This window comes from Streptomyces sp. NPDC050528, assembly GCF_044457795.1.
Lineage (GTDB): Bacteria > Actinomycetota > Actinomycetes > Streptomycetales > Streptomycetaceae > Streptomyces.
On sequence record NZ_JBITHH010000009.1, the window covers coordinates 114,330 to 229,672 of the forward strand.

Below are 115,343 nucleotides of genomic sequence, written 5' to 3' on the forward strand. Positions count from 1 at the left end.
CCAGTCAAGATGCTCCACAAAATTGCGATCGACGTCTTGACAGCACCTCCGGCCGGAGCCAGGCTGACTCGCCAATCAGTCATTGCGTTTGTTTGTCGGTACCCGTAGCCCAACAGATCGGGAGTGGCAATGACCTCGGATTCGCAACTCCAAGTGCGCGAGGCCCAGGCGGACAAGGGCCTGCGCTCCGGCGCGCTCTCCATGGCCACCAGCCTGATCCTCGCCGTGGCGTCCGCGGCGCCCGCCTACAGCCTCACCGCGACGCTGGCCTTCGTCGTCGGCTACGTCGGCTTCCAGGCCCCGGCCGTGGTGGTACTCGCCTTCATCCCGATCCTGTTCGTCTCGTTCGGCTACGCGGCGCTCAACAAGCGCGACCCGGACTGCGGCACGATCTTCACCTGGGCCACGCGCTCCCTGAACCCGAGCCTCGGCTTCCTCGGCGGCTGGGCGATCATCGCCTCGTTCGTCCTCGTGATCGGCAGCCTCGCCCAGGTCGCGGGACAGTACGTGTTCCTCCTGGTGGGCGCGGAGGACATCGGTTCCGCACCGGCCGACTGGCGGGTCCTGCTGGCCGGACTCGGCTGGCTCGCGCTGATGACCCTGGTCTGCTACCGCGGCATCGAGATCGCGGCCGCGGTCCAACGCGCCCTGCTGTTCCTGGAGTTCGGCATGCTCGTGGCCCTCTCCGTCGTCGCACTCGTCAAGGCCTACGGCGGCTCCGCGCCGACCGGGACCCGGCGGCCGAGCCTGTCCTGGCTCAACCCGTTCGAGGGCGCGTCCCTGAGCGCGTTCGTCAGCGCGCTGGTGCTGATGCTGTTCATCTACTGGGGTTGGGAGACGGCGCTCACCGTCAACGAGGAGACCGCCGACCGGCACCGTGTCCCCGGCCGGGCCGCGACCTGGTCCACGGTGCTCCTGGTGGCGCTGTACCTCCTCGCCACCTTCGCCGCGCTCTCCTTCGCCGGTATCGGCGCCACCGGGATCGGCCTCAACAATCCGGACAACTCCGGGGACGTCCTGTACGGCTTCGGTACCGCGGTGTTCGGGTCGAGCGGTTTCGGCTCGGTGCTGTGGCACCTGCTGATCCTCATGGTCCTCACCTCGGCCGCCGCCTCGACGGAGACGACCGTGCTGACCCTCAGCCGCACGATGCTGTCGATGGGCGACCAAGGCGCACTCCCCCGCGCACTGGCCCGGGTGCACCCGCGCTTCCGCATCCCGCACGTGGGCACGATCGCGGTCGGCGTCGTCGGCGCGGTGGTGTACGTCGCGCTGAACTTCCTCGGCCACGGTCTCGTCCTCGGCGACGCGGTATCCGCCTGCGGGGTGCTGATCGCCTTCTACTACGGGCTCACCGGGCTCACCTCCGCCTGGGTGCACCGCGCCGGGCCGCGCGCCAAGGCGTCGGATCTCTGGCTGGCCGTGGTGCTCCCCGCGACCGGCGGGGTCGTCCTGCTCGGCGCGGGCGCCTGGAGCCTGGTCCAGGCATGGGATCCGATCAACAGCGGTACGAGTTGGACCCTGCCGTTCTCCTCGGGATCCCGCGTCGGCGGCGCGTTCGTGATCGGTATCGGGACGGTCCTGATCGGGCTGCTCGCCCTCCTGGTCTGTCGGCGTCTGTATCCCACGTTCTTCGCACGTCGGCCGAGCGTCTCGGCCAGCATCTGAGTCCGGGCCCGCTGCCCGAACTTCCGCCGTCCGCCGGGGAGTTCCTCACCCGCACCCCGTATCCGGGAGATCGTCCGTGTCCTTTCCCCAGGCCTTCGTCGACCCCTCGTCCGTCGCCGTCGTCGGTGCCACCGAGGACCGCGCCAAATGGGGCTACTGGCTCGCCACCGGCGCCCTCGCGGGTGCCGGCCGGCGGCAGGTGTGGCTGGTCAACCGCCGTGCCGCACAGGTCCTCGGCCAGGCCTGCCGTCCGGCCGTGGACGACCTGCCACGGGCCCCCGACCTCGTCGCCCTGTGCGTGCCGCCCCAACATGTCCTTCCCGTCGTCCGGGACGCGCTCGCCAAGGGGTGCCGCGCGTTCCTCTCGATCACGGCGGGACTCGGCGCCGAGGAGGCCGAACTCGCCGCGCTGCTGCGCGAGTCGGGCGCGCGGATGATCGGACCGAACAGCCTCGGGTTGTTCAACGCCGCCGCGGAACTCCGGCTCGCCTGGGGGCACTTCACACCCGGCAGGCTGGCGATCGTCTCGCAGAGCGGTCAACTCGGTTCCGAGATCGCCGGCCTCGGCGCACGGGCCGGGCTCGGTGTGTCGCGCTTCTACTCGGTCGGCAACCAGCTCGACGTGGGAGCCGTCGACGTACTCGAATCGCTCGTCTCCGACGAACACACCACCACCGTGGCGCTCTACCTGGAGAGCTTCGCCGATGGAGCACGGATCGTCACCGCCCTAGAAGCCCTCCGCCGCGCCGGCAAGCACGCGCTGCTGCTCACCACCGGCGCCAGCGAGGGCAGCCGCCGCCTCGCCCGGTCCCATACGGGTTCGATGACCTCGGCCCTCGACGTCGTCGACGCCGCGTGCCGCGCGGCCGGAGCCCTCCGGGTGGCCACGCCCCGCGAACTCGTCGACGCCGCCCGGGTGTTGGACGCGACCGCGCCACCGGGCGGACGCTGGGTCGCCATCGTCAGCGACAGCGGCGGACAGGGCGGGATCGCCGCCGACCTCGCCGCCGACCGGGGTCTGCGGGCGCCGGTCTTCACCGAACCGCTCCAGGCGCGCCTGCGTGATCTGCTCCCCGCCGCAGCGGCGGTGTCCAATCCGGTGGACCTCGCGGGCGCGGGAGAGGCGGACCTCCAGGTCTACGCGCGGGTCACCGAACTGGTGGCCGCCTCCGGCGAGGTCGACTCGATCGTCCTGTCGGGATATCTCGGCTGCTACGGCGAGGACTCGCCGAGCCTCCAGGACGCCGAGTCCGCCGTGATCGACCGTCTCGGCCGACGCCCGCGGACGGACGCGGCCCACGTACCCCTGATCGTGCACAGCATGAGCGCCGCCTCGCCCGCGATCGCCCGCCTGCGGGAGCACCGCGTCCCGGTCTTCGACACCATCGACGGGGCCCTGGGCGCGCTGGGCCACCTGACCCGACTGGGCGGACGGCCCCGCCCGGCGCCGATGACCGTACGGACCGAAGCGGCCGTCCCGGCGCCGGGCTACTGGGCAGCTCGTACGTTCCTCACCGCACTCGGCATCGCGATGCCCGAGGCGAGACGGGTCACCGACGCGGCCGGGTTCGTGGAGGCCTGCGCGTCCCTGCGACCGCCGCTGGTGCTCAAGGCCGGCTGGATCGAGCACAAGAGCGAACACCGGGCGGTCAGCACCGGCCTGGGCCCGGCCACCGCCGACGCGGTGTTCCGCGAGATGTACGAACGGCTCGGACCGGGCGAGTACGTCGTCGAGGAGCAGGACACCCGGCCGGGCGTCGTCGAGCTGCTGATCGGCGCCCGCCGGGACCGCGACTTCGGTCCGACCGTGACCGTGGGGCACGGCGGAGTCCTCGCCGAACTCTGGCACGACGTATCCGTGGAACTGGCACCGGTCGACCGGCGGACGGCGGCCGGGATGCTCGACCGCCTGCGCTCGCGCCGACTGCTGGACGGCTGGCGGGGACAGCCCGCGGTCGACCTCGACGCCCTGATCGACGCCATCGTCGCCGTGTCCGAGGCGATCGCGGCCACCCCCGGTCTGGCGGACATCGAGGTCAACCCGATCCGGGTCGGGCCCGAGGGCGCCCTGGCCGTGGACGCGCTCGTCGTCCCGCGAGCCGAGGACGTCGTAGCGAAAGCCGTATGTGAAGCAACCGGGGTGCACCGCCACCGGGAAACCACCGACGAGCAGGAGGCATCACGTGAGCACGTCCACTGAACCCTGGCCGCTGACCGATGAGCAGCGGGCGATCGTCGGCCTGTGCCGGGAGTTCGCCGCGAACGAGATCCGGCCGCGCGGACGCGAGGTCGACGAGCGGGACATCGAGTCGCCGCTGGACATCTTCCGGGCCGCGGCCAAGGTCGGCATCACCGACTTCATGCTGCCCGAGGAGTACGGCGGGGGCGGCTTCACCGATGTCGTGACCCAGTGTCTGGTCCAGGAGCAGATGTGCTGGGGCGACCCGGGCATCGGCAACTTCGTCTGCTCCAACGGGTTCTTCGCCGATCCGCTGCTCGCGCTCGGCACCGAGGAGCAGAAGGCGGAGTGGCTGCGTCCGCTGGCCGGTCCGAACCCCCTCTACACCGCGCTGGCGACGACCGAGCCGGAGGCGGGTTCCGACGCCGCGTCCATCGTCACGACCGCCGTCCGGGTCGAGGGCGGCTACGCGATCAGCGGACAGAAGGCGTGGATCTCCAACGCTGGCCTGGCCGACCAGTACGTGGTCTTCGCCAAGACCGACCCCACCCGGGGTTCCTCCGGGGTGACCGCCTTCCTGCTGCGCAAGGGCGCGGAGGGGATGAGGTTCGGCGAGCCGATGCGGAAGATGGGCCAGCGCGCCATCGTCTGCCGCGAGATCTTCTTGGACGAGGTCTTCGTACCCGAGTCCGATCGTCTCGGGGACGAGGGGCAGGGCTTCCGCGGTCTGATGAGGACGTTCGACATATCGCGGATCGTGCTGGCCGCCGCGGCGACCGGAGCGGCCCGCGCGGCCTACGAGTACGCGCTCGCGTACGCCCGTGAGCGCAAGCAGTTCGGCAAGCCGATCATCGAGCACCAGGCCGTCGGGTTCCGGCTGGCCGACATGGCGACCCGGATCGAGTCCGCGTGGCTGCTCACCCTGCACGCGGCACGCACGATGGACGCCGGAGCGGAGGCCACCAAGCTCGCCGCCATGGCCAAGCTCCAGGCCTCGGAGACCGCGATGGCGGTCACCTGGGGCGCCGTCCAGACCCTCGGCGGATGGGGTTACTCGCGCGAGTTCCCGGTCGAGCAGTGGATGCGCGACGCCAAACTGGAGGAGATCGAGGAAGGCACCTCGGACATCATGCGGCTGATCATCTCGCGGCGCCTGTGACACCCGTGACGTCCCTGACCCTGCCTCAACAAGTGGAGTGACATGCCCTTTCGCAACGAGTTCACGGAGCTGTTCGGGGTCGACCATCCCATCGTGTGCGGCGGAATGCTCGCGGTGGGCACCGCCGAGCTGATCTCGGCCGTCGCGAACGCCGGCGCGTTGGGGTTCCTCAGCGCGCTGACCCAGCCCACCCCGGAGGCGCTCGCGAAGGAGATCGCGCGCTGCCGCGATCTGACCGACAAGCCCTTCGGCGTCAACCTCACCATCCTGCCCACCATCGAGCCGGTGCCCTACGACGACTACCGGGCCGTCATCATCGACTCGGGCGTAGGGGTCGTCGAGACGGCGGGCAGCAACCCCGCAGCGCACCTGCCCGCGTTCCGGCGGGCCGGGGTGAAGGTCGTACACAAGGCGGTCGCCGTCCGGCACGCGCTCAAGGCGGAGGCGCTGGGCGTCGACGCCGTGAGCATCGACGGGTTCGAGTGTGCCGGGCATCCCGGTCAGGACGACGTCCCCGGCCTCGTGCTGATTCCGGCCGCCGCCCGCAGGCTGCGTATCCCGGTCATCGCGTCCGGAGGTTTCGCCACCGGCTCCGGCCTTGTCGCGGCCTTGGCCCTCGGGGCATGCGCGATCAACATGGGGACCCGGTTCGAGGCGACCGAGGAGGCGCCGGTCCACCCGAACGTGAAAGCGCGGATCGTCGCGAACGACGAGCGCGGCACCCAGATCGTCTTCCGGGAGTTCGGCAACACCGCCCGGGTGGCGCGCAACGTGGTCTCGCAGGACATCGCCCGCATCGGCGCGCGCCCCGGGGCCACCTTCTTTGACGTCGCCGAACTCGCCTCCGGGAAACGCGGCAGGCAACGGGTGCTGGGTGAGGGCGACGTCGAGGGCGGCATGTGGTGGGCCGGTCAGGCGCAGGGCCTCATCGACAGTGTGGAGAGCTGCGAGACGGTGGTCCGGACGATCGTGGCGGACGCCGAGAACATCGTCCGCGACCGTCTACGGCGGCAACTCGCGCCCACGGGGGCGAAATTGGTCTAGACGAATCTTCCCCGGATCTCTTGACGCGGGCCGACGCGGCCAGCCACGCTTCGCTACGCAGGCAGAAGTAAGGAAAGTTACCGATTAACTTCACGACTCGCCGTTCGACGGTTTCCCCCTGCCTCACCCCGCCCTGATCACGTCGCACGGCTCCTCCGCACCCGCACCTCCTCACCGTGCGACGCGCATGCAGGGCACCGCACTCCGCGTACCGGCGCGACGCCGTGCGCGGCCTCGCCCCACGGAGGAGCTCCGCATGAGACGTGCGTCGCTGCGCGCCGCGTTGGCCGCCGCCCTGATGGTCGGCGGCATGGCCACGACCGCCATCCCGGCCGCCCACGCGGCCGACAACACCGGATTGATCGCCTCCTTCGGCATCACCTCCACCTGGGGTGCCGGCTTCGAGGGCGGCTACACGGTCACCAACAGGTCCACCCACACGGTCACTTCATGGGCCATCACCTTCACCCTGCCCGCCACCGAGGCCGTCACCAGTTCGTGGAACGGCACGCTCACCCACAGCGGGACGCAGTACACGATCACCTCCCCCACCTGGGAGGCCCCGCTCGCCCCCGGTGACTCCGCGCCCGTCGTCGGCATGGACTTCAGCTACAGCGGCTCGGTCGTCCCGCCGAGCGCCTGTCTCATCAACAACGGCCCCTGCGCCGGCGTCCCCGCCGACACCGTCGCACCCTCCACGCCCTCCGGCCTCGCCGTCCGGGCCACCGGCCCCGGCAGCGTCACGCTGAGCTGGAACGCCTCGACCGACAACGTGGGCGTGGTCGGCTACCGGGTCTACGAGGGCAGCACCGTCATCGCCACCACCTCCGGCACCGGCACCACCTTCACGGTGAGCGGCCTGCTCGCCGGCAGCAGCCACAGCTTCTCGGTGACCGCACTCGACGACTCCAACAACGAGTCGGCGCACTCCGCGACCCTCACCGCGACGGCGGGCAGCGGCACAACTCCCGGCGTGGCGGCCCCCTTTGTCGACCTCGGCGCCTACCCGACGCCGAACCTCACGCAGATCGCCACGACCACCGGGCTGCGGCAGTTCTCGCTCGGCTTCATCACCGCCGGGTCCACCGGCTGCAACGCGAGCTGGTTCAACTCCTTCGACCCGGGCACGGCCTGGGACCGGGCGGACTTCGACTCACTGCGCGCGATGGGCGGTGACGTCCGACCGTCCTTCGGCGGCGCGTCGGGCACCGAACTCGCCCTCGCCTGCACCAGCACGACCGCGCTCCAGGCGCAGTACCAGAAGGTCGTGGACGCCTACGCCCTGGACCGCGTCGACTTCGACATCGAGGGCGCCGCCACGCTCGACCACGCCTCGATCGACCGGCGCTCGACGGCCGTCGCCGCCGTCCAGGCCGCGCAGCGCGCCAAGGGCCGCGACCTCAAGGTCACGCTCACGCTCCCGGTCCTGCCCAGCGGCCTGACCGCGGACGGCCTCTACATCCTCGACTCCGCCAAGTCGCACAACCTGAACGTCGACACCGTCAACCTGATGGCCATGGACTACGGCGACGGCGCCGCGCCCAACCCGTCCGGGAAGATGGGCAGTTACGCCATCCAGGCCGCGACCTCGACCCGCGCCCAGATCGCCTCGGTGTGGCCGAGCCTCACCACCGCCCAGACCTGGGCCATGGTCGGCCTCACCCCGATGCTCGGCCAGAACGACACCGCCAGCGAGGTGTTCACCGCCGCCGACGCCCAGCAGGTGCTCACCTTCGCTCAGCAGAACCACCTGGGCGAGCTGGGCTTCTGGGACGTCACCCGCGACGGGAACGCCTGCACCGGCGCCCTGAGCAAGTGCACGAACATCCCGCAGACCCCGTACCAGTTCTCCAAACTGTTCGCGACCTACGCGGGCTGAGCCCGCGGGGTCACCTGCGCCCCGCCAATCAACTTGTTCGGGCCGAAACCCAGCTCGGCCCGCACAAGTTGAGGCACGTTTCTTCCTGCCGGCGGTGCGGGGGTGCACATGAATGCCACGTCATGAGTCTCCGAGCACCGGCAAAGCCCCTCATTCCCAAAGGAGTTGGGCGCGTGCCGTGGGATCTCGATACGGGCGACCGCATCGCACGACGCGATATCTCCGCGAACCGGGGTAGCCGCCAGACACACGGCGGTAGGACGCCCACGCTTCAAGGAGAACAATGCTCACACTCACGTCCCGTCGTCTGCGCGGCACCGCCCGTCGGGTCTTCGGCTGGCAGCACCTCCGCCCGGCCCAACTCAGTGCGATGAAGGCCGTGATGAAGGGGCGTGACGTGCTCGCCGTCATGCCGACCGGCGCGGGCAAGTCCGCCGTGTACCAGGTGCCCGCGGTCCTGCTCGGCGGTCCGGTCGTGGTCGTCTCGCCGCTGATCGCGCTTCAGCGGGACCAGATGCAGAGCCTGCTCGGATCCGGCGCGCTGCGCACCGCCGCCGTCAACTCCGCGCAGCGGAAGAGCGACAACGAGACGTCATGGGCGCGCATCAGCGCCTCCTCGGTCGACGTGGTCTTCCTCGCTCCCGAGCAGCTCGCCAAGCCGGACGTCACGGACCGGCTCGCCGCCGTCCGGCCCCGGCTGCTGGTGGTGGACGAGGCACACTGCGTGTCGTCCTGGGGGCACGACTTCCGGCCGGACTACCTGCGGCTGCGCCACGCTCGCGAACGGCTCGGCAACCCGCCGGTGCTCGCCCTGACCGCGAACGCGGCGGCCCCGGTACGGCGGGACATCGCCGAACGTCTCGGCATGACCGACCCGGTGGAGATAGTGGCCGGCTTCGACCGTCCCAACATCCGCCTGGAGGTATCGGCCTTCCAGGACGCGGCCGCCAAGGAGCGGTTCGTCGTGGAGCGGGCGGCCGTCGAGGAGAAGCCGGGAATCCTGTACGCGGGGACGCGGAAGGCGGCGGACAGCTACGCCGAGCAGTTGAGCGACCTCGGTCTTGCCGCCGCGAGTTACCACGCGGGGCTCTCCGCCGCCGAACGCCGCCAGGCCCAGGACCGGTTCAGCTCCGGTGAACTCGACGTGGTCGTGGCGACCTCGGCGTTCGGGATGGGCATCGACAAGGCGAACGTACGGTTCGTGCTGCACGCGTCCGTCCCCGGCTCGCTCGACGCCTACTACCAGGAGATCGGCCGGGCCGGCCGCGACGGCGCACCGGCCAGGGCGATCCTCGCCTACCGCACTCAGGACCTGGGCCTGCAACGCTTCTTCGCCGCCGGCGCTCCCGACGCCGACGCACTGCGCCGCGTCACGGAGCGCCTGCGCGGCGACGAGGGCGCCGTGAGCGCGACCCGGCTCCGGGCCGACTGCGAACTCGGCGCGACGGCCCTGTCCGCCGTACTGAACCTGCTGGAGGAGGCGGGAGCCGTCCGCACCGGACGGGACGGCAGCCGCTTCACCGGCGCCGACGGCGCCGACGCGGATGACGATGTCGACGCCATTGTGCAGAGCGCCCTCGCCGTCCACGCCACGCACCGCAAGCTCGAACAGTCCCGGATCGACATGATGCGCGGATACTCCGAGACGACCGACTGCCGGCGCCAGTTCCTCCTCGGCTACTTCGGCGACTCCGCCCCCGTCCCGTGCGGGGCGTGCGACAACTGCACGGACCCGGCGACCAAGCCTGCGCGCGGGCCGAAGCGCGAGCGGTCCGGAGACGCCGGACAGCCGCCCAAGGCCGCCGCACGCCGACGCCGGTGGACCCGGACCGGTGCACGCGCGGACGCCTCAGCGGGTGCCGTCCGCACGACGGAGAGCGTGGCAGGTCCCACGACGGACAACCACACCTACCTGCCGGGCGTCCGCGTGAGCCATGACCAGTGGGGCGAGGGCGAGGTCATGAGCGAGGGCGACGGCAAGCTCACCATCCTGTTCGAGTCGGTCGGCTATCGCACCCTGTCGCTGGCCGTGGTGACCGACAGGCAGTTGCTCGTCGCGTTGCCTGATACACCGCGCTGACACTGGACCAACTTCCGCCGCGTTCAGGCGTGTTGTGGTGCCGGCTTTCGTTCTTTGTACTCCCGATGCCGGTGCGTGGCCATGAGCTGATGCGTGGTCATGATCAGACTGTTGGACGCGTGCACACATCTTGACCTTATTGGTCTAGACTTTTACTTTCGAGTGGTCAATTCCCTTCGGATCGCGCCCAGTTGAGGCCTGTGCCCTCTTCCGCGTGCGCCGAACCGCTCGAAAGGGCCCGACACCCCATGACCGCTCGTTCCCCCCTCCCCCGCGTCGCGTTACGCGGCACCCCCGTCCTCGCCCTGCTGGCCCTGCTGATGGGCCTCCTCACCGCGGCGCCGGCAGCGGCGGCGACCGGGTCCGTCACCGGCCTCGCGGGCAAGTGCCTCGACGTCGCCGGAGCCGACTCCACCGACGGCACACCGGTTCAGCTCTACGACTGCAACGGCACCGGCGCCCAGCAGTGGACGGTCGGCACGGACAACACCGTCCGCGCCCTGGGCAAATGCCTCGACGTCACCGGCAACTCGACCGCCGACGGCGCCAAGGTCCAGTTGTGGACCTGCACCGGCGGCGCGAACCAGCGCTGGACCGTCACCGCCGCGAACGACATCGTCAACCCGGCCGCGAACAAGTGCCTCGACGTCTCCGACAACTCCTCCGCCAACGGCGCGCGCATCCAGATCTGGACCTGCACCGGAGGCGCCAACCAGAAGTGGAGCGCTCCCGCGCAACAGTCCGGGGAGCAGTGCTGGGCCACGCACTACGGTCCCCAGCCCGCCGGTGCCCTGACGGCCAGCGGCGAGGTCTTCGACAACAACGCGGACACGGCGGCCACTTCGCTCTCGCGCCAGCCCCAACTGCCTTTCGGTACGCGTGTCCAGGTCACCAATGTCGCCAACGGCAACTCCCTGACCGTACGGATCAATGACCGCGGGACATTCGTCCAGACCCCGCAGGAACCGAAGTGCCTTGATCTGACCGACGGCGCCTTCAGCCGCCTCGGAGGCGTCCTCGACCCGGACGCCGGACACATCGTCGTCACCCAGACGGTTCTGGGCTGACGGCTGCGGCACGTCGGGCTCGCCTGCCGGCCGACGCCGGCCGATCGCCCTCGACCACCTGCACCTCCGCCCGTCAATCACAGGAGCAAAGACCCATGACCACCCCCCACTTCATACCGAGTCTCCGCAGACTCACGGCTCTGAGCAGACCGGCCCTCGTCATGCTGCTCGCCGCGGTTCTGTCCGCTCTCTTCACCGTCTCCCCCGCCCGTGCGGCGGACGGCCGGATCACCGGTCTGGCCGGCAAGTGCGTCGATGTCGCCGGTGCGAACTCCGCGAACGGGACCGCCGTTCAGCTCTACGACTGCAACGGCACCAGCGCCCAGACCTGGTCCAACCCCGGTGACGGCACCCTGCGCGCGCTCGGCAAGTGTCTTGACGTGGCCTCCGGCGGCACGGCGGACGGCACGACGGTCCAGCTCTACGACTGCAACGGCAGCGCCGCCCAGAAGTGGGCGGTCAGCTCCGCCAACGACATCGTCAACCCGCAGGCCAACAAGTGCCTGGACGTCACCGGCAACAACTCGGCCAACGGCACCCGGCTCCAGATCTGGACCTGCTCGGGCGGCGCCAACCAGAAGTGGAGCGCTCCCGCGAGCGGCGGCGGCACCACGCCGTCCGGCTTCGTCGTCAGTGAAGCCCAGTTCAACCAGATGTTCCCGAGCCGGAACGGCTTCTACACCTACCAGGGCCTGACCGCCGCCCTGTCCGCCTACCCCGGCTTCGCCACCACCGGCTCCGACACGGTCAAGAAGCAGGAGGCCGCCGCCTTCCTCGCCAACGTCAGCCACGAGACCGGCGGACTGGTCTACGTCGTCGAGCAGAACACCGCCAACTACCCCCACTACTGCGACACGAGCCAGTCCTACGGCTGCCCGGCCGGACAGGCCGCCTACTACGGCCGCGGCCCCATCCAGCTGTCCTGGAACTTCAACTACAAGGCCGCGGGCGACGCGTTGGGCATCGACCTCCTCAACAACCCCTGGCTGGTGCAGAACGACTCGGCCGTCGCCTGGAAGACCGGCCTGTGGTACTGGAACACCCAGTCCGGCCCGGGCACGATGACCCCGCACAACGCCATGGTCAACGGCGCCGGCTTCGGCCAGACCATCCGCTCCATCAACGGCTCCCTGGAGTGCGACGGACGCAACCCCGCGCAGGTCCAGAGCCGCGTCGACGCCTACAACCGCTTCACCTCCATCCTCGGGGTCAGCCCCGGCAGCAACCTCTACTGCTGACGCTCGTGACAGGACACGCCTGATGCGAGGCCGGTTCCTCCGTGAACCGGCCTTCGCACCACACCTGTTCCGTCGCGCGGGCACGAAGGCGGGATCAGCCGAGAGCAGATTCCCCGAAGCGCCTGTCTTCAACTCCTGAAGCCGCAGCGCCACGTCTGCGAGCCGCCACAAGGGCCGTCGACTCGGGGACGGGAACTCCTTCACAACGCCGCCATCGCACAACCGCAGCTCAGCAAGGGCAAGCCCGCGTGGGACCGATCACTGGAAGGCGGTGCACAGCTCGACGGAAATTGGTTCGGACTTTCACCGGAACTCCAGAGAGCGTCGCCAGGACACCTGCTTCTCAACCGATCACGTTGAAGCCATTGACGCGTGGAGGGTCGCGCCGGACACTCCTGCATTGGAACGGCGGTCCCTGCCCGGCGGGCGTCCAACTCAGGCCTGCCTCACGCGACATGACGGATCGTCCGGAATCGGCCGCGCGCACCAGGATCCGTAGTGCGGCGGCGCCGAGGACAGAGGAGGACAACGAAACACCGCGGATTCACGATCACTCTGAGAGCGCTCTCAGATTCATCGGCGGATCGTGTCGGCTCCACACGTGCCGGAGCAGTTGATCCGACGACGGAAACGACCTGCTCCCGAGCCCCACCAGGAGCCAGGCCCCTGCAGCACTCCCACCCCGCATGCTTGACAGGGAGAACCACGACGATGAGAACCTCCCCACCGCCCGCCGGTACGCCGGCCGGCAGTCAGAGAACCGTCCCTCTCGTTCTGGGCAGCGCTCTGCTGCTGCTCATCGGCGCGCTCGTAGGCGTGCTCGGCACCGGTGGCAGCGCCTCGGCGGCTGTACCAGGCGCGCCGGCAGGCTGGACCACCGTCTTCTCGGACGACTTCAACGGCGCCTCCGGCAGCGCGCTCAACCGGACCAACTGGCTGTACGACCTCGGCACCGGATACGCGGGAGGAGCCGCCAACTGGGGCACGGGCGAAGTCGAATCGGCCACCGACTCCACGAGCAACGTCTACCAGGACGGTCAGGGCCACCTGGTCATCAAGGCGCTCCGCGACGGTTCCGGACACTGGACCTCGGGCCGTATCGAGACCCAGCGCACCGACTTCGCCGCCCCGGCCGGCGGACAGTTGGAGATGAGCGCGTCCATCCTGCAGCCCAACCCGCAGAGCGGACTGGGTTATTGGCCCGCGTTCTGGGCGATGGGCGGCGCGGCCCGCCCGGTCGGCGCGACGAACTGGCCGAGCATCGGCGAGTTCGACATCATGGAGGACGTCAACGCGCTGAGCCAGCACTCCACCACCTTCCACTGCGGTGTGTGGGCGGGCGAGTGCCACGACCCCGACGGCATCACCAGCAACCTCCAGCCGTGCGCGGGCTGCCAGACCGGCTACCACACGTACTCCGCGATCATCGACCGCACGAACACCGCCGCGGAGCAGCTCCGCTTCTACCTCGACGGCAATCTCACCTTCACCGTCAACGAGAACCAGGTGTCGGTCGCCACCTGGCAGGCCGCCGTCGACCACGGATTCATGGCCATCTTCGACCTGGCGATCGCCGGCTCCTACCCCGACAAGGTCTGCGGCTGCAGCTCGGCCGCCCAGGCGGGCAGCATCACCTCCGGCGCCGCCATGAGCGTCGACTGGTTCGCCGTCTACCAGCAGAACCCGAGCGGGAGCACCACCGGCGGCACGACGACCGGCGGCACCACAGGCAGTACGACGGGCGGAAGCACCGGCGGGACCACGACGACACCGGACTACACCGCCGGGGTCACGCGCGTGAGCGCCACTCAGGCGCAGATCACGTTCCTTCCGACCACACCGGCGGCGTACGTCGACGTGCACTACCTCGTCAACGGCTCCGGCCAGCAGAACTTCCGGATGACCAACAACGGCGGCACCTGGACACAGAACGTCACACTCGCCACCGGCACGACCCTGACCTACTGGTTCACCTACGAGAAGAACGGGCCGCAGTACGACAGCCCGCACTACACCTACGTCCAGTGAGCCTCCCGGGCCGGTCCTTCCGGGCCGGCCCGGTACGGACACCGCTCCGGCGACCTTCACCCAGAGAACGCCCGCACATCACGCGCGGGGCGACACCGCCGACGACACCTCGGCCAGGAGCCGCTCCACCTCGGAACCCCAGCGCGAGACGATCACCAGGTCGCGTGCCGGGTCCACCCACAGCAGGTGGTTGCCGCCGTTGCCGCGGGCGCAGCGGCCTGTGCGCGGGCCCCGGGGCCATACCGTGCCGTGGTCGTTGAGCCACCAGGACAGGCCGTACTCGGGCTTGACCGGGCAGGGCCGCCACAACTCCTCGATCCAACTCCGCGACAAAACCCGGCGCCCTCCCCAACGCCCGCCGCGCAGGCAGAGCAGGCCGATGCGGGCCAGGTCCAGGGCGCTGATCCACAGACCGCCGCCCCAGTGCGCGCCGCCCGAGACCACCGGCACCTCGGCGCCGTCCAGGGCGATCACCGCACGGTCGTAGCCGTGCCAGGACCAGCCGTCGGAAGCGCCGGTCGGTGTCATGACGCGCTCGCGCAGCACCTCCGGCAGGCTGCGGCGCACCAGGGCCGTCAGCGCCAGCGCCGTCAGGTTCACGCGCACGTCGTTGTAGGCCCAGCCGGCGCCGGGCGGCCCGCCGGCCGACTCCGTGCCCTCGCGGGTGCTCTGTACGTCGACCCAGGTCGGCTTGGACCACAGTTCGCCCTCCCACTGGCTGGTCTGATCCAGCAGGTGGCGCCAGGTGATCGCGCGCCCGTGGGGGGTGTCGAACTCGGGGAGGTCCACGGCCGTCGACACCGGCTCGTCCAGACGCAGCACGCCGTCGTCGTAGGCGACGCCCGCCACCAGCGACAGCACACTCTTCGTGGCGCTGTAGGCCATCTCCGCGCGCGCCGGGTCACCCCAGGAGGCCAGGACCGTGCCCGCCCGCACCACGACACCGCCGGCCCCCTGTCCGTCGAGCAGCGGGCCGACGACCTCGCGGTGCGCCGTGTCCGACACCTGGGCGGCGAGATACGACGCCATGTCGTCGATGCCCGCCACCGGCCTCGACGCCTGCGCGCGCACGGCACGCGCCAGTGCCGCGGCGTCCACTCCCTGCCAGGGGTCCAGGGCCGGTTCGCCGGGCTCCAGGACCTCTCCGTCGTATCGCGTCGTCACTGCGTCCACGCCGTCCACGCCATTCCTCCGCCGTCTGCCGGCATCCGTGTCATCCGCCCCGCCGCCCGCTCCCGCCGTATCAGCCGAGCGCGTCCTGCAGGCTGCTTCGGCGCGGGAGCTGGGCGAGTTGGCCGCTGCCGAGGCGGATGCGGTCCTCGCTGATCATGACGCGGGCGGACAGCACGTCGCGTATCTGACGGCTCAGACTCCATTTGCTCGCCGACGGCTCCCGATAGGCGTCCACGCCGATGACCTGGAAGGAGTCCATCACACTCTCGCCCGCCCGGGCGGCGGCGGTCAGGCGCAGCGCGTTCGAGCGGCGCACCATGGCGTCGCCGGCCAGGTCCCGCACCTCCTCGTACTGGGCGGCCAACGAGTGGATCTGCTCCGTGAGTTCGTCGATGGTGTCCGAGGCCCGTCCCAGCCGCATCGTTCTGGCCGTGAGGACATCGGGTGCGGTCTGGCTCTGCCGGCGCCGGAAGGCGTCCTGTGCGGTGGTGAACGCGGACTCGGCGATGCCCAGCCAGCACGCGGCCCAGCCGAGGTTCGACAGCGGCATGATGACGCGGGCCGAGACCTCGCTGAACGACTCCTCCAGGATCCGGTCACGATGTGTCCGGGCCCGGACCCTGCCGCCGCCGCTGCCGGTGCCCCGCATGCCGAGGGCCTGCCATTCGCGCCAGTGGGACACGACCAGTTCGTCGCGGTGCACGAGCACCACCGCGCCTTCGGTGACCGCGTCGTCGGCCGAACGCCGGGCCACCAGCAGTCCGGCGTCGGCCTGTTGGAGGTAGGAGGAGACCGAGACGTTCTTGTCGATGACCACGGCGCCGCTGCCGTCCGGCTCCTCACGGCAGTGGGCCCGGCTCTCCCGGGGGCTCGCGGCTCCGGTCTCCGACATCAGGCTTGCCACCAGCGGCTGGGTCTCCCACGCGGAGTCGAGGAACTCCCGCACTGCCGTGCCGGTCTTCGATTGGCGTGCGACCGCCTGGAGTTGCCCCTGGTGCATGGCCCAGATCATGGCGGTGGAGGCACACGCCTGGCCGAGCGCGTGGGCCACCGCGACGATCTGCGGCGCGGTCCACAGGCCCTGACCCGGGACGGGTTCGGGGGCGAGCAGCCGGTGCCGCTTCAGCGCGGCGAGGGCCTCGGCCGGGAAGCGGCCCGCGGCGTCCACGTCCACGGCGTGGGCGCGGGCGGCGTCCACGGCTGCGGCAACCCGTTCGCGCAGGGTCAACCCGTCCACGCTGTCGATGTCCTTGATGCCGTGCAGGTCTTCGGTCATGGCCTCTTCCGTACGTGGGTGCTGTCAGCGCGGCTCGGCGGTGGGCCCGCGGCCCGGTCGGCTCAGCCGCCGAACTCCATGAGCGTCCTGCGCAGCTGCGGCCCGGACTGGGCCAGCTTGTCCGGGTCGAGCATGCGCAGGTGCGGTGCGGTGGTCACGATCGTGTCCGTCCCGCCCTCGAAGTGGCCCTCCCAGTACGGCCCGTCGAGGTCCGAGGTGCGATCGGCGGCCAGGAAGTGCGTGAGACCGCAGGACACCCGGTACGGCGGTCCGGCGAGGTCCACGTCGGCGGCGTCGAACATCACCACGTGCTCGACCTGGTAACCACGCTCCTGGAGTTCGGCCGCGACGGCGGGTGCCAGCGCCGCGCCCATGGACCAGCCGACCAGCACGACCGGTCCCAGCAGGCCGATGTCCTCCACGGCCAAGACGAACTCCTCCAGCACGGCGGCCGGATCGGCCGAGCGCCCGTCCGCCGCGAGGACCGAGGACAGAACTCCGTGGACCGGCATGTGCCTGGGGAGATACGGCAGCAACTGGACGAAGCTCCACGCCGTACCGCTCAGCGGCGGGAGGCAGATCACCGTGGGCTCGCCGCCCGCGGCCCGCAGCGGGACCGAGGACTGCGCGACGAACTCCGGGCGCCCGAGCCGCTCGGCGAAGGTCCGCGGGGTCGGGAAACGGAAGACCTCGGCGGTCTCCAGGGTGACACCGAACATGTCCTGGAAACGCAGCACCATCTGCACCGCCAGCAGCGAATGGCCGCCCAGCTCGAAGAAGTTGGCGTCGCGTCCGATGTCGTCGCGTCCCAGAAGGTCGCGGAAGACCCCGCGGATCAGCTGCTCGTGGGGCGAACCGCCGTCCTGGTCGGCCACCGGCACCGGTGCGGTGGTGTCGGCGAGGCCGCGGCGGTCGAGCTTTCCGGCGGCCGACATCGGCAGCGCGTCCAGCCGGACGTAGAGGGACGGGATCATGTAGGCGGGCAGTGTCCGGGAGAGGTGCTCGCGCAGTCCTGCCGCCTCCGGCAGGGTGTCGCCCTCGGGGATGATGCCGGCGATCAGCCGGTCGGCGCTCTTGGGATCGACGCCGACGACGGCGTCGGCGACGCCGGGGCACTGCGCCAGGCGCTTCTCGATCTCCTCCAGCTCGACCCGGAAGCCGCGCACCTTGACCTGGGTGTCGAGCCGCCCCAGGAAGCGCAGCCGTCCCCGGGCGTCCCAGCGCCCCGCGTCCCCGGTGCGGTAGCGGCGGTAGCCGTCCGCCGCGATCCGGTCGAGCGGAAAGCGGCTGGCCGTGAGCTCCGGCAGCCCGACGTAGCCCTGGGCCACCTGGGGGCCGGCGAGGAAGATCTCGCCGGGTACGTTGACCGGGCAGGGACGGTAGGACGCGTCCAGGACATAGGCGCGGTTGAGGCCGAACGGGGTGCCGACGCAGGAGGTCGTCTCGACGGCAGTGGCGTGGGTCTCGTCCCGCCCGCCGGAGTGCTGGACGGTGCAGTAGACCGTCGCCTCCGTCGGGCCGTAGAAATTCCAGTACGTGAGGGCGCGCCCGTCCAGGTAGGCGGCGAATTCGCCGGGCAGCGGTTCGCCGCCGAGCATCAGCCTGGTGCCGGACGCGACCTCGACTCCGGCCTCGCGCAGGGACTTCCACACGGTGGGCGTGCCGCCGACGTACGTCACCGGCGGGGTCGCCGCCAGCGCCCGCGCGACCGCTGCCGGGCTGGTCGCTCCCTCCGCGAGCAGCTCGACCGAGGCACCGGCCAGCAGCGGAACCAGGTACTCCAGCAGGGAGATGTCGAACGAGGTGGTGGTCAGGCTGAGCGCGACGTCGTCGGGGGTGATCCCCAGGAGGTCGAGCGCTGCCTCGCAGAAGGCGGAGAGCGCGGTGCGGGCGACGGCGACGCCCTTCGGGTCACCGGTGGAACCCGAGGTGTACATGATGTACGCGGTCGTCCCGGCCTCGGCCTCGGCCTCGGCCTCGGCGTCCGGACGGGCCGCCCGCTCGGCGGCAGGACCCCGCAGTCCGGAGGGGCTCACCGTGCGCAGGCCCGCCGTCTCCCCCGTGTCCTCGTCGGTCACCACGAGTCGGGCGTTCGCGTCGTCGAGGATGAACGCGGTGCGCTGAGCGGGGTGTGCGGCGTCGAGCGGGAGGAAGACCGCGCCGAGCTTCCATATGCCGAGCACGGTGGCGAGGAAGTCGAGGCCGCGCGGCAGACGGACCGCGACCACGTCGCCGTGGCCGATGCCCTGGGCGGCCAGTGCGTCGGCGAACGCGTCCGATTCCCGGTCCAGTCGGGCGAAGGTCAGGGTGTCGCCCCCGGATCGTGCGGCGATCCGGTCGGGCCAGGTCCGCACTGCCCGGCCGAACCGCGCCAGGACGTCCGTGACGGGCCGTGCGGCGGCTTCGACGGTGCCCAGCCCGGAGAACTCGCCCACCCGGTTCTTCTCCTCCTCGGAGGCGAGGTCCAGGTCCGCGACCCGCACCGACGGTGTCCCGGCCGCCTGGAGCAGGACCTGGCCGAGGTGGGAGACCAGGGTGCGCATGGTGCTCTCGTCGAAGCGAGCCGTGTCGTACTGGAGCCTCAGCCGCAGCCGGCCGGCCTCCGGCACGAAGGTGGTCGTCAGGTCGTAGCGCGCTCCGTTCAACTCGACCCAGAGGTGCTCGGTCGGCTCCAGACCGGCCAGGTCGAACGGCAGGTCGGGCAGGTTGGCGACGGACAGCGAGACCTGGAAGACCGGCGAGACGTTGTCCTGCCGCTGCACCGACAGGCTCTGCAGGACCTGGTCGAACGGGAGGTCCTGGTGCTGCATCGCCTTCAGGCTGGAGCTGCGGGTGGACTTGAGCAGCTCCAGGAAGGAGGCGTCGTCGTCGACCGCGACGCGGACCGAGATCAGGTTCAGGAAGAGCCCGACGGTGGACTCGAACTCCGTCCTGGTCCGTCCGGCGACCGGCGTGCCCAGCACGACGTCCCGCTGGTCGGAGTACCGGGTGAGCACCACGGACAGCGCGGCGGCGAGCACCATGTACAGGGTGCAGCGGGCCGTGGACGCGAGCTGCCGCGCCGCGTCGTGCACCTCGTCCGGCAGCACGAGGTTGATCATGGAGCCGGTCATGTCGCGGCGCTCGGGACGCGGCCGGTCCCAGGGCAGCTCGGTCTCCGCCGGGGCTCCCTCCAGGTAGTCCCGCCAGAACGCGGCCTCTTCCCGGATCCGGTCCTCGTCGAGGTGCTCCCGCTGCCAGGCGGCGAACTCGGGGTACTGGACCGTCACTTCGCGGGGCTTGTGGTCCGTGGCGCCGACTTCGCGGTTGTAGAAGAGGGCGATCTCCTCGATGACGTTGGTCAGGGACCAGCCGTCCAGCGCGATGTGGTGCCCGATGACGACCAGTGCGTGCAGCGTGGCGCTCCAGCGCAGCAGGTGGACCCGCATCGGTGACTCGCCGGCCAGGTCGAACGGCCGCCCGGCCGCTTCCCGCACGAAGGCCTCGATGGCCGGCCGCAGCGCGTCGGTGGACGTCTCCCGCGCGGACATCTCCACCACGTGCAGCGGGTGTCCGGCCTGCGGCTCGACCCACTGCATGGGCTCTCGACCGCCGGTCGCGGGGGTGATCCTGGTGCGCAGGGCGTCATGCCGTTCGACGACCGTGCGGACGGCGGCATCCAGCGCGTCGACCACGAGCGCACCGCGCAGAATCCTGACGTCGGGGTTGATGTAGGCGACATTGCCGGGCGCGACCTGTTCGACGAACCAGATGCGCTGCTGGCCGAAGGACAACGGCGTCTCGATGCGGGACATACAGGAGCTCCAGACGTCAGGGCCGGTGGGCGGGGCGGGGACGACCGACGGCCCCGGGTCCCTCGCCGTCGGGGAGATCGAGCCGGATCGCGTCGAGCACCTCCGCCGTGCGCTCGTGCGGGAAGAAGTGACCGCTGTCGAAGGCGCGGGGCGTCACCGACTCGGCGGCGTCCGTCCAGCGGGCGAGCGACTCGGGCGGCGCGAGAGGGTCGGTGCGGCCCGCGTACACGGCGGTGGGGGTGGTGAGGCGAGGACCGTCCCAGACGAAGCCGCGCAGCGACGCGAGGTCGTCGAGGAGCATCGCGACGGCCAGCTCGCGCATGCCGCGGTCCGCCAGCACCTCCGCCGGTGTGCCGCCCGCCCTGCGCAGGAAGTCCACTGCCTCGGCCTCGGTGCCGCTCGGCACGGGCGCCGGTCGCCGCAGGTGGGGCGGGTGGGTGGCGCAGACGACCAGCAGCGCCGGTACCGCGTGGGGCCGGTCCCGCTCCAGCTGCAGGACCGCCTCCGCGGCGACGAGCCCGCCGAGGCTGTGGCCCACGAGGACGTAGGGCTCGCCGAGTTCGGCCAGGGACCGGGCAAGTCCTTGTGCCCGTTCCCGGACGGTCGGGGCCGGGCACCCCGCGGCGGGCGTCGCCATCCGGGTGCCGAACATGGTGAAGCCCCGGCTCCGGGCCGGCGTCGTCCAGCTGCGGAAGGCGTGCGACGTGCCGCCCGCGTGAGGCACCGCCACGAGCGGCGGTCCGGTCGGCGACTCCTGCGGCCGGCGACCGGGATCGAGCGGGAAGATATCGGCGCTCATGCCGGCGATCCCTCCTGCCGTGGCTCGCGACCGTCCTGCCAGCCGGATTCACGCAGCCTCGACCGGTCGACCTTGCCGCTGGCGGTCATCGGGAACCGGTCGAGGACGGTGAACCGGGTCGGGATCATCGCCGGCGGCAGATGGGCCAGGGCGTGACGGCGCAGCTCCGCCCGGCCGGGAGGGTCGTCGGGGTCGACGAGGAGATGGGCGACCAGCTGGTCGCGGCCGGGCGTCCCGGTCTTCACGACCGCGCTCGCCCGCACTTTCGGGTGCAGGTCGAGAACGTGCTCGACCTCCCCCGCCTCGATCCGCACTCCGTGGATCTTGATCTGCTGGTCCGTCCGTCCCCGGTAGTCGAGGACCGCGCGGCCGTCGGCACACGACACCGACGTGGTCCATCGGACGAGGTCGCCCGTGCGGTACATCCGCCCGTCCGGCACGGTCCCGAACGGATCGGGAACGAACCGTTCACGGGTGAGATCCGGCGCACCGGCGTATCCCGAGGCCAGGCACACCCCGGCCAGATACAGCTCACCGACCGCTCCGAAGGGCACGGGTTCTCCGTTCGGGGTCAGCACATGGGCGACGACGTTGTCGATCGGCCCCCCGATCGGTACGGCGGGGCCCGGCTCGGGTGTGCGGCAGTCCCAGGCGGTCACGTCGACGGCCGCCTCGGTGGGTCCGTAGAGGTTGTGCACGGTGGCGCCCAGCACCGATGCCGCCCGGTTCGCCAGCGCGGGCGGGAGCACCTCGCCGCTGCACACCACGCGACGCAGCCGGGTGCACTCCGCGGCCCGGGGCTCGCGCAGGAACTGCTCCAGCACGCAGGGCACGAAGTGGGCGACGGTGGCCTCCTCCCGGATGAGGGTCTCCGCCATCTCCTCGGGATCGAGGTGCGCGAGCGCCGGGGCCATCGCGAGCCGGGCCCCGGCGAGCAGCGGCCAGAAGAACTCCCACACGGACACGTCGAAGTCGAACGGGGTCTTCTGCAGGACGGTGTCCGAGCCGTCGAGACGGAAGTGGTCCTGCATCCACAGCAGGCGGTTGACGATGGCGCCGTGCGGAACGACGACGCCCTTCGGGCGCCCGGTCGAGCCGGAGGTGAACAGGACGTACGCCGGGTCGTCCGGCCCGGCCCGGTGTCCGCCCTCCGCGCCGGGGGCCGGCCTCCCAGCGGAAGGCGGCGCTGACAGCCGTATGCCGGAAAGCCCCAGCAGGGTCACGTCCGGTGCGGACTGCCGGACCTTGTCCGCGGCTTCCTCGTCGGATACGACGATCCGCGCTCCGGCCGTCTCGATCATGGTCCGGAGCCGAGCGGGCGGGGCCTCGGGGCCGAGCGGCAGATACGCCGCGCCGGCCAGCAGAATGCCCAGCAGCACCCCGGGGAGTTCCAGCGAGCGCCAGGCGCTCACCCCGATCACGTCGCCCCGGCCGACGCCCTCGGCGCGGATCCGGTCCGCGAACGCGCGCGCACGGACGAGGAGTTCGGTATAGGTCAGCGACGCACCCCCGGCCGTGACCGCCACCCGCGAGGGGTGGAGCTCGGCCGTCCGCACGATCAGCTCGTGCAGCGGGGAGCTCGGGCGGGCCACCCGCGTTCCGGCGAGGGACAGGAGCATCCGGCGCTCCTCGGTTCCGGCGACCACCAGGTCGTCGAGACCCGGCTCCGCCGTGGTGACGAGCCGCTCCAGCACGGTGCCGGTCCGCTCCGACGCCCATCGCGTGAAGGTCGTACCGCAGCCGTGCACGACCGTCGGCGGCTCGTCCGCCCCGGTGTGCGGCAGTTCGAGTCGGCACGGCACGTGGTCGCGCGCGCCCTCCCGGCAGCTGTCGCAGTACACGTCGAGACGGATGGTGCCACGCCGGGACCACTCCTCGATCGCCGCGCCGAGCCGGCTCACCGCCTCGTGTCCGCCGTCCGCCAGCGTCACGCTCACGCCTTCGGAGGAGGTGTCCGATCCGACCCGGACGCCGGTGTGCCCGGTATGGCAGACCTTGGCCGCCACGAGGGCGGCGGCGAGGGCGGCCGAGGCTCGGTCGGGGGCCCCGACCGTGACGCGCTGGGCTTCGATCACTTCGTGCTGCTGCACGGTCAACTCGCTTCCCCCTGCGTCCCGTCGATCAGGTCGGCCATGGCGCGTGGTGTCAGGTCGACGCCGAGCAGGTTCCTCGCCGTGATTTCTCGGCCGCAGCTCCGGGAGAGCCGTACGGCCAGCCGGACCAGCGTGAAGGAGTCCCCGCCGAGCATGTACAGGTCGGCATCGGGCTCGATGTCGGTGAGACCGAGCGTCTCCTGCCACGCACGGAGCACGACGGACAGCGTCCCGGCGTCGTCCGCGGGCGACGCGAGCCTGTCGTTCCCGCTCTCCCGGTCGCTCGCGCCGGCCGTGCCGGGGCGGGGCGCGTCCATCCAGTGCCGCCGCCGGTCGAACGGGTAGGTGGGCAGGGGCACCCGGCGGAAGTCGTCGGCCCCGTTGGCCCGTCCCAGGTCGACTCCGACCCCCGCCGACCACAGCCGGCCGAGCTGGGTGAGGAAGGGCGCCAAGCCTGTGGCGGGCACCATCGGCAGCACGTCGTACAGGCCGGTGTCCCGGATGTGCGGGCGCAGCAGGTCGCTCAGCGCCCGCCCGGGCCCGATCTCGACGACCAGTGCGCCCGCGACCAGGTCCGTGAGTGTGTGTACGGCGTCCGGCAAGCGCCCGGCCTCCGGCGGCCGCGCGGCCCAGAAGCGGGGGTCGCGGCCGTTGTGCGGATCGACGGCCCGGCCGGTGCACGCGGAGACGACGGGAAGGGCCGGCGGCTTGAGGACGACGCCGTCCGCGCCCTCCGGGAAAGGCTTCGCGAGCAGGTCGGTGCCCTGAACCGCCGAGAACTCGCCGGCGAGGCAGGCCGCGGCGAACTCCCCCAGGCCGTGGCCCAGGACGGCCACGGGAGCGACACCCAGAAACGTCAGGATCTCGGCGACGGCCAACTGGGCGACGTACAGGCAGACTTGGCCCAGTTCCGGCGGGGGCGCCGGACGGTCCGTCTCGTCGAGCAGGACGGCGCGGATCCTCCTGGCGTCGTCCTCCCCCAGGTGGGCGAGGGCTTCCTCCACGCGGTCGCGCACCACGGCGTAGCGGGGGTACGGGCCTGCCAGCATGCCGCGCGCGTCGGCCTCCTGGCCGCCGAACGCCCACACGAGCGGGGGCGCCTTCCTCGGTGCCTGTCGAGGGCCGTCCTGGAGGGACGCGGGGACCAGGCCGTCCGCCGTGAGCACAGCACCGAGGCGTACGGGGAAGCCGCGCCTGCCCGAGGTGAAGGTGCGGGCGACCTCGCCCACTCGGTGGCCGGGACGGGCCGCCAGGTGGTCCACCAAGGCGTCCCGGTACCGCAGCACCCCTTCCGGCTCTCGCGCCGACAGGGGGATCACCGCCGCCGCCAGATCCTGCTCCGGCGCGGGCCGGGAGGGCCGGTACTCCTCGACGACGACATGGCTGTTGGTTCCGCCCATGCCGTACGAGCTGACCCCGGCCCGTCGCGGCACGCCCGGTGCGGTGGCCCACGGCCGGGCGACGGGATCCAGCACGAAGCCGTCCGGCAGATCGTCCGCGGCGCAGGGGTCCCCGGCACCCACCAGAGGCGGGAGGACGCCGTGGTGCAGGGCCAGCACCGTCTTGACCAGACCGATCACCCCGGCGGCCGCGCCCGGATTCCCGATGTTGGCCTTGACGGAGCCGAGCGGCAGCGGTTCGTCCTCCGTGCCGCGGGTGAACACCTCGGCGAGCGCGGCGAGTTCGATGTCGTCGCCGACCTCGGTGCCGCTCCCGTGTCCCTCCAGGTATCCGACCGTGGCGGGGTCGACTCCGGCGTCCCGGTAGGCCGTGCGCAACACGTCGACCTGGCCCACGTACCCCGGGGCGGTGTACCCGGCCTTGTCACCGCCGTCGTTGTTCACCGCCGAGCCTCGGATCACGGCCAGCACGGTGTCGTTGTCGGCGATCGCGTCCCCGAGCCGCCGCAGGGCGACCAGGCCGAGACCGTTGCCCGGTACGGAGCCGTCCCGGCCCCTCTGGAACGGGCGGCAGCGGCCGGCGCGGGAGAGCACGCTGCCCGCGGTGACCGAGTAGCCCTCGTCCTGCGGCAGTTCGACGCTCACCCCACCGGCCAGCACCAGGTCGGCGTCCCGGCCGCGCAGCGCCCGAACACCCTGGTGCACGGCAACCAGCGAGGTCGAGCAGGCGGTCTGCACGGTCATCGCCGGGCCGGTCAGACCGAGCCGATAGGCGATCTTGGCGGCGAGGTGGTCCCGGTCGTTCGCCAGGACGAGGGGCAGGAGCCCCTCCGTCCGCTCGATCGAGGGATCGGTGAGGAGATGGCGCAGCAGGTAGTAGTTCAGGCCCGTGCCGGCGAAGACGCCGATCCGCCCGCCCCCGGTGCCGCGCCCGTCCCGCTCATCCTTGTTGCCGTGCCCGGCCCGCTCAAGCAGCACCCACGCGGCCTCCAGCAGGAGCCGGTGCTGAGGGTCGGTCAGTTCGGCCTCCCGCGGCAGGATGCCGAAGGAGTCGGCGTCGAACTGCTCGATGCCCGCGAGCACTCCACGCCGGGCGACACGCTCGGACCGGCTGCCTGCGACGGTGTCCGCCGTCGCGTCCGCCGGCTCGGCGTCGGGCAGGGCGCTCACCGCGTCCCGGCCCTCGGCCACCATGTGCCAGAAGGCGTCGAGATCGTCTCCCGCGCCCGGTGTCCGGGCGTACACGCCGATGACGGCGATCGGTTCCGGCTCCGTTTCACGCACCGCGCATGCCCTCCCTGATGTGCGCCGCCAGCTTGTTGACCGTCGGGGCCCGGTAGATGTCGACCGAGGTGATCCGCACGCCCGGGAACCGCTTGCGCAGCGCGTCGCGCATCTCGGTCAGCTGCAGCGAGTCGCCGCCCGCGTCGAAGAACGCCTCGTCGTAGTGGAAGTCGTCCCCGCCGAGAAGGTCCCGCCAGACGTCGGCGACCTGCTCGACGGGGTCGTCCTCGGGCGGTGCCGAGGAGGACGGGCGGAGTGCCGCCAAGGTCTCGGCGGGCACCAGTGCGATCGGTGGCGTCGGGGCGGCCGGTGCGGAGCTCTCGGCCAGGAACTGCTCGGTCGTCAACGCCCGGGCCGCCAGGGCTTCGGTGTCCACCTTGCCGTTGCGGCTCAGGGGCAGGGACGGCACGAGGCACCACAGGCCGGGCAGCGAGTACGAGGGAAATGTGTCCGTCAGCGAGGAGACGAGCTGTCGCAGGGCGGGCCGCGCCGGTCCGACGACCGCGGCGAGGACGGCCCGGTCGGTGGGGTCCTCGCCGACGGCGCTCACCTCCGCGTCGACGACACCCGGCCAGGATCTGATGCGGGACTCGATCGCGGCGAGCTCGACCCGATGGCCGCGGACCTTGATCTGACGGTCCCGGCGGCCGCGGAACAGCAGCTCTCCGGCCTCGTTCCAGCAGACGATGTCCCCGGTCGCGTAGGCGCGTTCGCCCGAGAGCCAGGGCACGCTGACGAAGGCGGCGTCGGTCCGCCCGGTGTCCCCGGCATAGCCGTGGGCCAGGCCCAGGCCGGTGGCGTACAGCTCACCGTCGCCCCCGGGTGCGACCGGTCGGCCCGCACGGTCGAGCACGAGAACCCCGGTGCCGGCGATCGGCCGGCCGATCGGCACGGTGTCACCGACCTCGTCCGCCGAGGTCACATGGTGGACCGTGGTGAAGGTCGTGTTCTCCGTCGGCCCGTACCCGTTGGTGACCCACAACCCGGGGCAGGCCTCCAGGACGGTACGGACATGGTCGGGCGAGACCACGTCCCCGCCGGTCAGCAGCTGACGCAGCGAGCCGAGCGAGGCGGCGTCGTACTGGGCGATCAGGCGGAAGATCCCGGAGGTCAGCCAGGCATGGGTGACCTCTTCGTCCCGCAGGAAGCCGCGGATCGCCTGGGGCGAGGCGGGGCCCGGTGGGAGGATCGCGATCCGGTCCCCGCCCAGGAGCGGGTGGAAGAGCTCCAGCGTCGAGGCGTCGAAGGCGAGAGGTGCCATGCGGAGCATCGAGCGTCGGCGACCGGGATCCTCGTCGTCCGCAGGACGCAGCAGGCCGGTGTCCCCGGCGAGGCGGATCACCGCGCGGTCGGGTATCTCAACTCCCTTGGGCGCACCCGTGGTTCCGGAGGTGAACGAGATGTAGGCCGTGCTGTCGCCGACGCGCGGGTGCGGTTCCGTGCTCGCCCCGGTCTCCTCGGGCGAGGCCGCGGCGGGGGACCACGGTGCCACCAGCCGCAGCTGATCGGGCCAGTCGGGCCGGCGGTCGGCCGGGGCGACCGCCACGGTGGCGCCGGTGACGCGGAGCACCTCGGCGCGCCAGGCGCCGGCCGTCTGCTGCGGCACGGGGACGTAACAGGCCCCCGCCCGCAGGACCGCCAGCACCGCGACGACCTCGGCGGCCGAGCGGTCGACCTGGATGATCACCCGGTCCCCGGCGCGGACACCCGCGCCGTGCAGGACGGACGCGTAGTGGGTGGCGGCCTGTTCGAGCCGGCGGTAGGTCAGCGTGCGGCCGCCGCCGGGATCGGTGACGGCGATGGCGTCGGGAGATTTCCCGGCCGTCGAACTGAAGCGCTCCCACAGGCCTTCGGGCCCGTCGGTCGTGTCCGGCGCGGGGTGCGCCGCCGAAGCGATCCGGGCGCGTTCGGCGGCCGAGAGCCCGGTCAGCCCGCCGATCGGTGCGTCCGGGGTCCGCTGGAAATCGAGCAGCGTCGCGAGCAGCGCGCCGACCAGTGCGGTGGCGGTCCGCGGTCCGGCCTGGGACAGCGCGTACTCCAGGGCGAGGGTCGGCTCGCTCCCCCAGCGCTGAAGGTAGAGGATCGCGTCGAACACCGCGCCGCGGCAGTGCCCTTCGACCACCTCGGCCGGTGTTCCGGCGAGGTCGAGGGTGGCCGGGACGAGTTCGTCGTGCGCGGCGAACGCGAACTGGGTCAGCGCGTTGGAGCCGCGGACCGGGCGCGCACCGAGGTGGCGCACGATGTCCTCGTAGGGGGCCTCGGAGTCGCGTATCGCGGCGTCGTAGTCGGCGCCGGCCCGCCGGAGGCAGCGATCCACCGTGAGCTCCGGCTCCAGCCGCAGTCGGACCGGTGTCACCCGGGTCAGCAGGCCGACCGTGTCGAACTGGTCCGCGCGGAAACGCCCGCTCACGGGCATCCCCACGACGAGGTCGTCGACACCCGTGCGGCGCCCCAGCACCAGCGCCCAGGCCGCCAGCAGGACGACGGGGCGGCGCACACCGGTCCGCCGCGCCACGGCCTCGACGGCGTCCCGCACGTCGAGCGGCAGAACGAAGGGCAGCCGACTGCCGTTCGGGGTGAACACCTCGTCCTCTCCCCCGGTCGCCCGAGGAAGCCGGAGTTCGGTCGGTGCTCCGGCGAGCCGTGCGGCGACCCTGCCGAGGTCTTCGGCGAGTCGGCCGGACTCCGCCCTGGCGCGGTACCGGGACAGGGCGGAGTCCGGTACGGAGGCGCTCGGTTCCTGGATCCGGCCCGTGCCGTAGTACTCCGCGAACTCGCGCAGGAGGACGCCGATGCTCCATCCGTCGACGATCGTGTGGTGGAACACCAGGGTGAGTACGTCGCCGGCACCGAAGGAATGGCCGATGAAGGCGCTCCAGGGCGGCTGCTCCAAGGGCCGCAGGAACCTTCCGGCGGTCGGGCCGACCAATGTCTCCATCCGCTCGGCGAGGGTGCCGCCGCTCGACGGGAGCTCCAGCTCGCGCAGCGGAACCCGCCAGTGCCGAAGGACCCGTCGGCGGAACGTGTCGCCCTCGGCGACGAACCGTGTCCGCAGGGACTCGTGCCGTGCGGAGAGGGCCTGCAGCGCGGCGGCGACCCGCGCGGTGTCGAGGTCCGGGGCCACCACGGAGAACATCAGCCGGTACGTCGCGTCGCGTCCCGCCAGATGAGCCGTCAGCATCTGTGCCTGCCCCGGCAGCAGCGGACGATCACCGGGCGGCGGCTGAGGCACGGGGGCGACGGCCACCGGCTGTGCGTCGGCGATCACATCGCCCAGCGGGGCTCCGCTCAGCAGGAGCGTGAGGTCCAGTGCCCGGCCCAGTCGCCGTTCGCCGAGGGACACCAGGTGGTACGCCTGGAGCGAGGAGCCGCCCAGTTCGCCGAAGGCGGCGTCGGTCCAGGTGCCGGGCACACGTGCGGTGGGGCGCAACGCCTCGTGGAGCAGCGGCTCCCAGGCCTCGGTCGTCGGCGTGGGACGCGGTGCGTCGTGGCTCACTGGGCGTGGTCCCCCTCGCTGTCGGACACCGGTACCTTCTCGGCGTCGGGTTCGGGCCCGCGGGTCGCCGCCTCGATCGCCCGGTCGGACAGGTAGGCCCGGATCGGGATGACGGTCAGCAGGGTCAGGGCGGTGGACACGGCGAAGAGGACCTGGGCGTCGACGGCGAAGGCGACACTCCCGCCGATCGCCGCTCCGACCGGTGTCATGCCGTAAGTGAGCATCCGCGAGGCTCCGCTGACGCGGCCGAGGTCCGCGCGGCTGACGGTGAGTTGCCGTACGGACATCGACTCGACGGACCACATTCCGCCGAGCGCGCTGCCGACCGTCATGACGGCGGTCAGCAGGAACCCCTCGGCGAACAGCGGGCCCGCGAAGACCAGCGCCCAGCCCACCCGGGTGAGGGTGAGGGTCGTGCACCGGCCCAGCCACCGCTCCACCCGGTGGGTGAGCAGGGCACCGACGGCCGCGCCCACCCCGATGGCTCCGACGAGGAAGCCGTACTGCGAGGCGGACAGTCCGAGCGGGCCCGGCCTGATCGCGTACACCACGAGGAGGGTGAAGAAGATGCTGCTGGCGATCGTCGTCAGACCGCCCACCGCGACGATGGTCGCGAGGATCGGCTGCGAGCGGACGATCCGCGCCCCGTCCCAGAAACCGGTGGAGGCTTCGTCCGAGGTCGCTGTGGCCCCGGTGCGCGGCAGTCGGGCGGCGACCAGTGCGGCCGCCAGGCAGGCCAGGCCGGACAGCACGCTGGGCAGTACGCGGTCGACGTCGAGCAGCACACCCGCCAGGGCGGGTCCCAGGAACTGGTAGAACAGCCGGGTCGACACGGCCAGCAGACCGTTCGCCCGGGTGCGGCGGGTGTCGTCGACCGCGTTCGCCGTCACGACCTCGGCCGCGGTGTCCACCACGGTCTGGAAGCAGGAGACCACGAAGACCAGCGCCGGGACGGTGACGGTGAGCGCCCCGTCGGCCCAGATCAGTGCCGCCAGTGCGCCCATCGCGACGCAGCGTCCGAGGTTGGCGAGGGTGACGGCGCGGACCGCACCGATCCGGTCCACCAGGACACCGGCCGGCACCGCCGCGATGAGCCACGGCAGGGTCGCCGCGACGGTGACCGCGGCCACCGCCATCGCCGTGTGCGACGCCTCGGCCACCGTGATCGTCGCCGCCACGGCGAAGACGCCGTTGGCGGTGTCCGAGACCGCGGTGGCGGTCAGGAACCTCCGGAACACACCGCTCATCGGGCGGCTGTCCCGGCGTCGGCTCCTGCGAGTTCGTCCCGGATCCGGGCCAGCCGCCGCAGGCTGCCGAGTACCTGGCGCTGGGTCAGGCCGAAGTCGACCAGGGCACCGATCTCGTTCACTCCGGCCTCCCGCAGGAGCTCGCAGCGCTGCCGCACCGTGACCGGATCGCCCAACAGGGCTCGCTCACCGCGGAACTTCCGGTAGGCGCGCCGCAGAATGGCGTCGACGTCCCTCGGGTGGGCCCGGTCCAGGTCGATCCGCTCCTCCGGCAGCGCGGCGGTGAGTGTGCCGAGCAGCTGGGTGTGACTGCGCAGGTAGCGCAGGAAGGGGTCGTGGCAGACCTCTTCCACCATGTCCTCCGACTCGCCCACGTAGCAGTGGACCATCAGGGAGACGCGGCCCGTCTCGGGGTCGTGCCCGGCTTCCTCGCGCGCCTTGCGATAGATCCGGATCTTGTCGGCGAGTTCGTCGACCTTCAACTCCAGCAGCGCGGTGAGGAGGTTGACGCCCAGCGTGCCGGCGCGGCGGAAGCTCTCGTCGTTCGAGGTCGCGGTCAGCCAGGTCGGCAGCTCCGGCTGGACGGGCCTCGGGTACAGCGACACCTGGATCCGGCCGCCCGTACCGTCGACGGCGTCCGGCGCGACGCCGTCGGACCAGAGCGTGCGCAGCCTGCGGACATCGGCCTCGAAGGTGTCGCGGCGGCCCGCGTACCGGTCGGGCGCCAGCACGTAGTCGCTGGGGTGGAAGCCGGGGGCGAAGGACACCCCGATCCGGCCGCCCGAGATCCGGTCGACGATCCGCCAGTCCTCGATCAGACGCAGGGGGTTGTGCAGAGCGGGGATCACGCTGCCCGCCCGGATGTGGATGCGCTCGGTGGCCGTCGCCAGCGCGGCGCTCAGCACCGCCGGGTTGGGGTACTGCGCCCCGAACTCGTGGAAGTGCCGCTCCGGCGTCCAGATCGCCTCGTAGCCGAGCGCGTCCGCCTCACGGGCGGCGGCCAGGATGAGGTCGTAGTCGGATCCGAGATCGCCCTGTGCGGAGGAGAAGAAGTAGACGCTGGTGGTGAGGTCACCGGTCGGCACCGCCCGGTGGCGCTCCCTGGGCACCGGCACCGGTGCGACCGTGACCGGTGCCGCCGGGGTCTGCGCGCGCGGCGGTGCGGTCGGTGCCGCCGGCCCCAGTCTGTCCCGCACCACCCTGGCCAGCCCGCCGAAGGTCGACTCGTCGAAGAACGAGTCGAGACTGATCTCCAGGCCCAGGGCATCACGCAGGCGGGCGCTCAGCCGCAGTGCGGCGAGGGAGTGCCCTCCCTGGTCGAAGAAGTCGTCCTCGGGGCTCACCGCCTCGACGCCCAGGACCTCGCACCACAAGGCGCTGAGCACCGAGTCGGTGTCCGCCGTCACCTCGCTCACGGCCGTCTCCTCTTCCCTCACGTCGCTCGGTTCGTCGATCTGCATGGGCTGTGAAAGGCCCGGCTCGCGCGATGCGGGCAGGGTGGCTTCCGGTTCGATCCAGCACCGTTCCCTGGTGAAGGAGTACGTCGGGAGCGACACTCTCCGGGCGCTCTCGCCCTCATCCCGCCACGGCTCGCCGAGTCCCCGGCGCCACAACTCCCCCAGGGCTTCCAGCCCCGAGGCGAGGGATCCGCCATGGCGCGGCCGGTCGAAGCCTCCGAGCAGGGGCTTGCGGTCCCGCAGGATGTCGCTCACCAGACCCTGAAGGGTGGAACCCGCCCCCGTCTCCCACCAGACGGCGGGCGAGAGCTCGTCCGAGGCGGCGCGGACCGCGTCGGAGAAACGCACGGGCAGTCGGATCTGTGCGGCCCAGAACTGCGGGTCGACGGCCTCGGAGTCGCCGAGCCGGCGTCCCGTCGCGCCCGAGAACAGCGGTGTCAGCGGGGTGTTCAGGCCGATTCCCGCCATCACCCCGGCGAAGTCGGCCGCGGCGTCGGCCATGCTCGGCGAGTGGAAGCCGCGCGAGGTGCGCAGCGCCACGGTGGTCAGTCCGGCGGCCCGGCAGCGGTCCGTGAAAGCGGTCACACTGTCGGACGGGCCGGAGACGACCGTCGCGTGCGGTCCGTTGTGGGCCGCGACGACCGGCACCGCGGTCACCTTCTCCTGCGGTTCGTCGGCCGCGTGCTCGGCCAGCAGGTTCGCCACGTCCTCGGCCGACGCGACGACGGCCGCCATCGCACCCGGCGGAGCGGCCTGCATCAGTCGTGCCCGTGCGGTCACCGCCGTCATGCCGTCCGCGAGGCTGAGGACCCCGCCGACGGCGGCCGCCGACAATTCGCCGAGGCTGTGACCGATGAGTGCTCGTGGCTCAAGTCCCCGCGCGGTGAGGCTCCGTGCTGCGGCGACCTGGTCCAGGAAGAGGCAGGGCTGGGCCAGCAGGGTGCTCATGGCGCCGTCCGGCCCGGCGGCACGCGCCGAGTCCGACCGGTCGAGGAGCGCGTCCGCCACCTCCTGCCGGACAGCGGGGTCGACGGCTTCCAGTCCCTCCTCGACGCAGGCGCGGTAGACCGGGTCGGCGTCGTAGCGACTGCGTCCCATCCCCCTTCGCTCGGTGCCTTGGCCCGGGAACATCAGCACCGCGCCCGTTCCGGCCGTCGCGCGGACCCGGCCGAGTGTCGTGCGGCGCAGCAGTTCCGGTGCCCGGGCGATGTCCGGGGCGACGACCGCCGCCCGCCAGGGGAGGCGGGCCCTGCCGACGCGGAGGGTGTACGCCACATCGGCGAGGGAGAGGTCCGGGTTCGCCTCCAGGTGGTCGGCCAGGCGATGGAGGGCCCGGCCCAACGCGGCCTCGTCGGCGGCCGAGAGCGTCAGGAGCCGGGAGGCGGAGGACGCCGGACCCACGCCCTGCGCCGCGGGCGGTTCCTCCACGACGACGTGGGCGTTGGTCCCGCCGATGCCGAAGGAGCTGACTCCCGCGCGCCGTGGGGTCGGCCCCTGCGGCCACGGCAGGGGCGTGGCGGGGAAGCGCAGCGCGGTTCCCTCCGCCGCGAGCCGTCCGGCGGGGCGGGTGAAGTTCGCGATCGGGGGCACCGTGCCGTGGCGTACGGCGAGTACGGCTTTGATCAGCCCCACCACTCCGGCGGCGGCGTCGAGATGACCGGTGTTCGACTTCACGGCGCTGACGTACAGCGGAGAACTTTCCGGGTCCCGTGTCCCGCCGAGGAAGACATCACGCAGCGCCGAGACCTCCACCGGGTCGCCGAGTCGGGTGGCGGTGCCGTGCGCCTCCACCAGCCCGATCGACTCCGCCGGCACCCCCGCCACGTCCAGTGCGGCGCGGATGACCCCGGCCTGGCCGGACGGACCGGGTGCGGTGTAACCGACCTTGCGGGCACCGTCGTTGTTGACGGCGGACCCGAGGACGACGCCGTGAATGACGTCCCCGTCGGCGAGCGCGTCCTCCAGCCGCTTGAGTACGACGACCCCCGCCCCGTCACCGGGAATCGTGCCCTCCGCGTGCTCGTCGAACGGCCGGCACAGGCCGTCCGGGGAGAAGATGCCGCCGGGCTCGTGGACATAGCCGTGCCGGGAGGGCGGCGCCAGCGAGCAGCCGCCCGCGAGGGCGAGGTCGCTCTCGTACGACAGCAGGCTCTGCACCGCCATGTGCGTGGCGACCAGGGACGTGGAGCACGCCGTCTGGAGCGTGACGCTCGGCCCCTGGAGGTTGAGTTTGTACGAGATGCGGGTGGACGCGAAGTCCTTGTCGCCGGCGATGACGATCTGCAGGGGGCCGGCGTTCCGCGCGACCTTCGGGTCGGCGAGCACGTCCTGGAGATAGGCGTTGCCGCCGATGCCGGTGAAGACACCGGTGCGGTTCTCCTCGGACCCCGCCGGGGCATACCCGGCGTCCTCCAGCGCGCGCCAGGCGCACTCCAGCAGGATCCGCTGCTGCGGGTCGAGCAGGGACGCCTCCAGCGGCGAGTAGCCGAACAACTTCCGGTCGAATCCCCGGACATCGTCGATCACGGCTCGCACCGGGACATAACCTGCGGCGTCGAGAGTGCCGCGCGGCACGCCCGCGGCGCGCAGCTCTTCCTCACCGAAGCGGGCGGCGGCGTGCTCACCGGACAGCACCATCCGCCAGAACGCGTCCAGGTCCTCGCCGGTGCCGGGCAGTCGCGCCGCCATGCCGATCACGGCGATCCGCCCGTCCACGGGACGTCGGCGCCCGGAGGACCGGCCCGCCGGCAGCGCTGCCCCGGCTGCCGGGAAGGTGCCGTATCTCCCGTGCAGGAAGCGGGCGCAGGCTCGAACCGTGGTGTGGCGGAAGAGATCGGTGACGCTGATCTCCAGACCGTCCCGGACCAGTGACTCGTGGACCTTCAGCAGCGCGAAGCTGTGCCCACCGACGTCGAAGAAGTTGTCGTCCAGGCCGATGCCGGACTGTTCGAGCACGGCCTGCCAGGTCGCGAGCACGGTCCTGGTGAGGTCCGCCAGGTCCCGTCCACGGGAGGAGACCGGAGCGGCCTCGCGCGCGGCCGCGTGCTCATGCCCGTGCACGGATCCGGTTCCCGGTTCGGGCGGTACGGCGACGGCGGACACGTCGGCCGATGGCTCTGCCCGGGACAGCAGGCCGAGCATCCGGGCCCGGTCCGCCTTCCCGTTCGGTGTCAGCGGAATGCTGTCGAGCCGGACGAAGCGGCTCGGCCGGAGGTAGGAGGGCAGCACCGACCGCAGATGATCACGCAGTTCGGTCTCCGGCAACGGCCCGTCCACCACCACGAAAGCGACCAGGGCGTCGCCCCGGGCGAGGACGGCGCAGGCCGAGGGGCTGTGTCCGGGCAGCCGCAGCACGGCCCGTTCGACCTCCGCGGGCTCGACGCGGTAGCCCCGCACCTTCAGTTGGTCGTCGTCGCGCCCCAGATATTCGAGCTCCCCGCCGGTGCGCCAGCGGGCGAGGTCGCCGGTTCGGTACATCGTTCCGCCGGCGTGAAACGGGTCGGCCGTGAAGCGTTCCGCGGTCTGCTCGGCGTCGTTCAGGTAGCCGCGGGCGACGTGCCCGCCCGCGATGAACAACTCGCCCGGCACGTCGAGTCCGGCGGGCTCGCCGCGCTCGTCGAGCACATAGCAGCGGGCCTGTGGGAGCGGAACACCGATCGAGTTCGTACGCACCGAACCGAGGTCGGAGGAACGGACCGGCCGCGCGGTGACGTGCACGGTCCCCTCGGTGATCCCGTACATGTTCACCACGGTGGCGGCGAGCCCGCTGTCACCGAGCGACAGGGCCAGCCGGTCCCAGTCGAGCGCCTCGCCACCGAGCACGATGTACCGCAGCTTCGAGCCGTCCGCCCGAGCCGCCCCGGTCAGTGCCGGGGCCAGTCGGTAGAGCGAGCCGGGGGTCTGGCTGAGGACCGTCACCCCGCGTTCGGTGACCAGGGCGGCGAGCGCCGCGGGGTCGCGCACCTGGTCGTTCCCCGCGATGACGCAGGTGCCGCCGGTGCTCAGTGGACCCCAGATCTCCCACACGGAGAAGTCGAAGGCGAAGGAGTGCGTGCACAGCCACACATCGGTCCGGTCCGTCTCCAGCCCGGCGGGCCGGTCCGCGAAGAGCTGGGAGAGGCAGGAGTGCGGCACCTCGACGCCTTTGGGCTCCCCGGTCGAGCCGGAGGTGAAGATGACGTACGCGGCCTGTGCGGGGGCGCTCTCCTCCAGCGGCAGCGTGTCGACGGCGTCCGCCGCTGGAGCCGCTGCGGGGTCCTCCTGCCCGTCCAGTACCAGGCAGTCCACGGCGGGCAGCCACTCCTGGAGCACCGGTTGGCTCGCCCGGTCGGCCAGGATCAGCCCGATCTCCGCTCGCTCCGTGATCGACCGCAGGCGCTCGCTGGGGCCTAAGGGGTCGAGCGGTACGTACGTGGCACCGGCCTTCCAAGTGGCCAGCATCGCGACCACGGTCCACGGGCCGCGTTGTCCGCAGACGCCCACCCGGGTGCCCGGTGTCACCCCGGCGCTGCGCAGCTCTCGGCACACCCGGTCGGCGTGGGCGTCGAGTTCGGCGTAGGTCAGTGTCGTCGTCCCGTCGACCAGCGCCGGGTGGTCGGGATGGGCCGTGCGGGCACGCCGGAACCGGGCGAGCACCGTCTCGGTCTCGGCCACGGCCGCGGGCGGGTTGACCCCGAGCGTGAGGTACTCGGCCTCCTCGGTGTCCACCATCCGCAACGGCTCGTCGGGTAACTCCACCGCATGCCGCAGCGCCGACTCCAGATGGCGCACAAGGGTCGCGGCGGTGGGCTCGGTCAGGATGTCGGCGTCGTACTCAAGCCGGAGGGAGGGATGCTCGCCCGAGAGATCGACGGTCAGTGCCAGGTCCCACTTCGCCCTGTCGCTGTGCACCTCGACTTCGGTGACGGTCACTCCCGGGAGCTCCGGCGGTTTCGCGTCGAAGTTCTGCACGGCCAGCGAGCACTGCAGGAGCGGCGACCTTCCGGCGGCGCCGCGCAGGTCCAGTTCCCGGACCAGCACCTCGATGGGCACGTTCTGCCGGGCCATGGCCGGGAGTACGGCGCTTCGCGTGCGGCGCAGCAGGTCGGTGAAGCTCGGACGGCCGGAGACGTCCAGGCGCAGCGGCACCATGTTGACCTGGCTTCCGACGAGGGCCTGCTCCTCCTCGGAGTTACGGCCCGCGACCGGGCTGCTGATCACCACGTCGTCCTGGCGGGCGTACCGGCCCAGGACGGTCGCGTAGACCGCGGCGAAGGCCATGAAGACGGTGGCGCCCGCCCGTTGCGCGGTGACGCGCAGCCGGGTCACCAACTCCTCGTCGAGGGGCACCAACAAGGATCCGCCGGCGCCACTGGGAACCGCCGGACGCGGCAGGTCGGTCGGAAGGGCCAGCGGGCTCATCCCGGCCAGACGACCGCGCCAGAAGTCCACGTCCGCGGCCGAGGCGTCGTCCTCCGTCCAGAGCGCACGCTCACGCGCCGCCCAGAGCAGCGGACTGGGTGCCTCGCCGTCGAAGAGCGGCCCGTCACGGTTCGCAACGCGCGCGGCGTAGGCGGTCTCAAGATCGCGGAAGACCACGCCGAGCGACCAGCCGTCGCACACGATGTGGTGGGCCACCATCACCAGCCCGAACTGCGCCGAGCCGAGCCGGATCAGTCCCCAGCGGACCAGCGGGCCGACCGCCAGGTCGAACGGCGGCTCACTCAGCCGTCCGGCCAGCTCGCGCACCGCGTCCGACGGCTCGGCGGCCGGATCGGCGTCGGTGACCGTCCACGAGGGCCCACCGGTCGAGTCCTGGATCCGCTGGAGCAGCGCGCCGTCCTCGAAGACGAAGGTGGCCCGCAGCGAGTCATGACGGGCCGTCACCTCCTGGACGGCCCAGCGCAGCGCCTCGACGTCGAGGTCTCCGTCGACGAGCATCGCCACGGTCACCAGGTAGACATCGTGTCTCTCCGTCTTGCTGGTGAAATACAGCCGCTCCTGTGCGAACGTCATCGGTCCCGTGCTGGCTGACGCGGTCATCATGTCCCCCGTGGACGCTCAAGATCGTCACTGCCTGCACCACCAACGTGCCCCGACTCCATGCCGTCTGCACTCACGTTCGGTATGACGCGCATCACAGATCACTCCAGCACCAGATGTCACCGCGTCAGATCGCACGGGCCGACCCCACCCGCCGCACCGGACCGTCGGAAACAATCGAGACGCACACACAGCGCATCTCAACGCGCCCTGGATGAAAGCCCATGGGGATCCCGCACCCCCAACCCGACGGACCTGGTGACAACCGCCGGCACCGAACGCGAAGGTGTTCTCATGGCGCTCCGCTATCGGACCAACGGCCCGGAGTTCGACTTCCCGCCCTTCGCCGGTCTGCCGCCGGTGCGTTACGTGCTCGCGTCGACTCCCCGGTGCGGCAGCAACATGCTCGCGCGTGCCCTGTGGCACACCGGACTGGCGGGCTTCGCCGAGGACTACTTCGCCGACGCGTTCGTGCTGGACTACTTCGAGCGGTGGGGATTCGACTCCGGTGATCCGCAGGAGTTGGCGGCGGACTATGTCCGCCGGCTGATGACGTGCCGGACCAGTCCCAACGGCGTGTTCGGGCTGCGGATCCACGCGGGGCACCTCGCCGGCCTGGAGGTCGACCCGTACGACGTCCTCCAGGCACCCCGGTACATCTGGATCCAGCGCAGGGACCGGTTGCGGCAGGCCGTGTCGTACACCCTGGCCGAACAGACCGGTGTCTGGATCCTGGACGGGACCTTCCTGCCGGAGGGAAGGACGCGTGCCGCTCCCCGGTACAGCCACGAGGAGATCCGCCGGCATCTGCGGATGCTCGACCGCGACGCCTCCGTCTGGGAGGACTACTTCGGCCGGCGCGACGTCCACCCGCACACCGTCGTCTACGAGGACCTGGTCACCGACTACGAGGCAGGCCTGCTGGGCTGCCTCGACTTCCTCGGTGTCGGCGCGCCCGCGTCGGTGCCGGCTCCGGGGATCAGGCGTCAGGCCGACGCGTTGACGGAACAGTGGGTCGAGCGGTTCCTACGGGATCGTCGTGCTCAGCGGCCAGCGTCGTAGGCGGTACGGCGTCCACCACAGGTAGCGCCCGGCGCGATGGACCAGGTTCTCGCGCAGGTGACGCTCCAGGATCCGTTCCGTCGACGCCGACGCGACCACCGGGACACCGTCCAGCAGTCCCTGGAAGGCCGTGCTCCGGGGGGCGTTGACGACCAGGCGTCGGAAGGTACCCCAGCGGTGGTCGCGGATCTCCAGGAAACCGGGGCCGCGGCGGTAGCCGCACTTCGCGATGTGGAACGAGTCGCGCCACGCGGTGACCACGTGGTCTTCGGTCTCCGCTCCCTTGGAGCCTCGGAAGACGGCTGCCGGAGGGTGCAAGTGGCTCAGCGCTCGCCATTCGGCCGGGTCGGGCATGCGCAGGGTCCAGTCCACCGCGATGCCGTGGCTGGTGAGTTCCCGGATGACGAGGAGAACGGCTACCGCGGTCGCGCCGTCCGGATCGGTGAGGTCCACGGGCTCGTGCACCTGGACGAACTGGACGCCGTCCGAGGTGAGTTGTCCGACCGCGTCCACCGGGTTGTCCGGCGGCCCTTCGAGGGTGCCGTAGAAGATGCCCGGTAGGCGCATGGCCGCCGGGTCGCGGTCCTTCCACAGGGTCAGCTCCGGCCTCATCGGGGGTCTCCCCCGGCCGGGGCCGCCAGGGCGGGGACCAGCGACGTGTCGCCTCCGTGCAGTCCGGCGCCGTCGAGCCGGAGCAGGTCCTGGTTGGCCACGGCGGGCGCGACCTGCACGTACTGGCCACCCTCCGCGAAGACCAGGCCGAGGACGCGCCAGCGCGCCAGCAGCTCGGCTACGCGCTCTTCCGTCACGTCTCCGGCCGACTCCAGCGCGTCCGCGCACCGGGCAGCCGCCTTGCGGAGCAGCGCCGCCGGGCTGTGCGGATTGTCGAGCAGCCGGAACACCGTCACCTCGAACGGATCGGTGAGGTCGAGAAGCCGCCAGGAGAAGTCCGGCCTGGTGTCGACCAGGACGATGTGTCCGCCGAGGTCGCAGTGGGTCAGGCGGCTGCGCGGGTACGCCCGTGTCCAGTCGGCGACGGCTGTGCGCAGCCGGTCCAGGCAGGCGCCGGCGATGCCCCGGTTCGGCGAGTCGAAGATGTAGACCAGGTCGGCGAGTTCGGCCTCGGGCAGGTCGTAGATGTGCTGGTAGTGGGCGGCGGGGCGCAGCTCACCGAAGCCCAGTTCCGGCCGGTCGAAGTAGGGGCTGAACCGCTCGACCTTCAGGCGGGTGGAGTTGGCCGGCGGGCCGAGATGGTGCAGCGCGGGGAGCTGGTCGACGATCTCGTCGTAGTCCTGTTCGGTCTCCCCGGGGAAGCCGTAGAGGTAGTTCCAGCTGAGGTTGACGCCGACGGTCTCCGCGTCCCGCAGCAGCCGTACGTTCTGACAGCCGGTCACGCCCTTGTCCATCAGCTTCAGTACCCGGGTGCTGAGGCTCTCCACGCCGGGCTGGACGTAGCTGACTCCGGCCGCGTAGAGGGTCGCCAGTTGCTCGCGCCGCAGGTTCGACTTGATCTCGTAGCACAGCCGCAGGTCGTACCCGGACTCCTGGAGAAGCGGGGCCATGGAGGTGAGGTAGGCCATGTCGAGGATGTTGTCGGTGACCCATACGTCGAGTACGCGGTGGCGCTCGACCAGGCCGAGGATCTCGTCCACGAAACGTCGCGGGTCCTTGCTGCGGAACTCCATGAACGAGCCGTTGAGGCCGCAGAAGGTGCAGTGGTGTTTCTCGCCCCACCAGCAGCCGCGTGAGGCCTCCACCACCAGGCGCGGCTCCACCCAGCCGCCCGCGGTCGAGCGCGCGTGCCGCTCGAAGTAGTCGCCGTAGTCCGGCGTGACCAGTGCGCCCGGGGGCAGCGGGGCGGCGTCCATGGGATGGGCCACGGACCGGCCCTGCGCATTGCGGCGGCACAGGCCGGGAATGGCGGCCAGCTCGGCGGCGTCGCCGTCGCGGAGTGCGGCGAGCAGCCTCGGGAACGCGAGCTCGCCCTCGCCGCGCACCACGAAGTCGACGTACGGGAAGTTGCGGTGCAGCGCGGCGCCCTGCGGGCCGTCGCAGTTCGCGCCGCCGAAGACGGTCATGGTGCCGGGTGCCAGTTCCTTGACCACGCGGGCCGCCGCGAGGGCCGCCGCGTTCTGCGCGAACGTGGTGGTGAAGCCGACCACGTCCGGTGCCGAGGCGGCGATCTTGGCGGCCGTCTCCCGGACGAACAGCGGCGCGAGTTCGTGCAGTTCGCGTGCCTTGGCCAGCATGTGTTCCGGCATCTTCCCGCCGAAGTGTTCCGTGAACTCGGCCACCCGCCAACGGGGTTGGCCGTTGAGCGCGGCCGAGAAGATCCACTCGCTGTGTCCGGAGAAGTACGAGGTCGAGCAGAACTCGTACTCCTCGAAGCCGTATTCCGTACGAGCGGACACCCAGTCGGCGAAGTCGAGGTTGGCGTGCACCACCTCGACGTCGGCGGCGCCGTCGGGGAAGACGTCGAGGATCCGGCGTTTGAGAATGCCGAGGGCGAGGGACGGCGCGTCCAGCGACGACCACGGCATGTCCACCAACACGATGTGCACGGCGGTTCCTCTCCCCGTCACCACAGTCCGCGGCGTGCCAGCGCCCGCCGCGCGGTCTCGCGCCGGTCCGACGGTTCGGCCTCGAAGGCCGCCGCCACCCGCCCGGACACCACGCCGTGAGCCAGCCCGGCGGACGTGGTGAAGTACGCGTAGTGCACGGCCTCCGCGTTCGCGGAGTGCTCGCCCGAGGCGGCTGCCCAAGTGGCCGCGGATGCCGCCGCGTACGCGCGTACGGCGGCGTGGCCCCGGCCGGTCGGAACGATCCCCTCCGCCTCGATCACGAACGACAGCGGCTGCTCGCACGTCAGCGCTGTGAACAGGGCAATCATCAGTTCGTGGGTCACGGTGTCGCGCAACTCCCCTGTCCCGGCGTCATCCAGCAGATACGACGCGAACGCCTCCTCCGCCGACAGCCCGGGAGTGGTGTACGGGATCAGCCGGTACCGCGCGAAGTGCGGTGAGCCGAGGAAGCCGGTGAGCAGGTCGGACTCCGTGGCACCGGTGTCCTGGAGCAGTCTCAGGCTGCGCGGGAACGTGGTCGCGAGGCTGCCGCCGCTGCCGGGCCGCCAGACCTGGGAGCGCAACCGGCGTGCGGTGGTGTCCAGTTCGGCCAGGTCGACGGAGGCCAGGCACTCCAGTTCGCCGGGATCCGCCGCCACGGCCTCGGCACCCTCCTCGGCGAGCCGGGTCCGCAGGTCCGCGTCCAGCAGCAACCGCATGAGCAGGTCGGTCAGTTGCTCGCCGTCCAGCGACGCGCCCGGCTCCGCCGTGGTCACTCCGCCTCCCCGCGCTGCCAGGCGGCGACCAGATCCCGCAGCCGCGCGTAGTTCCGCCGGGACTTCTCGACCAACTGCCCGTCCTCGCGGTACATCGGGTCCTCGTAGGACACCCCGACGAGGTTCGGGCAGCGCGGCAGCAGATACGCGGTGAGCTCCAACTGCTCGTCCAGCAGCACACCGTGGTGCAGGTCGCGGAACTTGCCGCCCACGATCTGGCAGCCCGACAGGTGCAGTTCGCGGCATCGGGCGAGAGGGAGGGCCTCGATGCCGTCGTACATGCTCTTTCCGGTACGTCCTCTCAGCCACTGGTAGCTGAGCAGATGCCCGACGTCGAGCGTCACCCGTACGTCGGCGTCCTGCGCCAGCCGGGCGAAGTACTCGAAGGCGTCCAGGTGTCCGAGGACGAACGAACCGCCCTCCGTGAAGCCGGGGAACTCGACGTGCAGCGGCGGATCGAGCAGCCGGGCCGCCTCCGCCACGTTCCGGGTGGCGAGCTCCAGACCCGGCTCGGTCAGCGGCGGCGGCAGCGGATAGGGCATCGGTATGCCGCGCAGGCTCCAGATGCCCAAGTCCTCGACCACCCAGGAGAAGCCGTAGCGGGCGGACAGTTCGTTGGTGAACTCGGCGGCCGGGCGGCGGTCGTAGCGCTCGGGCGTGCCCATGTTCAGCTCGGTCTGGTGGAACGCGCGGGCCGTCCCGGCGGGTACCGCCTCGAAGAAGCGGTCGTACGCGCGCACGTAGTCGGCCGTCCGGACGCGGGCGCGTGAGCGTGGCTGGAACGCGAGGGCCGCGTAGGCGAAGTCGCCGCCGTGGCGGTGCAGGAAGGCGCGGACGCGGTCGGTGATGTCTCCGCCGCCGTCGTCGCTCTCCACGAATCCGATGCCGCGCCTGCCGAGGCGTCCGCCGCCCCACGGCATGTCCATCAGCACGCCCAGGCCCATCCGCTGCGGGGCCTCGGTGACGGTGACGGTTGAGGCGCCGCCGGGTGCGGTGCGCGGCGGTTGGGTCATGACGAGCTCCTGGCTGAGGGGGCCGGGTCGGCCACAGGTGCCGGGTCGAGGGTGCCCGCCGCCGCGTCGGCCAGGCGGGCCAGCAGTCGGCGGCCGCGGTCGGTGCGCGCCGTGAGCAGGCCGTCGGCGCGCTGTTCCACGTCGTCGAGCGGGAGCGCGTAGAACCGCTCCCGGACGATGTCGGCGAGGGTGACGCGGTCGGCCGCACGGTCGTCGGCGTACTCGGGGACGGTGCGTATCCACGTGTGCGGGCGCAGGGCCGCGACGGTGGGTGCGCGATGTCCGTCGGGGGCGGGGCGCGAGGGTGTCGGGGCGTTCGCACGGCCCGGTCTGACGGTGTCGAAGATCCGCACCAGCCGGTCCAGTGCCTCGGTGCGCGTCGGGCCGCCGCGCACCGTTAGCGGGTGGCCTACCCGGCCGGCCAGGTAGCTCAGTTCGGGATTGCCCGCGAGGCGGTCCGAGGGGTCGAGGGCGAGCCCGTAGTCCTGCGGGCTGCCCGCGAGTCGGCTGCCGGGCTCCGCCACCATCAGCTCCAGCGCGTCGATGCCGATCCGCCGCTCGTTGTCGACGAGGAAGCGCAGGGATGCCTCGAATTCGTCCGGCGTCTCGTCCAGGACCTGGCCCATCACGGTGAACCGGACGGTGATGCCCGCCGCGTCGAGGTTGTCGAGGATCCGCTGGTAGTCGGTCGCGCGCACGCCCCGCTCCATCCGGTCCAGCAGGCGCTGCGAGGTGCCCTCGTAGCCGACCGAGAGCATCGCGCAGCCGACCGCGGCGAGGTCGTGGCACAACCCCGGGTCGGTCAGGGCGGGCTCCAGCCGGCTGCGCACGCCGAACCGGACCCGGATGCCGCGTTCGCGCACCGCGCGCATCGCCTTCAGGATGAGGCGCAGGTTGGTGTTCTCGTCCGCGACCGACACGTACCGGGTGTCCGTGGCGCGCACCACGGCCTCCACCGCGTCGGCGATCTGGACGGCGGTGCCCTGTTGGTAACTCCCTTGCGGGAGCGACCTGTTGCCGTACGAGCAGAACGCGCACCGCCCCCAGTAGCAGCCGACGCACGAGACGATCGCGAGCTCCAGGGCATCGTTGAGATAGGAGCGGAACGGCAGTCCGGTGAAGTCGGGTGGCCCGAGGTCACGGAAGCGCAGGGTCACCGGGGGTCCCGTGCGTGGCCCGGCGCCGGAACGTGACAGCCAGGTCATGCCGGGCACGGCGGCGAGCGGAACCGTCCCGTCCAGCGCGTCCAGCCAGCGTTCGAGCGGCTCTTCCCCGGCGGTCGGGCACAGGGCGTCGACCGCCTCCCGGACTCCGGGCAGCCGGGCGAGGCTGTCGTGACGGAGCATCACCTGCTGACCACCGAGACAGATTCTCGTGTCGGGCGCCAACTGCCGTATCCAGGCGGCGATCAGCAGCGCGGGCGCGAGCTGGCTGAAGAACGCCACGGACAGACCGACCACTCGGGGGCGATGGCGGCCGAGCAGTCCGGCCACCATGCGGTGCAGCGATGCGACCGGTACGCCCGACGCGGCGGGCGGCCGGTCCGCGAACCGGCGTACGGCGTCGTCGAGTTGGCCGAGATCCTCCCAGGTCCGCGCCAGGAAGGTGTCGCGGACCAGGAGTTCGAGGGCCACGGTGGCGAGCCGGACCGCACGGTCGGGGCCCAGCTCGCCGGCCGGCTCCTTGTGCAGGACGTGGGCGCGCAGCTCGCCGATGTGCGCGACGAAGACATCGGCCACCGCTCGGCGATACCAGTCGCTCACGGCTCGGCCGTCGTCGCCGGTGTCCTGGGCGCGGACCGCGTCCTCCAACAGCGCCGGGCATCGCAGCAGTTCGTGCAGTACGGCGATGTTCAGGTCGGCCTGGTGCACCCGTCGACCCCGGCGCCGCAGGTGGCCGGTCAGGTAGGGCAGGCTCAGATACGGGAAGAACCTGGCCTCGGTCTGCGGCGGGAAGACCAACAGGACGTCAGTGCGGGTACGGTCCGCCGACTGGCTGGACGGCACGCCCCACCTCCTCGCCCCACCGGTCTCGTCCGTCGGAAAGTCGCCTCGGCTCCCCGGCGTGCTAGTCGGGGATGTCCTCCGTGCTCTCCGCCGCGATGTAGGTGTACGTGTGGTAGGCCGCACCGAGCTTCAGCTCGCTGGAATCGATCACTTGGAGTTCTTCGAGCTCACCGAATTCCTCGTCGGCGAGTTTCTCAGGAGACGCAGCAGTCATGATTTTCTCCCCTTCGTATACGTGATGGGAATGTGCCGCTTGCCGTGCGTGGCGCCAACGGTAGCCAGACCGCGCGGGCGTCAACAGCCCCTACGCCGTCGTTTAGTTGGGACGGCATTCAGCCAGACCGGCGGCTCATGGCGGCGCCGCGGCACCGGTGCGATGCAGCAGCCGCGCAAATGACCATGACTCATAATCGCCCTCGCCATCGGGCCGTTTGGAAAAATGACCGGGCGGTTCGAAACACACAGAGGACACCGCCGTTGTGCAGCTGGGGGGCCGTTTGTACCGCCATGCCGATGCGGCCGTGGTCCGGGCGGCGGTACAGGGTCCCGACCACCCGATGGTCTGGCCGGACCTGACCGGCCCGTCCGCGCACACGGAGGCGTGGCGGGCGTGGCTTCAACTGATGTGGCAGGCAACGGAATTCGCCACCGCGGTCGAGTTCTCCAGCCCCGACCTCGCGAGACGGGTCCACCAGATCTGCGCCGGCGAACCGGTGGCGGACCCCGCCGTGCGGCGCGCGGTGCTTTCGGTGGTGCGCTACCTGCTGCGCGCCCGCTCACGTGCCACTCCGTTCGGCCTGTTCGCCGGTGTCCAGGCCGCCCGCACCGGGGCCGCTCCCCTGCTGCGCGCGGGCACCGGGCACCGGGCGGTCACCAGACCGGACGCGGCATGGACCGCCGCACTGGTCGACCAGTGGGAGCAACACCGGCTGCTCCGGCCCCAATTGACGCTGCTCGCCTCAAGCCTCGCGTTCGAGCGCGACGGACGCCTGATCATCGAGCACCGCTCCAGCAACGAGACCGGCGGCAGCCCCGCGCACGTACAGATACGCGCGACCGCGCCGGTCCGCACGGCCATGGACGGCGCGCGGGAGCCTGTTGTGTGGGCAGTTCTCGCCGAAGCCCTCGCCACGGGCTTCCCTGACGCTTCGCCCACGGCGATCGAGAACCTCCTCGCGAACCTGGTACGACAGCGATTCCTGATCACCGGTCTACGGTCCGCGGTCACGGCCACCGACCCGATCGCCACCCTGCTCGCACAGGTACGACAGCTGCCCGGGGCCGAAGCCACCGCGTTGCGCGAGATCGCGGCGAGACTGGCACGGCACGACGACGCGGTCGCCGCCCCTGCGGGCGCCCGCACCGAACGCGCACACGTGACGGCCGCGATGACACGTCTGTGTCCCGCCGCGCAACCCGCGCTCGCCCTCGACCTGCGGCTGGACTGGGACCTGGTGATACCGGAGGCAGTGGCCGAGGAGGTGGCGTCGGCCGCCGCGGTCCTCACCCGCCTGGCACCGCGCGCGGCGCTGAGCCCCGGGTGGATCGCCTGGCACGGCCGCTTCCTCGATCGCTACGGCCCGGGAGCGGTGGTACCCGTCCTGGACGCCATCGACCTCCTCGGCTACCCGTCCGGCTACCTCGGGTCCCCGCTCGCGTCGCCGGGTCCGACGCTGACCGCCCGCGACACCCGGCTGCTGGGGGTCGCGTACACCGCCGGGACGAGGCGCCGACGCCACGTCCGACTCGATGACGCCGCGATCGAGGAACTGGCGGTGACGGATCCCGGTGCACCCGTGCAGCCGAGCACCGAGGTGACCGTACGAATCCACGCCGCGAGCGTATCCGCCCTGGAGCAAGGGGAGTTCACCCTGCACGTCGTCGGGGTGGCCCGCGCGGCCGGAGTCGGCACCGGGCGCTTTCTCCACCTGTTCGACGCCGACGACCGCCACCGCATGACCGACGTGTACGCAGGCCTGCCCGGCGTACAACAGGACGCGCTGATCGCGCAGATCAGTACCACTCCGCTGTACATACGCTCCGTGAACGTCGCGCGCACTGCACAGGTGGCGGACTGGGTCATCCCCCTCGGCGACCAACACGGCCCCGATACAGGCCAGTTGCCCGTGACGGACCTGGCGGTGACCGCCGATGCCGAGCAACTGCACCTGGTCTCGGTCTCCCGCCGCCGCCCGGTGCACACGGTGCTGCCGAACGCGGTGGATCTGACCCAGCACACCCATCCGCTGGCGAGGTTCCTGATCGAGGCACCGGTGGCACTGGCCGTCCCGTGCACCGGGTTCTCATGGGGAGCCGCCGTTTCCGGCCTGCCGTTCCTGCCCGGACTGCGCTACGGGCGCACCGTACTGTCCCCGGCCCGCTGGACACTCGGCCACGACGACCTGCCCGACGCGCGGACGCCCTGGCCGCAGTGGGACAAGGCACTGACCGAGTGGCGTCGTGACGTCCGCCTGCCCGAGCACGTGTACCTCGGCGACGGAGACCGGCGCATGAACCTGGACCTGACGGAGTCCGCGCACCGGGTCCTGCTCCGTACCCACGTGGAGCGCGACGGCAAGGCGCTGCTACGTCCCGCACCCGAGCCCGGCGACCTGGGCTGGACCGGCGGACGCGCCCACGAGATCGTCATCCCGCTGGCCGCGCTGGACCAGACCCGCGCACCGGTCCGCGAACTGGGCGACGTCACCGGCCGGGAACACGGCCGACTGCCCGGCTGCGGCAACCTGCTCTCCCTCCGGCTGCACGGACACCGCGACCGTCAGGATCCGCTCCTGACCCGCCATCTGCCCTCCCTGCTCGGGGAGTTGGGAGCACCCCGCTGGTGGTTCGTCCGCGACCGCGATCCCGAGGACCACCTGCGTCTCCGCCTGACCTGCGCGCCCGGTTCACTCGGCACCGCTGTCGAGCGGATCGGCGAGTGGACCCGGCAGCTTCGGCAGGCGGGCCTGATCACCCACGCCGGCCTGGAGACCTATTACCCACAGACCGCGCGCTACGGCGGTCCCGCAGCGGCGGAAGCGGCCGAGGACTATTTCACCGCCGACTCCGCCGCCGCCCTCGCGCAACTGTCCGCGCAGACCGTTCCGGGCGCTCCCGACGCTCGTGCGGTGACCGCCGCGAGCATGGTGGACATCGCCGTCGGCCTCCTCGGCGACGACACGACGGCAATGCGCTGGCTGGTCGCGCACACCCACACGGACAGGAACGCCCCGCCCCGGGCGGTCTACGACCAGACCATCGCCCTGACGACCGTCCCCGGCACCCCGCCGCTGGACCCGCACATCACCGCGAGCTGGGCCGCACGCCGCACCGCGCTGGCCGCCTACCGCAACGCACTTGAGGACGCCGGAACGCTGCCCCCGCAGGACCTGCTCCCCGAACTGCTGCACCTCCACCACGTCCGCATGCACGGGCCGGGACTACCCGAGGAACGCGCGCACCTGCACCTGGCCAGAGCCGCCGCACTGAGCCGGACGGCACGAGCGAGGCGAACATCGTGACCACGACAGCGCCCGACCCACCCACACTCCGGCCGACCGCACACCGTATGACCCAGCGGTGGGGCCGGACAGCGGCCGCAGTCTTTCTCCGGAGGGCACCCGGCTCGCCGGAGCGCCAAGGTCAGCTCTCCGGTGTCGCCTGCTTGGAACCGTTGCCCGTGTGGCGCTTGTCGCGGGCATAGATGGCGGTCGTCTTGCCGCCGCCTGAGTCACGGCGATCCAGCTCGAACAGAGTGGTGGCGGCCAGGAGATCGCTGAGCTTGGTGTAGCCGTAGGTGCGGGTGTCGAAGTCGGAGCGCTGCTTGGTGATGATGTGGCCTACATTCGCGAGGTGGGCCCAACCGTCGTCGTCGGAGGCCGCCTCCACCGCGTGGCGAAGGAGATTGACCAGCGCGGTGTCGCTCTTCAGCTTGGCCACTGTGGCCCGCGCGGTCGGCTTTTCCTCAGCCGGGGCGGTGACGCCCTTGAGGTTCTCGACGTAGATGAACTTGTCGCAAGCCGCGACGAACGGCTTGGGCGTCTTGCGTTCGCCGAATCCGTACACGGTCAGGCCGGACTCGCGGAGCCGGGCCGCGAGGCGGGTGAAGTCGCTGTCGCTGGAGACGATGCAGAACCCGTCGAAGCGTCCCGAATACAGAAGGTCCATCGCGTCGATGACCATCGCGGAGTCGGTGGCGTTCTTGCCGGTGGTGTAGGCGAACTGCTGGATCGGCTGGATGGACTGGGCGAGCAGTTGGTCCTTCCAGCCCTTCAGCTGCGTCCCGGTCCAGTCGCCGTAGGCACGCTTGACGTGAGCCGTCCCGTACTTGGCGACCTCCGCCAGCAGCTCCTCCAGGGCCGAGGGCATGGCGTTGTCGGCGTCGATCAGTACCGCCAGTTTCGCTGTGTTCTCCACGACACCCGACCGTAGCGCAGCCGTCGGCCCGGTCGGGGGTGCAGGAGTTCCCAGGGCGCCGTCACCGTCGGATCGTCTCCCGGCCCGAAAAGGACCCGCCCTCCGACCTGACCGGGCTCGTGTGTTTGGAAGCCGGGCAACACCTGTGCGAGCCTGCTGCCCCTCCTCTGAAAGGGCTGACCCTGATGCTCGGCATGGTTGTCTGGGACGTCTGCTCGCGCGCTTCGACGCGAGAGCGGTAGCCACCACCTGCCTCAGCGCCCACGCCCGTCCGATGGACCGGCGTGCGTTCGGCCTGCTCCTCGTCGAAGTGCTCTTCGTGCCCCCGCACGTTCGATCACGAGGAGTACGTGGTGTCCACCATCAACTGGACCACGGGCGACACTCAGCAGTCCGCCCGCTGGCATTCCGAGAACTACACCCCCCTTCCACGACGGACCGCCCTCGCCGACGACCGGATGAAGGCCGACGACGCCTACCGCCGGGCGTGTGAGGGAACGGCGCTGCTCTGGCAGGGCGACTTCCACAACGCCCGGCAACTGCTACGGGCGATGGGCCGCCGCATCGACCGTGGAACGCCCAAGTCCGGCACGTCCCTGAGCGACACCTTCCACCTGCACCGGCGCAGCAGCAGTCACCGTGCCCGTGTGCTCGGAAAGCTCGTGGTGCTGCTGGACGGCGACCACGCCTTGGCGTTGCCCCGGGCTCCCGACGTCCGTCAGGCGTGTCTTGAGGCCTACGGCCCCCCGGCCGGCCCCACGGTGGTCTCTCTCCGGGAACTGCTGGGCGTGATCGGCGCTCACCAGTGGCGCTCGACCGGCGTCGAGGTGCCCGCGCTCGGCGCTCGCATCCACCCGCACTACGGCGTGTTCGCGCCGGTCAGGGGCGAGTACGTCGACCTGGTCGCCCGTACGCCGTTGCCACCGGTGGCCCGGCGCAGTCCCGTCACCAGTACGGCGTTCGATCTCGGCACGGGAACCGGCGTCCTCGCGGCAGTCCTGGCCCGCCGCGGCATCGGCCGCGTGGTGGCCACCGACATCAGCCCGCGCGCCCTGGCCTGCGCCAGGGCGAACGCCCACCGGCTCGCGCTGACCGACCGTATCGAGGTGTCGGGTCCCACCCTGTTCCCCGAAGGCCGCGCCGACCTCGTCGTGTGCAACCCGCCCTGGCTCCCCGCCCGTCCGGCCAACCCCATCGAGCAAGGCGTCTACGACCCGGACAGCACCATGCTCCACGGCTTCCTCGCCGGTCTGTCCGCCCACCTTCGGCCAGGTGGCGAGGGCTGGCTCATCCTGTCCGACCTGGCAGAGCACCTCGGCCTCCGGACGCGCCGGCAACTGCTCGACGCCATCCAGGCAGCACACCTCCGCGTTGTGGACAGGATCGACATCAGGCCCCGGCACCCACGTTCCAAGGACGCCACCGACCCACTCCACGCGGCACGAAGCGCCGAGACAACGTCCCTCTGGCGTCTGACAGCGTCGGCTGAGGGCTGAGGGGTGTCGCGACGACCGGGCCGCGTCGGAACGCCACACACCTCCGATCTCGGCTTCGCGAAGCAGGTACCGCATCCGGTACCGGGTGCGGTACCTTGGGTCCATGCCTGCACTCAATGTGGAATTCACCGAGGAAGAGATGGCACGGCTGCGCGATCGAGCGGCGCTGACGGGCCGGAGTCTGAAGCAGCACGTGCATGATGTGACGGTCCAGGAAGCCGACCGGCTCGCCTTCGTGGAAGGGGCGGTCGAGGAAGCTGCCCGGGTACTGCCCGGTGTCGTGGCTCGCTTCCCCGAGGGACAGCGGTGAGCCCGATCATCCGTGTCGACGTCGGATGGGTCCTGCAGATCCAGTCGGCGATCTCCCCGCTCAACGTGCCCATCGCGGACTGGGGCGCACTGGGCTTCATGGCCGACCGGCACACGTTCGAGCGGGAGCGCGGCGTCCTCTACTACGAGGAGGCCGCCGCCCGGGCCGCGACCTTCCTGCACACCGCGCTGCTCCTGAGGCCGTTCACCGACTACAACCTGGTCATCGGCTGGGCCTGCGCCAGCCAGTACATGCACGTCTCCGGCCAGCCCCTCCGGGCCAAGGACGACGATCTGTACGAACTCGCCCAGGCGGTCCGTACCCAGGAAGCCGATCTGCGCACCGTCGCACAGCGACTGGAGTCCTGGCGCGGCGAGTGACGCTGCCCGCCCGAGGCCGAACGGCCGGAGTGGGAAGGCGCGAGCTACCCGAGCAGGGGTGCCTTCACGAGGTGCACACCCCGCTGCACGGTCCGAGCCACAGGGGACCGCAGCCGTAGTCGGTCCAGTTGCACCACCACGGTGAGGCGTAGCACACCATGTCGCAGCTGCCCGTCCCCGCGCACTGGGAATTGCAGTCCATGACCTGGGCGCTCCGATCACTCCGAGGCGCCGCGGTCTGCGTGTCGGCCGGGCCCAGCGCCATGAGAATCGCCCGCGCTCCGCTCTCGCCGAACGCCGCCACAGCCGCCGTCTCCAGCCCTTCGACGGCTGCTCCTTGCTGACGCCCCGCGATGATCCGCGGTGCCTGCCGCGTCACGTCGTCGAGGAGGGCCGACTGCTCGGCCGACAGACCGGGGTGTGTCTTCCGGTAGTTCGCGAAGTGCGCCACCCACAGATCGCTCCGCGCCGAAACGGACAGTGCGCCGTAGATGGCGCGCCGATAGTCCCCGGGGTAGGAGACGAACTCGGCGTAGCCGGAGGGCAGCCGGTCGCGGTTGGCCTTCACCCATCGCGACGCCTTGCTGCCCCTGGAGCGGGTCACAGCCTGCGCGGGTGAGGCTGCCAGGCCGCCGGTGACCAGAAACGTGCCCAGGGCCAGACCCGGCACGGCCTTGAGGATTCCTCGACGGCTCGGGGACCGCAGCACATCGAGATCGCGAAGCGCACGCACCACCCTCAGCGAGTCCGAAGGCCCCAACAGCCGCGCCAGGCGCAGAGACAGCGCGGTTCCGGTCCAGGCCTTCACGTCGTCGCTGTCGACCGCCAACAGGGTCGGGGCCCACTCGGCCCCGTCCCCCAGGGCACGCACGCGCAGGCCACGAATACGGGGTTCCGTGAGCCCCGCGGTGGTCAACGTGCCGTCGACGGACGCGCGAACCCGGTCCACCACTTCTTGACAGAATCGGCAGTCGGCGTCGAAGGCCAATATCCACTCGGTCACAAGCTTCTCCCCCGTATTTATGTGCCAGCCCGTCCCATGGCGCCCGTCCGGTGTGCGTTTTCACGCCGATCCGCAGCGCGCGGTTCAGCACCCTTGCGCGCCTCGGGCCCCTGAAGAGAAATCATTTGCTCACGCGTCCGGAAGCGTCAATCACTTTGATGAGGATCGAAACGTTGCACATTCACAGGCGACTTCGACGACACTGCCGAACTCGGAGGTCAGCGCGACAATCATGTAGCAGCCCCTCGGTCCTCCCAACCAATACTCATTTCACGGCATTCGCCTACATGCCGGATGCGCATTCCCCTTCACCGTTCTCTCAATTTGCATCTCGAACTCGCCCCTGAAATCCGTCCAAGACTCGTCATCACGGTGAACATTCACACCACCGGAAGGGAGATCAACGACTACAACGCGTCACCGGTTCACAGAAGTTGTGCTGGACCCCGCTGAACGCCGCTTTGGCCAGTTCGCCGTGCGCTCGGGTACGGCGGCTTCCTCCGGCCGGCCAGAGAGGTGGGAGGTGTCCCCGGGGCGCCCGACGATCCAGCTCAGCAGTGGACCCGCCATCGCGGTCGTGACGATGGCCATGACGACCATCAGCGAGTACAAGTCCCGGCCCAGGAAGCCCAGTTGGAGGCCGACGTTGAGGACGATGAGCTCGGTCAGGCCTCGGGTGTTCATCAGCGTCGCGAGCGCGGCGGACTGCCGAAGCGGCAACCGTTTGAGACGGGCGGCGACGAACGCGCCGGTGAACTTGCCGCCGACCGCCACCAGCAGGATGAGCCCCAGCGTGCCCAGGGCGCCCGCGTCCAGCCCGGACAGGTCGACCTGGAGACCGGCGATCAGGAAGAACACCGGCAGGAGCAGAGTGTCGCTCAACTCGCCCAGCCGCTCTTGGACATCGACGCGCAGCCGCTCGCCGCCGGTGCGCGGCAGGATCACGCCGAAGAGGAACGCGCCGAAGATGTAGTGCAGACCCACCCACTCGGTGGCGGCGGCCGACAACAGCAGGCCCACCAGGACGGCCGCGAACACGGTCGGGGTCAGCGTCAGGGCGGGGCGGCGGGCCACCGAACGGCGCAGCAAGGGCCGTACGACGAAGAACATGCCCAACACATAGGGGACGGCGAGCAGGATGCGCCACTGGTCGGGGCCGGCCGAACCGCTGACGGCGACCGCACCGGCCAGCAGCGACCAGGCGAGGAAGTCGTCGATGGACGCGCAGGCCAGCGCGACCACCCCGAGCGGGGAGCGGGCCATGCCCCGGTCGGTGAGGATGCGGGCCAGCACCGGGAACGCCGTGATCGACATGGCGATGCCCATGAACAGCATGAACGCCGTCCGGTCACCGGTGCCGTAGTCGTCCGTCAGGTGCAGCGCGAGCAGTATGCCCAGGCCGAACGGCAGCAGGATGGAGCTGAACGACACGGTCGCGGCGAGGCTTCCGCTGCCGCGGATCATCGCGGGGTCCCACTGCAGGCCGACCAGGAACATGAAGGCCGCGACGCCGACCGCGGCCAGGGCGCCCAGCAGCGGGCGGATACCGGGCGGGAACAGCGCGTCGGACAGCGCGCCGTGGAAGAGCGTCGGGCCCAGCGCGATGCCGGCGAGGACCTCGCCGATCACCGCGGGCTGGTTCAGGCGCCGGGCCAGCGCGCCCAACAGGCGGGCCAGCAGCACGATGGCGGCCAGGCCCAGGAGGAGGGACGAGGTCTGATGGGTGGTCATGGCGATGCGTCTCCATAGGAGTGGGTTCCGGCCCGGGAGCAGGGCAACGGTGGCGCTGCGGCATGCCGACGGCGGGCAGTCAGCCGTACAGGGGCAGGACAGATGGAAGACACGGCGCGCACTGTGTGCGGTCACCGGGCTTCTCCGTAGAGACAGCGGGAGTTGAGGGCGCGAGGGTCGGCGAACGACTCGGCCGGCGCAGGTGGGTCATCGAGCGCACCATGTCCTGGCTGACCGGTTAGTGCCTGTGTCACATCCTCTTTCCTCAGGTAGCGGCGCTATGAGGCTGGTTGTTGATCGGGGTTGCCGTTCGGTTGGGCGTCCGTGGACACCCAACCGAACGGTAGTTGGAGATCGTCAGGCCGCTGCCGCGAGAGGGGCGGGGACCGGCTCAACTCGGCGGTTTCGGCGGGCGAGGCGACGGGTCATGAGGGTGATGAACGCCCACTGGATGTGGGCTTCGGCGTGGGACATAAGGCGCTCGTAGTCCCTCGCGTTGCGGCGGGCCCGCATCGTCCATGAATTTGAGCGTTCGGCCACCCAGCGTTTCGGCAGCAGGACGAAACCTTTGGCGTCCTTGGGGCGGGAGACGACCTTGACGGTGATGCCGAGTTCGGTCTGTGCCCAGGTGGCGAACTCCTCGCCGCCGTAGCCGTTGTCAGCCCAGACGAGCACGATCTCGGGGTGTTCGGTGTGCAGGCGGGCGAGGAGGGTGCGGGCCGCGTCGCGGTCCTGGACGTCGGCGGGCGTGACGAGGACGTCGACGAGAAGGCCGTCCTGATCGACCAGAATATGACGGTTTCTCCCATTTATACGCTTATTCGCGTCGTAGCCGCGAGTCGCTTTCGAGACGGTCTCGGCGCCCTTGACGGACTGGGAGTCGACGATCACGCGGACCGGCCAGGGACACCGCTGGCGCCGGATACGCAGGCGCCGGCGGAGGTGGTCGAGGATGTGCCGCAGGACGCCGACCTTCGCCCAGCGGGCGAAGTATCCGAAAACTGTGCACCAGGGGATGCCGAAGTCGGCGGGCAGCGCCCGCCATTTCGCGCCGTTGTCGGTGATGTAGCGGATCGCGTCGACGACACGCCGGCAGGGCCACTTCTCATGGGCTCCGCCCCTGGCGGTCCGGCAGGCGGGAACCGGCAACAGCCTTTCCAGGAGCGCCCATTCGAGGTCGCTGGTGTCGGAGGGGTAGCGGTAGCAGGGCAGGTCCGGGGGGCATGGCGGTGGCGGGCCGCGACCGGTTCGGGGAGCCAACTGCGGGGCGGTCGCGGCCCGTCGCCTTCCTGTGGAAAGGTCACTCCAGGTCGGCGAGGAGGTGCAGGGTCGACTCGATCACGCCCATCTGCGCCATGACCGTGCGGATGTAGGGGTCGTCGGGCCTCTTCTTGCGGTGCGCGAGGAGGATGCCCTCGATGAAGTAGACGATCCGGTGGTGGGTGGACTCGAAGAACGCCCGCTCGTAGCCGATCCAGATCTCCGTGCGTCGCCCAGCATCCGGTAGCCCCAGGTCCTGTCCCAGGTGATCGGCGGCAGGCCCTTCGCGGCGGCGACCTTGCGCAGATGCGCGAGACCGGTGTGGGATCTGTGCGCGGGTGCGCTCGGTCGCCGCCATGAGCTGGACGATCGCCAGTCCGGCGGGACGGGCCTCCAGCAGGGCGGACAGGATGGCTTCGGCGTGGACGTGAGCGGGAACGCCCCGCCCCACGGCTACTCGCCCGAGCCCTTCAGCAGCTTCTGGAGCTGCTCGTCGAGGTCGACCTCGCCTCGGGTCACGGCATTCTCGATCCACTCGGCCGACGCCCGCACCCTCGTCAGGCCGTGCAGGACCGTCTCGCGTTCGGCGTCGTCGAACGGCGTCCCGCGCAGGTTCGGCACGATCCTCCCGGCGGTGACGACGAACAGCGTGCAGGCCGACACCAGGTCCATGAACTGGACGTTGTGTTCCATCCGCGCCAACTGCGGCAGCGGCGCCGCCTCGTCCTGCACGAACGCGGCCTCCTGGCGGAAGCGGTCGAACTGCGCCTCGTTCACGGCGTGCCGGGCGGTGTCGTCGGCCATGGCCTTCGAGGCGACCGCGGGCCGGCGCAGGAAATCGGTGGCCACCCGCGCCGCGACCTGGTCGTCGGCGGCCAGGTCATGGATCGCGTCCACCTTCTCCTGGACGCTCTCGGGGGTGTCGACCTTCCAGCCCACGATCCGCTTCGCGCTGTCGTGCGTCCACCGCGCAGGCCCCCGCGCGGATGAGCCGGAGGGCTGGCGACCGCCTCGAACCGCTCCTTCTCGTCCGGGATCGACGCGAGGATCTTGTGGATCGTGTGCGAGACGTCTGCGCGGCGGTGCTCCTTCGGCCAGCGCGAGGCCACCCACCGGCAGTCCCGCACCGTCGTGCAGGCGAGGCCGACGTCCTCCGCGAACATCCGCAGGGCCTCGCCGACGGTGAACAACTCCTCGCTCCCCGACGGATTCGTCCCGCCGTGCGCGCATCGGCTCGATCTCCCCGGCCGCGTCCCCCAGCCGCCACTGGACGGCGCTCATCTCCGCGACCCAGCCCCGGCCCAGTTCCACGAGCTCGTCGTAGCGCTGCCGGGTCACACTCCCGACCATCCCGGTCATCAGGACACCACCCCCACGAGCCCCCGGGGACAACACCCGACCGTGCCGTCAACTCGCCCTGGAAACCCTCCACTTCGCACCATCTGACCGCCTCGCCCCCGGCGGGAAGAGCGCAGAGACCCAGCGCCCGAAGCAGCCCGGACGGCCTCGCGGCGCGCGGCTCACATCCCGCCGGAAGCCGTGCGCCGCCTGTGCCAGGCCCGTTTGCGGCAGACGGGAGAGCTGTAGACCGCCGAGACGGGATGTTCGACACCGACCGTCCAGCCGGCCCCGCACTGCGGGCAGACGGCCCCCACCGCGGCCTTCACCGCCTCGGTCCTCGACCTCGCCCGCCGTATCCGCCGCCAGCTCCGCGAACGGCAGGCGGACGAACACAACACCGCCGCCAGCTTCGCCGACGGCATCAGCGGATCACCGCACCCCCGGCACAACCTCGGCCCGCCCGACGCCGGCTCGACGACGGCCAGCCGCACCGAGGCACCGTGTCCCTGCCCATGACAGCACCGTACGACCGCCAGCCCCGTACGCCCAGCCCACGTTTCGGGCCGACCGGCCCGAAACGTCAAGTCGCCGACCTGCGAAAAATGCCTTCGGATCAGGTCCGCTTGCGTCTCGCGATCTCGTCGGAGAGCTGCTGCACGTGGGCGGGGTCCGCGTCCCGGGCAAGGGCGACGTAGTGGTCCATGACGGCCGGCCGGTAGCGCACGGGCAACGTCTGTCCTGGGGCGAGTCGTGTGAGCTCGGTGATCGTGAGGCCTTCGTCTGCGATACCGCGGAACGAGCGGCCGCCGGCGGTCTCCACGTCGAACATCAGGACCACGCGTGGATTGCTGTTGACCTCTCGCCAGTCGACGAGAACGCCGAGCGCAAGCGCCCCCGTACGCAGTTCCGCATTGCGCTTCCGTGCATCACTGCTCATGGACGGGTTCGGGGCAATGCCCGGGAAGTCGGGCCCGACGCCGAGCGATTCCCGACTCAGGTCGGGCCTGAGCTGCGCCGTCAGATCGTTGAACTGGTCAAAACCGAACAGACCGTTGAGCTTCTTCTTCCAACCGAACATCCTGGCCCCTCCCTCACACCGGTGCCGGAATCTCGGCCTGGCGCTTCGCCCTCACTGCGATTCTAGGTCGCGGCCATTCCCGACCTCCGTCGCATCCCTCCGTCCCGATGGGGTCGCCTTCTGCGACATCCCCCACGGCAACCACCTGACAACCCCTCACCTGCCGTTCGGTTCGACGTCCTGTGGACGCCGAACCGAACGGCAACCCCGATCACCCTCCGCCCTCATACGTCATGACCTGCGGAAAGAGGATGTGACACAGGCACTTACCGCAGACTCAGCCCCCGCTACGAACGGAAACCAGGCAACTACCTCGCCTTTCTCGGCCTGGCAGCCGCGCTCTGCTGCTACAAGCGCCTCCTCAAACTGACCATGTAGGACACGGTCGAAAGGCTGTCCCGTAAGTGATCTTCGATTTGATGCGGACGGGCCCGGCTGTCCGCTGTCTGTCCGCCGAGGTCGCGGTTGTGCAGACGGGCGATGCCGAGCATGGCGAGGTGGACGCCGTCGCCCTTGAGGCGGCAGTCACGCAAGATCTCCCAGCCCTTCATTCGGGCGAAGGTGTGCTCGACGCGGGCGCGAACTCGCTTGTGTGAGCGGTTGTGTTCCTCCTTCCAGGTCGGCGGGCCGCTCCCCTTTTCGCGTCGGTGTGGGATGACCAGGGCGGTCCCCTGGTAGCCGCCGTCGGCGATCGTCATGGTGGTACCGACGGCGGCCTTGGTTCCGGACTCTTCTCAACCACGGGAGTCGTGTCGGTTACCGGGCAAGGGTCGGCCGACCACGACGACCAGGCGGGTGTCTGCGTCGATGACGACCTGGTGGGCTGTGGAGTAGCGATGGTTCTTGGACTGCTCGGCGAGCGTGCGGTCGTGGGTCGGCACCAAGGTCCCGTCCACGATGAGCACCGTGTCCTTACGGAACCGTCTTCGCTGCCGGAGCGCCAAGAGTGGACCGAGGTGGTCGATGATCCGGTCTGCGGCCGGCTTCGAAATTCCGAACAACGGAGCCGGCTGTCGCATCGTCAAGTTTGTGCGCCAGTACGCGGTCACCAGCAGAACACGGTCCTCCAGCGACAGGCTCCAGGGACGCCCGCGCTGTTGATCCGCAGCCTGCTCGCGTCGAACCTCGGCTACCGGCTTGGCGAAGCAGCGCGGGGTCAGACCCGTGAAGGGCTCTATCCATGACGGCACCGACGCCGTGATCACACCAGCCACGCAGTGATGGTTGCATCTCCCAACGGCCGTCAAGAGGGTAGCCATAGAGTGAGGCGCCATGCGAAGCCTGGACCATCTACCGAAGGCCCATCTCCATCTGCATCTCGAAGGTGCGATGCGTCCCGCCACGCTCGCGGAGCTGGCAGGCGAGCGTGGCGAACGACCGCCAGATGCAGGCGGCTTCACCTCGTTTGAGGACTTCGGCGCTTTGTACGGTGCCGCTGCCCGGGTGGTGCGCGAGGGCCCGCGCAGGAACCTTCTGCGGCTGGTACGCGAGGTGGTCGAGGACGCCGCCGCGGACGGAGCGGTATGGATCGAGCCGCACTTGAACCCCCTGACCTATGAGGGCGATCCGGACGCCGCGCTCGACGTCCTGGACGAGGTGATCGACGAGGGCCGCCGCGTGGGCGCGCGGCTGGGCGTCGGCTTCGGCATCCTGGTGTTCGCCCGGCGCCACGCGGACCCGTTGGAAGCGGTCGAGGCCGCCCGCCTGGCGGTTAGCCGCTCGGATAATGGGGTGGTCGGCTTCGGCCTGGCCGGAGATGAGGCCCGCCACGCCCCTGAGCCGTTCGCTGAGGCGTTCGCCATTGCCCGCGATGCCGGGCTGATTCCCGCCCCGCACGCAGGGGAATTCGCCGGCCCGGCCGGCGTGCGCGCCGCACTCGACATACTCGGCGCCCGACGGATCGCCCACGGCGTACGGGCAGTCGAAGACCCGGCTCTCCTTGCCCGCCTGGCCGCGGAAGGCATAGTCCTCGACGTCTGCCCCACCTCCAACGTCGCCCTCGGGGTCGTCGCATCCCTGCCTGCGCACCCCCTGCCGCAGCTCCTGCAAGCAGGCGTCCGGTGCACCCTCAACGCCGACGACCCTCTCCTGTTCGGTCCGGGTCTGCTGCAGGAGTACGAAACAGCCCGCACGGCGCTCGCCCTCACCGACCCCCAACTCGCCGCCGTGGCCCGTACCTCGCTCGAAGCCTCCGGCGCCCCGCGCGCCACCGTGGAAGGCGCGGTCACCCGCATCGACGCATGGCTCGACATCCCGGGCCAGGCAACTACGCCTCCCAACCCAACAAGCATGTCGGCCGCAGCACCATAGGGCGCCGTCTGGGACAACCAGCCAGAGATCACGGGACAACCTCTAGTCGGAGCGCTGGAAGGTGATCGCGTGCGTGCCGGATCAGCGGCGCCCGCAGGGCCTCCACACCCCGGAACGCCCTGGGGCGAGAGACACCCGACAAACCAACAACAACCCAACACCCATTACCAGGAAGGGAGTTACACCGTCCCCCGCCGCGACCCGGACTCGTCCAGGGCCGGAGTGAACGCCTCGATGTGATCCTGGGCCCACCGTTTGAAGGAACGGGCCGGACGCCCCGTCACCATGTGGACGGTGTCCTCCACCTGGGCCTTGGCGCCGGCCTTCTGCCGTTCCGCGCTCGCCAGAAGTGCCTCCACGACCGGGGGCGGCCAGCCTTTGCTCAGCGCGGCGCGGGCCTCGTCCGGGGTCAGTTCCTCGAAGCGCAGGGGGATACCGAGAAGCCGGCCCAGCTCACGGGACTGGTCGACGGCGGTCAGCGCCTGCGGACCGGTCAGGGTGTAGGCGTGTCCGGCATGGACATCCTCGGTCAGGGCCCGTACCGCGACCTCGGCGATGTCACGGGGGTCCACGCAGGCGTTGGGCGACGTCCCGTACAGCGCGCGGACGGTCCGTTCGCGGCGGACGAGGGCGGCCCAGGACAGGGAGTTGGACATGAACGCGCGCGGGCGCAGCAAGGTCCACTGCAGGCCGCAGCCGCGCAACACTTCCTCGTTGGCGCGCTGCTGACGGGTGATGAGGTCGTCGGCCCCGGGGTCCAGAACGGCCGCCGCGGACAGTTTCACCACCCGCCGCACCCCGGCGGCACGCGCGGCCGAGACAAAGCGGGCGTCGTCGTCGTCGCCGTCGACTCGCGTCGTGACGAGGAACGCCGTGCGCACCCCTTGCAGCACCCGGGCCAAAGACGGCGGGTCCGTGTAGTCCCCGACGACCACCTCCACCCCCGGGAACGCCCCTGCGGCCTTCGCCGGGTCCCTGGTCATGACCCGCACGCGCAGGTCACCAGGCAGGCAGCGGACCACTTCCCGTCCCACCGTCCCTGTCGCGCCCGTCACCAGGATCATCGGGCACTCCCCGCTCCCGGCCCACCACGACCCCGCGTTCCGTCGTCAACCAACCCTCCACGCCTCCGTCTCTCCGTGCCTTCTCCGCTTCTTGCCACTTTGATGAAGATTCTCACGCTTCTACCCTTTCCGTCCCGCCCAGCCTGGCCGGACGGGGCAGACCCGAATGCGGCGAGATCCGGGCTGGACGATGTCCATCGGGTCGTCGGACTCATCGGAAACAGAAGACCGGGGAACAGCGCTGCACGACCAGGCGAGCCCCTAGTCCGGCCACATGAAGGCGCCCCGGGCCGAGCGTTGTTGACGACCTGCTGAGTGGCCGACCCGCATCACCGGTCGTAGGTCTCCAGCGGTCCGCGACACCTACGACCGTCCGGTCCGGCGCCCGGCGTCCTCACGTCGCTCGAACTCGCAGTGGTCGACCGTGCCGCCGCGCGCCTGCAGCCGATAGCCGCCGGGCACGAAGGCCAGAAGGTGCTTGGCCACCACTCCCTCGCTCTCTCACTCCCGCTCGGTCGACGCCGTACCGATCAGCTCACGTAATTGCGGGACATAGGTCATCAGGGTGATGCGCGCACTGCGGGGCGGGGTCCACGTCCCAACTTCCCCGCAAGGCCACGACGACAGCAGATACGCGGTCCGCGTTCCAGGCCGCCGGGCACGAGGCCGTCACGGGACCCGCGCCCCTCCATAAAACGGCACGGACGGTTTTTCGATGTTGGAAGCCCATTCCGCCGTCAGGGGCCCGCGGAATCAGCCATCCCGGTCGTCCTGGCAACCCCCCGGAGATCGTCACGCCGCCGGAGGATGTTCCTGCAAGAGTCGATACATGCGTACCCGCCTGCCTCGGCTTTCACCACGCCGACGGGCCCGGCCCTCGACAGGCAGGCGCCCCATAACACCCCAAGCGGCGGAGAACAGCCTCGGCGTCGCCCTACTGTCGGGGCCCGACCGCGATGCCCAGGCCCGAAAGACGGACCGTTGCCAGCCTCAAGGACGACATTCCCGGGCCGGACCCGACGCAGCCAGAGCTCCAGCCCCCCTCTCACGAAATGTCAGCCACAGCCCAAGCCACCCCGGCATCACCGCCCTCACCACCGCACCACCGCACCACCGCACCACCGCACCACCGCGCCACGAGAAGACGGTCACCGCCCAGCCCCTCTACCTCCCCACCTCAACGACACGCCGTCAAGCACACCCCACCACCCTCACCGCGAACACACGCAGGCCACCGTCTCGGCCCAGTTGTACTGGCCACTACTCGGACCACCCGACGACAACCCCACCACCGCGGAACGTCGAACACGAACAGGCCCGTCTACATGGCGAATGCGTGTCAGCCGAACGCGATGACGGACAGGTCGGGAGCCGAGCGGAGGCCAAGACGGCGCACCGACGTACGGCGTTCCGTGACCGCACGACCAACCGCCGCTCCACGTCACAGTCACCGCAACGGAGATCCGCGACTGAGCAAGAGGGCCGGCCAGGGAGCGGTTCAGCCGATCAGCCCGGCTCTCGCCGTGCGCCTCGGGGCAACGACGCCTCCTCAACAACTCGGGAACAAGGCCGAGTCGACCGCCAAGGCGGATTCCCCCTCGCCCTCAGCGGCGATCAACCGCACAACCACCAGGGCCACCAACCGACTTCACGGCCCGCCGAACCACACCGCCCACCACTGGAAGTCGCGACTGCGGCACTCCCCCGCACCAGCCTTACCGATGCCGATCGACGCCGCCCGTGACCGCCAACTCTCAACCACACCCGGCCCGCCCCGCGAAGGGCGTACCCCGTACCCGACCCACCCGCCCAACCTCCCCGCCCCACTCCCCCACACACCCCGACAACCAATGCCCCGGAACGGCTCAACGACGACCGCAGCGCCGTAGACTATACGAACTGGACGGTATTTTTAGCGGACGGGTAGCCGACCCGCGACGAAAGGGCCCGAACATGCCAGAACCCAAGCAGGACCGGGCCATCCGCACCCGCCACACCATCCTCATGGCCGCAGCCACCGTCTTCGAGGAGCGCGGCTACCAAGCCGCCACCATCAGCGAAATCCTCACCACCGCCAACGTGACCAAGGGTGCCCTCTACTTCCATTTCCGCTCCAAGGAGCAACTCGCCCTGGGCGTGCTCGCCGGACAGGATCAGTCGCTCGTCGTCCCCGACCGGCCCTGCAAAATCCAAGAGCTCATCGACACCACCATGCTGCACGCCTACCGCCTCCAGACCGACCCCCTCGTCCGGGCCGGCACACGCCTCACCCTTGATCAGCGCGCCGACGGCCTCGACCGTACCGGCCCCTTCCAGCGCTGGACCAGCATCACCGAGGACCTCCTCGACAAGGCTCAGAAACAAGGCGAACTCCTCCCTCACGTCAACCCCGCCGAGACCGCTCAGGTGCTCGTCGGTGCCTTCTCCGGCGTGCAGGCCATGTCGCAAGCGACCACCAATTACCAAAACCTCTCCACCAGCGTTTCCGCCCTCCTCCGCCACACCCTCCCCTCGATCGTCCACTCCTCGGTCCTCACCTCCCTCGATCTCACCCCCCAACGCGGCCACGCCATTCACACCGAAACCACGGCAGCCGCAGCACGGGAGGGTCAAGTCGGCAGTGGGGGCGAAGGAGTTGGCGCGCACTGAGCGGGAGCCAGTCGGCCGAGCACGACGATCCAGCACAGCGCCCCGCACCGAAGTTCCGCCCGATCAACGGGTGTTGACGTTTTCCGCGTTCTTGACCGATTCGGCGGCCGAGTGATCATATGTTGTCGGCCATGCTACTTCGAGGCCTTCGCGCCAAAGGAACCCTTGAGCTTCTCGTGGCCGGTTGCTCAGGGATCGGCTGCGTCGCCGCGCTGATATCCGTCCTCCTGGGCCAACTCACGCCGTGGTGGGCACTGCTCCTCGTACCCCTGGGGATTTTCAACGCGATCGAGGTGCTCGGCTACTTCGCCTATCGGCCGGTCGTCATCAAGCCCTATGTCCTCGTCTCCGCCGACAGCGCCGACGGCGACGGAGAGCAGCGCGGTGCCGTGCGCTGGCAGCTGGACACCGGCGGAGCGGTGAAGGAATCGTCGCCGGTCGTGGTCAACGGCACTGTGTATGTGGGCAGTTGGAACCACCTCCTGTGGGCCGTCGACGCCCTGTCCGGCGAAGAACGCTGGCAGTGCACGGTCGGCGGTGTGGTGGCCGCGTCACCCGCCTTCGCCAACGGCACTGTCTACATCGGCAGTTGGGACAAGTGCCTGTGGGCGGTGGACGCCGTGTCGGGCCGGGAGCGGTGGCGGGTCAGGACGAATGGTCTGGTGCGGTCCACGCCGGTGGTCACCGACGGCATGGTCCTCTTCGGCAGCAACGACGGTTTCTTCCGGGCAGTTGACGCCGTCTCAGGAAAGAGCCGCTGGCAGGTCCGCGTCGGCACGGGCGTGCGTTCCTCGCCGATCGTGGTGGGCGACTCGGTCTACGTCGGCAGCGACGACGGCGTTCTGTGGGCCCTGCACACTGCCTCCGGCCAGGTGCGGTGGCAGCTGAAGACGCTGAGTGGACTGTGGTCCTCTCCGGTGGTGGCCGACGGCATCCTCTACGTCGGGAGCGCCGACCGGCACCTTTGGGCGATGGACGTGGCGTCGGGTCAGGTCCGGTGGAAGCTGCCGGCCGGCACCTGGGTGAAGTCCACGCCGGCGGTGGCCGACGGCCTCGTCTACTTCGGCACCGGCGACGGATATCTGTGGGCCGTCGACGCGGTGTCCGGCGAGAGACGGTGGAGTCGCAAGGTAGGTGTCTGGGTGCGGTGGGCCCCGCTGGTGGCGGACGGCACGCTGTACGTCGGCACGAACGACGGCCGTATGTGGGCGTTGGACGCGGTCTCGGGCGAGGAACAGTGGCAGGCACACACCGGCAGCCCGGTCTTCTCCACGCCCGCGGTGGCCGACGGCGTCCTGTACTTCGGTCTCCAGAACGGGCGTCTGCTGGGCGTCCGTGCCTGATCGGCACGTGGGCCGAGGCCAGGAGGCCCCACCACTGGCACCCGCGCACCCACCACGCGACGGCACCCCGGTCGCCCGTGCGCCCACCCTTCATCGGGCACGTCCGGCAACCGGTCGCGGCGATTTCCGGCCCGTAGGTCGTCGGTGGCAGGGCATGGTGATGCGGTGAGCGACGACAGTACGACCGCACCGGCCCCGCAACCGACCTCGGAGGAGAACCGGCACGCCAGTTGGCTGGAACTGTTCTTCGACCTGGTCGCCGTAGCGGGTGTGGCGCAGATCGCGCATCTGCTGCACGGTGTGCCGGATGTGTCCGACCTGGGCTTGTACGCGCTGCTGTTCCTGGCCTTCTGGACGGCGTGGATCTGCTTCACCCTGTACGCGAACGTGGCCTACGAGAACACCCACGTCCGTACGGTGCTGGCCGCGATGTTCGGCATGGCCGTCATGGCCGCGGCGGTGTCGGGGGTGCACGAGGGGGACGACCGGCACGCGCGGGTGTTCGCCCTCGCCTACGTCCTGATCCGGGTGCTGGCGAGCCGGGCCTGGCAGCACCGTCGCCAGGTCCTTGTCGACTGGCCGGCCGCTCAGATGTCGCTCGGCGTGATCCCGTGGACCGTCTCCCTCTGGGCGCACGCTCCGACGCGCTACTGGCTCTGGGCCCTCGGTATCGCCCTGGACCTGTACGTCACGTTCGCGGTCTCCGCACGCGACCTCGCCGAGCACCAGCAAGCCCGGGAGCGCCACGACAGCCGGACCGCCCGACGTGATTCCGCCCGGGGCACGTCGCTCGCGCGGTCCCAGACGGAGCACCTGAGCGAGCGGCTCGGCCTCTTCGTCATCATCGTGCTGGGCGAGGGCGTCGCCCAGGTGGTCGAAGCCACGTCGGACGCGGAGTGGGACAAGAAGCTGTACATGCTCGCCGTCGCGGCGTTCTTCCTGCTGGCCACGCTGTGGACGTTGTCCTTCGAGCACGGCTATGCGGGAGTGCCGCAGCTGGCGGCAGGGGTGCTGCCCGCCCGTGCGGCGCTGCCGCTGCACTGTTTCGTGTCCGGTTGCCTCGCCGCCCTGGCCGCCGCGCTGGGAGCCGCGGCCGGACACCTGGACACGTTGCCGGACGCCACCCGATGGCTGCTCTGCTCGTCGCTGGCCGGGTACTTCATGCTCAGCGGACTCGCCTGGCTCGGCCGGGCCGGGCGGGAACGGCGGTGGCTGCTGTCCGTGGCCCTCCCCTGCTGCGTACTGCCCCTGGTGCTGGCGGCGTTCGGCGCGCATGTCCGCACCGTGACCGTGGTCTGGCTGCTCGTCCTGATCACCCTGTGGCCGGTCCTCTACGAGCGACGGGCGACGAAGTCGTCCAAGAGGGCGGTGCGGACCGGGACTTGAGCCGTCGGGCGAGGTTGTACCGGTGGCGCGGACTCGGGCAGGCTGACCTCCCCGCCGCCGGCAGGAGCGGGACGACCAGAAGGAGTCTCAGGCATGATCGACTGGGTGCTTCTCCGTACCGGAGCACGACCCGTCCCCTCGCCCCTGGCCACACCACTGGTCTGGGCCGCGGCATCCGGCGGCGCGTTGGCGCTGGTGGCGCTGCTCAATGTGCTGGTAGGTCCCGGTCGCCCGTCGCCGGCGCTGGCCGCGCTGTCCCTGCTCTCCGTACTGCTCGGCCTGTGCGCCCGCTTCACGGCGGCCCCCGGCACCGCGGTGCTGTGCTGGCTCTTCCTCAACGGCTTCGCCGTCCCGCCCGCCGGCACCCTCACCTGGGCCGGGCACCGCGACGCGTTCTGGCTCGGCTGCCTGTTCACCGCCGCCGTGGTGGGCACGGCCCTGGCCCGGCTCCTCCACGCCCGAGCCGCCTACCGCCGTCTCAGCACGGACATCGGCGGCCCGACCCGGACCGGATCCTGAACGGCGTGGCCGCTCGCCGGGCCATACCACCGTGCGGCCGCCCAGGGCGCCCTCCCCGAGCAGGCCACTCGGTCGGGTGACGGCCGACGCCATCGTCACTGCTCACCGAACCGAAAAGAGCCGTTTCCGGGCTTCATGGCCAGATCCCTCCTATCGTGGAACGACACAGTGACCCTCGGCGTCGAAACGGGCAGGCCATGCAGGATCCGGAGATCGACTACGAGGCGGTCTTCCGCGACCTGCCCGGCATGGTGGCGCTGCTCACCCCCGAGCTGGTCTACGTCGACGCCAACCAGGACTTCGAGCGCCTGTCGGGACGCAAACGCGAGGAGCTGGTCGGCCGCTACATCTTCGACGTCTTCCCCGAGAACCCCAAGGACCCGGCGGCGGCCGGCATGCGCGAGACCCGGGAGTCGATGCTGCGCGCGGCGACCACCGGCGAACGCGACACCATGGCCCTGCTCCGATACGACATCGAGGACCCCCTGCGTCCCGGCCGCTGGGTGGAGCACTTCTGGAGCCCCGTCAACGCGCCCATCCGGGACCGGAACGGCGAAGTGACACTGATCGTCCACCGGGTGGAGGAGGTCACCGAGTTCGTCCGGGCCATCGACGGCCGGGCCGGCGACAGAAGGGCCCGAGTACTGGAAGCCGAGCTGTTCACCCGGGCACGTGAGTTGCAGGAGGTCAACGAGCGGCTGCGCAGGGCACACGCCCACGAGCGCGAGGTGGCCCTGACCCTGCAGGCCGCGATGCTGCCCCCGCCGCGACCGGTCGGCCACCACCGGGCGGCCGTCCGCTACCGGCCCGCCCTGGACGCCCTGAACGTCTGCGGCGACTGGTACGACCTCGTCGACCTGCCCGACGGCGGAATGGCGGTCGCCGTCGGCGACGTCGTCGGACACGGTCTGGCGGCCGCCTGCGCCATGGGCCAGCTGCGCAGCGCCCTGAGCGCGGCCTGCAGGGTCGCCGACGGGCCGGGCTCCGCCCTGGAGGCCCTCGGTCTCTACGCCCGTTTCGTCGAGGGCGCCGAGTCCGCCACCGCGGTGACGACGTTCATCGACTGGGACGACCACACCATCACCTACAGCTGCGCGGGTCACCCGCCCCCGGCGCTGCTCCACCCCGACGGCACGGTGACCTTCCTCGACCAGGCCACCGACCCGCCCCTGGGCGCCAGACCCGAGCATGTCGGCCGACCGCAGACGAGCATCGTCTTCCCCGCGGGCGCCACCCTCGTGCTGTACACCGACGGACTGATCGAGCGGCGCACGGAGGACATCGACCGCGGTCTGGCCCGCCTCGCCGACTCCCTCACCCACCACCGGGACGCGGAGCCCGAGCCCCTGGCCGACGCCCTCCTCGCCGACCTGCTCCCCGCCGAGGGCAACACCGACGACACGGCCCTGGTCGTCCTGCGTCTGTGACGACGGCTTCGCCCGGCGCCCCGGCCCGACCGCCGGCTACGGTCCCCACTCGTCCCACCTGCCGTGGCGGCCCGTCAGCCTCCCGTTTCCGGTGCCTGGGCCACCCTCGACTCCCGCTTGTCGGCGGGCAGTTCCTGTTGGACTCCGCGGCGCAGGCCGAACAGGGCGACGACGAAGGCGACGGCCATGATCAGGCTCATGCCGAGCAGCACCGAGCGGGTCGCCTCGGCCACGCCCAGCCGGACGAAGTGCGGAATGGACGCGGTCCCACCACTGCCCTGTCCTGAGCTCAGCTGGGAGATCGACCTGGCCTCCCGGCTCGCCGCGTCGTGGCCCATGCCCTGCGCGGTCAGGGACCTGGTGATCCGTGACTGCAGCACCGAGGCGAAGATCGTGCCGAGGACGGCCAGGCCCAGGCTGGAGCCGTAGTTGCGCACGGTCTGCGTGACTCCGGTCGCCTCGCCGTAGGAGAGCTGGGGTACGCGGTTGACCGCGTCGGTGTTGGACTGTCCCAGCATCAGCCCCATTCCCGCGCCCGTGAGCACGATGCACCACACGATGCGGCTCTCGCTCAGCTCGGTCACCCGGCCCGCCCACAGGAAGAAGCCGACGCAGGCCAGTGCGCAGCCCAGCACCACGGGCCGCTTGGCACCGATCCGGTCGAGCATGCGTCCGCCGACCTGCGCGGCCACCACGAAACCGAGGAAGAAGTAGAGCAGATCGAGGCCGGCCTCGGACGCCTTCTTTCCGAGGGCGACCTCCGCGTACACGCTCGTGAAGAAGAACACCGGCACGAAGGCTGCCATGGCCACGCCCAGGACGATGTTCTGAACGGAGAAGGCCCGGTCGCGGAAGAGTTCGACGTCCAGCAGCGGATGGGCCGTCCGCCGCTCGACGAGGACGAAGACCACGAGCAGCAGCAGGCCCACGACGATGCACAGCCAGGTCGCCGCGGAGTGCCAGCCCCACAGATAGGACTGCTGGAAGCCGAAGATGCTCAGGCCCACACCGGCCACGATGAGGGCCAGTCCGCGGTAGTCCATGGGGGCCGGCCGGTTCGGGGTGTGCGGACGCGCCAGCGCGATGAGCACCAGGGCCACGACGGCGACGGGGATGTTGACCCAGAAGATGGCCCGCCAGGTCCATTGCGTCAGCCAGCCGCCGAGGATCGGACCGACCGCGGTGAGACCGCCGGCGACGCCGAAGAAGAGGGCGAGTGCCTTGCCGCGCTCCTGCAGCGCGTAGGAGTTGACCACGATGGCCAGGGCGGCCGGGTACAGGAGCGCTCCGCCCGCTCCCTGGAGCGCCCGGAACGCGATCAGCCATCCCTCTGCGATGCCGCCCTTGGGCGTCAGTCCGCACAGTGCGGACGCGACGGCGAAGACGATCACCCCGAGGACGACCATGCGCCGGTGCCCGACAGTGTCCGCCAGCCGTCCCCCGAAGGCGAACAGGGCGGCCATCGCCAGCAGATAGGAGTTGATGGCCCACTGCACACCGGTGTTCGTAAGCCCCAGCTCCTCCTGGATGTTCGGTGCGGCGATGGACACGATCGTCTGGTCGATGAACGTCATCGCGACCGCGAAGATCATCGCGGCAAGTGTCAGCCGTCGGGGCGAGGAGGCGGTTCCAGTTCCGGACATCGGTGTCCTTTCAGCCGTGCGCGCTTACGCGGGCCGACGGTCCCCCTGCGGTCGGCGCCGGGCGGTACAGGGCATGCCGAAGAGGTTCAGCGGAACACGTCATACCGGCATCTCCACTCGCCTCGATGAGGCTCATGGTCGCCTCCATCTGCGACTTCCGCATCCGTCGGCCGGCCCGGCATCGCCGGGAGATGCCGGCGTCCGCCGCGGCTCGGCACGGTGCCGAGGGGAAATGCCACCTCTACGGCGCCCTTGAGCTCGCCTGCTCCGAGCGGGTTGGAAACGACCGCCGGCACGTCACACATCCTCTGCCGGGCGAAGTCCCCGCGATGGCACGCGAGCGGCCACTCCACGATCACCGGCCGTTCGGACGGGCCGGCGTCCACCCCGGATGGACGCCGCCCCTTCCCCGAACGGCCGCGACACCGCGCCGGCAGGGCCGGAACGGGTCTGGTTGTCACCTGACGTCGACGAAATCGCCTGTCGCCGTGGACGGTCCGGTGGTGGGAGTACCGGTGAAGAGGAAGCGGTAGTAGCCGTCGGTCTTGGCCTTGGTGGTGGTTTTCAGCGAGCCTCCGACACCGCTGGTGACGGATTTCAGCGCCGTGTAGACGGAGCTTCCCTTCTTGCGGAACTGCAGTTGGACCGTCCGCCCCTGGTAGCCGGTGTAGGTGCCGCTCTCCCAGTTGGCGCGGGTCAGCTTCCCGGTGACCGTGATCGTCCTGCCCTTCTTCACCGGCTCGGGCGAGGCGTTGACCGTCACCCGGGCGTACCGCTTGAAGTTCGCCGTACCGGCGACGTCGGTCTCCGTCCAGTTGTCGTCGGTGTCCTGCGCCCCGGCGAGTACCTTCCAGGCGTCGGCGAGGCCGTTGTGGTCGAAGTCCCGCGCGGCGCTCACCGCGATGCTCACCTTGCAGGTGGAGGTCGTCGGGTCGGCCGACGACACCGCACATGTACCCGCCGGCGGATACAGCGGCAGGATGCCGTCGGCGTCGTCGGTGTTGGGACCGTGCCACAGATAGGCCCAGGACGCGGCAACGCCCTCCGGGTCATGGGCCGTCCACGTGATCGTGACGGTCTTTCTGGTGGTCAGGCCGAGCACGATGTCCTTGCCTCCGTTGACCACGACGTTCGAGAACGTGGTGTCGTCGGCAGCGGCCGGGTCCGCCGCGCGGGCGGTTGCCGGAAGCACCGATGCTGAAAGGGCGGCTGTCAGGAAAGTGACGGCCACGGCCGGGCGTATACGCATGAAGTCCCCCCTCGGGACACTGGGTTCGCCGCCTCCCCGCGCGACGAGACCTGACGGTGTGTCATCGGTGGCTAGACCCGTGAGGGACGGTCCCGGTTGCCCTGTTCTCCGGACCGGTTCCGGCAGCCGCCGGGCAGGGAGGCGATCAGGACCCGCGAACGAAGACAGCCCGGAGCATCACCCCGCGCGGCTGCACGTATATCGCGTTGTGGGCTCAAGGGCGCCGCCATAGGGTCACCAGCATGTCTCTACGTCTTCGCATGCGTCGAGCGCTGCCGGAAGCGATGCGGGCGCGTGACAGGGCCGCGGTGAGCGCCCTTCGCACAGCCCTTGCCGCGCTGGACAACGCCGAGGCTGTCCCCGTGGAGGAGACCGAGCTTCACGGCTTGGCCGTGGAGCATTCGCCGGTCGGTGCCGGCGCCACCGAAGCGGCTCGGCGTGAGCTGAGCGAGGACAGTGTGGTCGAGGTCGTGAAAGCCGAAGCCGCCGAACGACTGGAGGCCGCGGCGCAGTTGACCGCGCCCGTACACGCGCACCGGGCCGCACAACTACGCGCCGAGGCCGCCGTGTTGCTTCACTTCCTCAACGGTCCCGGCACCTCGTCCATGATCCCGCCGACCACGGCGGGCGAATGAACCTGACGCTCGATCAGGCACACGTCAGCGTGGGTGTCCCCCCGTCACCGTGGTCGTTGCCGTTCCCATCACCCGCGTCACCGACCTTGAGGTCGATCACCTGGGCACCGCTGACGTCTACGTCGATCGGCACCGCGGCCTGTTTGCCGCGGATCGTCGGCGTGGTGACCAGCGTCTTGCCGTCGGCGATCACGGAGAACGTCACCGTGCGGACCGGTCACACCCACCGAGGGACACCCGCCTCGGGGTATGCACACGAAGGAGTCGCAGCCGCGCCCACCCGGACAGAGCGTCTGGGTGGGCGCGACGAGAACGGGTGGCGGTGGGGGTCAGGTCGCGGTCAGTGACAGGTCGGCCGTCGTGGCGCGGCCCGGCCGCAGGGTCACCTCCTTGGATGCCGTTCGGTGGTCGGCCGCGGAGGCCGTGATCCGCAGCGGGCTCCGGCGGGCGTCGAACCAGAGGTCGTAGTGGCCGTCGGAGTCCGTGCGTACGGTGTGCACGAGGTGGCCGCAGCCGGTCGTCCCGGCGTGCGCCACCGGGCAGACCAGGACGGTGGCCGCGGCGAGCGGTGCTCCCGTGCGCTTGTCGGTGACCGTCCCGGAGAGATGATCCCAGGTGTGGGGGATCTTGACCGTGAGGCTGACCTTCACCAACGCTCCGGCGTAGGGAGCGTCGGTGCTGTAGGTGAGCCGCGCGGTGTACGTACCCGCCGTGGCCACGGCGGAGGCGTCCGCGCGGACGGTGACCGTGGTGGACCGGCCGGGGGCGAGATCGAACGAGGTCTTGTCCGCCGACAGCCAGCTGACGTCGTCACCGTCGCACTGGTCGTGCCCGGGCAGCACCTCGGCCGAGGAGACGGCGTCCAGGGCCGCGGTCATGCCCCCGATGCGGTAGATCCCGCAGGCGCCGCCGGCCCGGAGGACGGCGGAGCCGGTGTTGGGCAGCCTGGACCAGGAGTTGGACACCGGGTCGTATTCGACGACGGTGTTGACCGCGGCCGTTCCGACGATGCCGCCGACGACCTGGAGTCTGCCGTCGTTCCCGCTGGCGGTGGCGCCCCAGCTCGCCTCGGGCATGTCGGCCGCACGGGTCCAGGTGTCGGCGGAGGGACTGTAGCGGTAGGTCTGCCCCTTGCGGGGCGCGACCCCTCCACCGACGACCGTGATGCCGCCGGCGCACACCAGTTCACCGGTGATACCGGTGCAGGCTCCGCGTTCCATGGTGAACGGGTAGTCGGCGCGGCGGGTCCAGGTGTCGGTGGCCGGTGTGTAGCGGTAGACGGTGCTGACGCTGTCTCCGCAGCCGGATCCGGTGCAGCCTCCGATGACGTAGAGGCTGCCGTCGAGGGTGGTCACGTTCGGCATGCCGATCGCCTGGGGCAGATCGGCGAGGCGGGTCCAGGTGTCGGTGGTGGGGTGGTAGGCGTAGAGCGTGGCGCGGGCGCCGTCCGAGGTCCAGCCGCCGACGACGTACATGGTCCCGTCGACGAACGCCCCGCCGGGTGATTCCAGGGCCTCGGGGAGGTCGGCGATGGGTGTCCAGGCGTCGGTGGACGGGTCGTGCACATAGCCGCGGTCGAGGTACTCCCCGCCGAAGAGTCCGGAGACTCCGGCGACGGAGTAGACCTTGCCCTGGTAGGTGCCCACGGCGTTGTCCATGACGGGCTCGGGGTAGTCGGCGATGCCTGTCCAGGGACCCGTCGATGCCGTGGCGGACGGTTCGCTCGACGTGCTCTTCGTGGCCGAGGGGAGGGAACTCATCGGTCCGGGTGAGTAGTTGCCCTTCACGCGCAGCGTCGGAGCGCCTGCCGACGAGTCCGACGTGGTCGTGGAGATCCCGTCCGGTGAGGTGTAACCGGTGCTCTGCTCACCGAGGTTGACGTGCAGCGGCGCCCGCCCCTTGTTGGTGAAGGTGACCTTCTTGCTCGCCGATCCGCCCAGTGTCTCGCTGACGGAGAGACCGGACGAACTCACCGCCAGGCGGCCCGCCTTGAGCGTGCGGTCGAACCGGTTGACCTTGTCCGGCCGCGTGGTGAAGGTGCCGGTCGAGGTGGTGTAGCGGGCGGCGGCGGTCCGGTACGTGTGCCGTCCGACGGGGGCGCTGAACAGCCAGTAGTAGCCGTCGCCCAACGCCGGGTCGTCGGGGGTCGCCACGGTGGTCGCCGTGGTGTAGCCGTCGGCGGTGTCGGTGATGGTGGCGGGCGTGATGGCGTCACCCGTGTTGCCGTCGACGACCTTTCCGGCGACGATGCCTCCGCTCACCGCCGAGCAGGAGCCGACGGTGACGGTGTCGAGCTGCCAGATCGACAGGCCGCTGCCGGAGTAGTGGAAGCGCACCTTGACGTGTTTCGCGTTTGCCGCCTGGGTCAGGGGAACCTCGACGTGGCCCAGGAACTCGGCCGTGTCCCGGTGCCACACCGTGGTCCACGTCGCGCCCGAGTCGAGGCTGAGGTCGACGTCGGCCACGGAGTCCTTGCTGGCGGCGTAGAGGGCGTCGAAGCCGAGGACGGGTGCGCTCTGCCCTGCCAGGCTGAAGGTGGGCGACACGAGTTCGGTGTCCTCGTGGACACCGCCCCGGCCCCAGGGATCGGCGGCGGCCCAATTGCCGGTTCCGCCCGTGTAGTTGGCCAGGAAGCTGTCGGCGAAGTCCCAGGTGGCGCCGTCCGTCCCGTGATCGACGACCGTCCAGCCGTGCTCCGGCGTCGTGCCGGTCCAGCCTCCGAAGTCGGCCGCGCCCGGGTATGCGTGGCCGGGTGCGACGCAGGCCGTCAGGTCCACGTCCGGGGCCACGTCGGCACGTACGTCGGCGGTGCCCACCGGGACACTCAGGTCCGTGCTCAAGTAGCCGGGGTAGACCGGGGCCACGTGGACGGCGTAGGTGGTCTTCTCCGGAAGGTCCACGCTGTACTTGCCGGTGTAGGGGTCGGTGTAGAGCGCTCCGTTCGGATAGCCGTCGATGGTGATCTTCGAGTACAGGGGCCAGCCGTGCCCGCTGCCGTCCTTCACCGTGCCGGAGACCGTACGGGTGGGCAGTTTCACCAGGGTCAGGTCGGCGGTGGTGGTCTGGTTCTCGGCGACGCCCACTCCGGAGCTCGTCTTCTCCTGGTAGCCGAAGTCGGTGGCGGTGATCCGGTAGTCGCCCACCGCGACGGGGAGGTCGTACGCTCCATCGGCGTCGGTGGTGACGCGGTACTCCCGGCCGTCCGCCGATTCCTCGGAGATGGCCAACGCAGCACCTGCGAGCGGGGCGCCGGACTTGCTGTCGGTGACGCGTCCGGACAGCGTTCCATGGACGCCGAAGGCCAGCGCGGACACGCCGACGGGAGTGCCGAGACCCGTCGGTCCGTCCCAGCCGGCGCCGGCGGTGCACACCACCGTGCCGCAGTCGTCGTTGGACCCTTCGGTGACATCGGTCAGCCCGGAGGCGTTGATGTACGGGTACGTCACCGGGTAGGTGCCCTCGACGGGCGTGCCCGCCAGCGCGTACATCGCCGTGATCAGCGGCGCGGAGAGGCTGGTGCCGCCGACCTGCAACCAGCCGTCCTCGCCCACCGTGTCGTAGACGGCCAGACCGGTCGCGGGGTCGGCGACCGCGGAGACGTCAGCCGTCGCGCGGGTGTCGCAGCCGGTGGTGAGCCCCCGCTGATAGGCGGGCTGGGCCTCGTACAGCGAGCAGCCCGATCCGCCGGAGGTCCAGGCGGACTCCGTCCAGCCGCGTTCGGTGTCCTCGGTGCGGGTCAGCCGGGTACCGCCGGCGGCCACCACGTCGGGGTTGGTGGCGGGCCAGTTCTGGACGTGGCCGGTGTCGCCGGTGGACGCGACCACGGCCACCCCGGGGTGGCCGTAGTGGTGGTCGAACGCGGTCTCGGAGGTGCTCTCGCTGGGCAGGCCGTAGGAGTTGGAGACGTACTTGGCGCCCATGCGTACGGCGGTGTCGACCGCGGTGCCCAGGTCGTCGAGACCCGCCGAATCACCCTGCACGAGAAGGATGTTGCACGCCGGACAGGCGGACGAGACGGCGTCGAGGTCGAGCGCGGTCTCCAGTGCCCAGCCCTCGTTGTCGGCGGGGTAGTCCGTGCCACCGCTCTGATCGACCTTGCGGAAGCAGGAGTTGGCGGTGGTGCACTCGGGCAGCCCGTAGTACGCGCGGAACGCGGCCAGGTCGGCCTCGGCGTGGGAGTCGCCGTACGCGTCGACGATCGCGACCGTCCTGCCCTCGCCTCCGGCCGGAAGGTCGTAGGCGGCCTGGATGTCGGCCGGGCCCAACGCCGCGGACGGGGGCGCGCTCGCCTGCGGCTGGACGAGGTGGTCGGAGCCGGTGCGCACGTCGGCGAAGCACTGGGCCACGCCGTCCTTGAGGCTCGGATTGTTGCAGCCGGCCGGGACGTAGTTCTGCGGGACGTTGTCCTGCGGCACGGCGTTGAGGAGGTCGGAGGACTTGGAGGGGGCGGCGTCGGACGAGGAGGCCGAGGAACTGGGGGTGGCCGCGGCGGCGACCGGTGATATCGCGGCGAGGACTCCGGCACCGAGACAGCCGGCTATGAGAAGGGAGAGGGGAGCGCGCATGCGCGCACGTCTTGAGGACAGCAAGGGGGCACCCTTTTCGTCGCGTTCAGGACCCGGTCGGGCCGGGATCAGAGGGGTTCGTAGCCGCTGTACGAGTCGTCCGCGCAGTCGGGGTCTGCCGTCGTGTCGTCGGCGGGTACGCCCGGTGCGGCGGGCGTCGGTTCGGGGTGGCGCTCTCCGGTGGGCGGCACGTCGGTGTGCTGCGCTCCGGTGGCGGGGATGTCGGTACGGGCGCTCGGTGCGCCGGACTTCGGTTCGGGGGGTGTGCTGCTCATCCGATGGATGACGCCCTTCCGGTCATGCCCAGGTGCAGGCCGGCTCGGGGATCGTGCGCGCACTGAGTATCGATGGTCGCCGTGTGTCCTCGCGATGGGGCGGATGACCTAAAGATCGGAGCGCGAGCCGGTGTCGTGGCCTTCGGACGGGGTGATTCCGGCCTGTGTCAGGGTGACCGCGAGTGCGGTGCGCGAGGTCACCCCGTATTTGCGCATCGCGGAATTCAGTTGCGCGGCAACGGTTTTCGGGGATCGGGAGAGTGCTCGTGCGATGGCCGGGTTGGTCAGACCGGTGAGCATCAGCCGGGCCACTTCCAGCTCGCGCGGTGACAGTTGGTCGCCGTAGCCGCGCCGCCCGCCGCGCCATACCTGTCGTACCGGCGCCCCGGCCGCACGCAGCGCGAGGTGTACCCGGTCGGCGTCCGTCCGGGCTCCCAGAGTGGTGAATCCGGCCTGTGCACGGGCGAGTTCGGTCAGCCCGGTGTCCCGGTCCCCCGCTGTCAGCAGGCAGTCGGCCCGGCGTTCGGCCGCCAGTAGTGCCTCATACGGCCGGGGCAGGCGCATCCAGGCGGTGACTGCCCGGCCGAAGGCGGCGGCTGCCTCGGCGCTGCGGCCCTCTCCTTGTGCCAGCATTCCGCGACACGTCTCCAGGGCTGCGTCCGCTGCCGGCAGGTTCCTGCCGGCGAGCCCCTCGGCCAGGTCCGCGACGAACTGCCGTGCCTGGTCGGGCCGTTCGACCGCGAGAAGCGCGCCGGTCCGGACCGGTGCGAACTCGGTGGCCCACAGCCAGATGTTCTTGCGGGCCACGACGTCGGCCGGTCCCTCCGTCAACTCCAGCGCCTCGGCGGCCGACCCCTCGGCGAGCCGGATCCGCGCGAGGGCGGCCGCGGGCTCCAGCGGCAGATCCACGATGCCGCGTCGCAGCCCCGCGTCGAGCACCTGGCGCAGTCGCTCCTCGACGGTTCCGATCCCGCCTTCGGCCGCCGCCGCGGGGCCGGGATCCGCTCCGCTGCCGCCGACCGCCCCGTCCAGCAGGGCCGTGATCAGCAAGGCGTCCAGCTGAAGCAGGGGTTCCTCGTCCACCGCTGCCAGGGCGGCGGCTCGCTCGGGCAGTCCGTCCCAGGCGCCGGTGAACCAGTCCAGGTGCACAAGCGTCACCAGGATCATGTCGTGCAGCCGCAGGTGCCGGTGTTCCTCGGCCCTGGCCAGCCCGGTCGTCAGCAGCGCTCTGGCCTCGCCGTAGCGGCCCCAACGCATGGCCGCGTTACCGATATTGAGTCCGCTGCGGGTCAGCTGCATCACTCCTGCGGGCGTCGTCTCGGTGTCGGGCAGCTCCGCGGCCACGGCCCAGCCGGCCTCGTCGCCCATGTCCAGCAGGGCGGTTGCCCGGTCCACCACAAGAGCCAGCCGCTGGTCAGCCGTCATCGGCAGCCGGGCCGCGTCGGCCGCCCGGTCCAGCCAACGGCGGTGCTCCCCGGCGGACATCAGGGTGCTCGGCGGACTGCCGAGCGTGGTCATCGCCCAGGCTGCCTGGAACGGTTCGTCGGCCAGATCCGGCAGTGCCCTCTCCAGTTCCGCCGCACCGGCCGCGTACTCGGCCACCTGTAGCAGCATCCTCCCCAGTTGGATACGGACGGCCGCGCGGTCGTGCGGGGCGAGCGCCTCCCCGTCCAGCACCCTGCGCAGCGCGCGGATCAGGTCGCCGCGGGCGACGAGCCCGGCGAAGGCCAGGACCGGCATCTTCTGTGCCCACCGGGCCACCGAGGCGGCGGGCGGATCGCTCCCGGTGAGCAACTCGTGCAGCAGTCCGACGGCGGTGCGATGGTCCCCGGAGGCCAGCGCGAGGTCGGCGGTCCGTTCCGCGTACTCCCGCCACTGCCCGGTGTCCCCCGCCTCCCGGTAGTGGTGGGCGAGCCGGGCCACCGGCTGCGGCGTCATGGCCCGCAGCGAGCGGCCCGCTCCAAGGTGCAGGGCCCGGCGATCGGGGGCGGGCGTCATGTCGTAGACCGCGCGGGCCGCCAGCGCGTGCCGGAAACTGACCCGGCCGGCCCGGTCCTCGCCGAGCAGTCCACTGCGTACGGCGGCGTCGACGGCCCCTCCGGCAACGTTGTCCGAGAGCCCGCTCACCGTCGCGAGGACGGCCGGGCCGACCGGTTCGGCCAGCACGGAGGCGGCCTGCAGCACCCGTTGCGCGATCGGGGTGAGATGCGAGACACGCTCGGCGACGGCATCCCGGATCGTGGGCGGCACAGCGATGTCCGCCAGCGTCCTGCGTACCCACTCGCCGTCGCGCCGGACCAGATCGGCCCGGTCGCGCAGCAGCCGAACGGACTCCTCGATCGCCAGCGGCACTCCGTCGGTCCGCTCCTGGAGGAACGACGCGAAAGCCTCGGAGACATGTTCCCCGTCGAGCATCGACGACATCAACTCGGCGGTCTGCGGCACGTCCAGCGCACCAAGACAGATCCGTACGTGCCGGGTGCCGGCCGGGGGCCGGGAGGTCAGCCGCATCAGTACGGAGTCCGGCGCCACGTCCTCGGGACGGTAGGTCAGCACCAGGCTCATCCGTCGGGAACGGCGAGAGGCGAGGAACAACAGGAAGTCCAGGGTGGCCTCGTCGGCCCAGTGGACGTCCTCCAGGACCAGCACGCCGACTCCCATGGCGTCCAGCAGCTCGGCCAGCGCGCGGAAGAGCCGGTGCCGGGCGGCGCCGGCGTCCGACAGCGCCTCGGGGGCCGACGGCAGATCCTGCCCCCACTCGGGGAACAACGGTCGCAGCACCCCGGCGAGGGAGGTGAGGCTCAACTCGGCCACATCGGGCCGGGCTTCGCGGGCGGCATCGACGACCGGGCCCAGGGTGAGTGCCTCCCGGAACGGAGGGCATACGGCGGCCAGTGGCCGCTGGGCAGCGACACCGGGCTCGTCCAGCGCCTCCTGAACGAGCCGGCTCTTGCCGATACCGGCCTCGCCCTCGACGAGAACCGTGGCCGGCGGCCGGGCCAAGGCGTCGGTCAGCCGGTGCAGTTCGGCCGCTCGACCGACGAAACGCGGAGCGCTGAGGCTGGGCAGCACGCGCGGGAGGCCGTCCTCCGCAGAGCGCTCCATCCGACCGCCTTCCCCACCCCGCCCAGGTCCGCGCGACCTGAGCGCCGACTGCCCGTGCGGGCCTCAACATCGCAGCATGCCACGATCGCCGTACCGACCGCGCCCGAGCAGGCCAACTTCTGCCGTTTCATACAGTTCTGATGCAGCGTCAGTTATTGACGGATCGTCACATCTGTGCCGTCGCCGTTGTGATGCCCTGGTGTGGCCCCGCACCGCCGACGGCGAATCGGAACAGCCCGGTCCAGGGATCTCACGGACTCGGTCGTCAGTCGCGTACGGATCCGCCGTGATGTTCCCGGGCGGAGGGGCCGGGTTCGGGGTGAGCGCCGGTGAGTTCGGGCTCCAGGCCCTCGCCCAAGACGGCGGGTTCACGGCCTGCGTCGGTGCGCCAGGCCTCGAAGGCCCAGGTGGTGAGAGCCACGACGGCGAGGCCCAGGAGCCAGCCGCCCACGACGTCGCTGAACCAGTGCACGCCGAGGGCGATCCGGGTGAAGCCGACACCGAGCACGGACACCACCGCGACGGTCCAGCACAGCGCCCGCAGAGCGCGCGGCACCAGGGGCAGCAGCACCAACAGCAGGATGGCGAACGAGGTGGTCGCCGTCATCGCGTGTCCCGAGGGGAAGGAGAATCCCGGCGCGTGCGCGACCGGGTCCTCCAGGGACGGTCGGGCCCGCTCGACCACCGTCTTGACCAGCAGCCCGATCAAGCCGCCGGCCGTGGCCGTCACGGCGGACCAGGCGGCGAGTCGCCAGGCCCGGCGGTACAGCAGCCACACGGTCAGCAGCGCGACAATCGCCCGCAGGGTGACCGGGTCCCACACCCGGTCGGACAGGAAACGCAGGGCGTCCGTCCATGCCGGATGCGCGAGGGCGGTCTCGTTCAACCGCCGTGCCGTGCGCGCGTCGAGACTCCGCAGCGGCTGCCAGCGGCCCTCGACCAGAACGAGCAGCAGCCCGAACGGGACAGCGGCTGCGGCGGCGACGGCGACCGAACCGAGGAGATGCATGCCGAATCTCCGGTCGGCCGCCCGGCGACGCCGAAGGTCACTCAGGCGCTGGGCCGTGGCGCGGACCACCATTCAGACTCCCGGATCGGCTGTGATCGGACCGGGCCGCAGCGCCCGCGCGGCCTCCAGCTGCGCGGCGAAGGACAGGCCCAGGAAGAGGGCGATGGACGTCAGGTAGGCCCAGAGCAGCAGGGACATGAAGGCGCTGAGCGGGCCGTAGATCGTGTCGAAGGACCCGCTGATGTCCAGGTACAGGCTCAGCAGCCAGGTCAGGGCCGTCCACAGGACGAGGTAGACGGCGGCGCCGAAGGCCAGCCAGGTGTAGCCGGGCTGCCGGCGACGGGGCGAACGGCGGAAGATCGCGCTGGCCGAGATGAGGGCGAGCAGCAGACCGAAGGGCCAGCGCAGGATCTCGCAGGCGGTCCTGGCCTCGCCGTCCAGGTGGTACACCGTCGCCGCAGCGGCGGCCAGGTCGCCGCCGGCCACCATCACGACGAACCCGAGTCCGAGCGGGATCCCGGCGCTCAGCGACATCACCAGCCCGCGCAGGTACTTGTGGTGGAAGGGGCGGTCGCGTTCGTTGCCGTAGATCCGGTTGGCGCCGCGTTCGATCTGGCACATGGCGGTGGTGACATTGACCAGGGAGAAGAGCAGACCGAACCAGAGGGCGATCTCGTCGCCGTCGCCCGCGCTGTGGCGGCTTCGGGCCAGTGCGTCGTCGACGACATCGGCGCTGGGGCCCTGCGCGATCCGGTGGATGGTCAGTTCGGCGAGTCTCCCGATGTTCTCCGTGTGCAGCGCGGTGGAGAGGCCGACGAAGGCGATGGCCAGCGGGATCACCGCGAGCACCGTCTGCAGGGCGAGCGCGCGGGAGTGGCTGAAGCCGTCGGCGTAGCGGAACCGGACGAAGGAGTCGCGCAGCAGCGGCCAGCGGCCGTAGCGGCGCAGCGACGTCAGGGCCTCGTCGGCCGAGAGGTCGTCGCCGGTCATGTCGCGGGTCTCGGGGACCTTGGTGGCGGTGCCCATTCACTTCTCCCGGGTGGGCAGCAGCACGGTCAGCGCGCCGGGGCCGACCTCGGCGGTGAGGCGCCGGCCGTGGGACACCGGGTCGCCGTCGAGTTCACGCGACTGCGGTACGGCGAAGGTGAGTTCGGCCCGCCGGAAGGTGAAGAACTCCACCGGTACGCCCTTCGTGCCGGTGCCCTCCGGGACGAGGGTTTCCACGGTCCTGGGCCGCGCGTTGCGCCCGCGCATCAGGATGCCCAGGGCGCGCATCCAGCCACCGGGGCCGCGCGGGTCCAGGATCAGCAGGTCGAGCAGCCCGTCGTCGGGCCGGGCCGCCGGGAGGAGCGTCAGACCGCCTTGTACGGTCCCGACGTTGGCGAGGAGCACCATGCGGGCCGTGCGATGCAGGACGGGCGCGTCGTCGAGCCGGACCGTCAGCCGCATCCGGGGTGTGCGCAGGGTGCCGACGGTGGCGAGGACGTAGGCGAGCCAGCCGACGGCGGACTTGGCGCGGTCGTCGGTGTGTTCCAGCATCGCGGCGTCGAGCCCGGCCCCGGACATCGCGGCGAAGTGGGTGGGGGCGAGGCCGTCGCCCTCGATGCGGCCGAGGTCGATGCGGTGCGGGGTGCCGGACAGGGCGGTGTCGAGCGCGGTGGTGGGGGTGAGCGGCAGGCCGAGGTTGCGGGCCAGCAGGTTGCCGGTGCCGCAGGGCACCACGACGAGCGGTACGCCACTGCCGGCCAGGGCGTCGGCGGCGGCGCGGACGGTTCCGTCGCCGCCGCAGACCACGACCAGTTCCGCTCCGTCACGGACCGCGCCGGACGCCTGGCCGGTGCCGGGGTCGTCGGCGGTGGTCTCGATGAACTCCGGTGCGCGGTGGCCGTGTTGTTCCAGAATCCGCCGGAGCTTCTCGCGGTCCGCCGCGCCGGTCACCGTGGGATTGAAGATCACGACGGTGCTGCCGGGCTCGCGCTCCTCGGCCTGCGCGGTCGTGTCGGCGGGCCCGGTCCGCTGCGCGGGAACGGCGGCAACGGACCCGTCGGTGAAGAGAGCGCGGCCGACGATCAGCAGGGACAGGGCGCCGTTGGCCATCCCGCCGATCACGTCCGTGGGGTGGTGCATGCCCCGGTAGAGGCGGGAGACGCCGACGGCCAGTGGCACGAGGAGCAGCAGCCCGGCCAGCGGCCACCGCCACGGCCTGCGCACCCGGGACAGCACGAGCACCGCGAGCCCGGCGTAGAGCGCGGTGGCCGCGCCGGTGTGCCCTGAGGTGTAACTGGACGTGGGCGGGGAGTCGTCAAGTCGGTGCACGTGCGGGCGGTTCCGGTCCACCGACAGGGTGACGACCAGGAACACGAGTGCCTGGAGCGAGACGGCGACGGCGAGGAAGACCGCCTGACGCCACATCGGCAGCCGGGGTATGAGCAGCAGGGCCACGCAGCTCAGCAGGGTGACGGCGATCACCGTGAGGGTGTTGCCGGCCTCAGAGCCGAGGTACGACAGGGTGGTCAGTGGGCCCGTACGAATCCGCTCGAACCCCTCGTCGACATGGTCCTCGACCGTCAGCGGCCACACGTTCCGGGCCGGGCCCGTGATCAGCAGCCCGAAGCCCACCATCAGGGCGGCCTGACAGACGGTCAGTACGCCGATGCGCGCAGCGGTACTGCCGGTACCACGGGGCAGAACCGGCGATCGGCTCGACCGCACGGCCTCATGCCCATCCCCCCTGGCTCCTGCTGTTCTACCCGGCATGGCGGTCGGCATCGGGGCTCCCACGGGTCGGCGCCTCGCGGCGGTCCACGGCCGGGTGCCGTTCGCACCCGATCCACCGCCGTCTGCCCCCGAAGCCGAGGCGCAGACACGCCCTCACGTGGGAATTCACGAGTCCGCGCCACGACGACCGTCTCGGACCCGCCCCAGGAAGGCAGGACAACCTCCCGCACACGCGGGAAGTGGCAGGCCGCCCCGTCCCCGTCGAGCACCGGAACCTCCTGGTCACACCGCTTCCGCTCCCCCTCCCCCAGTTGCGGGTGGAGCGGGCAGCGTGCCCGGAACCGGCAGCCGTCGTAGCGTCGTGTCGGGCTGGGCGGGTTCCCGGCGAGCAGGATGCGCGACCGCTGCCGTTCCCGCTCGCGTACCGGGTTCGGCAGGGGTACGGCGGAGAGGAGGGCCTGGGTGTACGGATGCCTGGGTCGCTCGAAGACCTCGTCGATCTGGCCGTCACGACGACACACGCAGGTGCGGTCCGGTTGATGCAGCGGTAGCTGCCGACGGTCAGGGACCGGGTGGCGGGCTTGGTCACCAACAAGGCTGCCGCGTGCGCGAGTTGAGACGTCGAACGTCTCTCCTGACGTCACGGGAAACTTCGATCCGTGGCAGCGGCACCCCACCGTCCCGGCAGGCTGCCGGCGCCGCCCCTCGCTCCCGTGTCCCCCGATCCTCACAGGGGACTGCGGGTGGAGGACTCGTCGGCGGGGCGCTTGTCGGGTTCAGGTTGGAGAGGAATCCGGCCACCACCGCGTCGCCCTGTGCGTGTGGGGCGTCCCAGAACGACTCCGACCAGGACGAGTGCCAGCCCGCACACCTGTTGGACGGTCAGCACCTCTCCGGCCACCGCCGTGCCGAGCAGCACGCCGGTGACGGGGTTGAGCAGTCCGACCAGGCCCACGGTCCCCGCGGGCAGGTGCCGCAGCCCGGTGAACCAGGCGGCGAAGGCCAGCGCCGTGGCGATCAGGGTGACATAGCCGAAGGCGAGGAGCGCCGGGGTGGAGAGTGCGGGCGGAGGGCCCTCCACGGCTGCGGCGACCGGCAGCAGGAACACTCCTCCGGCGGTGAGCTGCCAGGCGGTCGAGGCGAGCACGTCGGTACCGGCGTTCCACCGCTTGGTCAGGATGTGACCGAAGGACGACACGAGCATGGCCGCGGCCGAGGCGAGGACTCCCGGCACGCTCACTCCTCCCGTTGCCGTGAGCAGCATGAGGCAGACCCCGCCGAGCCCGATCGCGGCGCCGGCCAGGTGGGCGATGCCGGGCCGCTCGGAGACGAGGGCCCAGGCGATGAGCATCATCGCCAGCGGGGACAACGCCATGACGGTCGAGGCGATGCTCGTCGGCAGGAGCTGGGAGGCCGCGTAGACGAGCACGAAGAACACGCTGACGTTGAGCAGCCCGAGCACGGCGGACCGCCACCACCACGCACCTCGCGGTCGCTGCCTGCACAGACCCAGCAGGACGAGACCGGCGGGAAGTGCCCGTAGTGCCGCGCCGTAGAGGGGGCTGTCGGGCGGCAGGAACTCATGGGTGACGTAGTAGTTGGCGCCCCAGGCCACCGGTGCGACGGCGGTCAGCGCCACCCACCGCACATTAGCTTCCATGGAAGGCAATATAGCTTCCCGGGAAGCTACCATGGTGTGCATGGACGACCCGCAACCGCTCGACCGCGTGGCCCGCATCCAGGCCGACTGGCGCCGCGAGCGGCCCGACCTCGACATCTCCCCGCAGGGCGTGATCGGTCGGCTGCACCGCCTGGCCGACCATCTCACCGAGGAACTCTGCCTCGTCTACGGACGCTACGGACTCAGCGAGGGAGAGTTCGACGTCCTGTGCGCACTGCGCCGCGCCGGTGAGCCCTATGAGCGCGCGCCCGGCGAACTCGCCGCCCACACCATGGTCACCACCGGCGCGATGACGAAGCGAATCGACCGCCTGGAGCGGGCCGGACTCGTCACCCGCCGCCGTTCCGACGACGACCAGCGCGGCCGGATCGTGGCCCTGACCCAGCCCGGTCGCGAACTGATCGACCAGGCATTCACCGACCACATGCGCAACGAACGCCGCCTGCTGGACCTGCTGACGCCCGCCGAGACCAAGGCACTGGAAGGACTGCTCACCACCTGGATCTCACACGTGGAAAATCCGCGTCCGTCCGACAGCGAGTGACCCGGCCGACGCATGAAGGCCGAGCGGGTACAGGAGCCGTTACGCCTCCGGCCGGAAGGAGGAGCGGCCCGGCATGTGGTGGTCACCAGGTTCCGGGCAGCCCGTCTGCCGGGAGCCAGAGCCGATCGAGCTGGTGGAGAAGGGAGTTGAGCGATTCCTCGGGCTCGTCCCCGGCGGTGTCGAGGACGATGTGTTCACGGTTCCAGGGTTCGTAGTCCCGTCGGCGGACCTGCTGCCAGTCCGGAAGCGGCAGACCGGGAATGTCGACCGACCGGGAGGTCACCCGGTGGCGATGCTCGGCCGGATCCGAGCAGATCACTTCCACCTCCACGACCGGAACACCCGCCCGGACCCCCGCGTCGCGCCAGCTGTCGCGGGTGACCGTCAGCGGATTGACCGACTCCGCGATCACGGTGAGCCCCTGCCGGAGGTGTTCCTCGGTCAGGGCGTACCCGACGACATAGCCGGCCGGCCCGACCGGGTGCCGCGCCAGGCCGGAGCGGACGAGTGCCTGCTCGATGATGTCGACGCGCAGGTGCACCGCGTGGATGCGGGCGGCCAGGAGTCGGGACAGCGTGGTCTTCCCGGTACCGGGGAGCCCGCCGATGACGAGGAGGACGGCGTTCGACGGCACGCGGGATCAGCGCAGCCGGGGCAGGAGCTGGTCGCCGACGCGGATGATTTCCTGTTTGTAGGGCGTGTCGGAGAGGACGAAGTGAGTGATGCCGAGCTTGCGGTAGTTGTCCAGCGCCGTGGCCACGTCGGCGGCGGAGCCGACCAGCCAGGTCGTCGCCGCTCCCCCGCCGCCGACCTTGCCCGGCGTGGTGTAGAGGCAGGTGTCGAGCACCTCGCCCCGGGCGGCGAGGTCGTAGAGCCGCTGCTGTCCGACGGCTGTCTTCCGGTTCCCCGTCCAGGTCAGCTCGTCACCCGGGCCGGCCGCCATGCGCGTGACCCGCTCCTCCGCCGTCCGCCACGCCTCCTCCGTGGTGTCGCGCACCACGGTGGTGATCCGCAGGCCGAATTCGAGGGGCCGGTGCCGACGGCCGACCTGCTCGCTCAACGCCCGGAGCCGGTCGATGCGTTCGGCGAGCCCGGCAAGCGGTTCGCCCCAGAAGAGCTGCACGTCCGCCTCGGCCGCCGACACCCGCTCGGCGGCCTCGGACGCGCCGCCGAAGTACAGCGTCGGATGCGCTCGGCCCACCGTCGTCCAAGGGCGGGGCGCGACCGTGGAACCGCTCACCCGGAAGTGCTCACCGGCGAACGTCACGTCCTCCTCGGTCCACAGCCGTCGTACGAGACGGATGAACTCCTGGGTGCGCGCGTACCGTTGGGCCGGATCGCCACTGGTGTCGCCGTAGGCGGCCAGGTTGTCGAGGCCGCTGACGATGTTGACCAGAACCCGGCCACGACTGAGCTGGTCCAAGGTCGCCGCCGCTGCGGCGAATTGAGCCGGCTGCCAGTAGCCGGGCCGAACCGCGATCAGGGGCTTGAAGGTGGTGGTCCGGGCGGCCAGCGCGGTGGCGACGGTGAAGGTGTCGGGGCGTCCCCACCCGGTGCCCAGCAGCGCACCGCCCCAGCCGTGCCGCTCGGCGGTGCGGGCGAGGTCGGTGGAGTACTCGACGGAGCCCCAGCCCTCCGTCGTGTCGTCGCCGCGGTGGCCCGGCTCGACGGTGTTGGGGATGTACCACAGGAATTCCGGGCTCATCGTGCTTCCGATCGCAGCGTGGCCGAGGGCAGAGCGAGGGGTGTCCCGGGCGGTCAGCACAGGAGGCGTCCGTCGGAGCGCGGCTCAAGTCGGCCGGACGGAGGGGGACATGGCGTGGATCCGTGGCTCAGGGGATCAACACAGCGCGCTGGACACGCGGACCAGGTCGACGCAGCGCTCCTTGGTGAGCAGCAGGACCTTGGTCATGCGATCGAGTTTCCGAGGCACCGAACCGAATGTCAATGTGCCCCGAGCGGGCGGGGTCGTCACGCCGAGAGCCGTGCCACGGTCTCCGCGATCAACGCCACCCGGTCGGCGATGTCACAGGCCGGCACCTCCACGAGGTCGTAGCCGAACAGCCGATAGCTCTGTTCGTGGATCCGCTCGAACTCCAAGGACTCCTGATAGCTGATCCGGCGTGCGGCGGTGGGTTCGCAGAATCCGATGGTGCGGACGAAGAAGACCTGCCGCTCGTAGACCCGCTCGCGGGTGATCCTCTCGATCTCGACGGAGAGCGTCTCGGGGACGGGTCGTCCGAGGTGGACGCTGAGGGCGTGCGTGCAGATCGGGGACCTGTCGTAGACCTGCGCGGTCGCGTCTCCCGTCGTGGGCGCCAGCTGCCGTCGGCGCTGGAGGGCGGCGACTTCCTCGACGAAGTCGGCCCGGGTCCAGGGCTCGGGGTGTCCTGCGGCCTGCCCGTCCGCGATGATCGCGGTCGCCGCCTCCTCGACGACGTCGAATCCGCGTTCTTGGAGTTGACGGAGGATCGATGTCTTCCCCGCGCCGGGCGCACCGGTGAGGACGTACCGCTTCATCATGAACCCCCGGAGTTTTTCAGGCCGTTGGTGTGACCGTACGTCGGTTCAACGGTCCCGTGACGGCGCCGACGTGCCGGGCACGTGGAAACACGCGCTGACCGACTTGCCGTGGGGGCAGGAGTGCGACTCCCAGGTGTCGGCGACCGCGTCCACGAGGAGCATTCCGCGTCCGCCGAGGCGCTCCGTACTCGCCTCGCGGGGAGTGGGCAGCTCACTGGACTTGTCGTGGACGGAGACGTGCAGGCAGTGGTCGTCGCACGTCATCACCAACTGGGCGCTGCTGTGGGCGTGCCGGTGCGCGTTGGTGACCAGTTCGGAGACGGTGAGCAGGACGGCGTCCACCGTTTCCGGGGCGGTGGTGCTCCAGTCGAGTCCCTCCAGATGCCTGCGCGCCCAGTCCCGGGCCGACTTCACTTCGCTGTCCAGCGGAAGTGTGCGGGCCCAGCCCACTGCCCGGAGTGACGAACCTTCCACAGCGATCAGTCCTTCCTCGGTAGCGCGTGCCGCCCCACTCCCCCGCGGAATCCGTCGGTATGGGGCGGGGGTGCTCAGCGGCGACCGCGGAGTTTGGCCAGCAGGCGCTGGGCCTGGGCACGGCGGCGCGGGTCGGCGGCGGCCCGGCGTACTTGGTCCGCCGCGCGTCGCCCCTGGGGGCTCTTGGCGAACTGCTTGATGCGCTCCACTACGCCCGACATGACGCTCCTCTCCTCCGGTCCGACGAGCATCGGACCGTTCACTGTCACGGCTACCCCGGCCGGGTCGGATCAGCCATGTCACCTGCAACGAAGCCACGCCACGCGGCCGTTCACCAGGGTCCGGGCGGGTCAGGAGATGGCCCGGAGCCGACCGTGCGAGCGGCGTCGGAGTTCGTCGAGGGCCTGGGACGTGCTGTCGTCCGCCGGCAACAGGACGACCAACTGCTGCGCGTCCACCGGGAGTTCGAGCGTCTCGCGGAGCAAGTGGAGTGCGCAGCCGGACGGGTGGTCGAGGCGGAGGGTCCCCCGGCGCGGAACCACATGCCGGTTCAGGCGGCGCGTGAAGTCGGGGCCGGCGACGGACGCGAGTTCCGTGGTGAACCACTCGGAGTTCCCCGCGGTCGGTCCGAGCCACAGGTCGAAGGCCTGCTCGTCCGCGACGTCGTCCCAGTCCGTGAAGAACGTCCGGGCGCGGGGGTCGGTGAACACGTAACGCGTCAGGTTCGGTGTGTCGTTGTCCAGCAGTCCGGTCCCGCGGACCAACGACTCGTAACCGCTGGTGTGGGCGAGGACATCCCCAAGTCGGTTGGTGACGAGGGCGATTCCCGGTTCGAGGAGACTGAGCGTCCGCAGGATGGACGGACGGACCTCGCGGGGCGGCGGCCCGGGGTGGAGGTGGGCGGAGCAAGCGCCGCCGGTGATCTTCGTGAGGTAGCGGAGATGGTCGCGCTCCGACGGGTCGAGGCCGAGCGCCTCGGCGAGCGCGTGCACCACCGGCGCCGAGGGATTGCGGTCACGGCCCTGTTCGATGCGGGTCAGGTACTCGACGCTGATGCCGGCCCGCGCGGCCAGATCCGAACGCCGTAGACCCGGTGACCGGCGGCGGCCACGTTCGGGAAGTCCCAGCGACTCCGGCTGGATGCTGTCCCTCTTGGCCCGGATGAAATCCCCCAACGGCGAACCCATGGCACGAGTTTACGGCGCTGCCGGCTCGTCGCGGGGTGCTCAGAGTGGCCCTGCGGGGGCCAGCCTGAGCCCGGTCTGGCTGGGAGCGCGGCGCCGTCCGATCGTGGTGGGCATGGAGAACAGACCTCAGCTGGTGATCATCGTCGGAAGTGTGCGGGAAGGACGGTTCGGCCCGGTCGTGGCCTCATGGGTGGCCCAACAGGCCGCTCTGCACGGTGTGTTCGAGGTGGAAGTCGTCGATCTGGCGGACGTCGACGTCCCGTTGGCGCTGCCCGCCGCCTCGCCGAAGCACGCCGGTGACGACTACCCGCGTCCGGCCGGGATGGCGGCGCTGACGTCGGCGCTGACCAACGCCGACGCGTTCGTCGTAGTGACGCCGGAGTACAACCACAGCTATCCCGCGTCCCTGAAGGCGGCCATCGACTGGCACTTCACACAGTGGGCGGCCAAGCCGGTCGCCTTCGTCAGCTACGGCGGTGCCGCGGGCGGGCGGCACGCGGTGCTGCATCTGGAGAACGTGCTGACCGAACTGCACGCGGTGACGGTTCGCGACGGGCTCGCCTTCCCGAACTACTTCACCTCGTGGCAGGACGGCCGTCCGCTCGATCCCGGGTCCGCCGGCTACGCCCGGACGGTGCTCGACCAGCTGGCCTGGTGGGCGGTCGCACTCCGGTCGGCACGCGAGGCCGCTCCCTATCCGGGGTGAGGTGGATCGGACCTCACATCACTCGCCTGATCACTCGCCACCTCACGTGCCGGATCACTCGCCTTCGCCGCGGCCGCCAGGCTGGGCTGCAGGCGGCGGGCCACGTTGAGGTGATCGGCGGTCCAGATGATGCGGACCGCCGTCGCCGTGGCGTGTCCGTCGTCGCCGCGCAGGTCACGGCGCAGTGAGTGGACCAGGCGTGCCTCCTCGTCGGGGTCGCGGGACAACGGAGCGGGCACGGCGGTGCGCCGGCCGAGTCCCGCGGCCAGGTCCCGGTACCAGTCGGCCACCCGGCCGACCGTGTCGAGCAGCGTGAGCCGGGCCTCGGAGCGATCGGGTTCCATCCGCTCCTCACCGCCGTTGCGCTGCCACAGTTCCAGTACCGCGTCCGAGGCGAGGCGCAGTCCTACGACCCCGGTGACCAGGGTGGTCATGTCGGACAGGCGCACCGGCTTGGCGCCGCGTTCGGCGAGGTAGCTGCGGAAGGCGTCGTCGAGCCGGCGGGCCGCGGCGGCCGCCTGCCGGCCCGCCTCCACCGGGGCGTCGGTCGGAATGCAGCCGATACTGCAACGGCTCGCCGCGTACTCCACCGTGTCGGCCAGGTAGCGCGCGCTTTCGGTGTACGCCGCCGACAGCGCCCGGTCGACGGCGGCCGCGGCGCCACGCGGCCAGAAGAACAGGCCCACGAGGACGCTCACCCCGCAGCCGAGGGCGATGTCCTCGATCCGCAGCAGCACGATGTGCCAGTCGGGGTTCTGGCCGATGTTGAACAGGATGACGAGGGTGACGGTGAAGGCCGCCTGGCCGGCCGCGAACGAGATGGCGGCGGGGGCGATACCCGCGATGAGCACGGCGACGGGGAGCAGGAACCAGAGCACGGTGCTGTGGTGCCCGATGAGCTGGAGCAGCCCGGTCCCGATGAGCGAACCCACCAGCGTGCCGCCCAGGGCCCGGAGCGCGTTCTGCCCGGTGTTGAGCGCGTTGGACCGCAGCACCGAGAGGGTTCCCAGCAGGATCCAGAACGAGTGCTGGACACCCGTCGCGTTCGCCAGGGCCACGGCGATGCCGAGGCCGAGCGCGCCCCGGAGACTGTTGTGCAGCCAGACCGAGCGCGGCTCCAGGTGCGCGGCGGCGCGCTCGACGGCGGACGCCAGCGGCTGTGTCAGTGCGCCGGGTTCCGTGCCCAGCAGGCGCTCGGGCCAGCTGCGGCGCTCGGCGGCCGCGGCCAGGTCCACGTTGCCGGCGATCTGGAGGGTGGCGAACCCCAGCTCCTGGGCGCGGAAGGACAGGTCGAGGGTTTCGATGAAGGCGCGGACTTCCGGCTCCGTGCCCGGCTTCGGCCGGTGCACGGGCAGTCGGTGCGTGGCGCCGCGCTCCATGCCGTCCATGGCCTTGCGCAGATTGGCCAGGGCCTCGCGGAGGGCGTCGGGTGTATTGCGCGGGGCGTCGAGGATGTCGGCCGCCTCGTCCAGGGCCGTGGCCGCCGCACGCCGTACGGCGTGCGCGTCCGCGTCGCAGGTGCCGTCGGCCCCGGACGGGGGGCCGCTGTCGGCCACAATGGCGCTCAGCCAGGTGAGTTCGTCGACCAGGCGGACCAGGGCGCGGGAGCCGGAGGACAGGCCGGTGGGCCGGTAAGGGGTGGCGTCGAAGGCGGTGCGCAGGTCCGCCGCGGCGATGGCGGCCTGACCGGCGGCGGTCTCGCACTGCCGGGTGGTCGGTGCGTCCGGCCCGCCGGCCAGCCAGGACGCGTCGGTCCGCAGCTGCGCGGCGGCCGCGCGGCAGACCCGGGCGGCGGGGGCACTGAGCGGGTCCGCGGCGGGCCGGGGCCACAGCAAGGAGATCGCGAGCATGGCGGCCGCCGCCGCGAGGCCCGCGCCGGCAAGGCGGTCGGGCAGCTGTGAGAGCGGGACCGGCGAGGTCACCGGGAGGATGAAGGCCAGCAGCAGCGCGGTCGTCGCGCCCGCGAGGACGGAGCTGACCACACCGGAGAACAGCACCAGGAAGCCGACCACGACCATGGCGGTGACCGCGAGCCAGGTCGCCCGGGCCGCCAGCGTGCCGAGGCAGATGAGCACCGCCCAGGCCACCGCCAGACCCACGTGAGCCCGCAGGCGCTGCACCATCGGCCCGGTGAACTCCACCAGCAGGAGCATGGAGAACGAACCGAACGCCGCGTAGGTCGCCATCGTCGAGGACTTCAGCACCTGACTGCACAGGGCGAACAGCGCGGGCATCACCAGCGCGGTGCGCGCGGCCCGGCGTGTCGCCGCGAGCCCCGGATCATGGTCGCGCAACCAGGTGGGGATCCGCCCGGCCAGGGCGCGCCACGGTTTCTCCATACGCCTGCGCACCTCCTGTCGGCACAGCATCCACATGCCCCGCCGATCACGAGTATCCGCCATCCGCGGTGCCCGCACACTGCGCTCTCGCACCCGGACGGGACCGGTCGCCGGATCTCGGGCCGCAGCACATCGGTCACGGTTCGATGACGAAGACCCGTGAGGTGTGCGCTGGGCGGAGGTCCGGGGCGTGGGGGTGGTGGGACGGCGGTCGGGCTCGCTCCGCAGGTGCGGCCAGGCCGTCCGGCCTTCCCTCCGAGACAGAAGTGAGGACCAACCAGCCATGCAACAAAGGAAGTTGGCTTACGGCGCTGTAGGCATCGCCGCCGCAGGACTGTGCGCCGTGCTCGCCACGACGGCACTCGCCTCGCCCGGCCACGGAACCACGGCACAGGCCAAGCCGCAGACCACGCATCAGTCGCAGACGACGGCCAAGGAGTCCGCCGAAAAGGCGAAGGCGTCGTCCAGTGCCGGGAGCAAGTCCGCGATGTCGGAGGAGAATCGGCTCCTCCTGAACATACAGAGGGAGATCAAGGTCACGACCGGCAACCCGACCGCCGCCCAGGTCGCCGAGGCCGACAAGTTGGTCGGGCGGTTGAAGGCGAAGGGCAAGGCCACCGCCGCGCAACTCGCCTGGCTGTCGCTGACTCCCCGTCAGAAGCGTGTGGAGGCCGCACCGGTGGGCGCGAACTGAGTGAATCGCGAAAGCGGCGGTGCCCGAGGACAGCAGACCGGCGTGACGGACTTCGAGGAGTTCTACGAGTCGTCGTACGCGCGACTGGTCGGTCAGCTGTTCTCGGTCACCGGCAGCCTCGAACAGGCCGAGGACGTCGTGCAGGAGGCGTTCATCCGGGCCCTGGACCGCTGGCCCCGGATCCAGGCCTACGACGTGCCGGAGCTGTGGGTACGCCGGGTCGCGATCAACCTCGCGGTGAGTGAGATCCGGCGATTGCGCCGGCGCGCCGCGGCCCTGTTGCGCCTCGGTGCCCAGCGCCCGCAGCCCCACCTCACGCCGCAGACCGCCGAAGTCGCCGAACTGCTGCTCCGGGTCCCGGTGAACCAACGCCCCGTACTGCTGCTTCACGACGTACTGGATCTGCCGATCGAGCAGGTCGCCGACCAACTGGGCCTGCCGGTGAGCACCGTGCGCGGCAGACTCGCCCGGGCCCGCGCGAACCTGGCCCGTCATCTCGCCGCCGATCCGGAAGGAGCTCTGTCCCACCATGGCCGACGCTGAACGCGCATCCGAATCCGAGCACGCTCTTCGCCATCTCGTCGAGGAGGGCACCCGGGCCGCGCGACAGCCCCCTCTCTCGCACCTACGGCGCCGCGCCCGCCGCCGCCGTACGTTCCGCGAGGTCGCGACGGTCACCGCCGTGGCGGCCGCGGTCGTGGCCGTCTTCCCTCTGGTGTCGTCCTTCGACCGCTCCGGAACCAGCACTCCCGGTCCGACGGCGCCCCAGCCCGCGGCCTCCCCCAAGTCCCTGATCGCCACCCCGACCGAGACCGTGCCCGGCGGCACGATCACCCTGACCGGCGCGGGCTGCGCCTCCGGGGCGTCGGTGTCCTTCGGGATCCGTTGGGACCGCGGTGCGAAGCTGAGCCTCTCGATGGAGGAACAGAAGACATCACCGGGGCAAGCGCAGACGACGGCCACGGCTGCCGGGACACATCAACTGGCCTCGGCCGACGCGCTCGCCACCGGATCCTTCGAGGCCACGGTGACGATCCCGACCAGCCCGGCGATCAACAGGCCGACCCTGTGGGCCCGTTGCCGGACCGCCGCCCCGTCCCACCAACTCACCCAGTACGTGTCGATCGTCGTCCGCAGCCCCAACTGAGGCACGCCGGAGCCTATCGCCAAGTCGGTCGAGATCGGGCGGCCGTTGGGCCTCGTAATGCCGGACGGCGTTGCTACGTAGGCCCGTTGCAGGTGGCCGCGCACGGTGTCGGTGTGGCCCCAACAGGCGGCCGCGCACAACCGCGTGCCCTCCGCGCCGATTCCGCCGCTCTCGGTGTCGGACGAGGCGCCGTCGGAAGCAAGGGCAACGGTGGCGCACCGCGAGTTGGCCACAGTCGCCGAGAACACCACCGAACCGTAGGGAATCGGCCTCGTCACCCGGCAGCTCGGCGTCGACGCGGTCGAGCACGAGGCCGGCGCGACGGTGCTGCCGTTCGGGTTCCGAGCCCGTTCGCCGAACGTATCCGCCGGTCCGCTGAGCGGAACAGCGCTCGACCGGCCCCTGCGAGCAGCACACGCTGTCCGGTGAGTTACGGCTCGCCGGCGCGGCTGCACACCCTTCGCGTGCCGGTCCCATCGAACGGCTGAGGGGAGGAACGCCGTGGAGAAGACTGTCGTCGACAACGACCCGCAGACCGAGGATCCCGAATCCGCCATGGTCGTGATATCGATCCCGATTCTCAGGTGGTGACGATCTCCGCCTGAATCCCGCACGTCTCCAGTCGCTTCCGGTGCGGCAGGGAGTTCCGGCCGCACCGGAAGCGGTCACCGATCATGCCTTGCCCCGGAGGGCATATGAAGATCACGCTGGTCAGCATGCCGTGGGCCTCGATATCGACTCCCTCACTCGCGCTCGGGATCCTTTCGAAGAAGATCGCGGACACGTTTCCGGAGATCGAGACGGAGACCGTGTACGCCAACATCGAGTTCGCGGACTGGATGTACAACCAAGGTGGATACACCGCCGCCGACTTCAGCTTCTTCTCCCTGCAGAGCTATTTCATGGGATGCGGCGACTGGGTGTTCTCCTCCGCTCTCTACGGCGACACCTCGTGGCGGGTTGAGGAATTCACCCGCAAGATGACGGAAAAGATCAGCGCCGAGCAATTGGAGACCTGCCTGCGGATTCACCGGGCGATCCCCGATTTCGTCGACGCGCTCGCGCGGCGGATCGTCGCCGGCGGACCCGATCTCGTGGGCGCGACCTCGACGTTCCAGCAGAACGTGGCCTCCCTCGCCCTGCTGCGTCGTATCAAGGAGTTGTCCCCGGGCACGAGGACGGTCATGGGCGGTGCCAACTGCGACGGCCCGCAGGGCGAGGCGCTGCACCGCAACTTCGCCTTCGTCGACTTCGTCGTACGCGGCGAGGCGGAGCGGGCGTTCACGCAGCTCGTCGCGGCCGAACTCACCGACGGCGCCGACCACCAGGCGGACATCACCCGCATTCCCGGCCTCTGCCGGCGCGACGGCGACGCGAGTGTGAGCAATCCGCTGTCCGACAGCCTGCTGGCGCCGGGCGAGATCCCGTCGCCCGACTACGACGCCTACTTCGACCGGATGCGGCGCTCCCGCGTGCAGTCCTGGTACGAGCCCGTGCTCGTGGTCGAGGGCGCGCGCGGCTGCTGGTGGGGCGAGAAGCACCACTGCACCTTCTGCGGGCTCAACGGGTCGGCCATGACGTTCCGCAGCAAGAGTCCGCACGCCTATCTGGAGGAGATCCTCACGCTCGCGGAGCGTCACCGCGTGCTGGACTTCTACGCGGTCGACAACATTCTGGAGATGTCCTATCTCGACTCCGTCCTGGCCAAGATCGCCGATGCTCCTTTCGATCTGCGGATCCAGTACGAGGTCAAGTCGAACATGAAGCTGTCGCAGATCGCCCAGTTGCGGGCGGCGGGCGTGGTCAGCGTCCAGCCGGGCATCGAGAACTTCAGCACCCGCGTACTGAAGATCATGGACAAGGGCGTGAGCGGAACCCTCAACGTACGTTTCCTCCGGGACGCCGAGAGCAATGGTCTTTCGGTGGCGTGGAATTACCTGTACGGGTTTCCAGGTGAAACACAGGCCGACTACCTGCCGGTCATCGAACAGTTTCCGGCCCTGCATCACCTTCACCCCTACACCGGAGCCAGCCGCATCGCGCTGGAGCGCTTCAGTCCCTACTTCGACCGCCCGGAACTGGGTTTCGCCGACCGGCGCCCGCACTGGCAGTACCAGATCACCTACGACCTGCCGCAGACCGAACTCGCCGACCTCGCCTACGTGTTCGAGACCGATGAGCTGGGCATCGAGAGCAAGGTCGCCGACCGCCTGCTGGAAGCCCTCCAGGAATGGAGCAAGAACTACGTCCACAGCCGCCTGTCCTACGTCGACCTCGGTGACCGCATCGCACTCGTCAACTCACGGCCGGGTTTCGCCTGGCGGTCCATGACGCTGGACGACCCGGTCGAGGTGGAGTTGTTCCATGCCCTGCACGACCCCAGGTCCATCGATCAGCTGGTACGGCGCGCGAGCCGGCAAAGCGACGCCTGGGACCAGCCCCGCGTGGAGGCCCTGCTCGCCGAATGGCGGCGCCAGGGGCTGATCTTCGTCGAGGACGATCGTGCCCTCCATGTCGCGACCGAGGACGAGAACCAGTTGATGTGCCGCATCCGGCGTGAGTCGCAGAAGTCCGGCGGGCCGGAACTGGCCCTGGAGCTGGCCGAGGAGCCCGCATGCATCACGATCTCCTGACCTCGCCGGCCGGCGTCCCGGACGGCTCGCTCGCCGGTGAGCACGTGCGGGACCTGTACCGTCGCGGCGTCCGGTGCGTCGCCCTCGAGGAACCCGTGTCGCTGCGCTCCGCCACCCCGCGCGATCTGCGCGCTCTCGACTTCGTCCGGAACGCCACCGGACAGGGGCTGCTGGTGCGCTGGCACCTGCGGGCCGGCCGCCGCGCCGAGCCCGCCCTGACGGCACACCATCTGACACACCTCCAGCCCCCGGTCTCGCTCGACGGCGGCCGCTCGGCCGAGCGCCTCGCCGAGTGGAAGACCCGGTTCTACGTCGGCCGCTGCGTGTGGCGTCGCGGCCCCGGATTCGTGCAGATCCGCGACCGGCGGGACGGGGTGCTGCAACGGTTCGACCTGATCCGGCCCGAGTATGTGCGGGCCGTGACCCTGCTGGAGGACCAACGGGCGGACGAGGTCGATCCCGAGGTCCTGGACACGCTGCGCGCCGAGCACCTCGTCCTGGACTTCGGCGGCCGCGTCTGGTGGGCGCCGTACCGGATCGATCGGTGGCCCGTGCCGTCCATGGTCCTCTGACCCGTCCCGTCGCGTACCGAAGGAGCACGCGTGGTCAACGACATCGCCGTCGCGATCCTCGTCTGCGGGGCGCTCTGCTGGCTGGTGTGGCGGGGATTCCGCGCCGAGCCGGGCGCATTCGGCTCCTGGCCGATGTTCGCCCGCATCGGTGCCTACCGTGTCCGGCTGCACGACGTACGCGACGGGCGGCCGGTCTGCCCGTGGGAGTACGAGTTGCGCCAGGACTACTTCAACTCCCCGGACCAGCTCGGCTCGCTGGTGACGTACCTCAACGAGGAGCACGGCAGGCGCGTCGTGGGAGAGGGCGTCATTCTGGCGCCCTTCGACCACATCAGGATCGTGGTCAGAAACGGCAGGGTCCTCCGTGCATGACCTGCTGCCCAGCACGTTCCCGGTGCACGGAACGACAGCCGGCCCCTCCCTGTGCTTCTTCCGCCTGGTGCTGGGAACGGCCCTGCTCTGCAAGATCACCGCCGACCACGTCTTCGGCATGGCACGGTTCTTCGACCTCGGCCCCAAGTCCCTGCTGCGCTGGCGCTACGAGCACGACGAGATGTCCGTCAAGCTGCTGCTGAGCCCCACGGCCTTCAGGGTCTTCTACGCCGCCCGTGCCCTCGCGGTGCTGTGTGTGCTGGCGGGGGTGCTCACGCCGTTGGCCTCGGCGGTGGTGTTCGCCTGGTGCGTCTTCGAGTTCACGTGGGACCGCAAGTTCAACACGCTGTTCCTGGGGGCGATGTGCCTGCCGTTCGTCTTCACCAGGGGGGCCGACGCCTATCTGAGCCTGCAGTCGCTGCTGGACGCTCCGTCGCCGGGCGCGTTCTTCGACCCCGCGCGGGTGCCCGGGGCGGGGCGACCGTCCTGGCCGCAGGTCGCCGCTGTCGTGCTCGTGTTCCATCTGTACTGGAGCAGTGCCTGGCACAAGGCCACCTCCCGCCAGTTCACCAGCGGGTACACCCTGCAGAGGGTGTTCGAGCAACTGGTCGCCGTACGCGACGACTTACCCGGCGGACCGCGGGACTACTTCTTTCCCGACTGGCTGACCCGCCGCCTCGCCACCGCCGACCCGGCGCTCGTCGCCCGCCGCTGGCGCCCGCCCTCACTGGCGACGATCGCCGTGGAGGCCGCCCTCCCCCTCCTGCTGATCTTCCCCGCCACCTGGCCGGCGGGGGCCCTTCTCGGTCTGCTCACGCACCTCTCCTTCACCACGATCCTGCCCAAACGCCTGGTGCCCTTCGGCCTCGCCTCGGTGGGCACCTATGTGCTCTTCCTCCCGCAGCACACATTCGTGACCCTGATCGGAGGCTGACATGACGGAACGGGCGGTCTGGGCGCCCACCAGTTTCGGCGCCCGCGCACACGACTACGACCGGCTGCGTCCCGGCTACCCCGCCGAAGCCGTCACCGAGACCCTGGCCGCCCTGGGCGGCGACCCGCCCGGCACCGCGCTCGACATCGGCTGCGGCACCGGCAAGCTCGGGGTCACCCTGGCGGCACTCGGCCACACGGTCACCGGTCTCGAACCGGACGCACGGATGGCGGCCGTCGCCTCGGCCAACGGATTGGCCGTCGAGGTCGGCTCCTTCGAGACGTGGGACGCCCGCGACAGGCGGTTCGACCTGGTGGCATGCGGCCAGGCCTGGCACTGGCTGCCCGACGGAGAGCGGTCGGCCAAGGCGGCCCGGTGTCTGCGCCCGGGCGGCCGGATCCTCCTCGCCTGGAACTTCGGCTCCTACACCCTGCGCAACGGCGCCCGCTTCAACCGTGTCTACGCCTCTGTCCTGCCCGACGGCCTGCCACCCGGCCCGGGTGGCCGCACGTCCCTGTCGGAGGCCGACCTGGACACATATGCCGAGGAACTCCGATCCCACGGCTTCCAGCACGTGACAAGAACCGCCGTGCCCTGGCAATCCTGGCTCGCCACCCGAGAGTTGTGCGACCTACTGGCCACCGACAGCCGCCACCTGTCACTCCCCCCGGCAGTACGGCAACGCCTCCTGCACGAGATCGCCTCCTGCCTCGACGCGGAGGAGGGCGGGGAGATCCGCATGGACTACATGTGCCTGGTCGTGGGGGCGACAGCCCCCGCGTGACGTCGCTGAACACTTCACGCCGTCAACCTCCACCGCGCTCAAGTCGCGGTGGGCTTGCGGGCGAGGATGTGGATCCCCGTCGACTCATGGCCGATGTGGAACCCCACCTCGCGGTCCACCATGCGACGGACGAAGTCCACGTGCCCGTCACGGATCGCCGGATCGGGATGCCGGGCGATCCTGCGGCGCATCTCGGGAAAGATCCGGTCCCTAGACCGTGCCGACCTGCCGGGCGCGCGGCCAGGCGGACGAGTACGTCCTGGGGAGCGGCCGGGTTGCGCGCGAGCCCGGAGAGTCGCGGGTGGCCGAGGGATGTCATGCGGTCAAGTCAGTCGGCGTGCAATTGCCGTGTGCGGTCCGGTCGGCCCTGGGACTCGAAGGTCCCCCTCGCCCTCAACTCCCCACAGCCACAGCCACCTCAGGCCTCCCGCTCCCCCAGCACATACAGCCAGGGAAGGTTCACCACGATCGCCTCCTGCGTGCTCCGCGCGATCACCACCACGGCCTCGTCCGCCGGGTCCGGATTCTCCTCGCGGTGCGGCACGAACGGCGGGACGAAGATGTAGTCCCCCGGGGATGTGCGCAGGCGGATCTCTTCCGGCTGTGTGCCCGTGTCGTCGAGGAAGACGAACTCGGGGTGCCCGCTCACCACGTAGATCGCGGTCTCGGACTCGCCGTGATGGTGGTCGGAGGACGCGGTCGAGGGGGCCACGTGGGTCTGACCCATCCACAGTTTCTCGGAGCCGACCGTCCTGCCGCTCACCGCGGCGAACCTGCGCATGCCACCGCTCTGTGCGGTGTCACCGTCGAGGGCGTCGGCGCGGATGTGGTGCAGACGGGTGCGCAGGGAGGTCGCCGACTGCCCTGCGGCGTCGTGGAGATGGGGGTGGAAACCTTCGCCGGGGGTTGTCAACGGCTCGCTCATGGATGGCGACGCTAGAGCCGCCCCGAAAAGGATGTCAAGAGGTGTCCATTGTCCTTCACCTGCGGCAATGTTCCCGCAATGTACGAGGGGAAGCTGTGCGGGGAACCGCCGTAAGCCCTCGCGCCGGGGCCGCGTCGGGCATCATGTGCGCATGCATATTTCCGCGAAGGCGGACTACGCCACGCGGGCCCTGTTGGAGCTCGCCTGCGAACCTGCCCGTCCGCTCACGTGCGAGGCGATCGCCTCCTCGCAGCAGATCCCGTTCCGGTTCCTGAAGTCCGTGGTGGGCGAGTTGCGCAGAGCCGGTCTCGTCCGCAGCCAGCGCGGCTGCGAGGGCGGGTACTGGCTCGGCCGGCCCGCCGACGAGATCACGCTCCTGGACGTCGCCCGCGCCGTGGACGGCGAGTTGATCACCCTCCGCAGCGAACCGTTGGCCGGGCTCGACTACCCCGGCCCCGCCTCCGGCCTGCCCGGAGTATGGCGCCGCATCGAGGCCGAGGCCGCCGCCGTCCTGGGCGGCACGACCCTGGCCACGCTGCTGCCCGCCGCGACGCACGAAGACGAACACGAACACGCCCCGGGCGAGCGCCTCTCCCGCCAGGGAGCCGCATGACCATCGACACCCGCGCGGCCCAACCAGCCCTGGAAATCGTCGAGTTCACCGACCCCCTCTGTCCCTGGGCCTGGGGGTCCGAACCCGTGTTCCGCCGCCTCCGCGCGGCACTGACCGGCGACACCCGCGTCCGCTGGCGCCGCGCCTACTGCATCCTCTTCGACCACGACGACGACCCCGCGCCCGACCCGGACGCCGAAACCGCCTGGTACGCCCGCTACGTCGAGGACATCAGCGCCCACACCCACGCCCCGCGAGCGCTCCGGCTGAGCCGCGTCGCCGCCAGTTCCTGGCCGGCCTCACTGGTCGCCAAGGCCGCCGAAGCACAGGGTGCGCAGATCGCCGACCGCGTCCTACGGCGGCTGCGGGAGAGCGTGTTCGTGCTCGGCGAGCCCGCGGACACTCCCGAGTCGGCGCTGGCCGCGGTGTCGGGCGTGCCCGGTCTCGATGTCGACCGGCTCGCGACCGACGCGGCGTCGGCCGGCGTACTGGAAGGCGTGCGGGCCGACCGTGCCGAGGCCCGCAGGCCCGTCGAGGACGTGCTGTCGGTGCATGCCGACGGATCGCCCCATCCCGGTGCGGCCAAGGAGACCCCGGACGGTCAACTCCGGTACGCGCTCCCGACGTTGCTCCTGCGCACCGCCACCGGCCATCGCGCCGTGCCCGGCTGGCGGCCGTACGAGGCGTACGTCTCCGCCGTCGCCGAACTCGGCCCCGGACCGCTCCCCGCGCCCGCGGCGCTTGACCCGGCGGACGCGCTCGCGCGGTACCGGACCCTGACCGAACCCGAGCGCACGGCGTTGACCGACGGCGGCGCGTGGCCTCCGGCCGGGGCCGTCCGGGTCGACACGGGCAACGGGCCGCTGTGGCTGCACCCGGAGGAGGCCGCGACACATCCCGCCGTGGCGCCCGCCTCTCCCTCCCGCCCCTGACAGGGCTCTGATCAGGGGTCAGAGACCGTCCCGCCCAATGAGACACCAATTGGTGTCCATTGACAGTCCCGGACAGCTGCCCCCAGGATGTGCAGCATGCTCACGACGCACCCCGGTGTGGTGTGCCGCTACGTGGACCTGCGGCGCACCTGCAGCGCTCTCTGTCGCTGACCCGCCGCCCCCGGCCCACAGGCGCCTGACCCCGCTCCCGTAGCCACCGGCATTCCGCCGACTCGCCGCCCAGCGCCGTCTCTTCGCGCCCCCTCGCGTTCGTCGCCTCCTCTGCCTCCCTCCGTGTCCCGGGCCCTCCCCCGCGATCCGCCGACGCCTCCTGCCCCGGGCGCGGCATGCCCCCGTGCGCATCGAAGCCGCACCGGCATGTCCGCCGCCCCGGTCTCCGTGGTGTCCGGACTCCGGGTGTGCCGCCCTCGCTCCCTTTCCGCTGCCCCGGCGCGGCCGGGAGCCCTCGAAGAAAGAACTCACGATGTCCGGACGACTCACGCCCCGCAGACACCAGGCGGCCTTCCGGCCCGGCCGGCTGCGCGCCGCCGCCCTGGGTACCGCCCTCGCCACCGTGCTCGTCCCCGCCCTCGGCGCCTGCGGCGGCGACGCCTCGACGGCGGGCGGCGGCGCCACGCTGAAGTGGGCCTCCTCCTACTTCCCCACCCACTGGGACCCGGTCGTCAGCGGCAGTGGCGCCCAGTTCCGCGAACTCGCCCTGGTCTACGCCTCGTTGACCCGTACGGACGCGACCGGCAAGGCCGTGCCCGACCTGGCCAAGAGCTGGGAGTACAACGCGAAGGGCGATCAGATCACGTTCCATCTGCGCCCGAACCTGAAGTTCAGCGACGGTACGCCGGTCGACGCGACCGCGGTGAAGGCCGCCATCCTGCGCGCCCAGAAGCAGAAGAACTCGGCGCTCTTCGGCGACCTCACCTCCATCAAGTCGGTGGACGCCGACGGACTGGACGCGGTGCTCCACCTCAGCCAGGTCGACTACCAGATCCCCCAACTCCTCGGCGAGCGCGTCCTCCAGATCGCCAGCCCGAAGGCGGCCGCGTCACCCACCAAGCTGGACCAGAACCCGGTCGGCGCGGGCCCGTTCACCGTCACTCAGCTCGTGCCGGGCACCAAGGTCCTGCTGAAGAAGAACCCGGACTACTGGGACGCCAAGGACATCCACATCGACAACGTGGAGCTGACCTCGGCCCCCGACGCGGCCACGGTCGTCTCCGGACTCCAGACCGGCGTCTACAACTTCGCCGACATCGCGCCCAGTCAGGCCGAGGCCGCGAAGAAGGCCGGACTCGACGTCTTCGTCCAGCCCGGCTTCAACGCCAACAACATCAGCCTCAACGTGAACAAGGCGCCGTTCAACAACGCCAAGGTCGTCGACGCGGTCCGCTACGCGATCAACCGCCAGGAGTTCGTGGACAAGCTGACCTTCGGCTACGGCTCGGCGACCAACCAGCCGTTCCCCAAGGGCTATGTGGCCTACGACTCGCAGTCCGCGAACGACTACGCCTACGACCCGGCGAAGTCGAAGCAGCTGCTCTCCGAGGCCGGTTACAAGGCGGGCCAGATCAAGCTCGACCTCGTCATCCCGGCCGAGGATCCCCAAGCGGAGGTCGTCCAGGCGCAGTTGGCGAAGGTCGGCATCACGGTCGACATCAAGGTCGACAAGAACTGGGCGACCCCGTTCTTCGCCAAGGACCTCACGCTCTCCCTCTACGGGACGACGGGGCGTGACTCCGCCGCGCAGACCCTGACCGCGCACTTCGGTCCGAACGGTCCGCTCAACCTCAGCTCGCCGTACGAGCCTTCGGGCTTCGAGGCGGCCATCGCCAAGGTGCGGCAGACCCCGCTGGACTCGCCCGACTACGCGAAGGTCCTCCAGGCGGCGACCCGGGCCGGCCTCCAGAGCAAGGCCCTGGTCTTCACGTACTCCTCGCCCAACCTCATCGCCAAGAGCAAGTCCATCTCCGCCCTGCCCAAGAACCCGGCCCACATCGACTGGACCGGCGTGACCATCGGTGCGAACTGACGCTCCGTCAACTCCATTGCCGCAAAAGGCCACTACAAGCCGTCGCACATCCCAACAGCTCACTACAGGTAACTCCAGGTCACTACAGAGAGGGGGGCAAGCCATGACGACGACGGAGGCACCGGCCACACCACCCGACGTCCGTCACCGGATCGCCACGACCGGGACGCGGCACACCGTGGGCCGTGTCCTGGTCACCCTCGCCCGGTCGATCGCGATCTTCGTGCCCGTGTTCCTGGTCGCGACGTTCGTGACGTTCGCGCTGCGCTCGCTGAGCGGTCTCAGCCCGGCGCGGATCCAGCTGGGCGAGGAAGCAACTCCCGAAGCGGTAGCCCGAGTCGAGGCACAGTGGGGTCTCAACCGGCCGTTCCTCGTCCAGTACGCGGACTGGCTGGGCGGGGTCCTGCACGGGCAGCTCGGCACCAGTTGGACCAACGGCGCCGACATCTCCACCCTCATCGGCCTCGGCCTGGGCGTGAGCCTGTCGGTCGCGTTCTTCGCGCTGATCATCGGCGTGGTCGCGGGCTTCGGTCTCGGCACGCTCGCCGCGCTGCGCCGTACGACCTGGGTCGACCGCGTGATCACGGGCTTCGTCACGGTGATCTCGGTGATGCCGGCCTTCGTCGTCGGCATCGTGCTCGTAGCCGTCTTCGCGGTGGGACTGCATGTGTTCCCGTCGGCCGGTTACGTGCCGGCGGCGCAGGGGGTCAGGCCGTGGCTCGCCCATATCACCCTGCCCGCCGTCGCGTTGAGCTTCGACGTCGTCGCCGATGTCGCCCGGCAACTGCGCACGAGCCTCATCGCGGCCTACCGCGAGAACTACGTGACGGGCGCGGTCGTACGGGGCCTCAGTCCACGACGGATCTTCCTCGGCCATGTCCTGCGCAACGGCCTCGGCCCGGCGCTCGCGACCCTCGGCCTGAAGTTCCCCACCCTCGTCGGCGCCTCCGTCGTCACCGAGTGGATCTTCGGGCTCCAAGGGTTCGGCCGGTTCGCGAACGACTCCGCGCAGGCCGGTGACGTACCGGCCGTGCAGGGCGTGCTCGTGGTGTCGATCGTCCTGGTCGTCGTCTTCAACCTGATCGTCAACCTGGTGCTGGCGCGTGTGACGCCGGCGTCCCAGCGGGGGGTGTGACCATGGTGCGCCGCGTGCTCTCCCTGACGTCCGGCCGGATCGCCCTGGTGATCCTGACCGTGATCGCCCTGCTCGCCGTCCTCGGGCCGTTCATCGCACCCGACAACCCGCTGGCCACCAGCACCGACACCCTCGCCGACGCGTCGGGCGCGCACTGGCTCGGCACCGACTACCTCGGCCGCGATGTCCTGAGTCGACTGCTCGACGGCTCCCGGGTCAGCGTGCTCGGCTCGCTCGAAGTCGCCCTCACCGCACTGGGAGTCGGGGCGATCCCCGGCATCCTGTCGGTCTACTTCGGCCGGGTCTTCGAGTGGGTCACCCTCCGGCTCACCGACACACTGGTCGCTCTGCCGTTTCTCCTCTTCGCCGTCGCCGTGGTCGCGCTGCTCGGCAACGGGATCACGCAGGCGATGCTGGTCACGGGCGTGCTGGTGTCCCCGTTGTTCTACCGGGTGGCCCGTGCCGCCACGCTGGCGGTGGCCCGATCGCCGTACGTGGAGGCCGCGTTGATCTCCGGGGCATCGATCGGGTGGGTCGTACGCCGGCACGTCTGGGTCAAGGTGCTGCCGCCGATCGCGGTCGCGCTCGCCCAGACCATCGGCGTCGGCTTCGTCATCGTCTCGACGCTGACCTTTCTGGGGATCGGCGTCCAGCCGCCCGCGCCCACCTGGGGCGGGCTGCTCGCCTCGGACCTCGGCTACCTCACGCAGAAGCCGTGGGCGCCGGTGGTCCCGGCTCTGCTGATCATGGTCACCGTCTGGGCCTGCAACCTCCTCGCCGACGCGATCCGCGACGTCTCCGGCGAGGCGGGCCGCGCCCTCGTCAACAACCGCAAGGCGCGCGCCAATCGGCTCGCCGGCACCATCGACACCGACGCCGCTCACGTTCACGCCGGAGGTGCGTGATGGCCAGTCTCTCCACGAAGGTCCTGGCCCAACCCGCTGCCCCGGGTGCGCCGGAACCTGTCCGCCCGTCGGCGGCGCCGTCGACACCCGTCCTGTCCGTGCGCGACGTCCGCATCGGCGACCGGGCCGCCGGCCAGGAGATCGTCCACGGCGTCACCTTCACGCTGACCCCCGGCAGGACCGTCGGCATCGTCGGCGAGTCCGGCAGCGGCAAGACCCTCACCTGCCGGGCCACGCTGGGCATCCTGCCCTCCCACTTCGAGGTGACCGGCGGCTCGATCGAGATCGACGGCCAGGACATCTCCGGCCTCTCGTCGGCCCAGTGGACGGCCCTGCGCGGCGCCACGATCAGCGCGGTCTTCCAGGACCCGGCGTCGTATCTCAACCCCTCGATCCGCGTCGGCGCACAGATCGCCGAGGTGCTCCGGGTCAAGAAGGGCCTGAAGCGGCGCGAGGCACGCCAGGGAGCGATCGAGCTCCTCCACACGGTCCACCTGCGCGACCCGGAGCTGGTCTACATCCAGTACACCTACGAGCTCTCCGGCGGCATGCTCCAACGCGTCCTCATCGCGGCCGCGATCGCCGCCGACCCGCGCATCCTCATCGCCGACGAGGCCACGACCGCGCTCGACGTCACCGTCCAGGCAGAGATCCTCGACCTGCTGGCCGACCTGCGCGAGCGCACCGGCCTCGCGCTCGTCCTGGTCTCCCACGACCTGGCCGTCGTCGCCCAACTCTGCGACGAGGTGCTCGTCATGCGGCAGGGCGAGGTGGTCGAACAGGGCCCGACCCACGAGGTGTTGCACAACCCGCAACACGAATACACCCGGCTGCTGATCGCCGAGCACGAGCAGTACGGCCTGGACAAGTTCCTCGCCGCCGAGCCCGCAGACGCCGTGGAGGAGGACGCGTGAGCATCGACAGCCCGGCGTCGCAGGCCGCCCGACCCGTCCTGGACATCACCGACTTGGAGGTCCACTACGGCCTCCGCCGGCGCCGCCGTCAGGTCCTGAACCGGGTCTCCCTCAGCATCGCCCCGGGCGAGACCGTCGGCATCATCGGCGAGACCGGTTCGGGCAAGTCGACGCTCGCGCGGGCTGCGCTCGGTCTCGTGCGCGCCTCGGGCGGGTCGATCGTGATCGACGGCGAGGAAGTCGGCGGTTACGGCCATCGGCAGTGGCGCGCGCTGCGGCGGCGCGGAGTCATCCAGTACGTCTTCCAGGACCCGCTGCGCAGTCTCGACCCGGATGTGACGGTCGAGGCGTCGCTCGCCGAACCCCTCCTCATCCAGGGCGTGTCACGGCAGGAGGCGGCGGAGCGGGTGCACGCGTTCCTCGATCGGGTACGGCTCTCCCCCGACCTGCTCGACCGGCTGCCGGGCGAGTTGTCCGGCGGTCAGCGTCAACGCGTCGCGGTGGCAAGGGCGTTGGTGACCGAACCGCGTCTCGTCATCCTGGACGAGCCGGTCAGCGCGCTCGACTCCGCCAACCGTGTGCAGATCCTCCAGATCCTCAAGGAACTCCGCGCCGACGGAGTGGCCCTTGTCTTCATCTCGCACGACCTCGGCTCCGTCGCCGGGGTCGCCGACCGCATCGGGGTGCTGTACCAGGGCGAGTTGGTCGAGGTCGGCGCCACCGCCGACGTCATCAACCAGCCCCAGCACCCCTACACGCGCCTGCTCGTCCGCTCCGCGCCCACCCTGCACAGCGCGGCGGCCGACCGGACCGAACGCGAGGCCCAGCGCGCCCTCCTGCACGCCTGACACACCCTCAACTCCCCCTCACCGCAAAGGAACAGCCATGTCCCGCACGCTCCACCTCGCCCTGCACCCCTACGGCGTGGGCGGCCCCGGCCAGCACGGTCTGTGGAAGGACCCGCGCGTCGCGAAGAACGCCAGCATCGACATCAACTACTACATCCGGCTGGCCCAAGCGGCCGAACACGCCCTGTTCGACGCCCTGTTCATCGTCGACAGCCAGTTCATCAACTCCACCTACCCGGCGCACTACCTCAACCGCCTGGAACCACTGACCCTGTTGTCGGCCGTGGCGACCCACACCAAGCACCTCGGCCTGGTGGGCACAGCGAGTTCGACGTACAACTCGCCCTTCAACCTCGCGCGCCGCTTCGCCTCGCTCGACCACATCAGCGGCGGGCGGGCCGGCTGGAACGTGGTGACGAGCTTCGACACCGGCACGGCGCGGAACTTCGGGCTCGACGAGCACCTCGACTACGCCACCCGTTACGGCCGTGCCCTGGAGTTCGTGCAGGTCGCACGGGGGCTGTGGGACTCATACGAGGACGACGCGTTCCCGGCCGACGTCGAGCGGGGCGTGTTCCTCGACCCGGCCAAGCTGCACGAACTCGACCACGCGGGCGAGCACTTCAAGATCGCGGGCCCGCTGAACCTCTCCCGCTCCCCGCAGGGCCAGCCGGTGATCTTCCAGGCCGGCGTGTCCGAGGAGGGCCGAGATCTCGCGGCGCAGGTCGCCGAGGGCATCTTCGCGCCCGGGGGCACTCTGGAGTCGGCGCGCGACTACTACGCCGACGTCAAGAAGCGCGCCGCCGCCTACGGACGCGACCCCGAGCACGTCAAGATCCTCATCCACGGCGGCCCGGTCGTCGCCGCCACCGACGAAGCGGCCCGCCGTCGCGAACGGGAGATCTTCGAGGAGGACGACGACTTCGGCCGCAACCTGGCGCTGCTGGGCCGTTCCTTCGGGGCGTACGACTTCAGCGTGCACGACCTGGACGCGCCGTTCCCGGACGTCGCCCACCTCGCCGAGAAGGGCGGGCGCACAGGTGCCACGCAGCTCATCGCGCGGGCCAAGGACGAGGGCCTGACGCTGCGTCAAGTGGTCGAGTCCGTCAACCAGTTCCGCCAGTCGCCGTTCGTCGGGGACCCGCGGACCGTGGCCGACACCGTCCAGCAGTGGTTCGACGCACGCGCCCTGGACGGCTTCAACCTCGCCTTCCGCACCGAGGAGGAGCTGAACTACTTCGTCGACAGCGTCGTCCCGCTCCTGCAGAAGCGCGGCCTGTTCCGCACCGAGTACACGTCCGACACCCTGCGCGGCAACCTCGGCCTCCCGATCCCGGCCAACCGCCACTCCCGCGAGCGCCAGCTCGTGAACGACTGAAAAGGCCGGCACGCCATGACGAGCGAGAGACCACGCTTCCGGCTCGGTTTCCTCACCCACGTCCAGGGCCGCGACGACGACATCGCCCGCACCTACCGCAACGCCCAGGAACTCTTCGTCGTGGCCGACGAGTTGGGCTTCGACGTCGGCTGGGTCGCGCAGCACCACGTCCCCCTCGGGGGCGGCGGCCTGTCCTCGCCGTGGACCTTCCTGGCCCACGCGGCAGCCCGCACGACCCGCATCCGGCTCGGCACCGCCATCACCGTCCTTCCGCTGGAGGATCCGGTCCGGCTCGCCGAGGACATCGCCACCGTCGACACACTCAGCGGGGGCCGCGTGGAGTTCGGCGTGGGCAGCGGATCCAGCGCGGTGGAGTACGCCGCGTTCGGCAAGGACGTCGCCCGCAAGCGCGAACTCACCAGCGAGAACCTCGACATCGTCCGCCAGGCGCTCGACCACAGCGAGGTCGGCACGCCCGGCTTCCGCATCCAGCCCCGGCCCGGCGACTTCAACGACCGTGTCTGGCAGGGGGTGTTCAGCGAACAGGGTGCCGCGTACGCAGCGCGGCGCGGTTCGAATCTGCTGCTCAACCGGGCGGCCTACGGCTTCGACGCTCCCACCGACGAGGTCCAACGCCCGTGGGCCGACGCCTACTTGGCCGCCTGGGAGGTGCCGCGCCGCCCCCGCATCGGCCTGTCCCGGTTCGTGTTCCCGGCCAAGGACCGGCGGACGGCGCTCGCGGCGATCGGTGACGACGTCCACCGGGCGGCGCTGCGCATGGCGGAGCACGGCGCGTTCCCCAAGGGCCTTGACCAGGAAGAGGCGTTGCGCCGCTTCCACTCCTTCTACGGCCATCCCGAGGAGATCGTCGCGGCGCTCGGGCAGGAGAAGGTACTGCCCGTCGCGACCGACCTGATCACCCAGTTCAACCCCGCCGTCCCCGACCACGACGCCGCCGTCCGTGCCCTCGAACTCATCGCGACCGAGGTGGCACCCGCGCTGGGCTGGAAGCCCGCGTCCGCGACGGCGCCCGTATCCGCAGGAGTGAAATGACCCAGTACAGCGACTATTTCGGCCCCGAGGGCCTGCGCGTCCGGGGCACGGTCCTCGTCGTTCCCGGCCGTGGCGAGACCCGGTCGACCTACGCCCGCTTCGGCAAACGGCTCGCCGCCGACGCCTACCGGGTCCGCGTGATCGACGCCCCGGACCTCGCCACCGAGGACCTGACCGCCCTCGCCGCCCGCCTCTCCGAAGCCGCCGAGGACACTGCCGTGGACGACGGTGTCGTACGGCCCCTCGTCCTCGTCGGTGCCGACGCGGGCGCCGCCGCCGTAGCCGCGCTGCTCGGCACGGAATCCGACGGTCAGCCCGACGCCGTGGTCCTCGCGGGCCTTCCCGGCCGGGCCCCCGGCACCGCTGCCACCGCCGGCACCTGGGACGAGGAACTCGACGTCCGCACCTCGTGCCCCGCCCACCGGGGCGCCCTCACCCAGGACCCCGAGGTGCGGCGCGGCTCGCTCGACGACGCCGTACCGGAGGCCGTGCTCGCCGCCGCCTACGCCAGCGAGGCCGCCGTACCGACTCTGCTTCTCGTCGGTGACGCCGATCCGCTCGCCGATCACGAGGCGCTCGCGCACACCGCCAAGTCCCGTCCCAGCGCCCGGCTTTCGGTCGTGCACGGCGCTCACCACGACGTCCTCAACGACCTTCAGCACCGTTCGGTGGCCGCCGAGGTCGTCACCTTCCTGGAGAACGTGCGCAACGAATTGCGGCCGCTGATCACGGTGCGGTCGAGCGCCTGGTGAGCACGCCGACGCCCACCCGGTACTCCGTCTGAACCCGACCTCGAAAGGTCCCGTCATGGCCTCCATCCTGTCCGTCTCCGGCAGCCCCTCCCCCACCTCCCGCACGACCCGCCTCCTGCGTCACCTGGACGACCGGCTGCGTCTCCAGGGCCATGACGTGACCCCGCTGGAGGTGCGCACGCTGCCCGCGCAGGCGTTGCTGGGCGCCGACTTCGGGCATCCGGCGATCGCCGCCGCCACGGCGCTGTTCGAGCAGGCGGACGGGGTGGTGATCGGTACGCCGGTCTACAAGGCCTCGTACTCCGGCCTGTTGAAGGCGCTCCTCGATCTGCTCCCGCAGTACGCGCTGACCGGGAAGACGGTGCTGCCGCTGGCCACGGGTGGCAGTACGGCCCATGTCCTGGCGATCGACTACGCGTTGAGGCCGGTGCTGAGCTCCATGGGGCCCTCGCACATCGTGCCGGGCTGGTTCACGCTCGACAAGGACATCACGGTCGGCGAGGACGGCACGCTGACCGTCGCGTCCGCCACCGCGACGGCGCTGGAGCAGGTCACGGATCACTTCTCGCGTGCGCTGGGCGGCCGTACGGCGGTGCTCGCGTCGACGGGGTGAACGGCAGCGGGGGCCGGCGTGGTTGTGGCAGTCGTGTTTCAACTCCCCACGTCACGCTGGTTCTTCGGCACCGGCTGTGGTTCTCTCACGGTATGACCGTGCTCGTGACCCGCCGCCACGTCGACTACGTGCGTGTCACCAGCACGGGGTGTTCCGCCGAGAGCTGACGCTCCGCTCCGGCAATCGATCCCTCTCCTCAACCACCGCGCCGCGCCGTCTTCCGTGCTGCCCTTCTCCGGTCCGGAAGGCGGGCCCGCGGTCTCCTCACGCACGCCCGCACCCCGCACGCTCCGCACAAGGGAGAACCAGAACCATGAGCCAGCCCATCGACTCCGTCGCCGCGGGTCACACCCCCGAGGACGAGCCCGCAGGCCCCGACACCTCGGCCTGGTCGTTCGAGACCAAGCAGATCCACGCCGGTGCCGCACCGGACCCGACGACCGGGGCGCGGGCGACGCCGATCTACCAGACCAGCTCGTTCGTCTTCCGCGACACCCAGCACGCGGCGGACCTGTTCTCGCTGTCGGAGCCCGGCAACATCTACACCCGGATCCACAACCCCACCCAGGACGTCTTCGAGCAGCGCGTCGCCGCCCTCGAAGGCGGAGTCGCCGCGGTCGCCCTCGCCTCCGGGCAGGCCGCCGAGACCCTCGCCATCCTGACGCTGGCGTCCGCGGGCGACCATCTCGTCTCCAGTACGTCGCTCTACGGCGGGACGTACAACCTCTTCCGGCACACGCTGCCGAAGTTCGGCATCGAGGTGTCGTTCGTCGACGACCCGGACGACGCCGAGGCGTGGCGGGCCGCGATCCAGCCGAACACGAAGGCCCTGTTCGCCGAGACACTCGGCAACCCGCGCGGCAACGTCCTCGACGTGCGAGGCGTGGCGGACGTCGCCCACGAGGCGGGCGTCCCGCTGATCGTCGACAACACCGTGCCAACTCCCTACCTCCTGCGCCCGATTGAGCACGGCGCCGACATCGTCGTCCACTCGGCGACGAAGTTCCTCGGCGGGCACGGCACCACGATCGGCGGTGTCGTGGTCGACGGCGGCACCTTCGACTTCGGCGCACACGCCGACCGCTTCCCCGACTTCAACGAGCCGGACCCGAGTTACCACGGCCTGCGCTACTGGCCGGCGCTCGGCCCGGGCGCCTTCGCCATCAAGCTGCGCGTGCAGTTGCTGCGCGACCTGGGCCCGGCGATCTCGCCGCACTCCGCGTTCCTGCTCCTCCAGGGCGTGGAGACACTGAGCCTGCGCATCGAGCGGCACTCGTCCAACGCGCAGGCCCTGGCCGAGTGGTTGGAGCAGCGCGACGAAGTGGCCGCCGTCCACTACCCGGGACTCGAGTCCAACCGCTGGTACGAGGCGGGGCAGCGCTATCTTCCGCGCGGTGCCGGTGCGGTGCTGGCCTTCGAACTGCGGGACGGCGTCGAGGCCGGCAAGCGGTTCGTGGACGCCGTGGAACTCTTCAGTCATCTCGCCAACATCGGTGACGTACGCAGCCTCATCATCCACCCCGCGTCGACGACCCACAGTCAGCTGGACGAGGCCCAGTTGGCGGCGACCGGCACCTCGCCGGGGCTGGTGCGGCTGTCGGTCGGCATCGAGAACCTCGCCGATCTGAAGGCCGACCTGGAGGCCGGGTTCCGCGCGGCCAAGGGCGCGTCCTGAGCACCGTACCGACGCCGTCACCGGTCCTCCTCCCGCCGGCTTCCGGGGCCTGGCGGGAGGGGGACCCGCCCGGGCGCCGCCAGTGGCACACCCGGGAGAAGCCCCTCGCGCTGGAAGCGGGCGGTGAACTGCCCGGCGTACGGCTGGCGTTCGAGACCTGGGGACGTCTCGCACCCGACCGCTCGAACGCCGTGCTGGTGCTGCACGCGCTCACCGGCGACAGCCACGTCGCCGGGCCCGCCGGGCCGGGGCAC

The 115,343-nt window shown here is 70.8% G+C and carries 88 protein-coding genes and 3 pseudogenes (1 of these 91 only partly in view); 46 read left to right on the forward strand and 45 right to left on the reverse strand.

Translation table 11 applies throughout. The annotated features are described in order from the left end of the window. Positions 1-129 precede the first annotated feature (129 nt). From ACIBK4_RS29730 to ACIBK4_RS29770, 9 genes are all read left to right on the forward strand, one after another. Positions 130-1,668: an APC family permease gene (locus ACIBK4_RS29730; protein ID WP_398999413.1), complete on the forward strand. Its 1,539-nt coding sequence runs from the start codon at positions 130-132 to the stop codon at positions 1,666-1,668. A 76-nt stretch (positions 1,669-1,744) separates the two neighbouring features. Further along, complete coding sequence (locus tag ACIBK4_RS29735) at positions 1,745-3,868, forward strand: acetate--CoA ligase family protein (RefSeq protein ID WP_398999415.1); 2,124 nt, start codon at positions 1,745-1,747, stop codon at positions 3,866-3,868. Beyond that, on the forward strand, positions 3,852-5,006 hold the full coding sequence (locus tag ACIBK4_RS29740) for an acyl-CoA dehydrogenase family protein (RefSeq protein WP_398999417.1): 1,155 nt from the start codon (positions 3,852-3,854) through the stop codon (positions 5,004-5,006). Before ACIBK4_RS29735 ends, ACIBK4_RS29740 begins: the two co-directional genes overlap by 17 nt. A gap of 42 nt (positions 5,007-5,048) precedes the next feature. Further along, on the forward strand, positions 5,049-6,050 hold the full coding sequence (locus ACIBK4_RS29745) for an NAD(P)H-dependent flavin oxidoreductase (RefSeq protein WP_398999419.1): 1,002 nt from the start codon (positions 5,049-5,051) through the stop codon (positions 6,048-6,050). Positions 6,051-6,306: 256 nt separating this feature from the next. Next, positions 6,307-7,929 carry a cellulose binding domain-containing protein gene (locus ACIBK4_RS29750; RefSeq protein WP_398999421.1) on the forward strand — a complete coding sequence of 541 codons (1,623 nt, stop codon included), beginning with the start codon at positions 6,307-6,309 and terminating at the stop codon, positions 7,927-7,929. Between the two features lie 283 nt (positions 7,930-8,212). Beyond that, on the forward strand, positions 8,213-10,009 hold the full coding sequence (locus ACIBK4_RS29755) for a RecQ family ATP-dependent DNA helicase (RefSeq protein ID WP_398999423.1): 1,797 nt from the start codon (positions 8,213-8,215) through the stop codon (positions 10,007-10,009). 248 nt (positions 10,010-10,257) lie between these two features. Then, positions 10,258-11,076: a lectin gene (locus ACIBK4_RS29760; RefSeq protein WP_398999426.1), complete on the forward strand. Its 819-nt coding sequence runs from the start codon at positions 10,258-10,260 to the stop codon at positions 11,074-11,076. A gap of 95 nt (positions 11,077-11,171) precedes the next feature. Further along, complete coding sequence (locus tag ACIBK4_RS29765; protein ID WP_398999428.1) at positions 11,172-12,314, forward strand: glycoside hydrolase family 19 protein; 1,143 nt, start codon at positions 11,172-11,174, stop codon at positions 12,312-12,314. A gap of 711 nt (positions 12,315-13,025) precedes the next feature. Beyond that, positions 13,026-14,342, forward strand: coding sequence for a glycoside hydrolase family 16 protein (locus ACIBK4_RS29770; RefSeq protein WP_398999430.1), 1,317 nt, complete (start codon positions 13,026-13,028; stop codon positions 14,340-14,342). Positions 14,343-14,420: 78 nt separating this feature from the next. On the opposite strand, the gene ACIBK4_RS29775 is transcribed toward ACIBK4_RS29770, so the two are convergent. From ACIBK4_RS29775 to ACIBK4_RS29815, 9 genes are all read right to left on the reverse strand, one after another. Then, positions 14,421-15,515: a serine hydrolase domain-containing protein gene (locus tag ACIBK4_RS29775; protein WP_398999432.1), complete on the reverse strand. Its 1,095-nt coding sequence runs from the start codon at positions 15,513-15,515 to the stop codon at positions 14,421-14,423. A 70-nt stretch (positions 15,516-15,585) separates the two neighbouring features. Next, the gene (locus ACIBK4_RS29780) at positions 15,586-16,791 is read right to left on the reverse strand and encodes a hypothetical protein (RefSeq protein ID WP_398999434.1); all 1,206 of its coding nucleotides are present in this window, start codon (positions 16,789-16,791) and stop codon (positions 15,586-15,588) included. Between the two features lie 62 nt (positions 16,792-16,853). After that, the gene (locus ACIBK4_RS29785; RefSeq protein ID WP_398999436.1) at positions 16,854-20,585 is read right to left on the reverse strand and encodes an amino acid adenylation domain-containing protein; all 3,732 of its coding nucleotides are present in this window, start codon (positions 20,583-20,585) and stop codon (positions 16,854-16,856) included. A 16-nt stretch (positions 20,586-20,601) separates the two neighbouring features. Next, positions 20,602-21,384 (reverse strand): thioesterase II family protein, encoded by a 783-nt coding sequence (locus ACIBK4_RS29790; RefSeq protein WP_398999438.1) that lies wholly within the window; start codon positions 21,382-21,384, stop codon positions 20,602-20,604. Continuing rightward, positions 21,381-23,474, reverse strand: a complete 2,094-nt coding sequence (locus tag ACIBK4_RS29795) for an amino acid adenylation domain-containing protein (RefSeq protein ID WP_398999440.1) — start codon at positions 23,472-23,474, stop codon at positions 21,381-21,383. Before ACIBK4_RS29795 ends, ACIBK4_RS29790 begins: the two co-directional genes overlap by 4 nt. A gap of 2 nt (positions 23,475-23,476) precedes the next feature. Further along, positions 23,477-26,161: a beta-ketoacyl synthase N-terminal-like domain-containing protein gene (locus ACIBK4_RS29800; RefSeq protein WP_398999442.1), complete on the reverse strand. Its 2,685-nt coding sequence runs from the start codon at positions 26,159-26,161 to the stop codon at positions 23,477-23,479. After that, the gene (locus ACIBK4_RS29805; RefSeq protein WP_398999444.1) at positions 26,154-29,657 is read right to left on the reverse strand and encodes an amino acid adenylation domain-containing protein; all 3,504 of its coding nucleotides are present in this window, start codon (positions 29,655-29,657) and stop codon (positions 26,154-26,156) included. Before ACIBK4_RS29805 ends, ACIBK4_RS29800 begins: the two co-directional genes overlap by 8 nt. Further along, positions 29,654-30,904, reverse strand: a complete 1,251-nt coding sequence (locus tag ACIBK4_RS29810) for an MFS transporter (RefSeq protein ID WP_398999446.1) — start codon at positions 30,902-30,904, stop codon at positions 29,654-29,656. Before ACIBK4_RS29810 ends, ACIBK4_RS29805 begins: the two co-directional genes overlap by 4 nt. Further along, complete coding sequence (locus ACIBK4_RS29815) at positions 30,901-38,355, reverse strand: amino acid adenylation domain-containing protein (RefSeq protein ID WP_398999448.1); 7,455 nt, start codon at positions 38,353-38,355, stop codon at positions 30,901-30,903. The genes ACIBK4_RS29810 and ACIBK4_RS29815 overlap by 4 nt, the downstream gene beginning before the upstream one ends. Positions 38,356-38,676: 321 nt before the next feature. Between ACIBK4_RS29815 and ACIBK4_RS29820 the strand changes: the two genes are divergently transcribed. After that, entirely contained in the window at positions 38,677-39,444 is a 768-nt protein-coding gene (locus ACIBK4_RS29820) for a Stf0 family sulfotransferase (RefSeq protein ID WP_398999450.1), read from the forward strand. On the opposite strand, the gene ACIBK4_RS29825 is transcribed toward ACIBK4_RS29820, so the two are convergent. From ACIBK4_RS29825 to ACIBK4_RS29850, 6 genes are all read right to left on the reverse strand, one after another. Further along, positions 39,409-40,056, reverse strand: coding sequence for a DUF5825 family protein (locus ACIBK4_RS29825; RefSeq protein ID WP_398999452.1), 648 nt, complete (start codon positions 40,054-40,056; stop codon positions 39,409-39,411). The two genes, ACIBK4_RS29820 and ACIBK4_RS29825, sit on opposite strands and share 36 nt — an antisense overlap. Further along, on the reverse strand, positions 40,053-42,005 hold the full coding sequence (locus tag ACIBK4_RS29830; protein WP_398999454.1) for a RiPP maturation radical SAM C-methyltransferase: 1,953 nt from the start codon (positions 42,003-42,005) through the stop codon (positions 40,053-40,055). Before ACIBK4_RS29830 ends, ACIBK4_RS29825 begins: the two co-directional genes overlap by 4 nt. A 17-nt stretch (positions 42,006-42,022) precedes the next feature. After that, positions 42,023-42,781, reverse strand: coding sequence for a hypothetical protein (locus ACIBK4_RS29835; RefSeq protein WP_398999456.1), 759 nt, complete (start codon positions 42,779-42,781; stop codon positions 42,023-42,025). Then, positions 42,778-43,794: a DUF692 family multinuclear iron-containing protein gene (locus ACIBK4_RS29840; protein ID WP_398999458.1), complete on the reverse strand. Its 1,017-nt coding sequence runs from the start codon at positions 43,792-43,794 to the stop codon at positions 42,778-42,780. The genes ACIBK4_RS29835 and ACIBK4_RS29840 overlap by 4 nt, the downstream gene beginning before the upstream one ends. Next, positions 43,791-45,800 carry a B12-binding domain-containing radical SAM protein gene (locus ACIBK4_RS29845; protein ID WP_398999461.1) on the reverse strand — a complete coding sequence of 670 codons (2,010 nt, stop codon included), beginning with the start codon at positions 45,798-45,800 and terminating at the stop codon, positions 43,791-43,793. Before ACIBK4_RS29845 ends, ACIBK4_RS29840 begins: the two co-directional genes overlap by 4 nt. Positions 45,801-45,861: 61 nt before the next feature. Next, positions 45,862-46,014, reverse strand: coding sequence for a hypothetical protein (locus ACIBK4_RS29850; protein ID WP_398999463.1), 153 nt, complete (start codon positions 46,012-46,014; stop codon positions 45,862-45,864). Positions 46,015-46,297: 283 nt separating this feature from the next. Here ACIBK4_RS29850 and ACIBK4_RS29855 point away from each other — a divergent pair, with 283 nt between their 5' ends. Continuing rightward, on the forward strand, positions 46,298-49,321 hold the full coding sequence (locus ACIBK4_RS29855) for a lantibiotic dehydratase (protein WP_398999466.1): 3,024 nt from the start codon (positions 46,298-46,300) through the stop codon (positions 49,319-49,321). Positions 49,322-49,442: 121 nt separating this feature from the next. Here the strand turns inward: ACIBK4_RS29855 and ACIBK4_RS29860 are convergent, their stop codons facing one another. Then, on the reverse strand, positions 49,443-50,216 hold the full coding sequence (locus ACIBK4_RS29860; RefSeq protein WP_398999468.1) for an NYN domain-containing protein: 774 nt from the start codon (positions 50,214-50,216) through the stop codon (positions 49,443-49,445). A 353-nt stretch (positions 50,217-50,569) separates the two neighbouring features. Between ACIBK4_RS29860 and ACIBK4_RS29865 the strand changes: the two genes are divergently transcribed. From ACIBK4_RS29865 to ACIBK4_RS29875, 3 genes are all read left to right on the forward strand, one after another. Continuing rightward, a complete protein-coding gene (locus ACIBK4_RS29865; RefSeq protein ID WP_398999470.1) occupies positions 50,570-51,712 on the forward strand; it encodes a methyltransferase in 1,143 nt (380 codons plus the stop codon). Between the two features lie 103 nt (positions 51,713-51,815). Then, entirely contained in the window at positions 51,816-52,022 is a 207-nt protein-coding gene (locus ACIBK4_RS29870; RefSeq protein ID WP_366432885.1) for a hypothetical protein, read from the forward strand. Further along, on the forward strand, positions 52,019-52,402 hold the full coding sequence (locus ACIBK4_RS29875; protein ID WP_398999472.1) for a hypothetical protein: 384 nt from the start codon (positions 52,019-52,021) through the stop codon (positions 52,400-52,402). The genes ACIBK4_RS29870 and ACIBK4_RS29875 overlap by 4 nt, the downstream gene beginning before the upstream one ends. A 64-nt stretch (positions 52,403-52,466) precedes the next feature. Here the strand turns inward: ACIBK4_RS29875 and ACIBK4_RS29880 are convergent, their stop codons facing one another. The 6 genes and pseudogenes from ACIBK4_RS29880 to ACIBK4_RS29905 all read right to left on the reverse strand — a co-directional run bounded on the left by ACIBK4_RS29880 (position 52,467) and on the right by ACIBK4_RS29905 (position 58,815). Next, positions 52,467-53,405: a bacteriocin fulvocin C-related protein gene (locus tag ACIBK4_RS29880; RefSeq protein ID WP_398999474.1), complete on the reverse strand. Its 939-nt coding sequence runs from the start codon at positions 53,403-53,405 to the stop codon at positions 52,467-52,469. Between the two features lie 417 nt (positions 53,406-53,822). Next, positions 53,823-55,136 carry a cation:proton antiporter gene (locus ACIBK4_RS29885; RefSeq protein ID WP_398999476.1) on the reverse strand — a complete coding sequence of 438 codons (1,314 nt, stop codon included), beginning with the start codon at positions 55,134-55,136 and terminating at the stop codon, positions 53,823-53,825. A 357-nt stretch (positions 55,137-55,493) separates the two neighbouring features. Continuing rightward, entirely contained in the window at positions 55,494-56,348 is an 855-nt protein-coding gene (locus ACIBK4_RS29890; protein ID WP_399000074.1) for an IS5 family transposase, read from the reverse strand. An 88-nt stretch (positions 56,349-56,436) separates the two neighbouring features. Next, on the reverse strand, positions 56,437-56,847 hold the full coding sequence (locus ACIBK4_RS29895) for a hypothetical protein (RefSeq protein WP_398999478.1): 411 nt from the start codon (positions 56,845-56,847) through the stop codon (positions 56,437-56,439). A gap of 2 nt (positions 56,848-56,849) precedes the next feature. Beyond that, positions 56,850-57,559 (reverse strand): annotated as a pseudogene (locus ACIBK4_RS29900) (DUF6192 family protein). Positions 57,560-58,350: 791 nt separating this feature from the next. After that, the gene (locus ACIBK4_RS29905; protein WP_398999481.1) at positions 58,351-58,815 is read right to left on the reverse strand and encodes a hypothetical protein; all 465 of its coding nucleotides are present in this window, start codon (positions 58,813-58,815) and stop codon (positions 58,351-58,353) included. Between the two features lie 267 nt (positions 58,816-59,082). On the opposite strand from ACIBK4_RS29905, the pseudogene ACIBK4_RS29910 reads away from it, so the two are divergent. Continuing rightward, a pseudogene (locus ACIBK4_RS29910) lies at positions 59,083-59,193 on the forward strand (IS5/IS1182 family transposase); the annotation flags it as partial. A 71-nt stretch (positions 59,194-59,264) separates the two neighbouring features. Here ACIBK4_RS29910 and ACIBK4_RS29915 read toward each other — a convergent pair. Next, a pseudogene (locus ACIBK4_RS29915) lies at positions 59,265-60,029 on the reverse strand (transposase); the annotation flags it as partial. Between the two features lie 58 nt (positions 60,030-60,087). On the opposite strand from ACIBK4_RS29915, the gene add reads away from it, so the two are divergent. Beyond that, positions 60,088-61,125 carry an adenosine deaminase gene (gene add / locus ACIBK4_RS29920; RefSeq protein WP_398999483.1) on the forward strand — a complete coding sequence of 346 codons (1,038 nt, stop codon included), beginning with the start codon at positions 60,088-60,090 and terminating at the stop codon, positions 61,123-61,125. Positions 61,126-61,304: 179 nt separating this feature from the next. On the opposite strand, the gene ACIBK4_RS29925 is transcribed toward add, so the two are convergent. Together ACIBK4_RS29925 and ACIBK4_RS29930 are read right to left on the reverse strand one after the other, a co-directional pair. Next, entirely contained in the window at positions 61,305-62,189 is an 885-nt protein-coding gene (locus ACIBK4_RS29925) for an SDR family oxidoreductase (RefSeq protein WP_398999485.1), read from the reverse strand. A gap of 363 nt (positions 62,190-62,552) precedes the next feature. Next, positions 62,553-62,675, reverse strand: coding sequence for a hypothetical protein (locus ACIBK4_RS29930; RefSeq protein WP_398999487.1), 123 nt, complete (start codon positions 62,673-62,675; stop codon positions 62,553-62,555). A 1,467-nt stretch (positions 62,676-64,142) separates the two neighbouring features. Here ACIBK4_RS29930 and ACIBK4_RS29935 point away from each other — a divergent pair. The 5 genes from ACIBK4_RS29935 (at position 64,143) to ACIBK4_RS29955 (ending at position 69,513) form a co-directional block, all read left to right on the forward strand. Next, positions 64,143-64,838, forward strand: coding sequence for a ScbR family autoregulator-binding transcription factor (locus tag ACIBK4_RS29935; protein WP_398999489.1), 696 nt, complete (start codon positions 64,143-64,145; stop codon positions 64,836-64,838). Between the two features lie 176 nt (positions 64,839-65,014). Next, the gene (locus ACIBK4_RS29940) at positions 65,015-66,181 is read left to right on the forward strand and encodes a PQQ-binding-like beta-propeller repeat protein (RefSeq protein ID WP_398999491.1); all 1,167 of its coding nucleotides are present in this window, start codon (positions 65,015-65,017) and stop codon (positions 66,179-66,181) included. Positions 66,182-66,346: 165 nt separating this feature from the next. Then, a complete protein-coding gene (locus ACIBK4_RS29945) occupies positions 66,347-67,567 on the forward strand; it encodes a low temperature requirement protein A (protein ID WP_398999493.1) in 1,221 nt (406 codons plus the stop codon). A 93-nt stretch (positions 67,568-67,660) separates the two neighbouring features. Continuing rightward, positions 67,661-68,086 carry a hypothetical protein gene (locus ACIBK4_RS29950; protein ID WP_398999495.1) on the forward strand — a complete coding sequence of 142 codons (426 nt, stop codon included), beginning with the start codon at positions 67,661-67,663 and terminating at the stop codon, positions 68,084-68,086. Positions 68,087-68,283: 197 nt separating this feature from the next. Continuing rightward, on the forward strand, positions 68,284-69,513 hold the full coding sequence (locus tag ACIBK4_RS29955; RefSeq protein ID WP_398999497.1) for a PP2C family protein-serine/threonine phosphatase: 1,230 nt from the start codon (positions 68,284-68,286) through the stop codon (positions 69,511-69,513). A gap of 74 nt (positions 69,514-69,587) precedes the next feature. Here the strand turns inward: ACIBK4_RS29955 and ACIBK4_RS29960 are convergent, their stop codons facing one another. Together ACIBK4_RS29960 and ACIBK4_RS29965 are read right to left on the reverse strand one after the other, a co-directional pair. Further along, complete coding sequence (locus tag ACIBK4_RS29960; protein ID WP_398999499.1) at positions 69,588-71,156, reverse strand: MFS transporter; 1,569 nt, start codon at positions 71,154-71,156, stop codon at positions 69,588-69,590. A 457-nt stretch (positions 71,157-71,613) separates the two neighbouring features. After that, positions 71,614-72,405: a hypothetical protein gene (locus tag ACIBK4_RS29965; protein WP_398999501.1), complete on the reverse strand. Its 792-nt coding sequence runs from the start codon at positions 72,403-72,405 to the stop codon at positions 71,614-71,616. A 284-nt stretch (positions 72,406-72,689) separates the two neighbouring features. Here ACIBK4_RS29965 and ACIBK4_RS29970 point away from each other — a divergent pair, with 284 nt between their 5' ends. Continuing rightward, positions 72,690-73,040 (forward strand): hypothetical protein, encoded by a 351-nt coding sequence (locus tag ACIBK4_RS29970; protein WP_399000076.1) that lies wholly within the window; start codon positions 72,690-72,692, stop codon positions 73,038-73,040. Positions 73,041-73,053: 13 nt separating this feature from the next. On the opposite strand, the gene ACIBK4_RS29975 is transcribed toward ACIBK4_RS29970, so the two are convergent. The 9 genes from ACIBK4_RS29975 to ACIBK4_RS30015 all read right to left on the reverse strand — a co-directional run bounded on the left by ACIBK4_RS29975 (position 73,054) and on the right by ACIBK4_RS30015 (position 86,372). Further along, a complete protein-coding gene (locus ACIBK4_RS29975) occupies positions 73,054-73,245 on the reverse strand; it encodes an NPCBM/NEW2 domain-containing protein (protein ID WP_398999503.1) in 192 nt (63 codons plus the stop codon). A 124-nt stretch (positions 73,246-73,369) separates the two neighbouring features. Continuing rightward, on the reverse strand, positions 73,370-77,605 hold the full coding sequence (locus ACIBK4_RS29980; RefSeq protein ID WP_398999505.1) for a carboxypeptidase regulatory-like domain-containing protein: 4,236 nt from the start codon (positions 77,603-77,605) through the stop codon (positions 73,370-73,372). A gap of 68 nt (positions 77,606-77,673) precedes the next feature. Next, on the reverse strand, positions 77,674-77,880 hold the full coding sequence (locus tag ACIBK4_RS29985; protein ID WP_398999507.1) for a hypothetical protein: 207 nt from the start codon (positions 77,878-77,880) through the stop codon (positions 77,674-77,676). A 108-nt stretch (positions 77,881-77,988) separates the two neighbouring features. Beyond that, a complete protein-coding gene (locus ACIBK4_RS29990; protein WP_398999509.1) occupies positions 77,989-80,985 on the reverse strand; it encodes a helix-turn-helix transcriptional regulator in 2,997 nt (998 codons plus the stop codon). Between the two features lie 265 nt (positions 80,986-81,250). Continuing rightward, positions 81,251-82,066 carry a phosphatase PAP2 family protein gene (locus tag ACIBK4_RS29995; protein ID WP_398999511.1) on the reverse strand — a complete coding sequence of 272 codons (816 nt, stop codon included), beginning with the start codon at positions 82,064-82,066 and terminating at the stop codon, positions 81,251-81,253. Then, positions 82,067-83,020 (reverse strand): YihY/virulence factor BrkB family protein, encoded by a 954-nt coding sequence (locus ACIBK4_RS30000; protein WP_398999513.1) that lies wholly within the window; start codon positions 83,018-83,020, stop codon positions 82,067-82,069. Beyond that, positions 83,021-84,751, reverse strand: a complete 1,731-nt coding sequence (locus ACIBK4_RS30005; RefSeq protein WP_399000079.1) for a diacylglycerol kinase family protein — start codon at positions 84,749-84,751, stop codon at positions 83,021-83,023. It lies immediately after the preceding gene. Continuing rightward, positions 84,637-85,443 (reverse strand): oligopeptide/dipeptide ABC transporter ATP-binding protein, encoded by an 807-nt coding sequence (locus ACIBK4_RS30010; RefSeq protein WP_398999516.1) that lies wholly within the window; start codon positions 85,441-85,443, stop codon positions 84,637-84,639. Before ACIBK4_RS30010 ends, ACIBK4_RS30005 begins: the two co-directional genes overlap by 115 nt. Beyond that, positions 85,440-86,372 (reverse strand): EamA family transporter, encoded by a 933-nt coding sequence (locus ACIBK4_RS30015; protein ID WP_398999519.1) that lies wholly within the window; start codon positions 86,370-86,372, stop codon positions 85,440-85,442. The genes ACIBK4_RS30010 and ACIBK4_RS30015 overlap by 4 nt, the downstream gene beginning before the upstream one ends. A gap of 40 nt (positions 86,373-86,412) precedes the next feature. On the opposite strand from ACIBK4_RS30015, the gene ACIBK4_RS30020 reads away from it, so the two are divergent. Beyond that, complete coding sequence (locus ACIBK4_RS30020; RefSeq protein ID WP_398999521.1) at positions 86,413-86,937, forward strand: MarR family winged helix-turn-helix transcriptional regulator; 525 nt, start codon at positions 86,413-86,415, stop codon at positions 86,935-86,937. 82 nt (positions 86,938-87,019) lie between these two features. Here the strand turns inward: ACIBK4_RS30020 and ACIBK4_RS30025 are convergent, their stop codons facing one another. The 6 genes from ACIBK4_RS30025 to ACIBK4_RS30050 form a co-directional block, all read right to left on the reverse strand. Continuing rightward, entirely contained in the window at positions 87,020-87,571 is a 552-nt protein-coding gene (locus ACIBK4_RS30025) for an AAA family ATPase (protein ID WP_398999523.1), read from the reverse strand. Positions 87,572-87,577: 6 nt separating this feature from the next. Further along, on the reverse strand, positions 87,578-88,642 hold the full coding sequence (locus ACIBK4_RS30030; RefSeq protein WP_398999525.1) for an LLM class flavin-dependent oxidoreductase: 1,065 nt from the start codon (positions 88,640-88,642) through the stop codon (positions 87,578-87,580). A gap of 266 nt (positions 88,643-88,908) precedes the next feature. Continuing rightward, on the reverse strand, positions 88,909-89,460 hold the full coding sequence (locus tag ACIBK4_RS30035; RefSeq protein WP_398999527.1) for an AAA family ATPase: 552 nt from the start codon (positions 89,458-89,460) through the stop codon (positions 88,909-88,911). Between the two features lie 45 nt (positions 89,461-89,505). After that, the gene (locus ACIBK4_RS30040; RefSeq protein WP_398999529.1) at positions 89,506-89,934 is read right to left on the reverse strand and encodes an ATP-binding protein; all 429 of its coding nucleotides are present in this window, start codon (positions 89,932-89,934) and stop codon (positions 89,506-89,508) included. A gap of 74 nt (positions 89,935-90,008) precedes the next feature. Next, complete coding sequence (locus tag ACIBK4_RS30045) at positions 90,009-90,155, reverse strand: hypothetical protein (RefSeq protein ID WP_199810905.1); 147 nt, start codon at positions 90,153-90,155, stop codon at positions 90,009-90,011. A gap of 129 nt (positions 90,156-90,284) precedes the next feature. Beyond that, complete coding sequence (locus ACIBK4_RS30050; protein ID WP_398999531.1) at positions 90,285-91,121, reverse strand: helix-turn-helix domain-containing protein; 837 nt, start codon at positions 91,119-91,121, stop codon at positions 90,285-90,287. A gap of 112 nt (positions 91,122-91,233) precedes the next feature. Between ACIBK4_RS30050 and ACIBK4_RS30055 the strand changes: the two genes are divergently transcribed. Next, positions 91,234-91,827, forward strand: coding sequence for an NADPH-dependent FMN reductase (locus ACIBK4_RS30055; protein WP_398999533.1), 594 nt, complete (start codon positions 91,234-91,236; stop codon positions 91,825-91,827). Here ACIBK4_RS30055 and ACIBK4_RS30060 read toward each other — a convergent pair. After that, positions 91,815-94,166: an FUSC family protein gene (locus ACIBK4_RS30060; RefSeq protein WP_398999535.1), complete on the reverse strand. Its 2,352-nt coding sequence runs from the start codon at positions 94,164-94,166 to the stop codon at positions 91,815-91,817. The genes ACIBK4_RS30055 and ACIBK4_RS30060 overlap by 13 nt on opposite strands. A gap of 283 nt (positions 94,167-94,449) precedes the next feature. Between ACIBK4_RS30060 and ACIBK4_RS30065 the strand changes: the two genes are divergently transcribed. The 9 genes from ACIBK4_RS30065 (at position 94,450) to ACIBK4_RS30105 (ending at position 101,302) form a co-directional block, all read left to right on the forward strand. Next, positions 94,450-94,860, forward strand: coding sequence for a hypothetical protein (locus tag ACIBK4_RS30065; RefSeq protein WP_398999537.1), 411 nt, complete (start codon positions 94,450-94,452; stop codon positions 94,858-94,860). 42 nt (positions 94,861-94,902) lie between these two features. Continuing rightward, on the forward strand, positions 94,903-95,403 hold the full coding sequence (locus ACIBK4_RS30070; protein ID WP_398999539.1) for a sigma-70 family RNA polymerase sigma factor: 501 nt from the start codon (positions 94,903-94,905) through the stop codon (positions 95,401-95,403). Continuing rightward, on the forward strand, positions 95,390-96,007 hold the full coding sequence (locus tag ACIBK4_RS30075; protein WP_398999541.1) for a hypothetical protein: 618 nt from the start codon (positions 95,390-95,392) through the stop codon (positions 96,005-96,007). The genes ACIBK4_RS30070 and ACIBK4_RS30075 overlap by 14 nt, the downstream gene beginning before the upstream one ends. Before the next feature lie 105 nt (positions 96,008-96,112). Further along, a complete protein-coding gene (locus ACIBK4_RS30080) occupies positions 96,113-96,268 on the forward strand; it encodes a hypothetical protein (protein ID WP_398999543.1) in 156 nt (51 codons plus the stop codon). Between the two features lie 434 nt (positions 96,269-96,702). Further along, entirely contained in the window at positions 96,703-98,640 is a 1,938-nt protein-coding gene (locus ACIBK4_RS30085) for a RiPP maturation radical SAM C-methyltransferase (RefSeq protein WP_398999545.1), read from the forward strand. Continuing rightward, complete coding sequence (locus ACIBK4_RS30090) at positions 98,622-99,212, forward strand: DUF5825 family protein (RefSeq protein WP_398999547.1); 591 nt, start codon at positions 98,622-98,624, stop codon at positions 99,210-99,212. Before ACIBK4_RS30085 ends, ACIBK4_RS30090 begins: the two co-directional genes overlap by 19 nt. Positions 99,213-99,242: 30 nt before the next feature. Next, complete coding sequence (locus ACIBK4_RS30095) at positions 99,243-99,584, forward strand: hypothetical protein (RefSeq protein ID WP_398999549.1); 342 nt, start codon at positions 99,243-99,245, stop codon at positions 99,582-99,584. Beyond that, positions 99,577-100,518, forward strand: coding sequence for a hypothetical protein (locus ACIBK4_RS30100; RefSeq protein WP_398999551.1), 942 nt, complete (start codon positions 99,577-99,579; stop codon positions 100,516-100,518). Before ACIBK4_RS30095 ends, ACIBK4_RS30100 begins: the two co-directional genes overlap by 8 nt. A 1-nt stretch (position 100,519) precedes the next feature. Further along, positions 100,520-101,302: a class I SAM-dependent methyltransferase gene (locus ACIBK4_RS30105; RefSeq protein WP_398999553.1), complete on the forward strand. Its 783-nt coding sequence runs from the start codon at positions 100,520-100,522 to the stop codon at positions 101,300-101,302. Positions 101,303-101,340: 38 nt separating this feature from the next. Here ACIBK4_RS30105 and ACIBK4_RS30110 read toward each other — a convergent pair whose 3' ends face one another. Next, positions 101,341-101,493 carry a hypothetical protein gene (locus tag ACIBK4_RS30110; RefSeq protein WP_398999555.1) on the reverse strand — a complete coding sequence of 51 codons (153 nt, stop codon included), beginning with the start codon at positions 101,491-101,493 and terminating at the stop codon, positions 101,341-101,343. A 227-nt stretch (positions 101,494-101,720) separates the two neighbouring features. Continuing rightward, positions 101,721-102,227 (reverse strand): cupin domain-containing protein, encoded by a 507-nt coding sequence (locus ACIBK4_RS30115; protein ID WP_398999558.1) that lies wholly within the window; start codon positions 102,225-102,227, stop codon positions 101,721-101,723. Positions 102,228-102,378: 151 nt separating this feature from the next. On the opposite strand from ACIBK4_RS30115, the gene ACIBK4_RS30120 reads away from it, so the two are divergent. From ACIBK4_RS30120 to ACIBK4_RS30180, 13 genes are all read left to right on the forward strand, one after another. Then, the gene (locus ACIBK4_RS30120) at positions 102,379-102,840 is read left to right on the forward strand and encodes an RrF2 family transcriptional regulator (protein WP_398999560.1); all 462 of its coding nucleotides are present in this window, start codon (positions 102,379-102,381) and stop codon (positions 102,838-102,840) included. Then, the gene (locus tag ACIBK4_RS30125) at positions 102,837-103,772 is read left to right on the forward strand and encodes a DsbA family protein (protein ID WP_398999562.1); all 936 of its coding nucleotides are present in this window, start codon (positions 102,837-102,839) and stop codon (positions 103,770-103,772) included. The genes ACIBK4_RS30120 and ACIBK4_RS30125 overlap by 4 nt, the downstream gene beginning before the upstream one ends. 484 nt (positions 103,773-104,256) lie before the next feature. Continuing rightward, positions 104,257-105,816 carry an ABC transporter substrate-binding protein gene (locus tag ACIBK4_RS30130; protein ID WP_398999564.1) on the forward strand — a complete coding sequence of 520 codons (1,560 nt, stop codon included), beginning with the start codon at positions 104,257-104,259 and terminating at the stop codon, positions 105,814-105,816. Between the two features lie 103 nt (positions 105,817-105,919). Continuing rightward, positions 105,920-106,951, forward strand: coding sequence for an ABC transporter permease (locus tag ACIBK4_RS30135; protein WP_398999566.1), 1,032 nt, complete (start codon positions 105,920-105,922; stop codon positions 106,949-106,951). Between the two features lie 2 nt (positions 106,952-106,953). Then, the gene (locus ACIBK4_RS30140) at positions 106,954-107,856 is read left to right on the forward strand and encodes an ABC transporter permease (protein WP_398999568.1); all 903 of its coding nucleotides are present in this window, start codon (positions 106,954-106,956) and stop codon (positions 107,854-107,856) included. After that, positions 107,856-108,770: an ABC transporter ATP-binding protein gene (locus ACIBK4_RS30145; RefSeq protein WP_398999570.1), complete on the forward strand. Its 915-nt coding sequence runs from the start codon at positions 107,856-107,858 to the stop codon at positions 108,768-108,770. Before ACIBK4_RS30140 ends, ACIBK4_RS30145 begins: the two co-directional genes overlap by 1 nt. Then, positions 108,767-109,618, forward strand: coding sequence for an ABC transporter ATP-binding protein (locus tag ACIBK4_RS30150; RefSeq protein ID WP_398999572.1), 852 nt, complete (start codon positions 108,767-108,769; stop codon positions 109,616-109,618). Before ACIBK4_RS30145 ends, ACIBK4_RS30150 begins: the two co-directional genes overlap by 4 nt. 37 nt (positions 109,619-109,655) lie before the next feature. Then, positions 109,656-110,996, forward strand: coding sequence for an LLM class flavin-dependent oxidoreductase (locus tag ACIBK4_RS30155; protein ID WP_398999575.1), 1,341 nt, complete (start codon positions 109,656-109,658; stop codon positions 110,994-110,996). A gap of 15 nt (positions 110,997-111,011) precedes the next feature. Next, entirely contained in the window at positions 111,012-112,049 is a 1,038-nt protein-coding gene (locus ACIBK4_RS30160) for an LLM class flavin-dependent oxidoreductase (protein WP_398999577.1), read from the forward strand. After that, positions 112,046-112,801, forward strand: a complete 756-nt coding sequence (locus tag ACIBK4_RS30165; protein WP_398999579.1) for a serine aminopeptidase domain-containing protein — start codon at positions 112,046-112,048, stop codon at positions 112,799-112,801. The genes ACIBK4_RS30160 and ACIBK4_RS30165 overlap by 4 nt, the downstream gene beginning before the upstream one ends. 55 nt (positions 112,802-112,856) lie before the next feature. Further along, complete coding sequence (gene ssuE / locus ACIBK4_RS30170; protein WP_398999582.1) at positions 112,857-113,414, forward strand: NADPH-dependent FMN reductase; 558 nt, start codon at positions 112,857-112,859, stop codon at positions 113,412-113,414. 313 nt (positions 113,415-113,727) lie between these two features. Then, positions 113,728-115,089 carry a bifunctional o-acetylhomoserine/o-acetylserine sulfhydrylase gene (locus ACIBK4_RS30175; RefSeq protein WP_398999584.1) on the forward strand — a complete coding sequence of 454 codons (1,362 nt, stop codon included), beginning with the start codon at positions 113,728-113,730 and terminating at the stop codon, positions 115,087-115,089. Beyond that, on the forward strand, positions 115,086-115,343 hold the beginning of the coding sequence (locus ACIBK4_RS30180) for a homoserine O-acetyltransferase (protein WP_399000081.1). The gene runs 888 nt beyond the window's last position; the window shows 258 of its 1,146 coding nt (coding positions 1-258); it begins with the start codon at positions 115,086-115,088; the stop codon falls past the right edge of the window. Before ACIBK4_RS30175 ends, ACIBK4_RS30180 begins: the two co-directional genes overlap by 4 nt.

Bases quoted from the DNA above. Each gene is read 5' to 3' on its own strand.
- ACIBK4_RS29730 (WP_398999413.1), top strand. From the start codon at position 130: ATGACCTCGGATTCGCAACTCCAAGTGCGCGAGGCCCAGGCGGACAAG.
- ACIBK4_RS29745 (WP_398999419.1), top strand. From the start codon at position 5,049: ATGCCCTTTCGCAACGAGTTCACGGAGCTGTTCGGGGTCGACCATCCC.
- ACIBK4_RS29750 (WP_398999421.1), top strand. From the start codon at position 6,307: ATGAGACGTGCGTCGCTGCGCGCCGCGTTGGCCGCCGCCCTGATGGTC.
- ACIBK4_RS29755 (WP_398999423.1), top strand. From the start codon at position 8,213: ATGCTCACACTCACGTCCCGTCGTCTGCGCGGCACCGCCCGTCGGGTC.
- ACIBK4_RS29760 (WP_398999426.1), top strand. From the start codon at position 10,258: ATGACCGCTCGTTCCCCCCTCCCCCGCGTCGCGTTACGCGGCACCCCC.
- ACIBK4_RS29765 (WP_398999428.1), top strand. From the start codon at position 11,172: ATGACCACCCCCCACTTCATACCGAGTCTCCGCAGACTCACGGCTCTG.
- ACIBK4_RS29770 (WP_398999430.1), top strand. From the start codon at position 13,026: ATGAGAACCTCCCCACCGCCCGCCGGTACGCCGGCCGGCAGTCAGAGA.
- ACIBK4_RS29780 (WP_398999434.1), bottom strand. From the start codon at position 16,791: ATGACCGAAGACCTGCACGGCATCAAGGACATCGACAGCGTGGACGGG.
- ACIBK4_RS29785 (WP_398999436.1), bottom strand. From the start codon at position 20,585: ATGTCCCGCATCGAGACGCCGTTGTCCTTCGGCCAGCAGCGCATCTGG.
- ACIBK4_RS29790 (WP_398999438.1), bottom strand. From the start codon at position 21,384: ATGAGCGCCGATATCTTCCCGCTCGATCCCGGTCGCCGGCCGCAGGAG.
- ACIBK4_RS29810 (WP_398999446.1), bottom strand. From the start codon at position 30,904: ATGAGCGGTGTGTTCCGGAGGTTCCTGACCGCCACCGCGGTCTCGGAC.
- ACIBK4_RS29815 (WP_398999448.1), bottom strand. From the start codon at position 38,355: ATGACGTTCGCACAGGAGCGGCTGTATTTCACCAGCAAGACGGAGAGA.
- ACIBK4_RS29820 (WP_398999450.1), top strand. From the start codon at position 38,677: ATGGCGCTCCGCTATCGGACCAACGGCCCGGAGTTCGACTTCCCGCCC.
- ACIBK4_RS29825 (WP_398999452.1), bottom strand. From the start codon at position 40,056: ATGAGGCCGGAGCTGACCCTGTGGAAGGACCGCGACCCGGCGGCCATG.
- ACIBK4_RS29840 (WP_398999458.1), bottom strand. From the start codon at position 43,794: ATGACCCAACCGCCGCGCACCGCACCCGGCGGCGCCTCAACCGTCACC.
- ACIBK4_RS29850 (WP_398999463.1), bottom strand. From the start codon at position 46,014: ATGACTGCTGCGTCTCCTGAGAAACTCGCCGACGAGGAATTCGGTGAG.
- ACIBK4_RS29870 (WP_366432885.1), top strand. From the start codon at position 51,816: ATGCCTGCACTCAATGTGGAATTCACCGAGGAAGAGATGGCACGGCTG.
- ACIBK4_RS29885 (WP_398999476.1), bottom strand. From the start codon at position 55,136: ATGACCACCCATCAGACCTCGTCCCTCCTCCTGGGCCTGGCCGCCATC.
- ACIBK4_RS29905 (WP_398999481.1), bottom strand. From the start codon at position 58,815: ATGTTCGGTTGGAAGAAGAAGCTCAACGGTCTGTTCGGTTTTGACCAG.
- add (WP_398999483.1), top strand. From the start codon at position 60,088: ATGCGAAGCCTGGACCATCTACCGAAGGCCCATCTCCATCTGCATCTC.
- ACIBK4_RS29925 (WP_398999485.1), bottom strand. From the start codon at position 62,189: ATGATCCTGGTGACGGGCGCGACAGGGACGGTGGGACGGGAAGTGGTC.
- ACIBK4_RS29935 (WP_398999489.1), top strand. From the start codon at position 64,143: ATGCCAGAACCCAAGCAGGACCGGGCCATCCGCACCCGCCACACCATC.
- ACIBK4_RS29950 (WP_398999495.1), top strand. From the start codon at position 67,661: ATGATCGACTGGGTGCTTCTCCGTACCGGAGCACGACCCGTCCCCTCG.
- ACIBK4_RS29955 (WP_398999497.1), top strand. From the start codon at position 68,284: ATGCAGGATCCGGAGATCGACTACGAGGCGGTCTTCCGCGACCTGCCC.
- ACIBK4_RS29960 (WP_398999499.1), bottom strand. From the start codon at position 71,156: ATGTCCGGAACTGGAACCGCCTCCTCGCCCCGACGGCTGACACTTGCC.
- ACIBK4_RS29965 (WP_398999501.1), bottom strand. From the start codon at position 72,405: ATGCGTATACGCCCGGCCGTGGCCGTCACTTTCCTGACAGCCGCCCTT.
- ACIBK4_RS29970 (WP_399000076.1), top strand. From the start codon at position 72,690: ATGCGGGCGCGTGACAGGGCCGCGGTGAGCGCCCTTCGCACAGCCCTT.
- ACIBK4_RS29980 (WP_398999505.1), bottom strand. From the start codon at position 77,605: ATGCGCGCTCCCCTCTCCCTTCTCATAGCCGGCTGTCTCGGTGCCGGA.
- ACIBK4_RS29985 (WP_398999507.1), bottom strand. From the start codon at position 77,880: ATGAGCAGCACACCCCCCGAACCGAAGTCCGGCGCACCGAGCGCCCGT.
- ACIBK4_RS29990 (WP_398999509.1), bottom strand. From the start codon at position 80,985: ATGGAGCGCTCTGCGGAGGACGGCCTCCCGCGCGTGCTGCCCAGCCTC.
- ACIBK4_RS29995 (WP_398999511.1), bottom strand. From the start codon at position 82,066: ATGGTGGTCCGCGCCACGGCCCAGCGCCTGAGTGACCTTCGGCGTCGC.
- ACIBK4_RS30000 (WP_398999513.1), bottom strand. From the start codon at position 83,020: ATGGGCACCGCCACCAAGGTCCCCGAGACCCGCGACATGACCGGCGAC.
- ACIBK4_RS30005 (WP_399000079.1), bottom strand. From the start codon at position 84,751: ATGCCGGGTAGAACAGCAGGAGCCAGGGGGGATGGGCATGAGGCCGTG.
- ACIBK4_RS30015 (WP_398999519.1), bottom strand. From the start codon at position 86,372: ATGGAAGCTAATGTGCGGTGGGTGGCGCTGACCGCCGTCGCACCGGTG.
- ACIBK4_RS30020 (WP_398999521.1), top strand. From the start codon at position 86,413: ATGGACGACCCGCAACCGCTCGACCGCGTGGCCCGCATCCAGGCCGAC.
- ACIBK4_RS30030 (WP_398999525.1), bottom strand. From the start codon at position 88,642: ATGAGCCCGGAATTCCTGTGGTACATCCCCAACACCGTCGAGCCGGGC.
- ACIBK4_RS30035 (WP_398999527.1), bottom strand. From the start codon at position 89,460: ATGATGAAGCGGTACGTCCTCACCGGTGCGCCCGGCGCGGGGAAGACA.
- ACIBK4_RS30045 (WP_199810905.1), bottom strand. From the start codon at position 90,155: ATGTCGGGCGTAGTGGAGCGCATCAAGCAGTTCGCCAAGAGCCCCCAG.
- ACIBK4_RS30050 (WP_398999531.1), bottom strand. From the start codon at position 91,121: ATGGGTTCGCCGTTGGGGGATTTCATCCGGGCCAAGAGGGACAGCATC.
- ACIBK4_RS30055 (WP_398999533.1), top strand. From the start codon at position 91,234: ATGGAGAACAGACCTCAGCTGGTGATCATCGTCGGAAGTGTGCGGGAA.
- ACIBK4_RS30060 (WP_398999535.1), bottom strand. From the start codon at position 94,166: ATGGAGAAACCGTGGCGCGCCCTGGCCGGGCGGATCCCCACCTGGTTG.
- ACIBK4_RS30065 (WP_398999537.1), top strand. From the start codon at position 94,450: ATGCAACAAAGGAAGTTGGCTTACGGCGCTGTAGGCATCGCCGCCGCA.
- ACIBK4_RS30075 (WP_398999541.1), top strand. From the start codon at position 95,390: ATGGCCGACGCTGAACGCGCATCCGAATCCGAGCACGCTCTTCGCCAT.
- ACIBK4_RS30085 (WP_398999545.1), top strand. From the start codon at position 96,703: ATGAAGATCACGCTGGTCAGCATGCCGTGGGCCTCGATATCGACTCCC.
- ACIBK4_RS30090 (WP_398999547.1), top strand. From the start codon at position 98,622: ATGCATCACGATCTCCTGACCTCGCCGGCCGGCGTCCCGGACGGCTCG.
- ACIBK4_RS30105 (WP_398999553.1), top strand. From the start codon at position 100,520: ATGACGGAACGGGCGGTCTGGGCGCCCACCAGTTTCGGCGCCCGCGCA.
- ACIBK4_RS30110 (WP_398999555.1), bottom strand. From the start codon at position 101,493: ATGCGCCGCAGGATCGCCCGGCATCCCGATCCGGCGATCCGTGACGGG.
- ACIBK4_RS30115 (WP_398999558.1), bottom strand. From the start codon at position 102,227: ATGAGCGAGCCGTTGACAACCCCCGGCGAAGGTTTCCACCCCCATCTC.
- ACIBK4_RS30120 (WP_398999560.1), top strand. From the start codon at position 102,379: ATGCATATTTCCGCGAAGGCGGACTACGCCACGCGGGCCCTGTTGGAG.
- ACIBK4_RS30125 (WP_398999562.1), top strand. From the start codon at position 102,837: ATGACCATCGACACCCGCGCGGCCCAACCAGCCCTGGAAATCGTCGAG.
- ACIBK4_RS30130 (WP_398999564.1), top strand. From the start codon at position 104,257: ATGTCCGGACGACTCACGCCCCGCAGACACCAGGCGGCCTTCCGGCCC.
- ACIBK4_RS30135 (WP_398999566.1), top strand. From the start codon at position 105,920: ATGACGACGACGGAGGCACCGGCCACACCACCCGACGTCCGTCACCGG.
- ACIBK4_RS30140 (WP_398999568.1), top strand. From the start codon at position 106,954: ATGGTGCGCCGCGTGCTCTCCCTGACGTCCGGCCGGATCGCCCTGGTG.
- ACIBK4_RS30145 (WP_398999570.1), top strand. From the start codon at position 107,856: ATGGCCAGTCTCTCCACGAAGGTCCTGGCCCAACCCGCTGCCCCGGGT.
- ACIBK4_RS30155 (WP_398999575.1), top strand. From the start codon at position 109,656: ATGTCCCGCACGCTCCACCTCGCCCTGCACCCCTACGGCGTGGGCGGC.
- ACIBK4_RS30160 (WP_398999577.1), top strand. From the start codon at position 111,012: ATGACGAGCGAGAGACCACGCTTCCGGCTCGGTTTCCTCACCCACGTC.
- ACIBK4_RS30165 (WP_398999579.1), top strand. From the start codon at position 112,046: ATGACCCAGTACAGCGACTATTTCGGCCCCGAGGGCCTGCGCGTCCGG.
- ssuE (WP_398999582.1), top strand. From the start codon at position 112,857: ATGGCCTCCATCCTGTCCGTCTCCGGCAGCCCCTCCCCCACCTCCCGC.
- ACIBK4_RS30175 (WP_398999584.1), top strand. From the start codon at position 113,728: ATGAGCCAGCCCATCGACTCCGTCGCCGCGGGTCACACCCCCGAGGAC.